A 111,902-nucleotide genomic window follows, 5' to 3' on the forward strand; every position below is an offset into this window, starting at 1 on the left:
AGCATCGGCGACCCACTGGCTATGGACATACAACCACGAGCGTCCGAACATGGCTCTCGGCGGCATCACACCCATGCAGAAATTGGCCTTGCCCGCTTAGCTCCACTTTTGGCGAGCGCTAAAAGCGGGGGGATTACCACTCCCTCAAGCGACAGCGTACTCACCCTTGCGGATATCCGGACGGATCGGCAACGTCAGGTCGCCCGCGATGAGCTGCAGTTCGCCGTCCTGGATCAGGCATTGCAGGCGCATGCTGCGTTCACACAGGGCGGCCAGTTGCTGCATGTCGGCGTGGTCGATGGCGAGGACGCTGAGGTTGTCGTGGCGCGTGAGTGTGCTGGCGATCTTGTTCCACCAGATGTCGGTCGCGTGGCCGCCGTAGGCCAGCACCACGACCTGCCGCGATTGGTTGCAGGCTTTGCGCAAGCGTGTTTCATCGGGCAGGCCGACGTCGATCCACAGCTCGATCTCGTCGGTATAGGCCTTGCGCCATAGAGCGGGTTCGTCGGTGTCGCTGAGCCCTTTGCCGAACTCCAGCCGCTCGTCGGCATACAGCGCGAACGCGAGCAGGCGCGCCATCAGCCGCTCCTCGGTTTCCGACGGATGCCGGGCGAGGGTCAGTGCATGAGTGGCGTAGTAGTGCCGGTCCATGTCGCTGATCGACAGTTCGGCCTTGTGGATGGTGGCGGTGAGAGCCATGGGGGCACTTGAGTGGGCGTAAAGCGGCCATTTTACGCGGCTTTGCCCCGGGGGCGGAAAGACGCCAAGGGGCACGCTTGGGCCGCCGGTCTTGCTGCCGTGCCGGGAGGTTGGCTGTCGCCGTCGTCGATCGAATGCGGAGTCGGGCTCACTCCGTTGCCTGCTTCGCCAAATCCGCCCTCCGTTCCGATCAACCCGCTGGCGTGGGATCCCGGGTCAATTGCAGGTCGTTGAACTTGCGCCGCTCGATCAGGGCATCGACGCGGCCGTGGGCGTCGCGCCGGAAGATGAGGAGGTTCCGTTCGTCGTCGCTGCCCATGAACACGTCTTTCGCGATCGGCTGCAGGACGTTTGCGGTGCCGCCGGCATGCGTGGTGTAGCTCAGTACGCCGTGCTGGTCGGCGACGGCCCAGGCGCGCCCGGGCGCATAGCGGTAGGTGCCGGTGTAGTCGGCGGGCGCCAGTCCGGCGACGTGCAGTTCCGGCGGCGCGGTGGGGATGGTGACGTCCGCGTAGCCGGCCACCTTCCATGCGCCGGCCTGCCGTACGAAGGTGAGCAGGCTCTGGTAGCGCACCACCAGTTGCTGGCCGAACACCGTCTCGCGTTCGTATTCCTCGACCTGCATCACCGCGCTGTCGCCGTATTGGCGCACGTGCGCGTCGCGCAGCTCGATGCTGCCGGAGAAGCCGGCCGGAAACGGGTGCAGCGAGGCTACGGTGTCGGCTTTGTGGGTGATGCGGCCGAACTCGTCGACGAGCACGGCGTCGTCGGCGAGCCAGCGCTGCCAGGGGGCGCGATCGCCCCGAGGGATCGCATCGACCAGTTGCTGCGTGATCTGCAGCAGCTGGCTGCGCAGGGCATCCGGCGCCGTTGCCGCTTGTGCGGCGCCGTGCGAGCACACGAGCACCAGGCCGAGCATCCCTACGTACGGTGTTCCGCGCATCGCGATTCTCCCGGGGCTGCGCCACAGCCTAGCGATGGCTTGGCGAGGCGGTATGTGCATGAAGTCATCGGGCGAGAAAGCAGAGGATGGAGTGCATTTCCTCGTGGCCGTTGCTTCGGCTTGTCCCGGCTCTTTTTCCCGGCGCCCGTTCAGAGATGACTGGCGAAGAACGCTTCGGCGATGGCGATCGCGGTGGCGTGGGTACGCTGCTGCGGCACGCGAATGGGCTGGCAAGGCGGCTCCTGCTGCTGGCCCAGTGCCGTGCAGTCGGCGAGGAAGTCGTAGTGGCCGACGTCGGGCAAGGCTTTCAGGGTGGCGTGGGGCAGCAGTGCCGCCACGACCCTGCCGTTGGTGGCTGGCGGGGCCACCGTGTCGGCATCGCCGAGCAGGATGCTCACTGGGGTGACCAGCGTGCGCAGGCTGGCCGGGGCCAGCGCCTGGATGCCGCCCGGCGCCATCACAAACACCGCACGCACGCCGGGGATCGCGTAGTCGTCGCCGGCGTGTTTCGCCAGCGCGGCCATCGCCGGCGCCTTCAAGGCCTGTTCGCGGGCTGCCAGGGTCTGGTCGGGCGCCTCGGCCTGTGCAGTACAGGTGGCGTCGGTGGGATGCGATCGGCAGAACTGGATGTAGTGGTCGATGTCGACTCGCGCGCCGGCGCTCACCATGGCTGCCATGCCGCCCATCGAAAAGCCCGCCATGCCCACGTGCTGCGCGTCGATATGCGGACCGATGAGGGCGTCATGCCTGGCGGTGTCGAGGGCCACGCGCAGATCCACCGCGCGATCCCACACCAGCAGGCCGCCGGTCATGGTCATCGGGTCGCGTGCGTTGGTGCCGGGGTGGTCCACGGCGATCACCACGTCGCCGGCGCGCGCCAGCGCGGTGCCGAACCAGGCCATGATGCGCGCGCTGCCGCCGAAGCCGTGCGAGAGCAAGATCACCGGGTGCCGGCCCGGAGCGAAGGGGGCATCGGGCGCGGCGCGGCCGGCGTCGAACACCGGATGCCCGGGCGGCCCGATCTGCAGCGGCGTCTCGGCGACGCCGGCGGCAGCGGGATACCACACGGTGATACGCACGTCGTCCCGGTGCTGCGCATCGCGGAGTGCGGCGCTGGGCGTGTGCGCCACGCGGTGGGTTTCGCCTACCGTGCCGGCGCGGGCCAGGGTGCAGACGCCCAGCGACGCGGCGGCCAGGGCAATGAGAAGGGTGCGTGCAGTCATGCGGTCCTCGTCGATGGCGGGAGAAGTCAGGTTTGCAGGGGCAGCCAGATCTCGACATCGCCGATGCCGGTGGTGTCGTCGAAATCGGCGCCGTATTTCTCGAACTCGGGCGCATCGGCAACCTGCAGGCCCGAGCGCGGCAGCCAGTCGCCGACGAAGGTCTGCCAGGTGCGGCGGATGTCCGAGATATGGCCGTGATGAGTGGCCACGACGTACTCGCGTGCTGGCAGGCGCAAGGTGCTGAGTGCAGGGTCCAGGCCACCGAAACCCGGCACGTCCACGCCGGCGATGTATTCGAAGCTGCCTTCGTCGTCGCTGTTGCAGCACACGCCGAACGCGGTATGCCGTTTCGGCAGGGCGGCGGCGTGATGCAGGTAGAGGCGTTGCCACTGGGCGGGAATGCCTTGTTTCGTGTCGGCGGTGTAGCGGCAGCCGAGCCCGGCGATGAAGCGGATGCCGTCATGGGCCAGGCGTGGTTCGTCCAGCGTCACCTGCACGCCATCGGCGGTGCGCCAGGGTTCGACCAGCGCCAGGCCGGCCACCGAACCGCGCTCGCGCACGCTGGCCGGGCTCAGGCCGAACTGGTCGCCGAAGGCGCGCGTAAAGGCTTCGTGCGAACCGTAGCCGCTGGCCAGCGCCACCGCCAGGATGTCCGGCGCGCCACCGGCCAGGCGGTGCGCGGCTTCGGTCATCCGGCGTGCGCGCAGGTAGCGCACCACCGAGCAGCCGGTCATCGCCTGGAACAAGCGCGCCAGATGGAACGGCGAGACCCCGGCCACCTCGGCGATGCGGCGCAGCGACAAGTCCTCGCTGTAATGGCTTTCGATGAACCAGAGCGCTTTTTCCGCGGCGGCCATCCGTGAAACCCGGTGGTGGAGTCGAGTGGCGCAGGATAGCGGCAGCTTCGGCGACTGCGTTTGATCGTTCTTGCGGGCGACGCGATCCGCGGGCGACGATCTCATGCCGGCTGACGACCCGTTCCGGACCCTGGTCCGGCTCGTTGCCCCGTGCGGCCGACGGTCGGTGGGCGCCTGTGGCGTGAGGCGCTCACATCACCACGCAGCCGCAGCACGGCTTGGTCTTCTTGAGTGTGTCAGCCATATGGCTGTCCTGGCTGACGTGGCTGGAACGGCGCTGTTCCTGTTGGACTGCCGCCGTCTTTGCTTCGGGCAGTTCGTGCATCCAGGCCGAGTTGAACTTGCTACCACCGGGGTCGAGTTCGGCCGGCGCACCGTTGTGCAACCGGCTGAGTTCGGCCAGCCATGCGTCGGCGGTGCCAATGAACACGCGCCGGTCGCCGCCGAATTGCGCGATGGTCGGGTTGACAATGAGCCGGTCGTTATCGTCGTCGCCAGACCAGAGGGCCGCCATCGCGATATGGTTCTGCGCGTAATCGCCCCGGACCAGCGCATGGATCGGGTAGCACTTACGCGGCGCGTTGCTCCAGAACAGCGCGGCCGTGCATAGCTCGTCGCTGACCTGGTCGCACGAACCCCTTGCATCGGACACGAACTTCAAGGCCTGGGCGTTGATGTAGGTGTGGTCGGGTCTGGGCATGGGCGAGCCTGCGCTGCGGGGGAATCGTTCCCGGCATTCATGTAATGCGGAAGAGCGCGGTCAATTCGATCAGACCGGGAAAGGGGCGGGCGGCAGGGTGCGTACGCGGCCCATCGGAAGGCGCGAACGCGGGATGGGCGCGGCTGATGCTGCATAGCGCGCGAGGCGTGTAGCAAGCGATGGGGGCCGGGACGACCCGGCGCATGGGCCGTTGCCAACTTATGTTGACAACTACTAATCGAATAGTACTATCCGGTTAGTAAGGAGGTTCCCATGACGAACGTGCGCCCTACCGAAGGTGAACTGGCGATCCTGCAGGTGCTGTGGGATCGCGGCGAGCCGTGCACCGTGCGCGAGGTCCATCAGGCACTCTCGCGTTCCAAGGACACCGCCTATACGACGGTGTTGAAGATGATGACGATCATGGCCGAGAAGGGCCTGGTGCGCCGCGACGAGTCGGAGCGCAGCCATCGTTACGCCGCCACGCATCCGCAGGACAAGGTGCAGTCGGCGTTGCTGAAGGATCTCATGCAGCGGGCGTTTTCCGGTTCGGCGTTGCAGCTGGTGCAGCGCGCGCTGGACGTGGATGGCACCAGCCGCGAGGAACTCGACGACATCGCGCAGCTGATCGCGCGCGCCCGCAAGCAGCGCGATCGCTGATACGCGCATGGACCTCATCCCGGACGCCATCATGACCGCGCTCGCGCTGACCCTGCTGCATTCGGTATGGCAGATCGCGCTGCTGGCATTGTTCGCGGCTTTCGTCCTGCGGCTCCAGTCGGGCGCGAGCGCGGCGACGCGGCATGCGACGGGTCTGGCGTTCCTGTTGGCGATGGTGCTGGTGCCTTTGCTGACGCTGGCGAATCTGCTTGCCTCGCGCGCTCAGATCACTGCTGCCGCGACGGTAGTGGGAGGGCCGCTGGCGCGTGTACCGGCCGTGGTCGCGTCGATCGCCTACGCCCCGGCCGACCTGGCGTCGGCCTGGTTGCCGTGGGTGTGGATACTGGGGGTTGCGGCGATGCTGCTGCGCCTGTGCGGCGGCTGGTGGATGGTCCGCAGGATGGAGCGGAAGGCATGCGATCCCTTGCCGGCACATTGGCGCGTGCGTGCCGATGCGCTGCGGCAGGCGCTGGGCATCCGCCGCCAGGTCGCCATCCGGCTGCTGCGCGATGCGGGCCTGCCGTGTTCCGCCTATGCGTGGCGGCCGGTGGTCTGGTTGCCCGTGTCGATGCTGACGCAGCTGTCGCCGGACCAGATCGAAGCGCTGATCGCGCACGAGCTGGCGCACATCCGGCGCCTGGACTGGATCTGGAACGGCGTGCAGTGCGTGGTCGAGGCTTTGCTGTTCTATCACCCGGGCATGTGGTGGCTGAGCCGCCGCATCCGGCGGGAGCGCGAGAACGCTTGTGACGATCTCGCGGTGGCCGCGTGCGGGGACGCCCTCGTGCTTGCCGAAGCGCTCAGCAACCTCGAGCGGTTGCGCGTCCCCGTGCCCATGTTTGCTTTGTCCGCCAAAGGAGGAGTGCTCATGCAACGCATCAAGCGTTTGTTGCTTCCCGATTCACCACCGCACCGGCCGCGCCTAGGCGTAGCGTTGGCGCTGTTGACCATTGCTTGTTCCGGGGCGCTGTTTGCCGCGCAGACGGAGCGTCCTTCCGCCGCTGCTGAAACCGCCACGCCAGCCACGCCGCATTGGTGGGATATGGTCGGCCATGCGACCCGCATCGTCGGCACCCTCGATGGGCACCGCAGCGAGTACCAGCAATGGACGAATTTCGGCGGCCCCTCGCACGAGTTGTATACCGTCGACGGTCGTCCGACGCCTATCGATGCGCAGGTGCGCCGCTGGATAGAGGTCGCGATGCATCCGCCGTCGCCACCTAAGCCGCCAACGCCTCCCGTGGTAGCCGTGCCGCCCGCACCGCCGCCGCCGCCGCTTCCGCCGCGGATCGAGGACACGCAGGCGTACACCGCGGCCATGGCGCTGGTGCAACAGGACGTACGCGTGAGCGGGATGTTGGGGGCGCCGATCGGTTCTGTCCCCCGCCAGTGTTCGCTCGAAAGCGATGCCTTCACCTGCTCGATCGCGCTCAGTGGGCCGCATGGCATCGCGACGTTGCAGGCGAAGGGCCGGCGCATCGCCGGGCAGTGGCGGTACTCGCAGCTGGACGTTGTGCCGGAACGCGGCAACACGATCGACGTGGTGCGCCACGAGTGAACGTCCCCGTGTTTTTTTGACCAAAAGTACTAATCAATTAGTAGATAGACAAGGGGCATCGAATGAAAAAGATCTCGTTCCTGTCGCACATGGCATGTGCTGCATGCTTGTGTGGCGCACTTTCCGTGGTGAGCGCCCAATCGCTGCCGGGCCCGCCTGCGCAGCCCGACATGGTCGTCGACAGCGCCATGCGCCAGCAGGTCGTCGGCATGCTCGCCGCCGATCTGGAGCGCTATTACGTGTTCCCCGACAAGGCGAAGCAATATGCCGCGGCGTTGCGCGCGAAGCAGCAACAGGGCGCTTACGATGCCGTGTCGAGTGCGGATCAGTTCGCGAAGCGGTTGACCGCAGACCTGCAGGCCGTCAGCCAGGACCGCCATCTGGCCGTCGAATACAGCGCCGATGCGCTGCCACCGGAACGCACGAGCGACGAACCGTCGGCCGAGGAAAAAGCCGAGATGCTGAGTATCGGGCGGCGCCTCAACTTCGGTATCGAGACGGTAGGGCGCCTGCCTTTCAACATCGGCTACGTCGACCTGCACGCGTTCTTGCCGGCCGAGCAGGTGCGCAGCCGATACGCCGCCATGATGACCTTGCTGGGCGACACCCGTGCCTTGATCATCGACTTGCGCAAGAACGACGGTGGCGACCCCGACGCCGTGGCCTTGCTCGCCAGCTACCTGTTCGACAAGCGGACGCGCCTCAACGACATCTATTCGCGCATTGATGACCGCACCCACGAAATGTGGACACAGGTCAGGCTCGACGGTCCGCGCTATGGCGGTACCCGCGAGATCTACCTGCTGACCAGCAGCAAGACGTTTTCCGGGGGCGAGGACTTCAGCTATGCGTTGAAGAACCTCAAGCGGGCAACGCTGGTCGGCGAGACCACCGGTGGCGGGGCACATCCCGGCATGCCCCACACGCTGAGCGAGCACTTTGCCGTGTTCATTCCGTTCGGCCGCTCCATCAGCCCGATCACCCATACCGACTGGGAAGGTACCGGCGTGATCCCCGATATCGCCGTGCCGGCGGACAAGGCGCTTGCGACGGCACAGCAGCGGTTGCTGAGCGCATTCCTGGCGACCGAGAAAGACCCCGGCAAGCGCGAGGCACTGAACAAACGCCTGCACGAGCTGGACTGATGCGGCGACCCGGAACGGCCGGCATGGCTAGCCGTTCCGGGCGATCGGTTGAAGCCGGGCCAGACGGGTCGGGTTTGCTTTAGGGCGCGTACGTGGATGCTGCGGGGCGGGGTAGGTGACTGTGGTCATCGGTGCGCGCGAGTAATGTGCCGCGACATGCCCACATTTCCCGCATCAGCCGAAGGTGCGGATTCCGGTCAGGTTGAACATCGATTCCGGCATGTGCTGAACGTCCCGCGGGTTCTGAACATGGGCGCTAGGGGCATTTATGGCTATATGCTGGGCGGGTCCGCTGCCGACCCAGAGCGGACCTAAGAAATAGGCTAGGGTGGATGAACAAACCATCTCTGCACCGCGCTCCGAATGCCTTCCACGACGAGGTAGTTCATGAAGCTTGCGCAGCTCGCCACGTTTCCTGGTCCGGCGGTCCGAAACAGCAACGATCACGAGACGCCGCCTCGGCGATCGAAAAGCAAAGCTGGCGACACTACCCCTGTGTCGAAGTGGCGTATGGCAGGTGGCGTGTTGCTGATCGCGCTGGCACTCGCCGCTGGGCCCTGCGCCGCGGAGACCTTGTCCCGGCAGGATGTGGCAGAGATCGAACACGGGCTGGTGCCGCGTGTCATCGTGGCCGGTCAGACACAAGTTCCCCGCGAATTGCATGAACGGATGAAGCAGACGGCGACGCCGGGCCTGAGCGTTGCGTTGTTTCGCGATGGCCAGGTGATCTGGGCGCAAGGCTACGGCATGGCCGGCGCCGGGCGATCGGTGGATGTGCATACCCGCTTCCAGGCGGCATCGATCAGCAAGCCGGTGACGGCATTCGGCGTGTTGCTGTTGGTCAACGCCAACCATCTCGACCTGGATCGGGATGTGAACGTTTACCTCAAGACCTGGAAGGTCCCTGACAGCCCTTTGACGCACAGCGAGAAAGTGACCATCCGGCGCCTTTTGAGCCACGTCGCTGGCCTCAATGTCGATGGATTCTCCGGCTACGAGGCCTCGGCCAAGATTCCCGATGCAGCGGGTGTGCTGGATGGCAAGGGCAACAGTCCGGCCCTGAAGGTGGAGGCGGTCCCGGGAACGCGGTACTCGTACTCGGGAGGTGGTTATGTGGTGCTGCAGAAGCTGATCGAGGACCAGTCTGGCCTGCCATTCGCCGAGTACATGCGCAAGCGCGTGCTTGAGCCCTTGCGGATGGATGACAGCACGTTCGATGCCCGGCCGCAGGGTGATGTCAGTCTGGCGCATGACTTCAGAGGCAAGCCTTATCCCGGTGGCTGGCACGTCTATCCGGAGCTTGGTCCTGCGGGGTTGTGGAGCACGCCTTCGGATCTGGCGAAGTTCTCGCTGGCCCTGCAGGGCGCGATCGATGGCGCCAAGGGCGCGCTGCTGCCGCAGTCCCTGGCCCGGCAGATGATTGTGCCCAGCGGGGTTGCCGGTGGCGGCGACGAGTACGGCCTGGGTCTTGAGCTGCAGGGCAGCGGCGCGGATGCGCGTTACGGCCATGGCGGTAGCAATGCCGGCTTCAAGAGCGAGTGGTTTTTCTTCCCGAAACGCAAGCTCGGTCTGGTGGCGATGGCCAATGCCGAGAATGGCCGTGTGGTGCGCAACGAATTGATCCGTTCGATTTCGAACAAGTATGAGCTGGGTTTGTTTCCCCCGCGCACTGTGACTCGCATCAAGGTCGAACGCGACAAGCTATCCGAACTGACGGGCAGTTATCGCTACAAGGACGAGCAGGAGGAGGTCTCATTCCGTATGACCTTTGCTAGTGATGGCGAGCTCGCACTGGAAAATCAGAGCAACGGCAAGGTCAATCATCTGATCGCGATCGGACCGGACGCGTTTATCGATCCGGAGACGGGCGAAGAACTCGGTGTCGTCCGTGAGGCGGGTACAGGTAAGCTTCAATCGCTGCTGTACGACCGCGAAGACACGTTGACGAAAGAGCACTGACGGACGGCAACGGAGAGGGGAGATGTATGACGGCTGGTTCATATTCCTGAGGAAGTAGGCCTAATTGGAGGTCCGCTTCCGACCCAAAGCGGACAGTTCAAAGTCGGTAGCAGTCACCGGATTCATTATGCGAATGGAACAAAGGTGCGAATGCATCCTTACTCATACACGATAAGCCTACGAGCATGGCATCCGTCAATGGACCCAGAAGCGATCACCCGAGGACTCGACAAGGTTCCAAAGCGAACCTGCCGGGCTGGCGATGCCAGAAGCACACCAAAAGGCACGCCGCTGGAAGGTACGTACAAAGAGACCTATTGGTATTCGGTGCTTGTCCCCACTGAAGAGGGGGCTTCCGAAATTTGGGGCTTGGAGGATCGGCTGGCCTTTCTGGCTCGTGACTTATCGCCGCGCGCGGAGTTTATTTCTACGCTGCGGGCAAGCGGTGGCCGTGCTGAGCTCTTCATCGGTCTATACGGTGACCGAAATTTCGGCTTTGAGCTGCCGCCTCAAACGGTCGCGACGCTGGCCGCAATCGGCCTTGCTCTATCGTTCGACATTTATCCCGGGCCCGCCTGAGTCGGTATCGGGGCAGTGGAGATCGGAAACTAAGATCTTAATGTCCGCTTTCGACCCGAAGCGGACGTAACAGCAATGCTCAACTCAGGCCTGGTCTGGGCCGAATCCATGGGGAAAATATGGTCAGGATTTGCCTTCTGCTTTTGCTAATCACAGCACCTGCTGCCTTTGCTGCCGATGTGACATTTGCCGACGCCAAGACATGGGCTGATCGCGACGAAGGTTCGCTATCGGCGGAGCAACAACAGGCGTTGGCTCGATCTCAGGCCCCGGTGGTCCAGGCTGCGATGTCGTCCTGTTTGGGGGCTAACGGGCCGAAACCGTTTTCCTTTGTCGTCGTAGTTGAGCTGGACTCGGCAGGAAAGGTATTGAAGACCTGGCGAAGCGATGATTCGAAGATGGCTGGTTGCTTCCAGGGCATGGCCGCGAAGGCCAAGTTGTTCTCGCCACCGAAAAGTCCGTTCTACTCATCTTTCGAAATGGATCTGCCCGCGAGCGCGATAAGCCGTTAGGCAGCTTATCCGGCGAAAGTCAGAACGTCCGCTTCCGACCCATAGCGGACATTACGGTCGCGCACGGTACCGGTTTGCGCAATGCTTCCCTTGCAGCGTTACGTCTTATTGGAGGGACGTAAGAACCGGGGCGAAGCCTCCGCCAGGCGTTCTGAAATTGGTCGTCTGGCCCTGGTACAGCCGAGCCGCATACAGCAAAGGTCGCCCCAGGTACGCGTAACACCGGATATCCATCTTCAACGGCCCGCCATCACCCCTGGTATGTCGTTCACTTGGGGGAACCAGTGCCTGGGCGATGTATGCACTCCCGCCGATGTCGCTCCACACGCGTCTTGTCAGCTTGTCGCCGCGATAACTGGCTTTGCTGCCAAAGCCCGAGGCCGGCTTGAAGAACAGTTCGCGCCGCCGCTGCCAGAGCTGGTCGCGGTTCTCGGGCGTCACAAGGATGGTCTGGGGCACCGCTGCCGTGAGTGCCTGGGTGGCGTGCGCTGATGCCCCGACACGACACAGGAATTCCCGATCACCGAGCAAGGCGAGGTTTCGCTTGTCGGCGTATAGCGCATGCGCACGCGGGTGAGGCGTTACGACCACCTCGCGGCGCAAATAGGCCATCCGTATCGTTTCGTGCGCCGGTGTCGCTAACGAAAAATCAGTCAGACGGTTGTAGATCATGTCCACGACTTTTCCGCCAACGTAAAGGCGGCCATGTCGACGCACCAGATCGGCGGGGTCGCAGATCGTCGCGTCGATGCCAGCACGACGGAGCAGCTCGCGAAACAGCAGGAATTCGGGATAGAGGTACTGACCCTCAGGCGTCGTGTCGACAATCGCGATCGATTCGAGTGGCTGGCTGCCGCGCTGACGCGCCCACTCCTGTCGCATGACACTCGGAACCTGGCGCTCGGCTTCCCCTGCGTCCACTGGGGCGCCAATGGCATCCGGTAAGCATACGTCCACGGCCTGACCGGCAAGCGTATTGAGCAGGACGCCGCCGGGGTTGGTGTTTATCTCAATGAGCTGGGGGCCGCTGGGACTGATGTGGAAATCCAGCCCGAGCATCCCGCCCGGCGAGCCGGGGTCGAACTGCGCAATCTCCGGTGCCCAGGCGAGTGCCGCCGCTTGATAATCAGCGATCGCCGTTACCTCGTGCACGGCGGAGACTACGTCGTTGATCGCCGCGAGGTGCTCTCGCGACACATAGGCGGCTAGCGCCGCAAACAAGTGCGGATGTGTGTCGACAAGGGCGCCGGGTAGTCCGTGCGCACCGACCGCCGAAACCAACGCTGCATGCATGGCCTCCGGTGAAATGGCTACGCAGTGGCAGTCGCGGTTGAGCATTTCAATCGCACGCGGGTGTTTGCACGCGGCGTCGCATGCGTTGGCTGGGGGATTCGGTGAATCCATCGTCATGGTGTCCACGGGATGCTTCAAGGCGCGTTCTCGATGCACTTTGAGTGGTGCGCGCGATCCAGGTTCACTCAGATGGACTCATTGCCGGGGTCGCTGTCCGCCACCCGTGCGCCAGTCGCCCGCGGTATCAGCAGGTTTCCCGTCGCGAATGCAAGCAATGCTCCCGCGACCTGGGCTGCAACGAAGCCGGCCACGTCGTCAGGACGGATGCCCGCGAAGGATTGGGTCAGCGAGCGTGCAAGCGTGACTGCCGGATTGGCAAAAGAGGTACTCGCCGTGAACCAGTACGCGGCAAAGATGTAGCTGGCCACCAGTGCGGGAATGGCCGATGGCCGGTGTCGAACGCCGAGGAGGATGGTGAGCAACAACCCGAACGTTGCAACGCCCTCGCTGATCCATTGGGCGGCTCCCGTCCGTACATGGGAGCTGTGTTCAATGAGCGGCAGATCGAACATCGCGTGCGCCAGCAATACACCCGATATGGCGGCAATGGTCTGCACCAGCACATAAGCCATGGCATCGCGGCGGCCGATCTCGCCGCGCAGGTGCATCACCAGCGTGACGGCCGGATTGAAGTGCGCGCCGGAAATGGGGCCAAACAGCGCGATAAGCACGTAAAGCACGCCGGCGGTGGCTCCTGCGTTCGCCAACAAGGCGATGGCGTTATTCCCGTTGGCGAGCTCGACGCCCATCACGCCCGACCCCACGACCGTTGCCAGCAGCAGGGCCGTACCCAGGAACTCAGCGAGCAGCTTGCGCGAAAGGTCCATCACAGTTCCGCCAGCAGCTGCCTCACGCGGGACGCGATATCGTCGCGCACGGCGCGGTAGCCCTCGTCGTCCATGTGCTTGGGATCGGGCAGGCCCCAGTCCTCACGTCGTTTGGCGGGCACCCAGGGACAGTTGTCGCCGCAGCCCATCGTAATGACGGCATCGAAATCGCCGGTGATGTCATCCAGCGACTTGGAGGCGTGCGCGGTCAGGTCGTAGTCGAGTTCGCGCATGAACCGGATGGCCTTGGGATTGATGACGCCAGATGGCTTCGATCCTGCGCTGAACGCTTCGACTTCATTGCCGCCGTAGATGTGTGCGAACGCCTCGGCCATCTGGCTGCGATTGGAGTTTTCGACACAGACGAATAGAACGCGCTTCATGGTTGCCATCGCAGGTTGGGGAAGGTAATAAGCCGTTCGCTCGCTTTTCGGAAGCCTCAGCACTTACGGACTGAAGCGGGGGCGCAGTCGCCCGCACCGGCGCAACAGTTCTCGGTGAGGTAGTTCAGCAACGCATTCATCTGATCGAAATTGGCCGTCACCCGAATGACCCGCCCCTCGCGCTGGTCCTGCACCATGGAAGCCGTGCGCAACACATTGAGATGTGCGGTCAGCGTGGCGGGAGGGACATCAAGCTCGTCCCGCAATTCACCAACGGACATGCCCGCGGGGCCGGCTTTGACCAGGCAGCGAAACGCGGTCAGCCGTGTCTCATGGCTAAGGGCATTGAGTGCAGCCAACGCGTTGGGTAGCTTCATAATTCGATTATTCTGGAATTGATAAAGTAAGGCAATAGGCCGATGGCGCAGCTTTCGAACAAAGGGAGGGCGGTACGACGGGGAGCGGCAGATCGGGCGCGAGGGAGCCTTGCGGTAGGGCTCCGGACCGGGATGCTCCATCGACAGCGTAATGTCCGCTTGCGACCCATAGCTGACCTTGTGATTGGGCGGTAGCTTGCCGTGTAACGGAGGGGCTCATGAGCACGAAGTGCGCCGAAGCAAGGCGGGATCTCGCGGACGATGAGGCCGATTGAAACCCACATCACAAACGCATGATGTTGCGCCACCCACACAAGCACCATTGTCATCTGCGGCGCAGAGGATGGGCCGCCCAATAGCGGGCGCTGAAAGATCATGCATCTATGAAGGTGATGTCTAAAGCGGCGCTCGCCGCACTGCTGGTCATGGCGATGGCCCCATTTGATGCCGCGCTGGCGACCAACGGCACCAGCCCGAATCTTATTGTGGGCGGCGATGGCGAAGCCGCCGCTTGCTCGACGGACTGGAACGCCGTTACCACGGTGCCAGGCTGGACGGTCCTTCGCGGCAATCCAAGTGTGGTGTGTTATTCCATCGCCAGCTTCTCCACGCCGGATGCATCGGCTCAGGGCAAGGCTTTCATCGCCGACGGCCCTTATGGCGACTCGGCGCTGCAGCAACGCGTGGATGTGTCGACAGCTGGCGCTGCCATCGATACGGGCACCGTCACCTATACCCTATCCGGGTGGTTGGGCGGCTATGGCGTTTACAGTGCGCATACCGAACTGAGTGCAACTTTTCTCGATGCCCACGGCCAACCGATCGGCTCAGCTGCAGCAGTCCCCACGGTGACGGCAACGGACCGTGGCTTGAGCAACGCCTTCCTTGCCCGCGCCATCACCAATACGGTGCCCGTTGGCACGCGCGCCATCTCCGTGTTGTTGCGTTTCGTGGATACCGGCGCCTCTTACAACATCGGCTACGCCGACAATGTGTCGCTCACGCTTTCCACGCCGGTGCCGACGCCCACCTTGATCCCCCCGTCGTCGACTGTGCAAGCGTACGACCACGTCTTCATCGTCATGATGGAGAACACCACGTACAACCAGGTCATTGGCGACACCGCTGACGCACCCTTTATCAACAGCCTGGCCAATCGCGGCACCTTGCTGATGAATTCGAGCGGGACGTACCACCCCAGCGACGAGAATTACCTTGCTGTCGCCGGTGGCGACAATTTCGTCCAGGGCGCGATCTACTACCCGAACATTCACGTCAACTCGCCGCATCTTGGCGATCGCCTCGAAGCCGTTGGCAAAACCTGGAAGGCCTACGAGCAGGGCATGGGCACGCCGTGCAATACCAACAAGAACTACGATTCGTACTACGGGCCCGACGACGCGCCGTTCATCAATTTCACCAATATCAGCAACAATCTGACCCGCTGCCAGTTGCATCTGGTGGATCTAAGCCAGCTCGACAGCGATCTGCAAACGGCCGCAACCACACCGAATTTCGCCTGGCTCGCAGCGGATGATTATTACGACGGCGAAGCCTCGGGTAACGGCTCGTCGGCAAGCCTGCAGGTGCAGGACGGTTGGCTGAAACAGACGCTGCAACCGATTTTCAACTCCCCTGCCTGGACCGGCCAGCGCTCGCTGCTGATCCTGACCTGGGACGAATCCGCCTCCAAGCTCAACAGCTCCGGTAATCACATCGCAACCATACTGGTGGATTCAGCGGGTGCGGTGCGGCCTGGCTACGGCAGCTCGGTCAGCTACAACCACTTCAATGTGGGACGTACGATCGAGCAGGCACTGGGACTGGCCCCGCTGACGGCCAACGACACGTTCGCGACGCCGATCAACGACGCCTTCGCACCGGCCACACCGCCTCCGTCGGCACCGGTTCTGTCAACGGCCACGCCGACGGTGCCGCAGGGCGCCAATATCGTGTTCGACTACGCGACCACTGGCGCAAAGCAAAGCACGTCCAATTGGGTCGGGATCTACAGCGCGGGGAATACGCCGGGCGCACAGGGTTCGATCATTTGGCAATACGTGCCCACCGCCAACGGCAACGTCGCCTTCGACACGTCCGCGCTATCTCCGGGCAACTACACCGCCTGGTATCTCTATAACGATGGCTACAGTGTGTTGAACGGCCCGGTCAGCTTCAGCGTATCACCCTGATTCATCCTGCCGAGACCGCGGCTCGCCCCGGTCTCGGCAACCATCCGAAATAGCCGGGTTACCTTGCCCCGTCCCCTTACGCCCTCCCAAGCACCAGAGCATTCCCGTGGATGAGAGGTCCGCTTCTGACCCATAGCGGACCCCCGGATGGTTGAAAGTGACCGCGGCTGCGCCGGAGACGATGCGCGAGAAGGTGCCAGATACCCATCTTGGAAGGCTGGCCGAGCGTTCCGCGTGGGTTCTTGGCGCGTCCCTTCGTCAGCCGGCTTGTGCCTGACCGGTGAACACCGCCAGCTGGGCGGCGAAGGCGCGTTTGTATGCAGGCCGCGCTTCGCCGCGGGCAACGTAGGCGGCGAGGTTCGGGTACTCGGCCAACATACCGGAGGGCTTCAGCCGCAGCAGCGCGTGCACCATCACGAGGTCGCCCGCGCTGAACGCGCCGTCGAGCCAGTCGGCATCGCCCAGGCGAACGGAAAGGTCGTCCAGCCGGGCGCGGATGCGATCCTTGATGAGCGGCATGCGTTCCGCGTTCCAGGGCTTGTCGCCCTCCTGGAACTTGGCGGTTTGCAACTCGATGATGGGCGGCTCGACCGTGTTGAGCGCGGCGAACATCCAGGTGATCGCGCGTGCGCGGGCGTTCGCTTCGTCCGGCAGCAGGCCTGCACGGTGCTGCGCGATGTGGAACACGATGGCGCCTGACTCGAACAGGGCGAGATCGCCTTCCTCGTAGGTGGGAATCTGCCCGAACGGGTGCAGCGCGCGATGCGCGGGTTCCTTCATGGCCTTGAACGAAACCAGGCGGACATTGTAAGGCTGGCCCGCTTCTTCGAGCGCCCAGCGCACGCGCATGTCGCGGGCGAGTCCCTGGCCGCGGTCGGGTGAGCTTTCAAAGGCGGTGATGGTGGGGGTCATGGGAGATTCCTGCGGCTCTGATTGGCGGGAAAAGAGGGGAGTGCCAGGGCCGACTCGGAAGGCTGTCCGGGTCGACGCTGGCACCTTGCTGCCTTATTCCTCCAGCGGACGCACCTCGGACTCGCCCTCGAACTCGGGCCAGTGGGTGCGGTGCAGCTCCATGAACTTCGTCGCCAGCGCGACGGCGTCCGCGTGCGTGGGGGCTTCGATCAGGGAATACCCGCCCACGACCTCCTTCGCTTCGGCGAACGGTCCGTCAGACACGATCACCTTGCCACCGGTGAGGCGGACACGCGTTCCCTTCGCGAGCGGTTTCAGCCCCGCGCCGTCGATGAACATGCCCTTTTGCGCGTATTCCGCGATGAATCCGCCCATCGCTTCGAACAGGGCGGGCGGGACATTGCTGTGGTCGTAGTCGGTGGGGTGCTTGATGAACATCATGTACCGCATGGCGTGTTGCTCCTTGGGGGATGAAGGCTGGCGTGAAACCGAAGGATCGTGCCAGCCGGATCGGTGGTCACGTCGGGGTGTGCATGGTCACAACGAATAGCGCCCGTCGAAATCGACATCGCGGGACAGGGCACATTTCGGGTCGCGCGTCTTGCCGCCACGCCTGGCGGCTGGACGCGGCCATCGTCAGCCGCGGCGCGCGGCCTCGATGGCGGCGATGTCGATCTTCGTCATCGTCATCATGGCCTCGAACGCGCGCTTGGCGGCGGCGGGATCGGGGTCGGCGATCGCGGCGACCAGGGCGCGCGGGGTGATCTGCCACGACAGGCCCCACTTGTCCTTGCACCATCCGCAGGCGTTGGGCTGGCCGCCGTGGTCGATGATCGCGTTCCACAAGCGATCGGTTTCGGCCTGGTCGTCGGTGGCTACCTGGAACGAGAATGCGTCGGTGTGCGGGAGCCCGGGGCCGCCGTTCAGGCCCAGGCACGGGATGCCCATGACCGTGAACTCCACCGTCAGTACGTTGCCCTGCTTGCCCGCGGGATAGTCGCCTGGCGCGCGATAGACGGCGCCCACCGCACTGTCCGGGAAGGTCTTGGCGTAGAAGGTCGCGGCATCCAGCGCGGTGCCGTCGTACCAAAGGCAGATCGTGTTCTTGCTGCTCATTCCGGTTCTCCTGGTTCAGGGCGGCGAGGAGGCCCTTCATCTACTTCGACGAAGGAGGGGCACGCGAATCGACATGGTGCCATGGCCGCGTGTTTTCCCGCCGTGCAGGGGATCCCGTCAACGGCAAACCGGGAGAGGGAAGGTTCGCCAGGCAAGACGCCCCGGGCCGGTTGCGCCGGCTGCCGGGGCGATGCGATGGATCAGTGCCTGGGTACCAGCTCGCCGGTCACCTTGCCGTCGGCGTCCAGCATCTGCAGCGAGGGCGAGCCGTCCTTGGCGACCTTCATCACGATGCGCGGGCGGCCTTGCAAGTCGTCCATCGCGAGCTGCACGCTGCCATCGGTATTGCGGCCTAGCACCATGCGCCGGGTCGGGCTGCCGTGCTCGGCGAAGAAAGCCTTCAGCCTGGCTTGCTGCTGGTCCGCCGGCAGGTTCTTGATGGCGGCCATGAGCTGGATTTCCTCCAGGATCGAATAGTCCGGGTAGTCGTTGAACTGCAGCTTGGTGTAGCGGCCGTCTTTTTCCTGGTGGGAATCGATCGCCATGGTCTGGTCCTGCTCGTAGGCGTCGAAGGATAGGTGGCCGTGCGACTCCTTGGTGCCGTCCTTGTCCTTCTCGCCGCCGAAGATCAGCCCGCCGTTCTCGGTGCCTTCGTCGTTGTAGAAGATCATGCCGGCGGCCTTGCGGTCGGGGTGCGGATATTCCTTGCCCTTGATGATGATGCCCGGCGCGGTGGCGGTATCCGAGATCACCAGGCGCAGCGTGCCGTCCGGTTCGCGCACATTGATGCGTTGCACGTCCAGCTCGTCGAGCGAGAGCTTCCTGGGCGCCCGCGCGAAGCCGCTCAGCATCGTGGCAGCGAATACCGCCGTCAGCACGCCGGCATAGATCGTCAGGAAACGCTGGCCGGTGGGTTTCATGGCTTGCCTCTTCGGTGGGTGGACGGAATCCCGGCATGGTCACATGGATCGCGCGGATACGGCGACAAGCGCATCCGGGTTTGTTTTTGCGCTGGCGAATCCATGTTCTTGCGGTCCGGGAATGTTTTAGCCGTGCGCGTTAAACCCTCCGCGAGGTCGAGGCATCACAGGGCAAGCCGCATGGCCGCGCTTCGGTGGCCTCCCGCTGCTTCTCCCTGCACAGGCGCCCCCGATGAGATTTCTGTTTGCTGGCTTGCTCGCCGTTGGCTTGTTGACGATGGCTCCGTCCGCGCGGTCGCAGCTCGTACCCGGCTCCGTGGCCATGCACTGGGATGAAGGTGCGGAGGACTGTGCCGTGAAGCCGCACCCGCCCCTTGAGGTGCATGCGTACAACGACCACACCTACATCCTGCGCGAGAACCTGTGCGCCACCTTCGAGGCGCCCTTCATGTACTTGCTGGTGGGTTCCAGCAAGGCGCTGTTGATCGACACCGGCGACGTGGCCGATCCGAAACGGATGCCGTTGGCGCAGACGGTCATGCGGCTGCTGCCGGGCGAAGGGGCATCGAAGATGCCGCTGATTGTGGTCCACACGCATGGGCACCTGGACCACCGCGCCGGCGATCCGCAGTTCGAGCACCTGCCTGGCGCCACGGTGGTGTACGCCGACCTCGATCACGTGCGGTCTTATTTCCATTTCGCCGATTGGCCCAACGGCCTTGCCCAGGTCGATCTCGGCGGCCGGATCATCGACGTGCTGCCGGTGCCTGGCCATTACCCGTCGCACATCGCGTTCTACGACCGCACGACCGGGCTGTTCTTTTCCGGGGACTTTTTCCTGCCGGGCCGGCTGTTGATCGACGATACCGCCGAGGATCAGGCCAGCGCGAAGCGCGTGGTGGATTTCGTCGCGAACCGTCCGGTCAGCCAGGTGCTGGGCGGCCATGTCGAGATGGACCGCGCCGGCAACACCTTCCCGTTTGGTTCCACCTATCACCCGGGCGAACGCGCGCTGCCGATGAGCAAGGCGGACTTGCTGCGCCTTCCCGCCATCCTGGATGGATTCAACGGCCTCTACGCCGAGCACGACGGCTTCACCATCATCCACCAGCCGCACGAAATGATGGCGCTGGGCGTGGCAGCGCTCGTGATACTCGTCCTGGCGATCGCGCTGGTTGTCTGGTTGGTGCGCCGCTGGAAACGCGCCCGGCGGCGGCGCGCACTGGCGCTGGCTTGACGACGCGATGCCTGCGGCACGGTCGCCACGTCGATAAAAGCAAAGGCCCGCGTCGTTGCGGGCCTTTTCAACCGGTGGACGCGGGTGTCTCAAACGTGGGGTCTATGCCGATCCTTCACCTCACGAAGAAGCTCGAGCATATGCTCCCGCTGCACGCGCCGCTTCAGTTCCTGCGCCTCCAGCAATTGCTGCCGTCTCGTCAACGGCGGCGGAACCCGGTTCGCGGCAGCCGCCGACGATGGATGCATGAGGTGCGCGAAGTAATCGACCCACGCCCGGAAGTGCAACGGCGATGGGATGTGCGATTCGGGTTTCATGGTCAGAACCTTGTCCGATTGCCACGGCCAGTGTGGTGAATCTGCGCCGGCGGCTGTTAGCCGGCAGTGATGTAATCGATAACGCATCGGCGTGCGATGGCCGGCCGGGGCGGGCGGCCGGGTTCCATGCCTGAACCCTGTCCGTGAGCCCGTCGAGTTCGCAAAAAGTCGACGCCGAACCCGTCCCCCCGGTGCCTGGCGACGGCTACCTTGGGCCTGGCGCATCGCGCCCCCATGGTTCGCGGGAGCTGGTTGGCGATGATGGAGAGCGGAACATGAAATCCTTCGGCAAACCACCGCAGGGCGAGCGGCTGGAGCGGCTGCGCGACCTGCCGTTGTGGGACGGCGAACGGTTGCGCAACATCCATCCGGTACTGCCCGGCTTGCGCGATCCGCTGGCCCCGCGGCCGACGCTGCGCGAGTTCCTGTGCGGCGACGACGGGCGCACGCCGCCGGAGCCGTTGCCTGCGGATGATCCGCGCGGCGTGTGGTTGCGGAAACCTGCGAGCGGGCTGCGTGCCACCTGGCTGGGCCACTCCACGGTGCTGTTGGAGATCGACGGCTGGCGGGTCCTCACCGATCCCGTGTGGGGGCAGCGCGCTTCGCCGTTCACCCTGCTCGGGCCGAAGCGTTTCCAGCCGGTGCCGGTCGGATTGCGCGACCTGCCCGAGATCGATGCCGTGGTCATTTCGCACGACCACTACGACCACCTGGACTACCCGACGATCCGCGCGCTGGCGAAGTCGAAGGTGCCGTTCGTCACTTCGCTGGGCGTTGGCGCCCACCTCGAAAACTGGGGCATCGCGCCTTCGCGCATCACCGAGCTGGTGTGGTGGCAAAGCCATCGCGTGCCTGGCACCGGCCTTACCATCACCGCCGCGCCGTCGCAGCATTTCTCCGGTCGCGGCCTGAAGGACCGCAACCAGACCTTGTGGTCATCGATGGTCATGGCCGGCGATCGCCACCGCGTGTTTTTCAGCGGCGACACCGGACTCACCACCGAATACGAATCCATCCGCGACCGGCTCGGCCCGTTTGACCTGGTGATGCTCGAAGTCGGCGCGTTCCACCCCTCCTGGGGCGACATCCACCTGGGGCCTGCCAATGCGCTGGCGGCGCACCGCCTGCTTGGCGGCGGCGTGCTGATGCCGGTGCATTGGGGGACGTTCGCGCTGGCCACGCATGCCTGGGACGAGCCGGTCGAAGATCTGCTTGCGCTGGCCGATCCCAACGACACCGCGCTGCTGCTGCCGCGATTGGGCGAACCGGCAGAGCCCGTGGAGCGTCGGGAAGTGCAGCCGTGGTGGCGACGCGGGCAGCATGCCGGCAACCTGCCCGCGACCAGACCGGATGCGCCCGCGGCCGACGCTGCCGATCAGTTGAGCGGCCAGTTGCCCTGGCCGCTGGATTGACCGTTCAGCCCGGCAGGCTGAGCACCGGCGCGAAGCCACCGAAGATCATGCGCTTGCCGTCGAAAGGCATGTCGGCGCCGGGCGCCATGCGCGGATCGTTCATGCATTTCGCCATGCCGGCGTCGCGGGTGGCCTTGTCGGGCCATTCGATCCACGAGAACACCACGGACTCGTCCGGTTTCGCCTGCACGGCGCGGCGGAAGTCGGTGAGCTTGCCGTCGGGCACGTCGTCGCCCCAGCACTCCACAACGCGCGTGGCGCCGAACTCGATGAATATGGCGTCGAATGTCTTGGCGTGCGCAATGAACTGCTTGCGGTTGGCGTTGGGGACGGCGATCACGAAACCATCGATGTAGGACATGGCTGTTTCCTCGGCGGACACGGCGGCCGATGCGGTCGCCTTCTACAAGACGACGAACGAATGCGAATCGGATCGACAGGAGGCCCGATATTGACCGGCCCATGGTCGACGCATGGCATCGCGGTCGCGTCGCCGGACGCGATGCCATGCGTCCGTTGTCCGGAGGAAGTGTCCGCGGACGGATGTCCGCATTTGCCGGTCGATGTGGAAATGGCTTGGGAATGCGGGTTTCGGGGCATGGCAGGCGTTGGCACGGTGCTTGCCATATCTATCTCGAAAGCTTCATTCCCCCGCTCAAGGAGAACCATCATGAAATTCGAAACCCTGATGCTGCAGAGCCTGTTCAGTGTCTGCCTGCTGATCTGCGTGGCGACCGTCGGCGGCATGCTGGTCGCCTAAGCGCATCGAGATGATGCTGCGTCGGCTCCAGCCGCTTCGCACGCGCCGCCCGGCTCCGGCCGGGCGCTCTCTCGATGCCGCCATCGCTGCTGTGCCGCAAAGCAAACATGACTTCTTGCCTACGAAGGCCGGCATGCCGGGCAAGGGTCTGTACGCCGTCGTCCGGTGGTTTGCCCACCGGGCGGCGGTGGACGGTGCGTATCGAAACCGTCCGGCGATCTGCCGGTTTCGGAACGCCACCGTCCGCAACTACCACGGGCGTATCGCCAAACCCCTGGCGTGCCCGTGTTCCCCCACTGACTTGAATGGATACCAAGCACTCATGAACAGCATTTCCTCGTTCCGCCCCGCCTCGCGTCGCCTTGGCCGGGGCTTGATGCTGGCTGGCGCCGCTGCTGTGTTCGCACTGGCCGGGATTTCCACGGCCAGCGCACAGGCCACCACCGGCACGGTGTTCGGCAAGGCGCCGGCGGGTTACAGCATCACCGTGCGCAGCACCTCGAATGGCAGCGGGCGCACGGTCACCGTCGATTCCATGGGCCGCTACTACGCACCCTCGCTGGGCCTGGGCACCTACAAGGTCACGCTGAAGCAGAACGGCCAGGCGATCGCCGAACACCCCGACGTCCCGGTGACGGTGGGACGTGGCGTCGAAGTCGATTTCGACTGCAGCAAGATCAATTGCGGCGAAGTTGCCGACGCGAAGTGAGCGTGCGGCAGGTGAGGCGCTGATGCGTCATCGCTGAAACGGAAGGCCCGGCGGGGAAACCTGCCGGGCCTTTTCTTTCAGGCGACCTGCACAGCGGGAGTATCCGCGGTGAGAAAAGCCAGCGCCTCCTCGCAGGGCGCATCCACCTTCAGCGTGAGCAGCGCATCGGCGCGGGTACGGCCCAGCGTGACCGCGGCGACGGGCTTGCCGGCTTGTGCGGCGGCATGGGCGAAACGGTAGCCGGAGTACACCATCAGCGAGGAGCCGACCACCAGCATCGCGTCGGCCTCGCGGCAGGCATCCATGGCGGCGGCGACGCGTTCGCGTGGCACGTTTTCGCCGAAGAACACCACGTCGGGTTTGACGATGCCGCCGCAGTGTGGGCACGGCGGCACGTCGAAACGTGCGAAGTCGTGATGTTCCAGGTCGGCGTCGCCGTCCGGCGCGTCGGCGGCGTCGAGATTCACCCAGTCCGGATTGCGTTCGACCAGCGCGCGCTGGAAGTCGTGGCGCGGCCCGCGCCAGTCGCAGACCATGCAGCGCACGGTGTCGAGCCGGCCATGCAGGTCGACTACCCGGGTGTTGCCGGCACGCTGGTGCAGGCCGTCCACGTTCTGTGTCACCAGCAGCCCGACTTTGCCTTGCCGCTCCAGCGCAGCCAGTGCGTGGTGCGTGGCGTTCGGCTGGGCTTGGCCGAAGCGGCGCCAGCCCACCATGCTGCGCGCCCAGTAGCGGCGGCGGGTGGGTGGCTCGTGCATGAAGGCGCTGTAGGTGACCGGCGGCGTGCGTTTCCACTGGCCGTCGCGGTCGCGGTAATCGGGGATGCCGGACGCGGTGCTGCAGCCTGCGCCAGTGAGCACGAACAGGCGCGGATGGGAAGCGATGAAATGCTGCAGCGGGGTCATCGGTTGGACATCGGGTGGTGGGAAGCGGATGCGGCATGGGCGTAGTGCCCACGCCGCATCCGGTCACTCCCCAAGGGAGTGGGTTCAGTCTCAGGCAGCCTTCGCGCCCTGTTTCAGCGTGGCCATGTCGATCACGAAGCGGTACTTCACGTCGCCCTTGAGCATGCGTTCGTAGGCGGTGTTGATGTCCTTCATCGCGATCATCTCGATGTCGGAGACGATGCCGTGCCTGGCGCAGAAATCCAGCATTTCCTGCGTTTCGCGGATGCCGCCGATCAGCGAGCCGGCGAGCTGGCGGCGCTTCAGGATCAGGTTGAACACGGTGGGCGAGGGGTGCGGATGCTCGGGCGCGCCGACCAGGCACAGCGTGCCGTCGCGCTTGAGCAGGGCAAGGAACGGATCGAGGTTGTGCGAGGCGGCCACGGTACTGAGGATGAAGTCGAAGCTGGCGGCGTGCGACGCCATCTGCGCCGGGTCCTTCGATACCACCACCTCGTCGGCGCCGAGGCGTTTGGCGTCTTCCTGCTTGCCGGGCGAGGTGGTGAACAGCACCACGTGCGCGCCCATCGCGTGGGCCAGCTTCACGCCCATGTGGCCGAGGCCGCCCAGGCCCACGATGCCTACCTTCTTGCCGGGGCCGACGTTCCAGTGGCGCAACGGCGAATACGTGGTGATGCCGGCGCACAGCAGCGGCGCCACGGCGGCGAGCTGTTCGGGCTTGTGGCCGATATGCAGCACGAACTTCTCGTCCACCACGACGTTCTCGGAGTAGCCGCCCCAGGTGTTCTCCTTGCCGCGGCCGTTGTAGGTGCCGGTGAAGCCGTTCTCGCAGTACTGCTCCTCGCCGTCGGCGCAGGAAGCACAGTGCTGGCAGCTGTCCACCATGCAGCCCACACCCACGGTGTCGCCCGGCTTGAACTTGGTCACTTTGTCGCCCACGGCGACCACGGTGCCCACGATCTCGTGGCCGGGCACGGAGGGATAGAGCGTGTTCTGCCATTCGTTGCGCGCGGTGTGCAGGTCGGAGTGGCACACACCGCAAAACAGGATGTCGATCTTGACGTCGTGCGGCCCCGGCTGGCGGCGTTCGATGCTGAGCGGGCCGAGCGGCTGGCTGGCGGAGGCAGTGCCATAGGCGTGGGTCTGGGTCATGCGGGTTCTCCGGTGCAGGGATGCGGGCAACTCGACTAGCTTACGCCTCGCGGCGAAGATCGATCGCACCGGCTGTCATGGGGACGCCGGTCACGCTTCAAAAGGCCGATGCGCGAACGCACCATTGAAGCGAGGCGGAGCGATGCCCATGATGTCGGGTCCGTCCCCCTGAGACTCCCCATGTCCGATCTGTCCGCCTTCCCGATCAATCGCCGTTGGCCCGCGCAGCATCCCGACCGCATCCAGCTGTATTCGCTGAACACGCCGAACGGCGTGAAGGTGTCGATCATGCTGGAGGAAACCGGGTTGCCCTACGAGGCGCACCTGGTCGACATCGGCAACGACGAGAGCCACCTGCCGGAATTCGTGGCGCTGAATCCGAACGGCAAGATTCCCGCGCTGATCGACCCGCACGGTCCGGACGGCAAGCCGCTGGGCCTGTTCGAGTCGGGCGCGATCCTGCAATACCTTGCGGAGAAGAGCGGCCAGTTCCTGCCGGCCGATGCGGCGCGGCGCTGGGAGACGATCCAGTGGCTGTACTTCCAGATGGCAGCGATCGGGCCGATGTTCGGCCAGGTGGGCTTCTTCCACAAGTACGCCGGCCGCGAATACGAGGACAAGCGGCCGCTCACGCGCTACGTCAACGAGTCGAAGCGCTTGCTCGGCGTGCTGGATGAGCGTCTCGCCGGCCGCGACTGGATCATGGGCGACGAGTACACCATCGCCGACATCGCCACGCTGGGCTGGGTGAACAACCTGATCACCTGGTACGAGGCGCGCGAGCTGGTGGAGTACGACCGGTTCAAGCACGTCGACGCCTGGCTGCAGCGCGGCCTAGCGCGGCCGGCGGTGCAACGCGGCCTGAAGATTCCCTCGCGGTGAGTGCCGGGATGCACAGCTACGTGGTCTTGCTGCGCGCGGTGAACGTAGGCGGCACCGGCAAGCTGCCGATGGCCGATCTGCGCGCGATGTGCGAGCAGGCCGGCTTCCTGGACGTGCGCACCTATATCGCCAGCGGCAACGTGGTGTTGCGCAGTGCGCTGGCGGAGCGCGCGGTGGCGGCGGCGCTGGAGTCGCGGCTGGCGGCATACGCCGGCAAGCCGGTGGGCGTGCTGGTGCGCACCGCGGCCGAAATGGCCGCCGTGCTGGCGGCCAATCCGTTCCCCGATGCGCCGGGCAACCGTGTGGTGGCGATCTTCCTGGACAGCCCGCCGCCCGCCGATGCGTTGGAGCATGCCAGCGGGTGCAAGCACGAGCTGCTGGCGTTGGGGCGGCGCGAGATCTACGTGCACTACGGCGACGGCATGGCCGATTCGCGCCTGCGCATTCCCGCCGCCAAGGCGGGTACCGCGCGCAACATCAACACGATCGCCAAGTTGGCGGCGATGGCGTCGGCATGAGGCCGGCGAGCCGGAGCAAGGGTAGGGGTATTCGATGAGTGCAGCTTTGCAGGTTTTGGTCGAGGCGCTGGAAGCCGACCGCGCGCTGGACGCATCGCCGCAGTTCCGCGAACGCATCGAGGCGCTCGATCGCCTCGATGCCTTGATGTCCACCACGGGCGAGGGCGCGCTGTCGCAACGTGCGCAGGCGATCCAGCAGCGGCTGGAAGCGGTCAATGCAGTGCAGTTCGAAACCCTCCGCGAGGCGATCCGCCGTGGCGAGGGGCACGATGCGCTGTACGGCTGGCGGGGTGCACCCGACGATGCGCCACACCGCCCCGGCGATGCCTACGATTGGCGGGACGAGCTGGTCAGCGGCGTGCTGCCGTTCGGGGAGCCGGGCGAAGCCTCGGCGCTGGCACCGGAGATGGTGTTCTACCAGCCCACGCCGGCGCGGCATGTGTTCGACCTGCTCGATCGTCTGGCGTTGAACGAGAACGACGTGCTGGTCGACCTGGGTTCGGGCCTTGGCCACGTGCCCTTGCTCACGGCGATCTGCACGAAGGCACGTGGCGTCGGCATCGAGATCGAGCCGGTCTATGTGCATGGTGCGCGTGCCTGTGCGCAGGCTTTGCAGCTGGCGAGGGCGCAGTTCCTGCAGGCCGACGCGCGCGAGGCGGATTTCGCCATCGGCAGCGTGTTCTATCTGTACACGCCATTCACCGGCTCGATCCTGCGCAGCGTGCTGGACGCACTGCGGCGCGAGGCCGGGCGCCGTGCGTTTCGCGTGTGCAGCTTCGGCCCGTGCACGGCCGTGCTGGCTGCGGAAGCCTGGCTGGCGACCGACGTGGTGCCGACACTCGACCGCGTGGCGATCTTCCGCACGCGGGACTGAGCCGCAGCCGCGACTGGCGGTGTGCCACAGGCTTGCCATCTGCGTTGCCCGAAAAAGTCCGGGCGCTCCCCCACAGTGGCGGTCCGACCCACCTCCCATCTGCTGGCAAAGGAATCCCATGGATCGCAGAACCCTGTTGAAGACCGCTGTGCTGGGCGCCTCGGCGCTTGCTTTTCGCGCCGTCCCGGCCCGCGCCATCGGAGCGGAAGATGCCGGGACTCGGCTGGCTGCGCTGGAGCGACGCTACGGCGGACGGCTGGGCGTGGCCATCCTGGACACCGGCAACGGCTGCCGCTACGGCTACCGTGCGGACGAACGCTTCCTGATGTGCAGCACGCACAAGGTGCTGGCGGTGGGCGCGGTGTTGGCGCGCGTCGATCGCGGTGTCGAACAGCTGGACCGGCGTGTGGTGTTCGGCAGAGACGTGGTGCTGTCCTGGGCGCCGGTGACCAGCCATCACGTGGGTGCGCCGGGCATGAGCGTGGCCGAGCTGTGCGAGGCGACGATCACGGTGAGCGACAACACGGCAGACAATCTGCTGTTGAAAAGCCTGGGCGGCTCGGCTGCGGTGACGGCCTTCGCGCGGCGGCTGGGCGATCCGCTGAGCCGGCTGGACCGCACCGAACCCGAGCTCAATGTCGGATCGCCCGGCGATCTGCGCGACACCACCACGCCGGACGCCATGCTCGGCGGCTTGCGCACCCTGCTGCTTGGCGATGCGCTTTCCGTCGCCTCGCGCGATCGGCTGGTGGCATGGATGCGCGCTTGCAGCACCGGGGTCGATAAGCTGCGCGCCGGTGTGCCCGGCAACTGGCAGGCCGGCGACAAGACCGGCAGCGGTGCCAACGGCGAGAGCAACGACGTCGCGATCTTCTGGCCGCCGCAGCGCAAGCCGCTGCTGGTGACGGCTTACTACGTCAATCCGGCGGTGAGCGGCGAGGAACGTGCCACGGTACTCGCCGAGGTGGGGCGCATCGCAGCTTCAGTGTGAGGCCTCGCGGCTGCCGCGTGGCGGCTGCGCTGCGCATCTCGGCCACGCCGAAACCGGATGCGGGTCTTGATCGGCCTTCAAACGTGGCGATGGCCGGCAGGTGGATGTGCAGGCATCGTCGCCGGGTCCGCTTCCGACCCGAAGCGGACCTGCCTGCTTTCACAACATGCCGGGGCTATCGCAATGCATCGCGGTGCTTCGCGAGAAACCCGCCAACCAGGCTGGCCACCGTGTCGGGGGCGTCGAGCGTGGCGAAATGCGTAGAGTCGAGTATGTGGATCTCGGCTTGTGGCGCGTCTCGCTTATAGGCAACGGCACCCGGCGTAGTGAAAAACGTGTCCTTTTTGCCCCAGAGCACCAAGACGGGAACCTTCAGCCGGCTGAGCAGCGATTGCCACGCGGGGTAGCGTTTCACGTTGTTGCCATAGTCAAACCAGAGATCGTTTCGAGCATCGATCACACCAGGTCGCTGTTCTGCAGCCATCATCTGCATCAGTGCATCTGGGCCGGCATGATCTTCGTCATCCCAGCCGGCGGACTTCGGATAGGCAAGGGACTGCACGTAGGCGGCGCGACGACTGTCCAAGGCCGCGTTCCGATGCTCCCAATGGCGCCGCAACTCTCCCTGGGGATCCTGTGCGGCGGGAAAGCCATCGAGGTGAATCACGCCGTTCTGCACCATGACGGAAGCGATGGCCTCGGGATGCAGGGTCATCAGGCGGAAGCCCACGGGAACACCGTAGTCCTGCATGTAAAGACTGTAGCGCGCGATGTTGCGTGCCTTGAGGAAGTCATCCACGGTCTGCGCAAGGTGGTCGAACGTATAGGCATAGCGCACATGATCCGGTGCATCCGAGTAGCCGAAGGATGGATAGTCCATGGCGATGACGTGCAGATGCCGGGTGCTGGCCAGCGTCTCCATCACCTCGGCATACATAAGCGAGGAAAGTGGATTTCCGTGAAGAAACACTACGGTCGGATCGGCGGGGTTGCCGCCTTCGCGGTAGAAGATCTGCATGCCATCGACGGATTGCCAACCCTCGTGCAGGGATTTGGCGTGTGAGAGCGGCGCCAAGGTGCACAGCATCAAGAACGAAAGAAGGGCAAGAAGTCGCATATAGTCTCCACCTGGTACGTCGGAACGGCATGACCGGAAAGCGCCCTGGATGCATGGCTTCGTGCGACAAGGGGCGACCGGATTGCCCGGCAGCAAAAGTATTGGTGGCACGCGAGCCGACGTGAATCGATATTTCTTCAAGCACGGTTGAATGCTCTTCAACTCAGGGTAGCCATGCCTTTCGTCCTGCCTCCCATGCATACGCTGCGGACGTTTGAAAGCGTCAGCCGCTTGCGGAGCTTCACCGAGGCGGCGGAGGAGCTGCACCTCACCGTCAGCGCCGTCAGCCACCAGATACGGGCGTTGGAGGCGTTCTACGGGACCAGGCTGCTGCTGAGAAGCCATCGCGACGTCGCCCTTACCAGGGCTGGCGAATTGCTGCGTGACGTGGTCGCCGAGTTTCTCGAGAGACTATCTTCGGCTGGTCGATCGCTGCGTGGCCAGTCGGCTAACCGGCTATCGCTCAGTGCGCCGCCTTCCTTTGTGAGTCGATGGCTGATGCCCAGGCTGGCCGGCTTCCTCGGCGCCAACCCAAGCGTGGACTTCAAGCTTCACGCCACAACGGATTTGATGGATCTGGAAGCTGACGAGGTGGATTTCGCGATCCGCTACGGCAACGGGCACTGGCCTGGACTCGCTTGCGAAGAGCTGTTTGATGAAACCGTTTTTCCGGTTGCATCGGCCGCTTTCCTTGAGAAGCGCAAGATCCGTGGTCTGGCGGATCTGACCCATGACATGCTGTTGCGCGATGACTTCTTCAGTTGGAGCCGCTGGTCGGAGCAGACCGGCAGTGCCCACCCGCTGCAACCCTCGGGTCCGCTCTACAGCGACTCCTCGCTCCTGCTGCAAGCTGCCGAAGCGGGGCAGGGTATTGCCTTGGGCCGCAGCGTCCTTGTGGAAGATGCGCTGGCTTCAGGAAGGCTTGTCCGCATCGGCTCTCAGTCTCTCAAGGCTGATGGTGCCTACTATCTGGTGCGCTCGTCGTCGGCGCCCGCTACCCCGGCGATGAACCCTTTCCGGTCGTGGCTGATGGTGGAGGCGGCTGGCCAGAACTAGCCAGCCCGGCTTCCCGGACACTGGTGACGGTGTGGATTCCGGATGGTGCCTAAATCATGGGGAGATGCCGCTTTGTTAGCGGGTAAGCGCGCACGAGGCGCTGGAGCCGTGCCTCGGCGGCCTGAGGCCAACATCCCGTTTTGCCTCTCCGGTCGGCCGGAGACCCCTGATTTTGGGGGTACCTGAGTCGCCCTTTTTCGTATCAGAATATCCAGTGCAGGGACTACAGGGGCGAAGGCATGAACACCACAGGGGGCGTGGGCTCGACGCATGGCTTTGCGTCGGAGTCCGGTTATTCATTGCACCGGTTCAACGGCACCCGCGCGGGTGCCTTTCTTTGCAGGCTTCTACTGGCACTTGGCGTGCTGGGGTCTGCATGTGTGCCGTTCACGGCACAGGCCCAGACTAGCCTGGCCGGTTGTCCGACCTCGTTTGAAGTGCCCGCCGGCGGATCGGCCACGCTTGATACCTTTCAGTGTCCTGGCGTGAATGGCCTGGGCACGAACTGGCCTGCCTTTGTCCCCGATAGCACCACCACCGGTAACGACATAGTCAATACCTCGCATGGCACGGCCACCAATGTCGGCAACAACGATGAATTTCTGACCTACGCAAACAATGGGGACGGCGCCGCAAGCGATACGTACACCTGGGTCGATGCCAATGCTCTGCAGCATACGGAGATCATCAGCATCCTCAACATCGCCACGGCCAGCCTCCCCAATGCCGCGGCAGGCACTGCGTATAGCCAGACGATCTCCGGTGCTGGCGGCACGACGGCAAGCTACCACTTTTCTGCAACGGGCTTGCCTGCGGGTTTATCCCTCAGCACCAGCGGTGTTTTGTCGGGCACGCCTACGACCGCCGGCGGCAACACGGTCACCGTCACACTGTCTGACGGTGTCGTTTCCGTCAGCAAATCCCTTTCGCTCACCGTTGCCAGCCCAAGCGTCACCATTACCCCCAGCAGCTTGCCCGGCGGCACGGTTGGTATTACCTACAGCCAGGCGGTCAGCGCCAGCAACGGTACTTCTCCCTATAGCTATACGATCAGCGCAGGCGCTCTGCCGGCCGGGTTGACCATCAATCCCGCCAGTGGCGCGATCACGGGTACGCCGACGGCAGGCGGGTCGTTCACGTTTACGGTGAAAGCCACGGATGCCGGTAGCAACACTGCCACCCAGACTTATTCCGGTTTCACCGTAGCCGCACCCACCATCAATTTGTCGCCGTCGACCTTTCCTGCGGCCACGCAAAGCGCCAGCTATAGCCAGACCATCACCGCCAGCGGCGGCACCCCGGCCTATACCTATGCGGTGACCAGCGGCAGCCTGCCCTCCGGCGTTACGCTTTCCAGCAGTGGCGTGCTGAGCGGCACGCCGACGGTCTATGGCAGTTATCCCGTTACCATCACGGCCACGGACAGCAGCACCGGTACCGGGCCTTACACCGGCAGCAACAATTACACCCTTACGATAAATGCGGCGGCGCCTACGGTCACCACCGCCTCCGTGCCAAACGGTACGGTTGGGATCTATTACAGCAAGACCATTACCGCCAGCGGCGGCAATCCACCATACGCCTTCTCGCTCTCCTCGGGCACCCTGCCGTCAGGCCTGACCATCAGCTCGGCTGGCGTCCTCTCAGGGGTGCCCACTGCGGGTGGACCGTACACCTTTGTCGTGAAAGTGACGGATGCAGCGAGCAACGCCGCCACCCAGACGTATACCAATGTGACGATGGCTGCGCCAACCATCACGCTATCGCCATCAACCCTACCAGGCGCGACACAGTACAGCGGCTACAACCAGTCGATTACGGCCACCGGAGGCACGTCACCGTTTACCTATGCGGTGACTGCCGGCAGCTTGCCCGCCGGCGTCCTGCTCAACGCGAGTACAGGCACGTTGAGCGGCACGCCTACGGTGTACGGCAACTTCAACTTTACCGTCACCGCCACGGACAGCAGCGGTGGCACCGGGCCATATAACAGCAGCCAGGCTTACAGCCTGGTGGTCGCTGGCGCAACGCCGGTCATTACCACGGCAAGCGTGGCAAACGGCACGGTGGGTGTGAGTTATAGCCAAACGATCAACGCCAGCAACGGCAACGCACCATATTCGTTCTCGATCTCTTCTGGCAGTCTTCCGCCGGGTTTGCTCATCAGCAACACGGGCGTGATTTCAGGCACGCCCACGGCCGGCAACAGTTACACCTTCACGGTGCAGGTGACCGATGCGGCAAGCAACACCGCCACGCGGACTTATACCGCTGTAACGATCGCCTCAGCGACGATTACGCTGTCGCCGTCGAGCCTGCCAAATGCCACGCAAAACAGTGCCTATAGCCAGACGGTCACGGCCAGCGGCGGTACTTCGCCCTATACCTATGCCGTGACCAGCGGCAGCCTGCCCACCGGTCTCCAACTCAATGCGAATACCGGTGTGTTGAGCGGCACGCCCACGGGGCACGGCCTTTCCAGCTTTACCATCACCACCACCGACAGCAGTAGCGGCACCGGGCCTTACACCGGCAGCCAGGCGTATACCTTGTCGGTCACTGCATCGACACCGGTGATAGGTCCCACCACCTTGCCGAACGGCACGGTAGCCGTCAGCTACAGCCAGACCATCAGCGCCAGCAACGGCAATCCACCCTATGTGTTCACGCTCAATGCCGGCAGCTTGCCGCCGGGCTTGACACTCAGCAGCAATGGCACGCTGGCTGGTACGCCGACCGCAGGCGGGTCTTACGTCTTCACGCTGATGGTGACGGACGGGGTCGGCAACACCGCCACGCGAAGCTATAGCGGCTTCACCATCAACGCACCCACCCTGTCCTTGTCGCCTGCATCGGTCACTGCGGCAACGGTCGGCGCAGCGTATTCGCAAAGCTTCAGCGCAAGCGGCGGCACCGCGCCTTACACCTACGCGGAAAGCGGCAGCCTGCCCGCCGGCATGAGCTGGAATACAAGCACGGCCACCTTGTCGGGCACGCCTACGCAAGCCGGCTCCTTCCCGATCACCGTGCAGATCACCGATAGCAGCGGCGGCACCGGGCCGTATACGCATAACTTCAACTACACCTTGCAGGTAAATGCGCCGAGCTTATCGATCACGCCGATCAACAATTCGGCGTTCACCGCCACGTATGCCACGGCGTACTCGCAGAGCTTCCGTGGTAGCGGCGGCACTTCGCCCTATACCTTCATCGCAAGCAGCGGCAGCCTGCCGGCCGGCTTGAGCCTGTCCAGCAGCGGCGTGCTTTCTGGTACACCTACGCAAACCGGTCATTTCAGCTTTGCGGTGACCATGACCGATAGCTCCGCCGGCACCGGAGCACCGTTCTCAACCACCGCCAATTACAGTATTACCGTCAATAGCAGCGCGATCACACTGGCACCCACCACGCTCGCAGGCGGGGCGGTCGGTGCCCGTTACTCAGCGCAACTGAGTGCGAGCGGCGGTATTGGGCCTTACAGCTTCAGCATCACTTCGGGTGCGTTGCCGGCCGGCCTGTCCTTGAGCAGCAGCGGCGCCCTGGGCGGCACGCCCACCGCAGCCGGTGTGTACAACATCACCGTAACCGCCACGGACGCCAACCGCTTTGCCGGTAGTCAGGCGTACACGCTGACGATCGCCGCACCGACCCTGAGCCTGAGTCCGACCGCGCCCACCTTGCCGACGGCGACCGCGGAAAGCACGTATACGCAAACCTTTACTGCCAGCGGCGGCACGGCGCCTTATCGCTACGCGGTGTCTTCAGGCAGCTTGCCGGCGGGACTCAGTCTGAGCAGCACCGGCGCCTTGTCCGGAACGCCTACCGTATCTGGTGCCTACACGTTCTCCCTAACTGCAACCGACAGCAGCACCGGCACCGGCGCGCCGTTCACCGCAACACGCAGCTACTCGCTCAGCATCAATGCGCCCACGTTGACGATCACGCCCCCGACCTTGCCGAATCCTCAGCAGGCGGCGGTCTATCACCAGCAGTTGAGCGCCAGCGGCGGTGCCGGAAGCTATACGTATACCGTTACGCAAGGCAGCTTGCCGGCAGGTCTGGTTTTGAGCAGTGCCGGTCTGTTGTCGGGCACGCCGACCGTGAATGGCCCGTTCTCGTTCAGCGTCACCGTCAAGGACGGCGACAATTTCACCGGAACGCAAAGCTACAGCGTGACGGTGAGCGCCCCGCCGGTGCCAACGGTGAGCGCCAAGGCGGCCAGCACGCCGTACAACGCGGCGGTAAGCATCGACCTGACCGGCTCGATCAACGGTCTGGACATCACGGCGGTGAACATCGCCGCGCAACCCGCGCACGGCACGGTGTCGGTCTCGGGCGAGACAGTGACCTACACACCGTCCTCGACCTTCTACGGCGGCACCGACAGCTTCACCTACACGGCCACCAATCCTGGCGGTACCTCCGCGCCAGCGGCGGTGACCATTACGGTAACCCCGCTGAGCGTGCCGACCGCTGCCGCGCTGTCGGTAAACACTACGGCGAGCACGCCGGTGACGATCCAGGTCATGACGAATGCCAGCGGCCCGCAGCCGTTCACCGGGGTGAATGTGGCTAGCGTACCGGCGCACGGCAGCGCATCCATCAACGGGGAACAGATCGTCTATACGCCGAACGCGGGCTTCGTCGGTACGGACAGCTTCACCTACCAGATCAGCAATCACTTCGGTAGCGCTGTCCCGGCGACGATCACGGTGACTGTAACGAAAGCCGGCAGCAGCTCCGAGCAGAGCATTACGGTGAGCACGACGCCCAACACGGCTGTCAACGTCAATCTGGCTCAGCCGGCTCCTGGCGACTACGTGTCTTCGGCGGTGCTTGCCGTCTCGCCTGGTAGCGCAGGCAGCACCACCATCAGCCCGCCGACGTCGTTGACCTTCACGCCCAACAGCAGCTACCGAGGACTGGTCCAGATCACCACGCTCCTGACCGCGGCCAATGGGCAGGTCACGACGGTGCACGTGCTGGTGCTCGTGAGCAGCCAGCCCGATCCGTCGAAGAATCCGGATGTGACGGGTTTGATCAATGCACAGGCGATGGCGGCGCAGCAGTTCGCGTTGAGCCAGATCAACAACATCCAGCAGCGCCTGGACGTGTTGCATGAGGGTGCCACGCCCATGTTCAGCAATAGCGTGGCACTGAGCATCGACGGGCAATCGCTGGGTGGCGGCCGCCCCGGCGCGACTCGTCCGGATGCAAACGGTGCGATCAACGAGCAGCGACCGGGCATCGGGGCGGCCGGTGGCTTCGGTGGCGCTGGCCTGTTCGGCGATGGCCGACCCGCCGGCAACTTGGCTGCAACCTCCGGCAACAACCAGGCCGCTGCTAAGCCAAGTCCCACCGGTCTAGGCGTGTGGATCAATGGCCAGGCCAATTTCGGCAGCTTCGACTCCTATCGGCAGGCCGCTGGTTTCGACAGCGACAACATCGCCATCAATGCCGGTATCGACCAACGCATCGGCAACGATGCACTGTTCGGCATGAGCATCGGCTACAACCACGACAACAGCACCATCGGTCGAGACGACACGCGCAGCATCGCGCAAGGTTATAGCGCGGCGTTGTACGGAAGCTTCCAAGCGGCATCCAACATCTACATCGATGGCCTGCTTGGCGGCGGTGGTCTGCGTTTCAACAACCGTCGCTTCGATGCCGACACCGGCGACTATCTGACCGGCAGGCGTACTGGCAACATGTGGTTCGGCGCGCTTACCGGCAGCTATGTGTACCAGCACAGCGGGTTACTGCTGGCGCCCTACGGCAGCTTGAAATGGTCCTACGCCGATCTGAACGGGTACTCGGAAAATGGACCGGCCAGCGCCGCACTGGCCTACGGTAGTCAGACCATGCGCAACGCCGTGGCGGCACTGGGCATCCGTGGCAGCAGCGTCATCACGCTCGACAAGGGCACGTTGTCACCGCACGTGCAATTGGAGATCGGGTACAACTTCCAAGGTATGAGCACCACCACCCTGGGCTATGCGCTGATACCGGCGCTGGGGACGTGGAACATTTCGAACAGCCCCTACGGGTTGAGCGGGGGCCGCGCACAGCTTGGCTTCGGCGTGGACCTGCAGCTGCCACGTAACCTGATACTCACCACGGACTATGGTTACTTCCTACAGGCGAACATGCACGACCAGATGCTCCGGTTCAGCCTGAACAAGCAGTTCTAGAGATAGGTCGCGGTCAACGTGGCCGGACGCGGGTTGCCTCGATGGTTGCTCTTTTGCAGCACCATCGAGGCATGGCGTTGATTGATTGGGCCTTTGCTCTTTCCTGAGTCAGCTTTGGACCTCAAGCAGAAACTGGCGAGCCGGGTTTCGCGCCAGGGGCCGTTGGCGATTGATGGGATTGGCTCGTCGCTTGCACGCGCGTCCCATCGGCTTTCCATCATGCTGGCGCTCAAGCAGATGTCGTTGTCCCTAGGAGGTCAAACCATGGAGTACCACGCTCACTGTCATTGCAAACGCGTGCGCTTTTCCTTCCGCAGCCCCGAGATCACGACCGGCAAACGCTGCAACTGCTCGCTGTGTGTCCGCCGGGGAGCGGTGCTGTCGCCTGCCTACATTCCGGACGCCGACTTCACGCTGCACGCCGATGAGCGCGACCTGGCCGTATACCTTTGGAACGACAAAGTCGTGCGCCACTACTTCTGCAAGACCTGCGGCATCTACACGTACGGTGCCGTTGCTGGCGAGGACGGCAAGGACCGTTACCGGGTCAACCTCGGTTGCGTGGAAGAGCTCGATGCGCTCGCGCTCGATATCACGATCGTCGACGGCAAGGCGTTGCCGCTCGCCGATGCGCCCTGAGTCCCCTGACCCAGCAGCGGCATCGGTGGACGCCGCGTACCGGCACGACGTCGGCGATCTACACATACACCGGAGGGGCAACGAACCCGCCGACAAGGTGACGACGGTTGATGAACATTGGAAATAGAGCCGACTTGTACCGGACTCGTTGTGCCCGCTCCCACCTTATAGCAGACACCTCGCGAGCGTGATCCGCACCAAGCTCGACGGCGGCTGGGCACGCCGGCCGCGATCGTCATCATCGCGGCGATGTTAAACATGCCTTCATGCAATGACTCCGGAATATCGACAAATGCCCGGGTAGGGTCGATACGCGAGCGCGGTATCACGATTTCGCCGTGGAAGTGGAACGTGAGCTGCAGCAGCGCCGCGCTCGCACCCAACCCGCAACGGAGACCTCATATATGAAAGGTTTAGTCACGGCAGGGCTGTTGGTTGCAGCTACGCTGGCATTGTCGGCGTGTGGCAAGGGCGGCGAGATGACACCCTCATCCGAGGCTCCCAGTAATGCGGCGACCGCACAGGCCCCGGCCTCGCCACCACCGGCGATGCCGGCCACCACTCCGACACCTGCGGCGACCGGCGCCGCGCCGCCGTCGGTATCGACTGCCGGGAGTGGATCGAACCCGCAGCATTAAAAAGAAGAGATACCTGGAAAGCGTCGAGGCACTTTGCGGACCATGGAGGGTCCTTGTATGTGTGCGCATGATCGTCGAAGGCGGCCCCGATCGGGGCCGCCTTCGACGATACGGAAACGCGTCACGGGCTGGTTTTCCACGAGTCGCCAAAAGGCCGCTGATAGAGATCGGCGTACCCGGGGGGCGCGCGATCACCCGTCAGCCGGGGTGATACACGCGCTCGATGTGTCCCTGAAGCTGGTCGGGCCAGAAATACACTGTGCGCAGGTTGCCGCTGGCGTAGCGTTCGGCTTCGTCGCTGAAATGTTTCGAGTCCGGCTGGCCGCTCTCGCCGCCTGCGGTGACAGCGCGTGCGCTCACTCGCGGGCCGAATGCCACCACGGCCACGAAGCTGTTGCCGCTGGAGCCGTAGTAGCGTTTCGTCCCGGGCCAACGGTGCGCGCCGAACGAGGCCAGCGAGCCCCAGCGCGAGGAGACGAAGGGCACCGGGATGCTGGGCTTTTCGTCGTTGAAGTGCGGCTGGATCGCGTCGTCCAGGCGCTGGAAGCGGTTGATCCCGCCCCAGGCCACGCCCCAGCTGCCGAAGTCTTGCGTGAGGCGATCCACGGCTTCGTCCAGCGCATGCAGGCGTTCCTGCGCGCCGCCGTCGCGCGCGATGTAGTCGTAAGGCGAGATGCCGGCCGCTTTCGCGCCGGGCACGCTTTCGTCCCACAAGGTGTCGCCCCAGAACACCGCGAGCGAGGTGGGCATGGAGGCGATGCCCCAGCGGTAGTCCCAGTGGCGCAGCAACTCGACCGGACCAGCCAGCTTGGCCTTGAGCGGGTCGCTGGCGGGCAGGGCGTCATAGTCCTTCGCGAGGATGGGGATGAGTTTCGCGAACTCGGGCAGGTACGAATCGAAGGCGTCGGCGATCAGCTTGGGCATGCTGAAGCCGCTGGCGCCGGTGAGCATGCCGGTGGCGTGGATGCCGCGCGGGTTCTCGCCGGCGGTATCCATGTAGCGCGGGAAATCGGCTTGCTTCGGGCTGTACTCGCCCGCGGCGGAGTACGGCCAGTTGTTGGTGTTCATCGCCCAACCGTTCGGCGGGTTCACTGCCTGCGGCAGTTCATTCAGCGGCGTGAGGCCGTGCCAGTCGGTGGCCGGGTCGCTGCCGTCCACGGGCTTGGTGTAGTCGAAACGGTTGTCGCGCTTCGGCACGAACTGCGGCATCAGGAAGGCGATCTCGCCCTTGTCGTCGGCGAACAAGGTGTTGTTGGATGAGTTGGCCTGGAGCGCGGCCACCTTCATGTAGCTGGCGTAATCGTGTGCCTTGGTGCGCAGCCAGCTCTGCTCCAGCGCAGCGACGGGCTTGTCCATCAGCGCCTCGGCGATCCACTTGCCGCCATCGCGCTTCACGACAGGGCCGTGGTGGGTGAAGTAGGCGGTGAAGCTGCGCGTCTTCAGTGTGCCATCGGCGGCGCGGTAGCGCACGGCGATGTCGCGCTCGGTCACCGGGCGAAGTTCCTTGCCGTAGCGGTAGTACGTTTTGCCGTCCTTGTGCACGATGGTTTCGGCGAACTCGTCTACCGCGTCGAGGCCGGTGGAGGTGTGCATCCAGCCGATGTGCCGGTTGAAGCCCTGATAGATGAAGAACTGGCCCCAGGTTACCGCGCCGTAGGCATCCAGCCCCTCGTCGCTGGACATCTGCAGCTCGGAGCGGAAATAGAACGAGGTATGCGGATTGATCCAGAGCAGCGCGTGGCCGTCGGTGGTGAGTTTCGGCGCGATCGCGATGCCGTTGGAACCGGTGGGCTCGGCCCAGCTTGGCGGATTCACCTGTGCCAGCGCGGGATGCGCGTCGCCGTAGAACGCGGCGAGATCCTTCAGCGACACGCGCTCGATGTCGCCGCCGATGCTGCCCTCGGTGAAGGACAGCGCCATCCACGGCTCGAAGTGCGCGATCACCTTCGGGTGCACATCCGGATGCGTGGCGAGATATTCGTTGAGGCCGTCGGCCCAGGCATCCATCAGCTGGCGCAGCCAGGCCGGGCTCTGCGTGTAGTGCTTTTTCAGTTCCGCCGGATCGACCCAGAGCTGTTGGCGCAGGTCCTGCCAGATCGCGGATTCGCCTTCGGCCTGTGCGGTCCAGCCCAGCGCGGTGACGTAGTTCGTTTCAACGCGGTTGAAGTCGTCCTCGGCTTGGGCGTAGGCCATGCCGAATACGGCATCGGCGTCGGTCTTGCCGTGTACGTGGGCGATGCCCCAGTCGTCGCGGGTGATCGTCACCGCCTGTGCTTCGCGTTGCAGGCGCGCCTGTCCAGCCGTCTGCGCCGGCGCCGCGACGGCGAACCCCAGGGCGAGCAGGGCCAGCCACGAACGGGTGCGGCGCAGGGTGGAAGTCGGTTGGCGTGCAGGCATGCGGATTCCCCGGAACATGGCGCCGCGCGGCGCGTGGCCGCTATTTGGCAGGTCGACGGGGCATCTTGCGGTGGCAGGCACGATCGGGCAAGCCAGCGCATGGCCTGCACAAACGACCAGGCCCGCCTTGTGGCGGGCCTGGTCGTTCCGTGCTGCGCGGTAGCGAATCAGTGGTGCTTGTCGTCGTGCCCCCCCTGGCGCCCGCCACCGCCACCGCCCTCGCCGCGTGGCGCGGCGGCGTGCTGGTACTGGGCCGGACGCGCGTTGGCCTGGCGGTACGCAGGCTGCGCGTAATTCGGCGCCGGGCGATAGGTCTGCGGCTGGTAGCTGCGCGGCTGGTTACTCTGCGGCTGGTAGTTGTGCGGCTGGTAACTCTGCGGCTGGTAGCTGTGCGCCTGGTAACTCTGCGGACGGTTCGGCGCGCCGCCTTCATAGCGGCCGGCTGCTGACGGGGTGTAGCGGCCTGCGCCGGCCGGCTGCATGGCCGTGTTGGCATGGGGCGCGTAGCCGGCCGAACGTAGGGCGCCGCGCTGCGGGGCAGATGCCGGCGTATAGCGCGTCTCGCGCGCGGCCGCTGCCGACGGCGCGCCGCGGGCGGCTGCGTTGCGTTGCTGCAGCTGCGCCGCCACCGGCGCGGTGTGCGGCTCGCGGGCCCAGGCCTGCTGCTGCGCGGTGGCGCGAGCGGCGATGCCGTGCGGGCCACCGTTGTAGCTGGTGCGGTTGACCACGGTGTTGTTGATCACCGTCTTGTTGTAGACGTTGGTGATGTTGTTGGTGACGTGGTTCACCGTGCGGTTGTAGTAGAAGCCGTTGCCGCGCCAGTAGCCGCCGTCATAGCCGTGGCCGCCGTAGCCGTAGCCGTAGTTGATGCCACCGTAGAAGCCGACGTGCCGTCCCCAGTAGCCGCCATGGAAGATGTAGACGCCGCCACTCCAGCCCCAGTAGCCCGGGGTCCACAGGGCGCCGACGAACGGCGCCAGCACCCAGGCGCCCGGCACCCAGTAGTAGCCATCAGGGCCCCAGGCCCAGTAGCCGGGCGTCCAGATGTAACCCGGTCCCGGAATCATCGGCTGCACGTAGACCGGCAGCGCCGGCGGCGCGATGTTCACCGAAACGAACACGCCGGCATGCGCGCGACCGGGAATGGCGGCGATCACTGCCGCGGCGAGCAGGGCGGCTGCGCTCCGCAGCAGCCACTGGCGGCGCGGGGAAAGGCTGTTCGTGATGATGCGGGTCTGCATGGCGACCTCCCGGTTGCTGTGTGCGCATGAATAACGCAACAGCCCCCGTATCGGCGACGGTCTGTCGTTGGCGAATTGCAGATTGGTTCAGCGCCAGACGCCACCCGGATGCGCCGGTTCCGGCGGCAGGCCTTGCGCTGCAAGGGTTTGCGGCTTTCCGTATGGCGGTTAAACCGGTTTGTGCCGAGTGTCGCCATCGGAACTCGCCGACTCCGCCGTCGCCGCTGCCGCTGCCGTGGCCGGGAGTGCGTTGACCTATGCCGTGCGTGCGGCGCCGACCGCGCCACGGTTCGTGCCGGCGTGCCGCCTGCGGGCCGTGCGGCACCGCTTTGGCCGCGTGACAATCGGCGTTCAACTTTGAGGGCTTCCACCGCATGCACGCGGTGGACAGCGGCCGGTTTGCGGGCGCCCGGCTCCCGAGTCGGCCGTCGAGCGGCACCACCTTGCCGGGCATCACGACAGACGAAGGAGAATCACATGCATACCCGTTTTGAACGTACCGGTGCGCTGACCGAACTGAGCAGCTACCCGCAGTGGGCGCAGGACATGGTGGCCGATTGCGAGCAGGCGAAGCAGAGCGTGCTCTGCCACGAGCTGTGGGCGCAGATGAGCGAGGCCAGCCTCGACCAGGCATCCACGCGCAACTTCATGGTCGGCGTGTGGCCGGTGATCGAACGCTTCCCGGCCTACATGGCGCTCAACCTGCTGAAGACCCGTTTTGGCCGTAGCCAGGGCGACAACCTGGCCCGGCGCTGGTTGGTGAGGAACATCCGGGTCGAGCAGAACCACGCCGAGTACTGGCTGAACTGGGCCGAGGGGTCCGGCGTGAGTGAGGAGGAGGTGACGATGGGGCGGCCGCCGATGGGCAGCCAGGCGCTGGCCTCGTGGTGCGAGGAGGTCAGCCGCAGCGGCGACCTGGCGGCCGGCATTGCGGCCACCAATTACGCCGTGGAGGGGGCCACGGGCGAGTGGTCCCAGCGGATCTACGAAAGCGTGGCCTATGCGGAGAGTCTGCCGGCGGCCGGGCGGGCCAAGAGCCTGCGTTGGCTTCAGCTTCACGCCGCCTATGACGATACTCACCCCTGGGAGGCGCTGGAGATCGTCTGCACCCTGGCGGGCATGACCCCGGGGGTGGATCTGGTCCAGCATTTGGGTGAATGTGTGCGCCGCAGCTACACGAGCATGCGCATCACCCTGGATCACTGCATCGAGAGGCAAGACACATTGGTCAAGGCGAACACGCGGGTGGAGGCCGCGGCTTGATTCAGGGGGCAATCGAGTGGGCGCGCTGAGGCATTCTGGCGCGCTTGTTGCTTTAGAATCCGCATGATGCAGAACATGACTTCCAATCAGCGAAGATCATTGTCGCAGCACCTGCTCCCGCTGGCGATTGCGCTGGCGTTTGTGGTCGGCCTGATCCTCGCTTTGACTTGGGGTGCTTTGCAGATCCAGGTCACTCTCGCCGGTTTCCTCAACGGCGAGAGTGTTTGGTCGAAAGCACAGAAGCAGGCTGTGATCGATCTCCAGATCTATGCCCAGAGCGGGCGCGCGGACGCGCTGGCGGACTATCGGAAGAACATGGCGGTGCTCGCCTCGGACCGCTGGGCCCGCGATGCCATCGCCAGCGGCCATTTCGACCATGACGCCGTCAAGCAGGCATTCCGCCGGGCGCACGTGATACCCGAGGCGATCGACGGCATGATTTTCATGCTGCACTACTTTTCGTCGGCGCCTTACATGAACAAGGCCATCGCGGCCTGGTATTCGACCGACAGCACCATCGACGGGGTAGACCGCATCGCCGACGAATTGCAGCGGGCTTACGCCGGCGGCAGCGTCACGCCGGCGATGGTGACCGCCGCGCGCGAGCGGATCGCGGAATCCAATCGCTACGTCGAGCCGCGCAGCAACACCTTTTCGGCCCAGATCGCGGATGGCGCGGCCTGGATTGGCACGGTGCTGTTCCTGACCGTGCTCGTCGCCGCCATCGTCGCCTCGCTGCTGTGGCTGCGCATGGCGCGCCGCATCCTGCAGGGCATACGCAACAGCGAGGAACGCTACCGCCTGTTGTTCGACAGCGCCACCGACGCGATCGTGATGATCGACGAGAGCTGCGGACTCATCCTAGAGGCGAACCACACGGCGGAGACCTGGATCGGTGCCGCGAACGGATCGCTGGCGGGGCGGCGCTTCGACGATATCTTTGCCAGCGAGTCGCAGCCGCATGCCAAACGGGGTGCCACCGGCGTGCTGATGGCCAGCGACGGCGACCATCGGCCGGTGGAAATGGAGGGCAGCCTCGCCACCTGGGGCAATCGCAAGGTGCGGCAGGCGATCATCCGCGACGTTTCGGAGCGCGTGGCGCTGGAGCGCGAGCGGCGGGTGGCTGCCGAGGCGCTGGCCGGTATCGCCGAGGGGGTGATCATCGCGGATGCCGACCGTCGGGTGGTGTCGGTCAACGCGGCGCATACCGAACTCACCGGCTTCGGCGCCCAGGCTTTGACAGGCAAGCGGTTCGACGAGACGCGCCGTATGCCGGACGGCGGTCCACTGCCGGAGTCCATCTGGATAAGCCTCGCCGGCGGCCGCCACTGGACCGGCGAGGTGCAGAGCCGGCGCCGGGACGGCAGCGTCTATCCCGAGCAGCTGAGCATCAGCGCGATCCGCGACGCGCAGCACCGCGTGCTGCATTACGTGGCGGTGTTCAGCAACATCCACGCCGCCAAGATGCAGCAGCAGCGGCTGGAGTACATGGCCACGCACGATCCGCTGACCGGGCTGGCCAACCGGGTCGCGTTCCAGCGGCAGTGCGAGGCGGCGATCGCCGCGGCTTCGCGTGCGCGCACCGCGGTGGCGGTGCTGTTCATCGACCTGGACGCGTTCAAGATCGTCAACGACAGCTACAGCCACGCGCTTGGCGACCGCGTCCTGCAGAAGGTCGCCGAGCGGATCGGGCGGCAGATTTCCGGGCACGACGTGGCCGGCCGCATCGGCGGCGACGAGTTCACCGTGCTGCTGGACCGGCTCGAACTGCGCGAGGACGCCAGCGTCGCGGCCGAACACCTGCTTGCCAGCCTGTCCGAACCGATCGTCGTGGACGATTGCGAGATCGTGCTGAGCGCCAGCATCGGCATCGCCGGCTACCCGCTGGACGGTGGCGACGCGACTTCGCTGATCGCCAACGCCGACGCCGCGATGTACGCGGCAAAGAGCAACGAGCGCAACACCTTCCGTTTCTACACGCCGATCATGCAAGCCGACGCGCGCCAGCGCCTGCAACTGGTTTCCGAACTGCGTCGCGCGCTCGTCAACGACGAATTCCGGCTGCGTTTCCAGCCCAGCATGGAATTGAGCAGCGGTCGCGTGGTGGCGGTGGAGGCGCTGTTGCGCTGGGAACACCCGGAGCGCGGCGAGCTGCCGCCGATGGAGTTCATCCCGGTGGCGGAAAGCCTGGGCCTGATCCGCCGCATCGACGAATGGGTGCTGCGCACCGTCTGCGCGCAGATCCGCGACTGGGACCGCGTCGGCATGCCGTCGATCCGTGTGGCGGTGAACGTGTCGGCGCGCTGGCTGAGCCATCCCGCCTTTGTCGAGGGGCTGGGGCGGGCGCTGCGCGAATTCCAGGTTTCCCCGCAACGCCTGGTGCTGGAGATCACCGAGGGCGCCATGCTGCAGTTGGGCGACGATACCGAGCGCACCATGCGTGCCTTGCACGGGCTGGGCATCGAGGTGGCGATCGACGACTTCGGTACCGGCTATTCCTCGATGGCCTACCTGAAGCTGCCTGCCGTGACCTGGTTGAAGATCGACCGTTCGTTCGTCACCGGCCTGCCGCAGGGCGCGAACGACGTGGCGATCGTCGAGGCGATGCTGGCGATGGCGCGCAGCCTGGGGCTCAGCACCATCGCCGAGGGCATCGAGCACGAGGCGCAGCACCAGTTTCTGCTGAAGGCTGGCTGCGACGAAGGGCAGGGCTATCTGTATTCGTACCCGCTGCCGGCGGCGGCGCTCGAGCGCCTGCTGAATCCGCGTCCGCTGCCTGCGCGTCTGAGCCTGGTGCCGCCCAAGCAGCAATGAAGTGGCCCGGGGCTAGGGCAGATACAGCACGGGGAACAGCTGCCTGAGGTGGGTGACCTTGGGGGCGTCGTTGATCGCGATATAGAGGTCGCCCGGATGGCGGCTGGCGTAGTCCTGGTGCCAGTCCTCCGCCGGGTAGAAGGCCTGCAGCGGCACCAGCTGGGTGACGATGGGCGCGGTGTAGATGCCTGCCTTGCCCAGCTGAGCCAGGTAGGCGCCGGCAATGCGCTGCTGTTCGGGGCTGGCGTAGAAGATCGCCGAACGGTATTGCGTGCCGCTGTCCGGCCCTTGCCGGTCGAACTGGGTGGGATCGGCCGCGACCGAGAAGAACACCTGCAACAGCTGGCCGTAGCTGACCTGGGCCGGATCGAACAGCACCTTTACCGACTCGGCATGGCCGGTGTCGCCTTCGCTGACCTGGTCGTAGTGCGCGGTGGCGGCGCTGCCGCCGCTGTAGCCCGCCCAGGTCTTGCGCACGCCCCTGACGTGTTCGAACACGTCTTGCACGCCCCAGAAGCAGCCGCCGGCGAACACCGCGACCTGTTCGCCGTGCGTGGCGGTGCGGGGCGCGTCCAGCAGTGGCGCGGGCAACTTCGCGGCAGCTTCGGCCGCGGGCGGCAGCGCGCAGGCGCCAAGCAGACTCAAGGCGAGCGCGGCACTCAGTGTGCGAAGAGGATGGCGACGGGTGGACATGGCTGACCTCGCGATGATGCTTCGATCACTATTCGCCGGTCATGCCCGAACCGTTACCTGCGCGCCGCGCCCGATGCTACCGTGGCGCCCCCCCCGGAGTTCCCCGTATGCCCGACGCGATCGACCTTGACGCCTACCTGCGACGCATCGGCTATCGCGGCACGCTCGCGCCCGACCTGCCGACGCTGCACGCGCTGGCGACCGCGCACGCAGCGGCGATCCCGTTCGAGAACCTCGATCCGTTGTGCGGCGTGCCGGTGCGGCTTGAGCTGGATGCGCTCGAACGCAAGCTGCTGCACGAGGGGCGCGGCGGCTACTGCTTCGAGCAGAACCTGCTGTTCGCCGCCGTGCTGCGCGCCGTCGGTTTCACGGTGCGCGGCCTGATCGCACGGGTGCTGTGGAACCAGCCGGAGGATGCGGTCACCGCGCAGACGCACATGCTGCTCGACGTCGAGGCGTCGGGCGAGCGCTGTCTGGCCGACGTGGGCTTCGGCAGCATGACGCTGGCCGGTGCGCTGCGCCTGCAGCCCGGCGTCGCGCAAGCTACCGCGCTGGAACCGTTCCGGCTGCTGGAGCACGAGGGCGAATGGCGCATGCAGGCCTGTGTGCGCGGTGACTGGCTGACGCTGTATCGCTTCGACCTCGCACCGCGCGAAATCGTCGACTATGTGGTTGCGAACCACTACGTCTCCACCTGGCCGGCCTCGATTTTCGTGCAGCAACTGGTCGTGGCGCGCACCACCTGCGATCGCCGGCTGACGCTGCGCGACCGCGAGTTCACCGTGCGTCGCGTGGGCGCCGAGCCGGAGCGGCGCAGCCTGCGCGACACGGCGGAGATCCGCCGGGTACTGCACGAGGAGTTTCTGCTGCGCGTGCCTGACAATGCGGAGCTGGAACGCAAACTGGCGGCCTTGCCTGGCTAGTGCGGGCGTTCCCCGGCAGCTTGTCTGCCGGGGCGCGGCGTGCGGGGCAGCCGGTTACTTCGCGGCTTCCGCGTTCCAGGCCGCCACCTGTGCCCGGGTCTTCGCCAGCATGCCGTCCAGACCGATCGCGACGATGTCCTCGCCGCGTAGCACCAAGGCCTGGTCGATCACGGTCCGTGCGTGTTCGACGTCGGCGAGCGCCGCCTACCGATGGTGCAGCAGAAGGACGAAGGCGCGATCGCGGTGTACCGGCGCTGGCGGGAACTCAACGTGCGGTGAGCGGGTGCGGGTCGGCCAGCACGCGGATTTCCTCGCCGCCGATGCGCACGGTCTGGCCCGCCCTGATCTTGCAGGTCTTGCGCAGTTCGACGGTACCGTCCACGCGCACCGCGCCGCTGGCTACCAGGTGCTTGCCGGCGCCGCCGCTGTCGCACAGGCCCACCAGCTTCAGCAGCAGGTTCAGTTCGACGTGGTCGCCGTGCAGTTCGAAGGCGTGGGTGGTCATGCGATTCCTGGTGGAAGTGTGGTGCGGAGGCGACCGTCGTCCGGTGCGAAGTCGGGCAGGGCGAAGAAGGCGAAGAACGGTCGGTCCGCATCCTGCGCGAAGGTGGCGGCATCGTCGAGAATGCCTAGCAGCACGTCGAAATCCCCACTGGCGCCGTGTTGCAACGCGCTGGCGTGGTCGAACAGCAATACGTGGCCCCAGGCCGGCAGCCAGCCGAGGTCGCGCAGGCTATCGGCCAGCGCGTCCCAGTTGTCGCCGAAGTCGGCGGGCAAGGTCAGCGAGCTGGCGAGGCATTGCAGCAGCTCGGCCTTGCCGTGGCAGCCGGCCAGATCGGTGCGGCGCACGGCCAGTTCCTCGCGCACAGCGTTTGCCGCCAGCCGCACCAGGTCGGCATCGCCTACGAAGTACACGCCGTTCTGGCTGGGCCGGGTGAGATCAGGGTCCAAAAGCCTGTTCATGGCAACGTGAAGCGGCGGAAGCTGCGGTAGTGGTCGTCGGTGTAGTAGTACACCTCCGGCGGTGTCCCGCCGGTGATGATGCGCCGCGTGCCGCGGGTGCTCGCGCCGGGTGTTTCCACCGTGTACTCGTGGTAGTAGCCGCGCGGCTGCTTCGGCAGCAGGCCTTCGTAGTTGCCGAACACCACGCCATCCTGGCTGTGTGGGAACGGGCCGCCGCGGGCGATCAGCGCCAGCGTGTCGTGTGCTTCGGGCGGCAGGAAACTCGGCAGCGTGGCGCCGTTGTCGCGGCTCGCCGAAGCGGCGGGTGCGTTCGGCTGCGCGGCCGGGACCGGTGTCTGCGCCTGCCGGTTCCACAGCAGCGCGAGCACGACGACCACGAGCACGAGCAGCGGTTTCCAGTAACGCATGCGGGCGATCGGTAGCGAGTGAGGGGCGAGTCTAGCATCGCGCCGGCGCGCCCCCGGCTTCCCTGATCGCAAGAAATTACGCAAACTCAGACGCTCGTCCGCGGCGCACTGGCGCGCCGCCGTCCCGCCAGGAGTCGAAGCTTGAACATCGCCAGCGATCGTGCGCGGCTGCCGCGGCAGATTCCCTACATCATCGGCAACGAGGGTTGCGAGCGTTTCTCGTTCTATGGGATGCGCAACATCCTCACGCCGTTCCTGATCAGCAGCCTGCTGCTGTACCTGCCCGAGGCCGAGCGTCCCGGTGTGGCGAAGGACGTGTTCCACAGCTTCGTGATCGGCGTGTACTTCTTTCCGCTGCTGGGCGGCTGGCTGGCCGACCGCTTCTTCGGCAAGTACCCGACCGTGCTGTGGATGAGCCTGGTCTATTGCCTGGGCCACGCGTGCCTGGCGATCTTCGAGCACCATCGCGGCGGCTTCTTCTTCGGCCTAGGCCTGATCGCGTTGGGCGCTGGCGGCATCAAACCGCTGGTGGCTTCGTTCGTGGGCGACCAGTTCGACCGCTCGAACAAGCATCTGGCGAAGCTGGTGTTCGACGCGTTCTACTGGGTCATCAATTTCGGCTCGTTCTTCGCCTCGCTGCTGATGCCGATCTTCCTGCGCCAGTTCGGCGCGGCGGTGGCGTTCGGCATTCCCGGCGCGCTGATGTTCGTGGCCACCGTGGTGTTCTGGTCGGGGCGCAAGCAATACGTGCTGCTGCCGCCGGCGCCGCCCGATCCGCATGCGTTCTCGCGGGTGATCCGCACGGCTCTGTTCACGCGAGCGCCGGGACGGGCGCGGCCGGGGTTGTGGATCGCCGGCGCCGGCGTCGTGGCGGCCGGCGCCGCGTTCGCGCTGCTGCCTGCGCTCGGCTTCGTGATCGTCGCCTGCCTCGCCCTGGTGGCGCTGATCGGTGGCGTGGGCGGCGGCGCCTGGCTGCAGCTGGAGCGGGCGCGCGGCGCGCATCCCGACGCGGCGGTGGACGGCGCGCGCAACGTGCTGCGCGTGCTGGTGATCTTCGCGCTCACCACGCCGTTCTTCTCGCTGTTCGACCAGAAGGCATCGACCTGGGTGCTGCAGGGCAACGCCATGGCGATGCCTGCGTGGTTCCAGTCGGCGCAGATGCAGGCACTGAACCCGCTGCTGGTGATGCTGCTGATCCCGTTCAACAACCTGGTGCTGTATCCGATCCTGCGTCGTCGCGGCTGGGAGCCCACCGCACTGCGCAGGATGACCGCGGGCATCGCATTCAGCGGCCTCGCATGGATCGTGGTGGGCACGTTGCAGGTGCTGATGGACGGCGGGGCGCCGTTGTCGATCCTGTGGCAGGTGTTGCCTTACGCGCTGCTCACCATGGGCGAGGTGCTGGTCTCGGCCACCGGCCTGGAGTTTGCCTACAGCCAGGCGCCGGCCTCGATGAAGGGCGTGGTGATGAGCTTCTGGAATCTCACCACCACCGTGGGCAACCTGTGGGTGCTGCTGGCCAACGCGGCAGTGCGCAACGAGGCGGTGACCGGCGCGATCGCCGGCACCGGCCTGGGCCTGGCGGCGTTCCAGATGTTCTTCTTCGCTGCCTTCGCACTGGCCGCCGCGCTGGCCTTCGGCCTGTATGCGCGGCGCTACCGCGAGCAGGACAACTACCGGGCCTGACGCAGCTGCTCAGCCAGCGTGATGCCAATCACCAGCCAGCACGCGCCCAGCGCATAGCCGGCCAGCACGTCGCTGAGGTAGTGCACCTGAAGGATCACGCGGCTGCAGCCGATGATGGTCACCAGCGCCACCGCGGCGGCGACCGCATCGCGATGGCGACGTGGCGACGACCGGTGCAGCAGCAGGTAGGCAAGCAGGCCGAAGAACGCCATCGCGCCGGCGGCATGGCCGCTGGGGAAACTGAAGCCGGCTTCGGCGATGAAGCCGTGGCCGCCTAGCGGCCGCGGCCGGTGCACGAAGCGCTTGATGGCCTGGTCGCTGGCCGCGGTGCCGAGCAGCGCGATGCACCACGGCACGAACAGCCGCCAGCGGCGGCGCAGTGCCAGCACCAGGGCGAACGCACTGGCGGCCAGCACGATCAGCCGGGGATCGCCCAACTGGGTGACCAGGGCGGTGAACTGCAGCGGCCCCGGCGCAAGCTGATCGTGCAGGCCCTGCGCCAGCGCGGTGTCGAAACGTAGCAGGGCGGTTTGCGTCCACACGGCCCAGAACAGCACGCCGAACAGTGCAGCGAGCAGTGCCAGCAGGATGGCGGCCGTACCTGGGCGCAGCGCGAGATAGCCCCCCTTGCCGGTCGCGGCCAACCGGCGGCGGCGCGCGTGGCGCCAGACGGCATCGCCGGTGAGCAAGGCCAGGATCAGCACCGCGGCCCACAACGCCAGGGCATGCTGGCTGATCCAGAGGGGAAGGGCATCCATCGAGGCTCCGGAGGCGTTCGGGGAACGCCGAAGCTTGCCGGATGGCGGCCGTGACTTCCAGCGCTGGTCCCGTCGCGGTTTTGCCGCGATAGTGGCGCGGTTCATGCCTGCGGAGCCCGCGATGTACCGACACCCTCTTTCCCTGCGCCTGGCCGTGTGCGGCGCGCTGTTCGCCTTCGCCACCGCATCGGCCGCCCAGACCGCACCGGCGCCGGCTGCATCGACGGCCACCGCGGCGGCGGCCGCGCAACCGGCCTTGCCGGCCCAGCTGCAGGATTTCGATGCCTACATGGCCGACACCTTGAAGACCTTCAAGGTGCCCGGCATCGCGGTGGCCATCGTCAAGGACGGCAAGGTGGTGATGGCCAAGGGCTTCGGCGTGCGCGAGCTCGGCCAGCCGACGAAGGTGGATGCAGACACACTGTTCGCGATCGCCTCCAACACCAAGGCGTTCACCGCCGCGGCATTGCAGATGCTGGCCGACCAGGGCAAGCTGGACATGGATGGCCGGGTGATCGACTACCTGCCGGGGTTCCGCATGTCGGACCCCTATGTGACGCACGAGATGCGCATCCGCGACCTGCTGGCGCACCGCAGTGGCCTCAGCCTCGGCGCGGGCGACCTGCTGTACTGGCCGCCGACCAGCTACACCACCGAGGACGTGGTGAAGCGCCTCGCCGACGTGCCGATCAAGAACAGCTTCCGCGGCCACTACGCCTACGACAACATCTTGTTCGCGGTGGCGACCCTGGTGATCGAGAAGGTCTCCGGCCAGCGCTATGCGGATTTCATCCGCCAGCACATCTTCCAGCCGGTAGGCATGGACGAATCGCTGGTGGACATGACCTACCTCAAGCCCGGCATGGACGCGGCCACCGGCCACGCGCCGTACAACTTCAAGGACGTGAAGCCGGTGCCGCCGATGGCCTGGCTCAACGACCCCGGCGCGGGCGGCATCTACGCCAGCGTCAGCGATCTCGCCAAGTGGATGAACGTGCAGCTCGCCGGTGGCCAGCTGCCGGACGGCAAGCAGCTGTTCACCGAGAAGAGCCATCGCGAGATGTGGTCGATGCTGACGCCGATCCCGGTCGGCAAGCCGCCGATTCCCGAACTGGCGCCGCTGGTGCCGCAGTTCTCCGGCTACGGCGAGGGCTGGTTCCTCAGCGACTACATGGGCAGCAAGCTGGTGTGGCACACCGGTGGCTGGCCGGGTTTCGTCTCGCGCCTCACCCTGGTGCCGCAACAGCACCTCGGCGTGGTGGTGCTCACCAACCAGGAATCCGGCGCCGCGTTCAACGCGGTGACCTACCGCGTGCTCGACGCCTACTTGAATGCCGAGCACAAGACCGACTGGGTGGCGGTGTACGACAAGGCGGTGAAGAAAGGCGAGGCCAAGGCCGACGACAGCTGGGCCAAGCACGAGGCCACGCGCAACAAGAACGCCAAGCCTTCGCTGCCGCTTTCCGGCTACGCCGGCGCCTACCGCGATCCGTGGTATGGCGACATCCTCGTCAGCGACGAGGGCGGCAAGCTGCGCCTGCGTTTCAGCAAGACCAGGCAGCTGGTCGGCACGATGACGCCGTGGCAGCACGACACCTTCATCGTGCGCTGGGACGATCGCTCGCTGAATGCCGACGCCTTCGTCAACTTTGCGCTGGACGACGACGGCCACGTGCGCGAGATGCGCATGCAGCCGATCTCGCCGATGACCGATTTCAGCTTTGACTTCCAGGACCTGCGACCGGTGCCGGTGAAAGCTGGCGCGGAGTCGGATTGACAGCTTGACCCTCTCCCGCAAGCGCGGGAGGGGAGATAAACAGCCAACCCAAGGGGATCACCATGCGTTCAAGTCGTCCCGTCGTTGCCACGCTGCTCGGCTGCGGCCTGCTGTTTTCCGCCACTACGTTCGCGCGCGACACCGCGCCGGCCGTACCGGCGCATCGCTTCTTCCACGTGCAACTGGGCAGCACGCAGACGGAGCCGGTGTCCGGCCGCCTGCTGTTGTTCGCGATCGGTGCGAAGGATGCCGAGGCCGCGGCGAAGGAACAAGGCGGCGCCGGCAAGGTAGAGGAGGTGGACACCAGTCCGTTCTTTCCCACCCAGACCGCGGTAGCGGCACGCGAGGTGGGCCGGCTGGCGCCGGGGCAGACGATCGACATTGACGCCGACCACACTGCATTCCCGCAGGGCTGGTCGCAGTTGGCGCCGGGCGACTACTACGTGCAGGCCGTGCTGGACGTGCACCACGACTACAACTACCACGGCCGCGACGGCGGCGACCTGGCAAGCAAGGTGGTGAAGCTGCATCTGCCGATGGCCGCCACGCCTGACCTGACGCTCACGGATACGCTGCCGGAGCGCAAGGCATGGGATATCCCGAAGCGCTACATGAGCGAGGCCTCGCTCAAGCACATGGACGAGGCGCGCCAGCATACGCAGTCCCTCGACTTCGTTAGCCCCGTGCTGAGCACGTTCTGGGGCCGGCCCATCCACATGCGCGGCTGGGTGATGCTGCCGCCGGGCTACGACCCCAAGGCCGCTGCGACCTATCCCACGGTGTACTTCACGCACGGCTACGGCGGCGACGCGAACAGCCTGTCCGGCACCGCCGCGATGGTCTACGGCGCCACGGCGGAGAAGCAGATGCCGCCGATGATCTGGGTGTTCCTCGACGAATCCAGCCCCACCGGCACGCACGAGTTCGCCGACTCGGTGAACAACGGGCCGTGGGGCGTAGCGCTCACTACCGAGCTGATCCCGCAGTTGGAGAAGACCTACCGCATGGACGCGAAGCCCAGCGGCCGCTTCCTGCAAGGCCATTCCTCGGGCGGCTGGGCCACGCTGTGGCTGCAGACGCGCTACCCGAAGGTCTTCGGCGGCACCTGGTCCACCTCGCCTGATCCCAGCGATTTCCACGACTTCACCGGCGTGGACCTGTACGCACCGCACGCCAATGTCTACCGCAAGTCGGACGGCACGCCGTACCCGCTTGTGCGCGACCACGGCAAGGTGCTGGCGACCTTCGAGCAGTTCGCACGGCTGGAGCGCGTGCTCGGCGCCTACGGCGGCCAGATGGGCTCGTTCGAGTGGGTATTCTCGCCCAAGGGCAAGGATGGTCGCCCGCAGCCGATGTTCGACCGCGACACCGGCGACGTTGACCCCGCCGTGATGGCGTACTGGCACGACCATTACGACATCGCCCACCGCCTCGCACAGCACTGGCCTGAGCTGAAGCCCGACCTCGACGGCAAGATCCATCTGTACGTGGGCACCGCCGACACCTTCTACCTCGACGGGGCCGCGCACAAGCTCAAGGCGCTGCTGGACGGCTTGCACGCAAAGTCCGACATCCGCTTCATCCCGGACCGCACGCACTTCGATCTGTACGGCATCGGCAAGGATCGCCAAGGCCTGCTGAAGGACATCAGCTGGCAGATGTACACCGTGGCGCGGCCGCATTCGGCACTGAAGCCGGCGGCTGCCGCGGCGCCCTGACCGGTGGTGGGCGTGGTGCTGGCCGGAGCCTGTGCCACGCCCGCCCGCGGTGGCCTTGCACACCGACATCTACTTTCCGGTGGCCGAAGCGGTGGCGCAGTAAGCCCCCCGCCTTGCGGTTGTAACGGACGTGGCCCGCACATGAACGGCGCGCGCACCGTCGCATTGCACTCACACCGTTTTGCGGCATAGTCGCGCCGCAAGCGCAGGGGATATCGGCGCTTGGGCTGCCATGGCGCATGGTCCGGCTCCGCCCGAGGCGGACGCGGACCGGGCGTATGGTGCGGCGGTACGGGGCTTTGCAGCGAATGGGCGCCGGTCGTCGCGACAACCAACATCGTGTAGGGAGGGAGTCTGAAGATGAAAGCGTCCATCGTGTTCGCCTTGGCGTTCGGCTGTCTGCTGGCCATTCCGGCTGCGCAGGCACAGCAGTCCGCCGCGCCCACCGGTTCCACCGGCCAGTGCAAGGACGGCAGCTACACCAGCAACGCCACCAAGCGCGGCTCCTGCAAGGGCCACAAGGGCGTGAAGGAGTGGTACGCCGCCGACAGCGCGTCGGCCGCGGCATCGGCGAAGTCGCCGAAGGCGGCAGCTGCCGCGGCAGCGGCTGCGCCTGCCGCCGCCGCGCCTGCGGCAGCCGCTGCAGCAGCGGCGGCTCCGGCGGCTGCGCCGAAGAAGGCGATGGCGGCAGCCAAGCCGGCGGCCGCCGCGGCGCCGGGCGGTGGCCCCGGCATGGTCTGGGTCAACGCCAGCAGCAAGGTCTACCACTGCCAGGGCGACAAGTGGTACGGCAAGACCAAGCACGGCGAGTACATGAGCGAAGCCGACGCCAAGGCCAAGGGCAACCATCCTGACCATGGCAAGGCCTGCGGTTCCTGACCCGCATCAACCGTAGAACGACGAAGGCCGGCGCAAGCCGGCCTTCGTTTGTGCGGGTCAGTTCATGCCGGTTGCCAAGGGTCGTAGCTGCCGAACCACCACAGGTGGCCTTCGGGGTCGCGGCAGCTGTAGCCGGCGCCGCCGTAGTCCTTCTCCTGGTAGGCGTCCACGATCTCGGCGCCGGTGGCCCTGGCATGGTCGTAGTGGGCCTTGCAGTCGGCGACTACCACGCAGGTGCACTGGGTTTCGCGTCCGCCGATCTCGTCGGGCTGGGCCATACGCCGGCCGAACGCATCGTCGCGCACGCTGCCCAGCATCAGCATGCCGTGGCCGTACGTGAGCTGGGCATGCGCTACGCCGCCGGCATCGTCGTCGTACACCGCATGCCGCTCGAAACCGAACGCGCGACACAGCCAGTCGATCATGGCGTGGGCGTCGCGGTAGCGCAGGCTGGGGATCAAGGTGCTGCCGTGGGTCGGGTTCGGCATGGCTGGCTCCATGGTGGCTGGAGTGGGCAGCCTACGTCGTGCCGCGGCAGGCGGTCTTGTAGATTTTTTCGCCCGGTTCAGTCCAGCGGAAGATGGTTGGGATACGGTCCGCGCATGGCCATGAAGGCGGCCGGCGTGAGCCCCGCGAAGGCGCGGAACTCGTGGGTCAGGTGTGCCTGGTCGCAATAGCCGCCGTCGGCGGCGATCGCGCTCCAGTGCAGCTCGGTCAGCGAGTGCACCTGCGCCACCACGGCGCGGAAGCGCAGCAGCCTGGCGAACTGTTTCGGCGTCATGCCCACCTGCTGGCGGAAGCGCGTGCCGAAGCGGTGCGCCGACCAGCCGCTGTCCCGCTGCAACGCGCCGATGCGTGCCAGTTGCGGTGCGCGGCTCAGGGCGGCGACGGCGTGGGCAATCACCGGATCGGGCGCGGGTTCGGCACGCAGGCCGTGCAGCCAGCCTTCCAGCAGCGCCAGCCGGTGCAGCGGTTCGGGTGTTTCCAGCAGGCGCTGGCGCAGACGGCGCGCGGACGCGCCGAATAGAGCGTCAAGGTCTACGTCGCGCCGGCCCAGCTCGTCGATGTCGATGCCGACCAGGGCGTGCGCACCGCCGGGGCGGAAGCCTAGGCCCATCACGCGGATCTGCTCGGCCGTGTCGATGATCCAGCTATGCCGGTACGGCCCGCCGATGACGCTGCCAGAGGCACGCTCGCAGCGGCCGTCGTCGTGCCACACGCGGGTCTCGTCCTCGTGCAGGTTGATGATCAGCGCGGTGCCCGGCACCGGCAGGATGCGCTCGCGGCCGAGCGCGGCGGGCGGCATGTCCCAATCCCAGATCGTCTCGATCAGGGCATCCAGCGGTGGCGCGGGGACGATGCTGTGCCAGCCCATCGGTCTGCTCCGCGCGTCGCCGTCACGACGCCTGGAACGGCGCGGCGGGACTGTCTTCGCCCAGCGGCCCCAGCGTGCGTACCACCATGCTCTGCGGCGTGGACAGCGGCAGCTGCGACTCGCGCAAGCGTTGCAGGATGTCGAACAAGATGTCGCTCTTCACAGCGGTCACGTCGCGCGGGCTGCGCACGTAAGAGGTGATGCTGAAGGTCATCGAGCTGGCGTTGATGTTGTCCAGCCGCACCACCGGCGACGGGGTGGACAGCGTAGCCGGATGCGTCTTCAGCGCCTCGAGCATCAGCTGGCGGGCGCGCGCCGCGTCGGTGTCCAGCGGCATCGGCAGCATGATGCGCACGCGGCCTTGCGCGCTGGCGTGGGTCACGTTGCGCACGGTCTGGGAGATCAGCTGCGAGTTCGGCACGATCAGGGTGGAACGGTCCCACAGCTGGATTTCGGTGGCGCGCACGTTGATGCGGCGGATATCGCCTTCCACGTCGCTGGACAGGCTGACCCAGTCGCCGACTTTCACCGGCCGCTCCACCAGCAGGATCAGGCCGCAGAAGAAATTGGACACGATCTGCTGCAGGCCGAAGCCGATGCCTACCGACAGCGCGCTGGCGATCCACGCGATGCTCTGCAGGCTCACGTTGAGCGCGGCCAGCGCCAGCGCGAACACCAGTACACCACCCAGATAGCCGAGCAAGGTGACGATGGAGTCGCGCATGCCCGGGTCCATCGCGGTCTTGGGCAACAGCTGTTCGCCCAGCCAGCGCTTGAGCATGCGCAGCGCCATCAGGCCAAGCACGAACACGCCGATCGCACCGAGCACGGTGCCGGGCTCGATGTGCAGCTGGCCCAGCTGGAGTCCGCCGAACAGCTGCATTGCGCGTTGCGCCAGTTCCGTCGGGCCGGCATCGAACGGCGCCAGCACCAGCGCCAGCGCGGCCAGCGCCAGCAGGACCCGGGTGATGCCGGTGAGCACGGTGGCCGCCTGCTCCAGCGTGTCGGGAGCGAGATCGAAGCCGGCCTGCAAGTGCGCGCCGCCGCGCCCCTGCGGCGACAGCAGTGTCTCGAACAGATCGCGCGCCAGCTGCATCAGCAGGTACAGGCTGGCGGCCACCAGGCCCGTCCACAGCATCTGCACGGCCACGAAGAAGCCCAGCGCGATGTAGCCGAACAGTACCGCCAGCCAGCACACCACCACGCCCAGCGTGGCGGCGAAGCTCAGCAGGCCTACCCACAGCGGCCGGCGTGCCTTGTTGCCGTCGGCCGCATCGGCGTCGCGTCGCGCACGGCGCAGGCGCAGCAGCATCGAGCCGACCAGGCCACTGATCAGCAAGGCCAGCAACGCATGCAGCAGCACCGTGGCCGGCAGGCTGGCGCCGACGTTGCGGATGACACGCTCGGTGAGGCCCGTCAGCAGCGCCGCACCGCCCAGCAACCACGGGTGGCGCCGCAGCCGTTGTGCCGCGATGTCTGACAGCGGCAGCAGTCGCCACGAAGCGCGCTTCGCCGACAGCAGGGCGCTGCCCAGCCCGGCCATCAAGGTGGAGAAGATCACGACGCGCATGGCCGACGTGGCCAGTGCGTCGAGGTCGGCGCCCAGCGTGTCGTTCCAGTTCAGGCCCAGGTGCACCAGCTTTGCGCCCAGGCCGATCACCAGCGTGGTGGACAAGGCCATTACCGCCGCCATCGCACTGCGGCGCAGATGGCCGTCCGGCAGCCAGCGCGTGGCGGTGAATTGCCAAAGTCGATGCAGCGCCTGGCGGCCGCCGGCGATCAGCAGCACGGCAAGGGCCAGGCACAGCAGCAGCGGCAGCCGGTTCGGCGGTTGCCAGGCATCGCCCCAGCCCTCGGCCCATTCCCCGGCGAAGCGTTGCATGCGCGCCATGTCGCTGGGCAGCGCGCGCACCTGGTCGGCCCAGAAGGCGTGGCCGAGCGGCGTATCGGTGCGCTCCGCCAACCGCGCCTGGAACTGGTCGCTGCGCAGGCCGCTGATCTGGGTCACCACTTGCGTGGCGTCCAGGTTCAAGGACTTCGCCTGCACGATCTGCGCGTTGAGATTGGCCTGCGACTTGTCCAGCTGGCGACGCTGCGCGGTGACTTCAGGCGCCTCGGCCGGGGCGCCCTTGGCCGGCGGCGGCCCCAGCACCGTGATCTGCGCCTGCAGGGCGGCCATCTGCGGTGCCAGGCTGTCGGCCAGCTGGCCTGCCTGGCTCTGCACCTGTATCGCGCTGGTGCGCAGGTCGGCCAGCGGGGGCGTGCCGGGCTTGCCCGCCTGGGCGTTTTTCAGTGCAGCCTTCACCGTGTCGAGCTGGTCGCTCAACTGCTGCAGCGCCTGCGCCGGCGTGGCAGTGGAGGCGGTGGTATCCGCATCGGCACGCGCCCAGGCGGGGGCTGTGCCGAAAGCCAGCACCAGGGCTAGCAGGAGGGTCGGGAACGCCGACAGGCGACGGAGCAGGGTAGGCATCCCGGCATGATCCGAGCCGGGCGGTGGGCGGTCAATCGGTGGCGGCGACCGGGCGTGGCTGGCGTTCAGGCCGGCGTCCCCTTGCGAACATGCTTCCGCGCACCCACGCTAGGAACTCACCCGCTTCGTGCGCCCCCCATGATCTTCCGCTGGTTCGAATCCCTGATCGACGCGTTCAAGGAGCCGGTCGACGGCATGCCGCCGCAATCGGTGTGGCGCTTCTACGCGTTCTACCTGCGCCAGGTGTGGCCGGTGTTCGCGGCGGCCATCGTGGTCGGTTTCATGGTGGCGGTCGTCGAGGTATCGCTGTTCGGCTTCATCGGCCGCATCGTGGACATGGCGAAAGGCTTGCCTGCCGCGGACTTCTTCCACCAGCACGGACGCGAGCTGCTGGGCATGGCGCTGGTGGCGCTGGTGGCGCGGCCGGTGTTCAACAGCTTGCACGACTTGCTGGTGAACCAGGCCATCGTGCCCAGCCTCACCAACCGCATCCGCTGGCAGAACCACCGCTACGTGATCCGCCAGAGCCTGGGCTTTTTCCAGAACGACTACGCCGGGCGCATCGCCAACCGCATCATGCAAACCGGCGGCTCGCTACGCGAGTCGGCGGTGCAGATCGTGGACGCGATCTGGTACGTGCTGATCTACACCGGAAGCGCGATCGCGCTGTTCGCCCACGCGGACGTGTGGCTGGCCGTGCCGCTGGTGGTCTGGGTGTTCGCCTATGTGGGCTTGCTGGCGTACTTCATTCCGCGCATCAAGCAGCGTTCGTGGAAAGCCTCGGAGGCGCGCTCGAAATTGATGGGCCGCATCGTCGACGGCTACAGCAACGTGCTCACGCTGAAGCTGTTCGCGCACACCCACCGCGAGGAGGCCTGCGTGGCCGAGGCGATGGGCGAGCAGACCGACAAGCTGCGCCGGATGACCCGGCTCACCACCGGGATGGACGCCAGCATCACCACACTCAACGGCTTCCTGATCGCCGGCACCACGGCGCTGGCGCTGTGGCTGTGGAACCAGGGCCACGTCACCGTGGGCGCCATCGCGCTTTCGACCGGCCTGGTGATCCGCATCAACAACATGTCCGGCTGGATCATGTGGGTGGTCAACGGCATCTTCGAGAACGTCGGCACCGTGCAGGACGGCATCACCACCATCGCACAGCCGCGCGCGGTGCAGGACCGCGAAGGCGCGATGCCGCTGGAAGTGACCAACGGTGCGGTGCATTTCCACGACGTCCACTTCCATTACGGCAAGAAGGGCGGGGTGATCGCAGGCCTGGAGCTGGCCGTGCGCGCGGGCGAGAAGATCGGCCTGGTCGGGCCGTCCGGCGCGGGCAAGTCGACCCTGGTGAACGTGCTGCTGCGCCTGTACGACCTGGAAGACGGGCAGATCACCATCGACGGCCAGGACGTGGCGCAGGTGACGCAGGAAAGCCTGCGTTCGCAGATCGGCGTGGTGACGCAGGACACATCGCTGTTGCATCGCTCGATCCGCGACAACATCTTGTACGGTCGGCCGGACGCCAGCGAGGCGCAGGTTGCCGAGGCCGTGCGCAAGGCGCGTGCGGACGAGTTCATTCCCACGCTGCTGGATGGCGAAGGCCGCACCGGCTACGACGCACTGGTCGGCGAACGCGGCGTGAAGCTCAGCGGCGGCCAGCGCCAGCGCATCGCGATCGCCCGCGTGCTGCTCAAGGACGCGCCCATCCTGGTGTTGGACGAGGCCACCAGCGCGCTGGATTCCGAGGCCGAGGCGGCGATCCAGGAAAGCCTGGACCTGTTGATGCAGGGCAAGACGGTGATCGCCATCGCGCATCGCCTGTCCACCATCGCGCGCATGGACCGCCTGGTGGTGCTGGACAAGGGCCGCATCGTGGAAACCGGCACGCATGCCGAGCTGGTCGCCCGCGACGGTTTGTATGCGCGGCTGTGGAAGCGGCAGACCGGCGGCTTCGTGGCAGTGGAGGACGAGTCGGCCTGAAACAGGAAAGCCGGATGCTTGCGCATCCGGCCCTGGTGCCCGACCGCTTCGAAAATGCTGTTTTGCAATTCCCTCTCCCGCTTGCGGGAGAGGGTGCCCGAAGGGCGGGAGAGGGAGCGGGCGAAGCGAAAGCCGGCCCTCTCCCCAACCCCTCTCCCGCAAGCGGGAGAGGGGCTTTCGGCGGCCTTACATCCCGATCGCGGTTTCCGCCTTCACGTACGGCAGGCCATGCGCTTCGGCCACCGGCTCACAGGTCACCTTGCCTTCGCACACGTTCAGGCCGTTGCGCAGGTGCACGTCTTGCGCCAGCGCCTTCTTCCAGCCGTTGTTGGCCAGCGACAGCGCGAACGGCAAGGTCACGTTGTTGAGCGCGAAGGTGGAGGTGCGCGCCACGGCGCCCGGCATGTTGGCCACGCAGTAGTGCACCACGTCGTCGACGACGTAGGTCGGGTCGGCGTGGGTGGTGGCGTGCGAGGTTTCCACGCAGCCGCCCTGGTCGATCGCGACGTCGACGATCACCGAGCCCGGCTTCATGGTCTTCAGCATGTCGCGGGTGACCAGCTTCGGCGCGGCCGCGCCGGGGATCAACACGGTGCCGATCAGCAGGTCGGCGCGACGCACCAATTCCTCGATCGCCGAGCGGGTGGAGAACACGGTGGAGATCGCGGTGCCGAACTGGGCCGAGAGGCGCTTCAGCGCGTCGGCGGAACGGTCCACCACGGTGACCTTGGCGCCCATGCCCACGGCGATGGTCGCCGCGTGCGTGCCCGACACGCCGCCGCCGAGGATCACCACTTCCGCCGCCGGCACGCCGGGCACGCCGCCCAGCAGCACGCCGCGGCCACCCTGGGCCTTCTCCAGCGAGTGCGCACCCACCTGCGGAGCCAGACGGCCGGCGACCTCGGACATCGGGGTCAGCAGCGGCAGCGTGCCATTCGGCGCGGTCACCGTTTCGTAGGCGACGCAGATCGCGCCGGAGTCGATCAGATCCTTGGTCTGCTCCAGGTCCGGAGCCAGGTGCAGATAGGTGAACAGGATCTGGCCCTTGCGGAGCTTCTTGCGCTCCACCGCCAGCGGCTCCTTCACCTTCACGATCATGTCGGCCTCGGCGAAGACCTGGTCGGCGTCCGGGGCGATGGTGGCGCCCGCCGCGACGTAGTCGGCGTCGTTGATGCCAGCGCCCAGACCGGCGCCGGCCTGCACCAGCACCTGGTGGCCGTGGTGCACCAGCTCCTGCACGGACGACGGGACGAGGCCCACGCGGTATTCGTGGTTCTTGATTTCTTTCGGCACACCGATGCGCATGGCGGGATCTCTCTGGGCGAATGGAAGGCGGACCGGCGGCACGCACCGGCGGTGCAGCAGTATGAGCGCAGTGTTGAGCAATTTCTCGCTTATTTTTCGAGGTTGCCGCAGAATGTGTGGAACTTAATAAGTAGAAATGACGAATAATTGGAATTTCATGTCAACTTCTGATCCGGCCCTCGACGAGCGCGATCGCGCCATCCTCCAACTGCTGCAGCAGGACGGGCGCCTGACCAACCTGGAGCTGGCGCAGCAGATCAATCTGTCGCCCTCGGCCTGCCTGCGCCGGGTGAAGCTGCTGGAGGAGCGCGGGCTGATCTCGCGCTACGTGATGCTGCTCGACGAAAAGGCCGTGGGCCTGCCGGGCACGGCCTTCGTGCTGGTGACGCTCGACCAGCAGGGGCGCGCCGCGCTGGACGCGTTCGAGACGGCGATCCAGCGCCACCCGGAAGTCACCGAGTGCTGCCTGCTCGCCGGCACCGCCGACTACATGGTGCGGGTGGCCTATGCCGACTCCGCGGATTTCGAGCGCATCCACACCGACATCCTTACCCAGCTGCCCGGCGTGGTGCGCGTGCAATCCACGCTCGCGCTGCGCACGGTGAAGAAGACCACGGCGCTGCCGGTGTAAGCCGGTCGTGGTTGGTTCGATGCGCAGCCGGATGTGCCATCGGACCAACCCTATGCCCTTAGTCATGTTCCCTGAGCCTCCTGGCTGCCCGACACTCGGGGAACACTCGTAGGGGATTCAAGCATGCGACTCAAACCGCTGGCTTCCGCCTTCGCCTGTGCGTGGGCTTCGTTCGGGCTGTCGCTGCCCGTGGCCGCCCCGGCCGCCGCGCAACAGCGACCCGACTCGCAAGCGCAGCTGATCGCCAAGCGCAACGCGATCGAGAACGAGCTCGAGCAGGTCGCGGTCGTCGACCGCAAGGTGATGGTGAAGATGCGCGATGGCAAACTGATGGCCGCCGACATCTATCGCCCGAAGGGCGCGGGCAAGGTGCCGATCATCTTTTCGCGCACGCCGTACAACTTCAACTTCTGGGACGTGAAGCTCGGCGCGCCGCGCGACATGACGCGCGAGCTCGAAGCGGTCAAGCACGGCTACGCCTACGTGGAGATGCAGGAGCGCGGCCACTTCTTCTCCGAAGGCAACTACGACATTCTCGGCATGCCGCTGAGCGATGGCAGCGACGAACTCAAGTGGATGTCCTCGCAGCCATGGTCCAACGGCAAGGTCGGCACCACCGGCTGCTCGTCGACCGCCGAATGGCAGCTCGCCGTAGTGGCGCAAAACGACCCGGCGCTAGCCACGTTCAACGTGCAGGGTTTCGGTGCCGGCGTCGGCAAGGTCGGCCCGTACTACGAACAAGGCAACTGGTATCGCGGCGGTGCGGTGCAGATGCTGTTTATTTCCTGGATCTACGACTACGGCATCCAGAACCAGACGCGACCGCTGTTCCCGCACAGTACCTCGCAGGCGGACCTGGTCAACGCATCGCACTTCTACGATCTCGCCCCGCAGATGCCGCCGGTCGACTGGGACAAGGCGTTCTGGCACCTGCCCGAGAAGGACATGATCAAGGCCGTGGGCGGGGCGCCGGGCATCTTCGAGACGCACATGCCGGTGGCCACCGGTGGCGACATGATTGCGCGCGCGCCCAACGATCCCGCCTGGTACAAGGGCGGCCTGTGGAACGAAAAGCTCAAGGTCAGCAAGCCGGGCCTGTGGTTCATGAGCTGGTTCGACGTTTCCGTGTCGCCCAATCTCGCCGCCTACAACGAAGTGCGCCGCGCCGCGCCGAAAGCCGTCGCCGACCAGCAATACGCGATCATCGCGCCGGTACTGCATTGCGCGTATGCCCGCGCCAGCGAGCACACCATGATCGGCGACCTCGACGTGGGCGATGCGCGTTTCAATTACAACGATCTCGTCTACGGCTGGTTCGACCACTATCTCAAGGGCGAAGACAGCGCCGTCCTGGCCAAGCAGCCCAAGGTCATGTACTACGTGATGGGCGCGAACCGCTGGGAGAAGGCGGACACCTGGCCGCCGGCCGGGGCCACCACGCAGGACCTCTACTTCACCAGCGAGGGCGAGGCCAACACGCTCTACGGCAACGGCAAGCTGGTCGACGCGGCGCCCGCCGCGGACCATCCCGACAAGTTCGTCTACGACCCGGAAAATCCCGTGCCCACCTTTGGCGGCGGCGGTTGCTGCCAGGGCTCGGCGGTGAAATTCGGTTCCTACGACCAGCGCCCGCAGGAAACCCGCAACGACATCCTGGTCTACGACTCCAAGCCGTTCGAGCAGGGCACCGAAGTCAGCGGACCGATCACGGTGACGCTGTATGTTTCCTCCAGCGCGAAAGACACCGACTTCACCTTCAAGGTGATCGACGTCTACCCTGATGGCCGCGCCTTCAACATCACCGAAAACATCCAGCGCATGCGTTACCGCAACGGCTACGACAAGCCGCTGGCGTGGATGTCGCCCGGCCAGACATACAAGGTCACCTTCCAGCCGATCGACACCAGCTACTACTTCAAGCCGGGTCACAAGCTGCGCGTGGATGTGTCCAGCAGCAACTTCCCGCGCTTCGACCGCAACCTCAACACCGGCGGCAACAACTACGACGAAGCCAAGGGCGTGATTGCCCGCAACGTGATCCATCACGACGGCGAGCATCCGTCCAAGATCACGATTACGGTGGTACCGAACGCCGAGCTGGTTGGGGGTGCGGCAACCGGCAAGGGCGGATGAGGTGACTGGCCAGCCGGGGTCCGGGGTTGCGCAGCGACGTAGGTGACGGCTGCAGACATCGTGGCGCTCGAAAGGGGCTTGACTCTAGACCTTGATCAAAGGTCTAGACTTGCCCCATGAACACCCAAACCAGCTCCCTGACCATCGGTGCCGTCGCCAAGCGCGTCGGCGTGGCTATCGACACCATCCGCTACTACGAACGCGAAGGCTTGCTGCCCGAGCCGCTGCGGCGGGCTTCCGGCTATCGCAGCTACGACGAGAGCACGGTCACGCAGCTGCGCTTCATCCGCCGCGCCAAGGACCTGGGTTTCACGCTGGAGGAAATCCGCGAACTGCTGGCGCTGTCGGCGGATCGCCAGCGCGGGGTGAAGGCGGTGAAGCAGCGCGCCGAGCAGCGGCTGGCGGCGATCGAGCAACGCATCGCCGAACTGCAGCGGGTGCGCGACGGGCTGGCGCAGCTGGTGGCTTCGTGCCCTGGCCACGGCAAACCGGAGGAGTGCCCGATTCTGCGTGCGCTGAGCGACGCGGAGATGCACTCGTGAGCGGCCAGGATAGTTGCTGCGCCGCCGAACCCGTCGGCATGGATGCCGCGCCGCGTGACCCGGTGTGCGGAATGGCGGTGGACCCGGCCGGCGCGCAGCACCGCAGCGAGCACGAGGGTCGCGACCTGTATTTCTGCTGTGCCGGCTGCAAGGCACGGTTCGATGCCGAGCCGGCGCGCTATCTGGCAGATGGAAAGGCGGCGGCTGCCGGCTGCTGCGCGGCAAAGAGCGCGCCATCGCTGTTGCAGGCGCCACTGGCGGCGCATGCTCACCATGACAATCACAATCACAACCACGCGCATCACGCCCGCATGGTCAAGGACCCGGTCTGCGGCATGACCGTGGATCCGCAGACCAGTGCGCATCGTGCCACGCATGCCGGCCACGATTACCACTTCTGCTCGGCGCGTTGCCGCGAGAAGTTCGTGGTCGATCCGGCGGCCTATCTCGGCGAGCGCCGGCCCGCGCCGCCGGCTCCCGCTGGCGCGATCTACACCTGCCCGATGCATCCCGAGGTACAGCAGACAGGCCCCGGCGACTGCCCGAAGTGCGGCATGGCGCTGGAACCGATGATGCCCACGCTGGATGAGGACGACGGCGGCGAGTTGCGTTCACTGGGGCGGCGGTTCTGGACGCTGGCGGCATTGACCTTGCCGGTATTCCTGCTGGCGATGGGGCCGCATCTGTTCGGCTGGCATCTGCCGGCGCCGTGGGATGGCGTCGCCGGATGGGCCGAGGCGCTGCTGTCGACTGCGATAGTGCTGTGGGGCGGCGCGCCGTTCTTCGCGCGCGGCTGGCGCTCGCTCAGGCCGTGGTCGCCGAACATGTACACCTTGATCGCGCTGGGCAACGGCGTGGCCTGGGCGTACAGCGCGGTGGCCTTCCTGCTGCCCGGCTTCTTCCCGCCTGGGTTCCGCGACATGCATGGTCGGGTGGGCGTGTATTTCGAATCGGCGGCGGTGATCGTAGCGCTGGTGACCTTGGGCGACTTCCTCGAACTGCGGGCGCGCCGGCGCACCGGTTCGGCGCTGAAGGCGCTGCTGGGGCTGGCACCGAAGACCGCGCGGCGTATCGCCGCCGATGGCAGCGAGGCCGATGTACCACTGGACGCGGTGCAAGCCGGCGACACGCTGCGCGTGCGCCCCGGCGAGAAGCTGCCGGTGGATGGCGTGGTGCTCGAAGGCACGAGCCATGTCGACGAATCCATGCTCACCGGCGAACCCATGCCGGTAGCCAAGGGCATTGGCGATAGGCTGGCCGGCGGTACCTTGAACCGCGACGGCGCCCTGGTCATGCGCGCGGAGAAGGTGGGTGGCGAAACCTTGCTGGCGCAGATCGTGGCCTTGGTGGCGCAGGCGCAGCGCAGCAAGGCGCCGCTGCAGCGCGTGGCGGACAAGGTCGCCGCATGGTTCGTGCCGTTGGTGGTGGCCGTGGCCGTGCTGGCCTTCGTGGCCTGGGCGGTGTTCGGGCCGTCGCCTCAGCTGGCGCATGCGCTGGTCGCGGCGGTGTCGGTGCTGATCATCGCCTGTCCCTGCGCGCTGGGCCTGGCCACGCCGATCTCGATCATGGTGGCCAGCGGACGCGGTGCGCAGCATGGCGTGCTGTTCAAGGACGCCGGTGCGATCGAGGCGCTGCAGGACATCGACACCTTGGTGGTGGACAAGACCGGCACGCTCACCGAAGGCCGGCCCGCGCTCACCGAACTGGTGGCGCTGGACGATCAGCCGCGCGGACGCCTGCTGGCCCTGGCTGCCGTGCTCGAACGTCCCAGCGAGCACCCGCTGGCCCATGCCATCGTGAGCGCCGCCGACGAAGAAGGCGTGGCCTCGTTCACGGCGACGGGATTCCGCGCGCTTGCCGGCTGCGGCGTCGTGGCTGACGTGGATGGCGCCACGGTGGCGCTGGGCAACGCGAAGCTGTTGCGGGAGCTGGGCATCGCGTCCCACGACGCGGCGGATGCCCGCGCCGAGGCGTTGCGCGGGCAGGGCGCCACGGTGATGTATCTCGCTGTCGACGGCGTGCTCGCCGCCTTGCTCGCAGTGGCCGACCGCATCAAGCCGGAGGCGCGAGACACCGTGGCGGCGCTCAAGGCGGCGGGCTTGCGCGTGGTGATGCTTACCGGCGACAGCGCCACCACGGCACAGGCGGTGGCCGGCAGGCTGGGCATCACCGAAGTGCATGCGGAAGTCACGCCCGCTGACAAGGCGGCGGCGGTGAACGCGCTGCGCGGCGAAGGGCGCAAGGTGGCGATGGCCGGTGACGGCGTCAACGACGCACCCGCGCTGGCCGCCGCCGACGTCGGTATCGCGATGGGCAACGGCAGCGACGTGGCGATGGAGAGCGCGCAGGTGACCCTGGTGAAGGGCGATCTGGGCGCGATCCTGCGCGCTCGCACGCTGTCGCAGGCCACGGTGCGCAACATCCGCCAGAACCTGTTCTTCGCCTTCGTCTACAACGGCATCGGCGTGCCGCTGGCGGCGGGCGCGCTGTACCCCGCGTTCGGCATCGTGCTGTCGCCGATGATCGCGGCGCTGGCGATGAGCCTCAGCTCGGTGTCGGTGGTGAGCAATGCGCTGAGGTTGCGCCGCACAGCCCTGTGACGACTGTCACTGGCGATCGCTGACGGACGCTTCTGCCGCACACCCGCCCATCGGAGGAGCATCTCCCTCGCACCCAATCACGGGTCGAAGGAGATGCCCCATGAACACGATTGCCCAGGTCCGCACTGCCATGGACCGCCTTGCACCGTTGATGCTGGCTCTGTTCTCCAGCGCGTCCATCGCCTTTGGCCTTGCCTGGTCGATGCACGCGATCATCCACCCGCTGGTTTGAGGAGATAAGGCGCCGAGCCCTCTTCGATGCAAACCGGAAAGGAGCAAAAGTCCGCAGGGAGGCAGCATGGACGATGCCGGTTCCGGAGAGCATGGGACGGGCGTCCACTCGTCAGCCAGGCAGGCGTTGCACCATGCTGCGCCACCTGGCGGCCATCGCAAGCACGTTATGCGGAAATGTTGAACAAGCTCTAAGCTGCGCGCCTCCCGCAGCACGCGAAATCCCGAGCATGCCCCGCACCCTCGCCGAATGGCTGGCCTACCAGGAACACGTCAACCCGCGCAGCATCGAGCTGGGCCTGGAACGCGTGCGCAGCGTATGGCAGCGGATGGGCGCATCGGCGCCTGCGCGGCGGGTCGTCACCGTGGGCGGCACCAACGGCAAGGGTTCTACCGTGGCCTTGCTGGAAGCAATGGCGCAGGGCGCCGGCTTGCGCGTCGGCTCGTTTACCTCGCCGCACCTGCTCACCTACAACGAACGGGTACGTATAGACGGGCAGGACGCGGATGACGCTGCATTGGTCGCCAGCTTCGAACGCATCGAAGCAGCGCGCGGCGACACCCCGCTGACTTATTTCGAGTACGGCACGCTGGCGGCGCTGGACCTGTTTGCGCGCGCCGGACTCGACATCGCGATCCTCGAAGTGGGCCTGGGCGGCCGGCTGGACGCGGTGAACATCGTCGACGCGGACGTGGCCGTGGTGACCACGGTGGATCTGGATCACATGGACTGGCTGGGGCCGGACCGCGACAGCATTGGCCGCGAGAAGGCCGGCATCGCCCGCGCCGGGCGCCCGGCGATCGTGGGCGAAGCCGATCCGCCGACCGGGTTGCTCGATGCATTGGCCGTCGCCGGCGCGCGGGTCGAGCGTGCTGGCGTGGACTTCTTCGTGGAACGGCATGCCGATGGCTGGTGCTGGCGGCACCGCGACGGTACGGCGATGGACCTGCCCGCGCCCGCGCTGGCGGCGCCGGTGCAATACGCCAATGCCGCCGCGGCGATCGCCGCGCTGCACGCGCTGTGGATCGATGGCGGTCCGCTGGCGCCGCAGGATACCTACGCCGCGGTCTGCCGCGGCCTGCGCCATGCGCGGATCGCGGCGCGCCTGCAATCGCTGGGCGGCGACCCGCCGCTGATCGTGGACGTGGGCCACAACCCACAGGCGGCGCGCGCGCTGGCCGCATGGCTGGACGCGCAGGCCCCCGCACGCACCCATGCGGTATACGGCGCGCTGGCCGACAAGGATGTAGCCGGTGTGATCGCCGCGCTGGGCGCACGCATCGACCACTGGCACCTCGCCGGCCTGGATGGCGCCAGCCCGCGCGGCCTTGCGGTGGATGCGCTGGCCGACATCCTGCGGCAGACCCTGCCGCAGGCGCGTCACGACCGGCATGCCGATGTGGCAAGTGCGCTGTCGGCGGCACAGGCCAGGGCAAAGCCGGGCGAACGCATCCTCGCGTTCGGTTCGTTTTTCGTGGCGGCGGCGGTGATCGCTGAACGCGGCCGGTGAGCCACGGGCGGCGCGCGGAGCAGGGCAGGTATAATCGCCGGATTGCGGGCCGTGCCGGCCGCCTCGGAGCGAACTCTTGAAAACACGTCTGCTGGGTGCTGCCGTACTGATAGCCCTGCTCGTCATCTTCGTGCCGATGTTCTTCTCCAGCAATCCGCCGCCGGCCACGGCGAGCGACCAGTCGGTGAGCCTGGCGATCCCGCCCCCGCAGGACAGCAACCTGCAGACCCGCACCATGAGCCTGACGCCGGGCGCGCCGACGACTGCCGGCAGCGCGGCGCCAGCGGCAAGCGGCACGGTTGCGGCGGCGCCGGCGGCCAGCACTGCCGCGGTGACGCCGGGGCAGGGCAACCAGCTCGCCACGGTGGACATCGCCTCGCGCCGCCCCGCCGACGTGGGCACCGATGCCGCGGCACCCAAGGCACAGCAGCAGGCCGGGCCGGCGATGGGTTCCGGCGCCTCGCCTTCGCAGCCGGTCATTCCGCTGCAGGGCGGCAGCTCCAGCGTGCCGAAAGCCGTCGTGGCAGCAGGCGCCGTGGCCGCCGGTGCTGCGGTGGTGGCGGCGGCGACGCATGGTTCCCCGCAGGCCCAGGTCCAAGCTCCGGTCGCTGCTCCGGCAGCGGCGCCGGTGGCGGCGGATCATTCGCTCTACGTGCTCAACCTCAGCGCCTACGCCAATGCGAACAGCGTGGACCATCTCGTGCGCCGCGTGCGCTCGCTCGGCTATCCGGTGTTGACCCGCGTCATCACCCAGGCCGGCAAGCAGCTCACCCTGGTCACCGCCGGCCCGTTCGATTCGCGGACCGGCGCCGAGGCGGCGCGGCTGAAGATCACCCAGTCGATTCCCGGCGTGCCGGCAAAGCTGGTGGAAGGGTTGGGCCACGCCGATTCCAACATCGCGTCGACCCCGGTCAAGGCGGCCAGCACGACCGCGGCGCCGGCCGCAGCACCGGCTGCCACTGCGCCGGCCCCCCGCGCCGGCAGCTACGCGGTGCAGCTGGCCGCGCTGGGTAGCGAGGCCGACGCCAATGCGCTGCGCGACAAGCTGCGCGCCAGCGGTTTCGACGGCTTCGTGGATTCGGTGAGCGCGGGCGGCAAGCGCCTGTGGCGCGTGCGCGCGGGTCCGCAGACCCAGCGTGCCGACGCCGAACGCGTGCGCGACCAGATCAAGGCGAAGTTCGGCATCAGCGGCAACGTGGTCGGCGTTCCCTGAGCGAATCACCGGTACGAGCGTGGGCATGAACTGGATCGACTACACGATACTCGGCGTGCTGGGCCTGTCGGTGCTGGTCGGGCTGTGGCGCGGCCTGGTGTCCGAGGTGCTGGCGCTGGTGATATGGATCGCCGCGTTCTGGGTGGCGTGGCTGCTCGGGCCGGCCGTGGCGGAGCGGCTGCATGTGATCACCGTGCCCACGCTGCGGGTGGTCGCCGGCTATGCGCTGTGCTTCGTGCTGGTGCTGGTGCTGGGCGCGTTGCTGCGCTTCCTCGTGCAACGCCTGCTGGTGAGCACCGGCCTGTCGGGTACGGATCGCCTGTTCGGCATGGTGTTCGGGCTGGCGCGCGGCGTGTTGCTGGTGTGCCTGCTGGTGTTCCTGTGCCAGTTCACCACCTTCACGCGCGAGCCGCCGTGGCAGCAGTCGCTGCTGCTGCCGCCGTTCCAGAGCGCCACGATCTGGCTGGGCCAGCAGGTGCCGCCCAGCGTGCGCGAACATTTCCATCCCGCGACGGTGTCGGATTCGCTGCGCGAGCACCTGAATCCGGCAGCGGTGTCGGGTGCACTGGGCGGCAAGCTGGATCCCGCGGCCTTGCCCGAGGCATTGCGCAAGCGGCTGCCCGCCACCATATCCACGCCGGGCGCGACACCCGCGCCGGCCGCCACCGTCTCTCCCTCGAATCACCCGTAGCAGGCCATTCATCATGTGCGGAATCATCGGCATCGTCGGTACCACCGAAGTGGCATCGGCGCTTTACGACGGCCTTACGGTGCTGCAGCACCGCGGCCAGGACGCGGCCGGCATCGCCACGGTGGATGGCGCGCGGCTGCGCTTGCACAAGGGCAACGGCCTGGTGCGCGACGTGTTCAGCCAGCACGCGATGAACCGGCTGCGCGGCCGCATCGGCATCGGCCACTGCCGCTATCCCACCGCGGGCTCGGAGGGCGCCGAAGAGGCGCAGCCGTTCTACGTCAACTCGCCCTACGGCATCGCCTTCGCGCACAACGGCAACCTGGTGAACACCGAGGCGCTGCGCAAGGAGATGTTCGAGGACGACCGCCGCCACATCAACACCGATTCGGATTCCGAGGTGCTGCTGAACGTGCTGGCGCACGAACTGCAGATCCAGGAGCGGATGGCGCTGACCCCGGACCACATCTTCAAGGCGGTGGCGGGGGTGCATGCGCGTGCGCGGGGCGGTTACGCCTGCATCGCCCTGGTGCTGGGTTACGGTCTGCTGGCGTTCCGCGATCCCAACGGCATCCGCCCGCTGGTGCTGGGCGAGCGGATCACCGCGGAAGGCCGCGAGTACGCGGTGGCCTCCGAGTCGGTGGCGCTGGACGTGCTCGGCTTCAAGCGCCTGCGCGACGTGGCGCCCGGCGAGGCGGTGTTCATCACCGACGACGGCCAGCTCTTCACGCGCCACTGCGCGGACGGCGCGGTGCACGCGCCGTGCATCTTCGAATACGTGTACCTGGCCCGCCCCGATTCGATGATCGAGAACGTGTCGGTGTACAAGGCGCGGCTGCGCATGGGCCAGAAGCTGGCCGAAAAGATCCTGCGCGAGCGCCCGGACCACGGCATCGACGCGGTGATCCCGATCCCCGACACCGCGCGCACCGCCGCCAGCGCGCTGGCCGAAGCGCTCGGCGTGCCGTTCCGCGAGGGCTTCGTCAAGAACCGCTACGTGGGCCGTACCTTCATCATGCCGGGGCAGGGCGACCGCGTGAAATCGGTGCGCCGCAAGCTCAATCCGGTCGAGCTGGAGTTCCGCAAGAAGAACGTGCTGCTGGTGGACGACTCCATCGTGCGCGGCACCACGTCGAAGCAGATCATCCAGATGGCGCGCGACGCCGGCGCGAAGAACGTGTTCTTCGCCTCTGCCGCGCCGCCGGTGCGCTACCCCAACGTGTACGGCATCGACATGCCCTCGGTTACCGAACTGGTCGCCGCCGGCAAGACCGAGGCCGAGGTGCAGCAGATGCTGGGTGCCGACTGGCTGATTTACCAGGAGCTCCAGGACCTGGTGTGGGCGGTGCAGGACGGCAACGAATCGCTGAAGCACTTCGATTCCTCCTGCTTCAACGGCGAGTACGTCACCGGCCTCGACCAGCATTACCTGCAGCAGATCGAGATGCTGCGTTCGGACGACGCCAAGGCTGCACGGCGCAGCGCGTAAGCTCCGATATGCTCAGCGCGTGTTGTGGCCGATGTGCCACAGCACGCCGCTGGGGTCGATCAGGTGGAAGTCGCGCATGCCCCATTCGCGGTCGCCGGGCTCGCCCATGCGCACGCCGTGCGCGGCATACCTGCCCACGATGTCCTGTCCGGTCAGCCGCCGGTGCCAGGCGTCTGCGTCGTCCACCAGCAGGTGCATCATGAAATTGTCGGCGTGTACCTGCTGGTAGAAATCCTGCAGCAGGAAGCTGCATTCGCCGAGCGCGAAGTAGGCAATGCCTTTGAACTCCGATTTCTCCACGAAGCCGACATCGACGTAGAAACGCCGCGAGGTTTCGTAGTCGCGGGCAGGGACGAAGGCCTTGATTTCGATGGCGCCGAGTCCGGTCATGGTCGATTTCTCGCGAGGGCCGCGCAAGACTATGCACGCCGCGCATGACGGCGGCAATGCGGGCCGTCATCCGGCGGGCACTACACTGCGCACCATGAGCAATCTGCACCAAGCCGCCAGGCGCTGCCTCGACACCAGCGACCCCGCCGAGAAACTGCGCCTCACCCGCGAGACCTGGCAGGCACTGCTGGCCGGCGATTTGCGGCCGGACGATGCGGCACCGGCGCCGGAACCCATCGGCGCCCCCGGTCGTCCCGCCCGGCCGCGGCTGGTCAGCGGCCGCCAGGTACCGCAGCGCGGACTGGGTAGCGCCGAGGGCCGCGCCGCGCTGGTGCACGCAGTCGCGCACATCGAATTCAACGCGATCAACCTCGCCTGGGATGCGGTGTACCGCTTCCGCGGCATGCCCGGCGACTACTACCGCGACTGGGCCAGTTGCGCGCACGACGAGGCGCGCCATTTCGCGCTGCTCAGCACGCGGCTGGCCGAACTGGATCATGCCTATGGCGACTTCGACGCCCACAACGGCCTGTGGGAAATGGCCGAGAAGACCGCGCACTCCGACACGGCGCGCATGGCCTTGGTGCCGCGTGTGCTGGAAGCGCGCGGACTGGACGTGACGCCGGGCATGATCGAGCGCCTGCGTCATGCCGGCGACGAACGCACCATCGCCGTGCTGGAAGTGATCCTGCGCGAGGAAGTGGCCCACGTGGCCGCTGGCACGCGCTGGTATCGCTGGTGCTGCGAACGCGATGGCATCGATCCCTTCGAGACCTTCTTCGACCTGTTGCGCGACTATCTGGGTGTCAGCCTGCGCGGCCCATTCAACCGGCCTGCACGGCTGGAGGCGGGGTTCGTCGAGGCCGAGCTGGACCGGCTTGCAACCTTGGCCGTCGCGGGTTGAAGCCAGCGATCCACGCACACTCGATCCTCATCTTGCTGAATGGTTGCCGGCGTCCGGTTTGACAGCGACATCCCGGCTCACGAGGATGGGGACGCGTCACCCAGACGACGCTCTCCGCGACGGCTCTCGCCGTTTCATCTCCGGCATTTTCCCGCGCTTCGGTCCGATCTATCCCCCTGACCGGCACGCTTGCCGTCGCGCTCGCAATCCGAACGAGGAGGAGACGACATGAAACAGGCCATTCCTTTCATTCTTCCGGCCATGTTGCTGGCCTATGGCAGCGTGCAGGCGCAGACAGCTCCTGCGCAGCAGGCCCCACAGCCGATACAGCAGCAAACGCCGCAGCCGCCTCCACAACCGGCAGCGCAGCCTTCGCAGCAGGCAGCGCAGCCGACGCCGGCTTCGCCCGAGCAGGCGGCGACGTGCGGCGGCGTGGTGAACAAGACGGTGACCGCGATGAGCAAGGGTGATTTCAACGGCGCGACGCAGTCGTTCGATCCCAATGGGAAGCCGTCCAGCGACAAGCTGCAGCAAGCCTGGGATGCGCTGACCAAGCAGTACGGCAACGCCAAGTCGATCGGCGATACAAAGAAGGGACAGGCGGTGCAGGGCTATACCGTCGTGCTGGTGCCGATGCAGTTCGACAAGGGGCAGGTTGGTGCGGAGGCCGCCTGCGGCATGAACGGGCAGCTGGTGATGCTGCGTTTCGGCCTGATGCCGAATGCCTCCTCCAAGTCCTGACGCCGGCAGCGCGAAGCGTCCCGGAAACAAGAAAGCCGCCCTGGAGGGCGGCTTTTCCGTTCCTGACACCAGCGGATTCAGGCGTTTGAACTGGTCGGGGAGACAGGATTTGAACCTGCGACTTCTACGTCCCGAACGTAGCGCTCTACCAGGCTGAGCTACACCCCGTGGGAGCCGCGTATCTTAATGACGGTTGCGTGGCTTGGCAACAGGCTTGCGCATCTGGCGTGAAGCTTCGATGGCGGCTGCGGCCGGTGGATGGCCATCTGTTAATCTTGCAGGCTGCCGCCGCGCGGCGATTTCACCGGCCGCGTGTTCCTCCCCGTCCATAGAGGTTTCCATGGCGCTTACCCAGGCCCGCACCATGCCCGGCGTGCTCGAGCTGCTGCCGCTCGACCAGGTCGCGTTCCAGCGCATGCTCGACACGATCCGCCGCAACTACGAGCGCTTCGGCTTCCTGCCGGTGGAGACGCCGGTGATCGAGTACGCCGACGTGCTGCTCACCAAGACCGGCGGCGAGACCGAGCGCCAGGTGTATTTCGTGCAATCGACCGGCTCGCTGGAGCAGGGCGAGAAGCCGGACCTGGCGCTGCGTTTCGACCTCACCGTGCCGCTGGCGCGCTACGTCGCCGAGCACGAGCGCGAGCTGAGCTTCCCGTTCCGCCGCTACCAGATGCAGAAGGTGTACCGCGGCGAGCGCGCCCAGCGCGGTCGCTTCCGCGAGTTCTACCAGTGCGACATCGACGTGATCGGCAAGGACAGCTTGTCGATCCGCTACGACGCCGAGCTGCCGGCGGTGATCTACAGCGTGTTCCGCGAGCTGGCGATCGGCCCGTTCACCATCCAGCTCAACAACCGCAAGCTGATGCGGGGTTATTTCGAGAGCCTGGGCGTGGCCGACGCCGAGCAGCAGATGCTGGTGCTGCGCGAGGTGGACAAGCTGGACAAGCGCGGCGCCGATTACGTGCGCGACACGCTCACCGGCGAGGCCTTCGGCCTCTCGCCGGAGGTGGCGACGAAGATCCTCGCCTTCGTGCAGGTGCGTTCCACCTCGCTGCAGGATGCCTTCGACAAGCTCGATGCGCTGGGCGCCGGTCCCGAGGCGCTGGAGCAGGGCCGTGCCGAACTGAAGGAAGTGCTGGGGCTGATCCATGCGCTCGGCGTGCCGGAGACGCATTACGCGCTGAACCTGTCGATCGCGCGCGGCCTCGATTACTACACCGGCACCGTCTACGAGACCACGCTGAACGAGCACCCGCAGATCGGCTCGATCTGCTCGGGCGGCCGTTACGAAAACCTCGCCGGCCAATACACCAAGTCACACCTGCCCGGCGTGGGCATCTCGATCGGCCTGAGCCGCCTGTACTGGCAGCTGCGCGAAGCCGGCCTGGTGCATACCGCGCAAAGTACGGTGGATGTGCTGGTGACCCAGATGGACGAGGCGCAGCTGCCGACCTATCTCGCATTGGCCGGCGAACTGCGCGGCGCGGGCATCGCTACCGAAGTGGTGCTGGAAGCCGGCAAGCTGGGCAAGCAGTTCAAGTACGCCGACCGCGCCGGCATCCGCTTCGCCTTGGTGTTGGGCGAGGACGAGCTGGCCAAGGGCGTGGTCACGGTGAAGGATCTGCGCCGCGGCGACCAGTTCGAGGTGGCGCGTACCGAACTGGTCAAGACGCTGCGGGTGGAGCTGGAACAAGCCGCCGCGATGGGCTGAGGCCCGCGGCTGTCGCCGCCGCGCTGTGCGGCCGTCGTTGCATGAACCTGTTGGAGCATTTGTGAGCGAAACCATTCTTCTCGACGGCAGCAGCCTGACCCGGGCGCAGCTGGTGGCGGTGGCCCGCGGCGGCGCGAGCGTCGCGCTGGACGCGAAGCAGTTGCAGCGCGTGCAGCGCGCGGCCGATTTCCTTGCCGACAAGGTCAACTGCGGCGAACCCACCTACGGCGTCACCACCGGTTTCGGCAGCAATGCCGACAAGCTGCTGGGTGCGCATCGCGTGCGCGACGAACTGCCGGGCAGCCGCGCCGAGGCGCCGGAGGGCACGCTGCTGGAAGAGCTGCAGCACAACCTCATCACCACCCACGCCGTGTGTGTGGGCAAGCCGTTCGGCGCCGACGTGGTGCGCGCGATGCTGGTCATCCGCATCAACACCTTGATGCGCGGGCATTCCGGCATCCGCGTGCAGACGCTGGAAGCGCTGACCGCGATGCTCAACGCCGGCGTGGTGCCGGTGGTGCCGGAGAAGGGCTCGGTGGGCGCCAGCGGCGACCTCGCGCCGCTTTCGCACCTGGCCATCGTGTTGCTCGGCGGCGGCGAAGCGTTCTACCGGGGCGAACGCCTGCCAGGCGCCGAGGCGCTGAAGCGTGCGGGCCTCGCGCCGGTGCGCCTGTCGTTCAAGGAGGGTCTGGCGCTCAACAATGGCACGGCGCAGATGCTGGCCACCGGCGCGCTGGCCTTGCATGATCTCGAAGGCATGCTCGACGCCGCCGACCTCGCCGCGGCGATGACCCTGGATGCCTTCGCCGGCCGCAGCGGCGCCTTGCGCCCCGAGGTGCATGCGCTGCGCCCGCATCCGGGCCAGACCGCGGTAGCCGCGCATGTGCGCGAGCTGCTGCAGGAATCCACCCTGGTCGACATCCCTTATCACCTGGTGCCGCATTTCAAGCCGTGGACGACCGAGGCGTGGAGCGAGCCGGACGACCAGGCGCTCAGTTTCGACATCGGCTGGAACTGGGTGCCGGCCAATCAGCGCCACGGGCGCGAGGCGTTCTATGCGCGCTTCCTGCCGTTCAAGGGCGGCAAGAAGCATCAGCCACAGGATGCCTACTGCCTGCGTTGCATGCCGCAGGTGCACGGCGCGGTGCGCGACGCCTGGGCACAGGCTTGCCGCGTGTTCGACATCGAGTTGAACGCGGTCACCGACAATCCGCTGATCTTCCCCGATGCGGAAGGCGCGCAGTTCATCGAGGAACAGGTGATCTCCGCCGGCCACTTCCATGGCATGCCGCTGGCGCTGGCGATGAGCTACGTGAAGGCGGCGATCCCGGTGCTGGCTTCGATCTCCGAGCGGCGCCTCAACAAGCTGGTCGACCCGGCCACCAACGACGGCCTGCCGGCCTTCCTCACCGGCAACGAGGACGGCACCGACTCCGGCTTCATGATCGTGCAGTACACCGCCGCCGCGCTGGTCAATGACCTTGCCACCCGGGCGCATCCGGCCAGCGTGTACTCGGTGCCGACCAGCGCGAACGCCGAAGATCACGTCTCGATGGGCGCCAACGAGGCGCGCCATGTGCTGGAGATGATGGAAGACCTGGGTCACGTGATCGCGCTGGAGCTGTACACCGCGGCACAGGCACTGGATTACCGCCAGGAAATGTTGAACGCCGCGCGCCGTCTGGCGCAGCGCGGCGGCTGGCAGGCGCTGGCGGCGAAGGTGGCCAATGCGCCGCGCGAGGGCCAGCCGCATCACGAGCAGTTCGTCGCCGAAGTGCGTCAGCTGGCCGAGGCCTTGGCGGGCACCAGCGATTTCCACGCCGGAACCGACGTGCGCCGTGCCCACGCGGTGCTGCGCCAACACATCGACTTCCTGCATCGCGACCGCGCACTGGATGGCGACGTCCGCACCGTCTGCGAACTGCTGCGGCAAGGTGTCTTCCACCCCGCCCACGCCGCCTGAACTTGGAGTAAGACATGAGCCTGATCCAGACCCCGGTGTCCTACGGCGAGTTGATCGACAAGATCACCATCCTCGAAATCAAGTCGCAGCGCATCGGCGACCCCGCCAAGCTGGCCAACGTGCGCACCGAACTCGACCTGCTCAACGCTACGTGGGCGGCGCATTCCGCTTCGAAGACCGACATCCGCGACGAGCGCGCGCGCCTGCTCGCAGTGAACGAAGCGCTGTGGGTGATCGAGGACGATATCCGCATCAAGGAAAAGGCGCAGGCCTTCGATGCCGAGTTCATCGAGCTGGCGCGTTCGGTGTATTTCAGGAACGACGAGCGCGCGGCGGTGAAGCGCGAGATCAACGTGAAGCTCGGCTCGCAGCTGGTCGAGGAAAAGTCCTACCAGGACTACCGCGCCGTCTGAGGCTGAACCCCTCTCCCGGAGGGAGAGGGGCTTTCAGATCAGGCCGAGGTGACTTGCGGCCGCCTCGAAACGTTCGACCACGTCCTCGACGCCGATCAAGTCCATCACGCCCGGCTTCTCGATCTTCGTGCCCCAGGCCAGTTCGCCGGCGGGCTTGCCGAGGAAACGGCGCGCGGCTTCGTCGTACTTGTCCACGCACCAGCGGCGGTCGGAGTAGGGACCGGAACGGTTCGGGTTGCTCGCCGCATGCAGGCCAAGCACCTTGGTGCCTACGGCGTTGGCCATATGCATCGGGCCGGAGTCGGGCGTCAGCAGCAGTTGCGCGCGCGACAGCAGGGCCAGCAGCTTTTTCAGCGTGTCCTTGCCGGTGAGGTCGAGCGGCGCATGGCTGCATGTGGCCAGCACCGCATCGGCCATCGCGCGTTCGCTAGCCGAAGGGCCGCCCACCAGCGCCACGCGCCAGCCGCGCATCGTGGCGTGGTCCATCACGGCCGCATAGCGCTCCGGACGCCAGTTGCGCAGGGCATGGCTGGAGCTGGGACTCACCAGCAGGGTGGGGGTGTCGCCCGGCAGCTGCTCCGCGGCCCAGGCATGCGCCTCGTCGGGAATCGGGATGTCCCAGCGCACCCCGGTCTGCCTCAGCCCCAGCGGTTCGCAGAAACTGCCGATGGCGTCCAGGACGTGTTCGCCCGTGCGTGCGGGAATGCGCTCGTTGACCACCAGGCCGTGCAAGTCCTTCGCGCGCGCGGCGTCGTAGCCGATGCGCCGGTCCGCCTTGATGCCCAAGCTGAGCAGATTGGAGCGCAGCGCCACCTGCATCTGCAGTAATGCGTCGAAGCGGCGGCCGCGCAGCGCCGTCCATATGGCGCGCATGCCGGCCCGGCCGGCGGCCTTGTCGAAGGTGACGAATTCCACGCCGGGCAGGTCGCCCACCAACCTGCGTTCCAGCTTGCCCACGACCCAGGTCAGCTGCGTCTGCGGCCACGCCGCCTGCAGGGTGCGCAGCAGCGGCACCACGTGGGTGACGTCGCCGATGGCCGAGGTGCGCAGCAGGCAAATCGAGGCAGGAACGGACATGTAGAATCGCTGGAGGTAAACGGAAAGTGGACGGCAGTACCGATGCGGGAGCAGCTGCAGATGGATGCCGATGGCGCGATTCTGTTCGACGCCACGGTATCGCCACAAGTCGACGCCGACTGGTTCGTGCCGGAACGCTGGCGTGAGCGCGGCGCGCTGCGCTCGCAGGTGGGCGGCCGCGGCGGCGTGCAGCTGATAGCCACGCCGGCCGGCGAATGCGTGCTGCGGCACTATCGCCGCGGCGGCATGGTGGCGAAGCTGATGGGGGATCGCTACCTGTGGCGCGGCGCCGATGCCACGCGTTGCTTCGCCGAATTCCGCCTGCTGGCCGAAGTCGCGCGGCTGGGCCTGCCCGGGCCGGCACCGGTAGCGGCACGTTACCAGCGGCATGGCCTGTTCTACCGTGCCGACCTGATCACCCGACGTATCGCGGATGTGCAGACGCTGGCTGAATGCCTTGCCGCCGGCAAGCTGGATGCGGATATGGCACGCGAGACCGGTTCGCTGGTGGCGCGTTTCCATCGCGCCGGCATCTGGCATGCCGACCTCAACGCGCACAATGTGCTGGTGGCGTCCTCGGCGTTGTATCTGATCGACTTCGACCGCGGACGCTTGCGCGCACCCGCCGAAGGCTGGCGGTTGGCCAACCTTGAGCGGCTGCACCGTTCGCTGGTCAAGCTGGGTGCCGCCGCGCAGGGCGAGGCGACCTTCCGCGCGGCGATCTGGACACCTCTCCTCGACGCCTACGAGGCTACCTTCGGCGCATGAACTGGCATCTGCATTTTCTCGGCACGGGCGCGGCGCACGCGGCAGGCGAACTGGGCTCCTCGGCAGTGGTGCTGGAACGCGACGGCGTGCCGGTACTGCTGGTCGATTGCGGTCCGGACACACTGGCCCGCTACCTCGATGTCTATGGCGCGCTGCCGCCGGCGCTCTACATCACCCATACCCACATGGACCACGTGGCCGGGCTGGAAGGCCTGTTCATCAAGCTGTGGTTTGACGAACACCTGCGTGGCACTACACGGCTGTTCACGCATGCGGCGCTGCTGCCCTGGCTGCAGGCGCGGGTGGCCGACTATCCCGGTGTGCTGGCCGAGGGTGGGGTGAATTTCTGGGAGGCGTTCCGGCTGGTGCCGTGCACGCGCGGCTTCTGGCTCGACGGTCTGTGGTTCGATGTGTTCGCCACCCGCCACCACCGGCCCAACACCTCGTTCGGCATCGCGCTGCCAGGCAGTTTCGTCTACACCGGCGATACCCGCCCGATCCCCGAGACGCTGGCGCAGCATGCCGGCGGAGACATGCTGGTGGCGCACGATTGCGGCCTGGTCGGCAACCCATCGCACACCGGCATCGACGACATCGAACGCGAATACGATGCAACGTTGCGCAAGCGCCTGCTGCTCTACCACTACGGCAGCGTGGCCGATGGCGCGGCGCTCGCGGCGCGCGGCTACCGCGTCGCCACGACCGGGCAGCGTGTCGCCCTCGGCGAGCCGTCGCCGCCGCACGCGGATGCCGGTTGAACCCCGGCATCCCTTGTCAGTCGCCACAGGGGTCGCTATCCTTTCGCCTCTTGACCGGAGCGGTTTGGCCGGCAGGAAGGTTTTGCGTGCGGAGAGGTGTCCGAGTGGTTGAAGGAGCACGCCTGGAAAGTGTGTATACGGCTTATCCCCGTATCGCGGGTTCGAATCCCGCCCTCTCCGCCAGTTTCGAGTGAGTCACGACCAAGCGTCGTGCACGTCCATGGTGGCCCCGTCGGTCCCCCCGCGACGATAGTCCGCAAACCCCGCCAGGTCCGGAAGGAAGCAACGGTAGTGGATGATTCGGGTGCCGGGGTGTGGCTGGCGGGGCCGCCGCCATTTCGGGGCTTCGACGTGTTCGGCTGACTTGCCGGCGTCGACTTGGCACAATCAGCTTTCGACCCTAAGTCAGTGCCGACTGACCCCGTCGCAGCAAAGCAGGCCCCCAACGCATGTCCTATCAGGTTCTCGCCCGCAAATGGCGCCCGCGCAAGTTCGCCGAACTGGTGGGGCAGGAGCACGTGGTGCGTGCGCTTACCAATGCGCTGGACACCGGGCGCATGCACCATGCCTACCTGTTTACCGGCACGCGCGGCGTGGGCAAGACCACCATCGCGCGCATCTTCGCCAAGTCGCTCAACTGCGAGCGCGGCGAGTCGGCCGATCCCTGCGGCGAGTGCGCGGTCTGCACCGCGGTGGACGAAGGCCGCTTCGTGGATCTGCTGGAGATCGACGCGGCCAGCAATACCGGCGTGGATGACGTGCGCGAGGTGATCGAGAACGCGCAGTACGCACCCTCGCGGGGCCGTTTCAAGGTGTACCTGGTGGACGAGGTGCACATGCTCTCCAAACCGGCGTTCAACGCGCTGCTGAAGACGCTGGAAGAGCCGCCGCCGCACGTGAAGTTCCTGCTCGCCACCACCGACCCGCAGAAGCTGCCGGTGACGGTGCTGTCGCGCTGCCTGAAGTTCAACCTGAAGCGCCTGCTGCCCGAGCAGATCGCCGGCCAGATGCGACACATCCTCGGCGCCGAGAACATCGCCTACGAGGATGGCGCGATCGAGGAGCTGTCGCGCGGCGCCGATGGCTCGTTGCGCGACGGCCTGTCGCTGCTGGACCAGGCCATTGCCTATGGCGGCGGATCGCTGCACGCCGACGACGTGCGCACCATGCTGGGCAGCGTGGCGCGCGGCCAGGTGCTGGGCGTGCTCGACGCGCTGGCCGACGGCGACGGCACGCGCCTGCTTGCCGAGTGTGCGCAGATCGCCTCGTATTCGCCGGATTTCGGCGGTGTGCTGGACGACCTTGCCGGCGTGCTGCACCGCTTGCAGCTGATCCAGCTGATTCCCGGCTATCGGCTCGACGACGACGCCGACGGCGAGGCCTTGCACGCGCTGGCCGCGCGCATCGCGCCGGAGGACGTGCAGCTCTATTACCAGATCGCCCTCGGCGGTCGCCGCGATCTCGCGCTGGCACCGGATGCGCGCACCGGCTTCGAGATGGCGCTGCTGCGCATGCTGGCATTCCGTCCCGGCGACGAGGCCCCGCGTCCGTTGGCGGAGCGCGCGGCGCCCGCCCCGCGGCCCGCGGCCTCGCCGGTACGCAGCGCCGCGCCAGTCGCGCCGCCGGCTCCGGCTTCGGCGTATCGCGCGGCACCGCCGGTTGCTGCTGCGGCGCCGGCCGTGCGCGAATCCGCCCCGGCGGCTCCGCTGGTTGGCGCCGGTGGCCTGCCGCACTGGGAAAGCCTGATCGAACAAGCCGGCCTGCGTGGCCCGTTCAGTGTGTTGGCGCAGCATGCGGTGCTGCGCGAGCGCGAAGGCAACACCTTGGTGCTGGCGCTGCAACCGGCGCATATGAGCATGGCGGTGGAGCCGATGGTCAGCCAGATGGAGGAGCGGATCAGCCAGGCGCTGGGCGAGCGCATCAAGCTGCGCTTCGTCGATATCGACAAGGCCGCTGTCGCCGCCACGCCGGCCGCGCGCGCCACCCAGGCGCGCAACGAGGCGCAGGCGGCCGCCGAGCAGTCGATCGAAGACGATCCCTTCGTGCAATCCATGAAACGCGACTTCGGCGCCCGCGTGGTGCCGCAGTCGGTGAAACCCTTTGGCAGTTGAAGACGGAGCACTGAGATGAGAGGTCAGATCGGCCAGCTGATGCAGCAGGCCCAGCGCATGCAGGAAGACATGAAGCGTGCGCAGGAAGAGATCGCCAAGCTGGAGGTCACCGGCAGCGCCGGCGGCGGCCTGGTGAGCGTGACGATGAGCGGCGCCCACGAGGTGCGCAAGGTGGTGATCGACCGGCAGACCTTCGCCGACGATCCGGAGATGGCCGAGGATCTGGTCGCCGCCGCGATCAACGACGCGGTGAACAAGGTCGCCGAAGCCAGTCGCGCGAAGATGGGCGGCGTGACCGCCGGCATGAACCTGCCGCCGGGATTCAAGATGCCGTTCTGAGGGCAGGAGTGAACCGGGAGGCGCGAGAGCGCAGCACTGGGCCGTTTTCCGCATTCCCCCTGCCTCCCACGTCTCTCCCTCACTTCTTGAATCACCCATGTCATCCGGCTCCCCACTTCTCGCCAGCCTCATCGAAGCTCTACGCTGCCTGCCCGGCGTGGGCGGCAAGAGTGCGCAGCGGATGGCGTTCCATCTGCTGGAACGCGATCGCGATCGCGGCCTGAAGCTGGCCGACGCGCTGCGCGAGGCGATGCAGCGCATCGGGCAATGCCAGCGCTGCCGCAATTTCAGCGAGGAGGCTTTGTGCGCGATCTGCGCCAGCGCCAGCCGCGACCGCCAGCTGCTGTGCGTGGTGGAGTCGCCGGTGGATCTGGTGGCGATCGAGCAGGCCACCGGCTATCGCGGCCAGTACTTCGTGCTGCATGGCCGGCTGTCGCCGCTGGATGGCCTGGGGCCGGAGGAGCTGGGCCTGCCCCTGCTCACGCAGCGGCTGGGCGAGGGCGAGGTGGAGGAGCTGATCATCGCCACCAATCCCACCGTGGAAGGCGAGGCCACCGCGCACTATCTGGCGCAGCTGGCACGTGCCGGCGGCATCAAGCCGACGCGGCTGGCGCACGGCGTGCCGCTGGGCGGCGAACTGGAATTCGTGGACCGCGGCACGCTGGCGCATGCGTTCGGTGGCCGCCAATTGCTCTAGCCTTGCGATCATCCCTGATCGCGAGAGTCAAACGGGCGGCCATCCGTGGCCGCATTCGGCATGTCCTGCGATCATCCCTGATCGAGAAGATAAAACGGGCGGCCATCCCTGGCCGCACGCCGTACGTCTTGCGATCATCCCTGATCGCGAAAATCAAATGGGCGGCCATCCCTGGCCGCACTCCGTATGTTCTGCGATCATCCCTGATCGCGAAGATCAAACGGGCGGCCATCCTTGGCCGCACTCTTAAAATTAGGGCGACAGCATGGCCGACACTATCTTCGACAAGATCATCCGGCGCGAGATTCCGGCCGACATCGTCTACGAGGACGACGAGCTGCTGGCGTTCCGCGACGTGAATCCGCAGGCGCCGGTGCATGTGCTGTTCATCCCGAAGAAGCCGATCGCCACCTTGAACGACGCCACCGCGGAGGATGCGGCGCTGCTGGGACGCCTGCTGCTGGCCGCGGCCGGCTACGCCAGGCGCGAGGGCTTTGCCGACCAGGGGTATCGCACGGTGCTCAACTGCAACGAATACGGTGGCCAGACCGTGTTCCACCTGCACCTGCATTTGCTGGGCGGCCGGCAGATGCACTGGCCGCCGGGCTGAGCAACGGCACGGAGCCGCAACGAAAACGCCGGCCCAAGGCCGGCGTTTTCGTTGCGGGATATCACTTGCCCGAGGGCGGCGGCGGCGGCGGGCGCACCACGATCACCCGCGGCGCGCGCCAATACGGGCCGTAGCCATAGCCCCACGGACCCCAGGGCCCCCAGAACGGATCGTAGAAGCCCGGCGGATAGGGCGTGTCCACGTAGACCGGGCGCTTCGGCCACAGATACACCACGTCGGCTTCCACACGCGGGTAGGGGTAGTCGTAGTCGCCTACCTTCTGCGTCACCGTACCGTGGATGGTGCCGGTCACGGTCAACTCGCGGCCGCGGGAGAACACCTCCGGATCGTAGAAGCCGCTGTGGCAGGCCACGAAGCGGCCCTGGTCGCCGCCGGAGCGGCCCAGTTCCGGTCGGGCCTGGCTGTCCAGCGGGCGCGCCAGGATGTAGAAGCAGGTCTGCTGCGGGCCCGGCTCGGTCTTGATGATCTCGCCGCCCCAGCGCACCTGGGTGCCGCCCGCGCCACCTTGCTGGGCGGCGGCGCTGGAGATGGCGGTGTAGTTGCCCTGCAGCGGTTGCGGAATGGTCGCGCAACCGCCCAGCAGGGCGATGGCCGCGACTAGCGCGAGGGGACGGTAGAGGGACATGGCGGTTTCTCCATCATGGATGATTGTGTGCACAACCCTATCAACGCTCATTTGACCATGCGGACGACAGGAAAATCCCGCACCGCGCGTTGCAGCGCGCGCAGGGATTCGATCGACGGTTCCGGTTGGGCATAGCGCAGTTCGAGGTAGCGGTGCATCAGTTCGATCAACCTGTCGTGTTGCGCCGGCAGCGCATGGGCGGCGCGTTGCAGGTAGTCCCGCGGTCCCTCGCCAGCCTGCCGCACCACGCCCAGACGCGCCAGCTTGCGTTCCAGCCGGCGCAACGCGGCGCGCGCGGCGTCTTCCGGTTCATGCCGCCGCCACACCCATGCGAGCCCGGCGGCCATGCACAGCACGCAGCCGATGGCCAGCAGCAGCGCCAGCGTGGAGGTGTCCATTTCGCGGATGCCGAACGGCTTCAGCAGGCCACGCTGGCGCAGCGCGTCGAAGCCATTAACGCTCAGGTTCCACCAGCGGTTGACGATGTCCCAGTGGTTGCGCAGCGACTGCAGCCAGTTGCTCTGGTACCACGGCAACTGGCCGCCTGCCGCGGCAGCGGCGCCCAGGCTGATCCGTTGCGGACGTACTGCGGCGGTGGGATCGACCCGCACCCAGCCGCGCCCGGCCAGCCACACTTCGCTCCAGGCGTGAGCGTCGGAATTGCGCACCAGCAGGTAGCCGCCCATCGCATTCCAGTAGCCGCCCTGGTAGCCGGTGACCACGCGGGCGGGGATGCCGGCGGCGCGCATCAGCACGGTGAAGGCGGACGCGTAGTGCTCGCAGAAACCCTCGTGGGTGTCGAACAGGAAATCGTCCATCGCGTCGCGGCCCAGCGGCGCAGGTGACAGCGTGTAGCGGAAGCCGCCGTCGTGGAACAGCGCCAGCGCGGCCTGCACGATGGCGCCGTCGTCGTTGCCGTAGCGCGTCCGCCACGCGCGGCCCAATTCCAGCGTGCGCGGATTGAAATCGGCGGGCAGTTGCAGCCAGCGGGCGAGGTAGCCGCCGGGTTGCGGTTCCAGCCGGTAGCGGGTGGCCGAGCTGAGCGTGTAGTCGAGCAGGGAGTTCACCGGCCGGTCGGCGATCACTTCGCGATTGCGGCGCAGACTGGCGCCGGGCGGTGCGGCCAGCGGCACGTCCAGCGTGGGCAGCACGCGCTGCCGGGTCGGCTCCAGGCTGATGCGGTAGTGGATAGCTTGTGCTGCCTCGATCGGCGCTGGCGACTGTTCGCCCGGGTTGAGGTAGATCCAGCTGGTGCCGTCGTAGTGGCCCATCACGAAGGCACGGAAATAGCGCTGCTCGGCTGGCGGCGGCGGGCCGTCGAAGCTCACCCGCAGGGCGGGGCTTTCGTCGGTCAGCAACTGATTGAAACCCGCCGGCGTCATGCGGTCGCTGAGGCCGGTGCGCTGTTGGCCGGCGTTCGGCGCGCCCCACAGCGGCGAGTTCAGTCGCGGCAGCAGCAGGAAGGCGAGCAGGGCCAGCGGCAGGGCGGCAGCCAGCAAGCCAACGCCGGGGACCAGTTCCAGCCACCATCGGGCAGGCGGCTGCCGTCCCGGCTCCAGCGAACGCAGCGCGGCCAGCGGCGGCAGCAGGCCCAGCGCTATCGCGGTGGTGGCGGTGAGGCTCTGGTCGAACAGCAGCGCGGCCATCAAGGTGAAGCAGGCGAAGCTCATGCCCACGCGGGCATCGCGTATCGTCTCGGTTTCCAGCAGTTTCATCACCAGCAGGCCCACCGCCAATGCGGCACCGGGCGCCTGGCCGAACAGGTTGCCGTACCAGCTCACGATGGCCAGCAGCAGCACCGCCAGCAGCGGCAGCTTCAGCCAGGTCGGTGTGGGGGTGCGATGGCGGCGGCGCTGCCACCAGCGCAGGCCCAGGATCGGCGCCAGCGCGGCGCTCAGCCACCACGGCAGGTGCGGCGCGTGCAGTGCCAGCACGGCGGCAAGGCCTAGTGCGACCAGGTCGAAGCTGCGCCTGTCGAGCGACGTAGTGGCTGCGCTGGTCATGGCAGCACGGCCAGCGCGCTCATGCAGCGTGCGTAATGGGGCGGGCCGCTGCCGATGTCGATGCGCTGCTCCGGCAGCTGCAGGCTGTAACGCCGGCCCTGTGCCTCCGCCTCGCCCAGCCAGCGCGCCAGCCGGGCGATGCGCGTCTCGCGGTCCAGCGTGCGCAGCGCGTTCCAGTCCAGGCGCCAGGTCTCGCGTGGCTCGGGACGGTCGAAGTCCTTCACCAGCAGGTCATGGTGACGGGCACTGGCTTTCCATGCGATGTGCCTGGGCGCGTCGCCGCGACGGTAGTCGCGCAGGGCCGCCAATTCCTCGCCGGCCTGCGGACGCAGGCGTTCGCGTGCATCGCCCGGCAGCAGCGGCGGCGGCCCGGCAGCCTCCGGTCGCGGCCACACCAGCACGGACTGCTGCGGATGCAGCCAGCTCCAGGCACGGAACAAGCCCAGCGGCCAGGTGCTCCACAGCTTCAGCCGCGGCAAGGCCTGCCAGCCGCGGCGGGTGGTGGCCAGCCGCAGCCGCAGCTCCGTGGTGCCCTGCAAGGCGAACGCAAGCGACTCGCCGGCGCAGTCCAGGCGCACCGCTTCGCGGGAGCGTTGCGCGCTGAAGTCCAATACCAGTTCCAGCGGTTCGCCGGCGACGGCGTGGCCGGCGCGGATGTCGCGCAGGCACAGGCCGTCCAGGGTGCGGAAAGCGAACAGCATGCTCGCCGCGGCAGCGGAGCCCAGCATGCAGGTCAACAGCACCGCCGCGTTGTTGGCGTAGTTCAGCGCGCCGACCAGCATCACCATCAGCAGCACGCCGAAGCCGAGGCCGAACGCAGTGGGCACGATGTAGATGCGGCGCCGGCCCAGTTCGATCGGCAGTGGTTCGGCTCGGCGCAGGCGGGTGAGTGCGGGCAGGCGGCGTTCGGCGAGTTGCGCGAGCCGGCGCAGGTCGGCGCGCATCAGTCCACCGCCACCTCGGCGAGCAGCTGGCGTGCCAGTGCCTCGCCCCCGGCACCACGCGCGGCCACCAGTCGATGTGCGGCCAGTGGCACGAACAGCGCCTGCAGGTCTTCCGGCAACACGTAGCTGCGGCCATGCAGCAGCGCCCATGCGCGCGCCACGGCAAGCAGCGACAGCCCGGCGCGCGGCGACAGCCCGGTGCGGATCTCGGCGTGGCGGCGGCTGGCGCCGATCAGCGCCTGCAGGTAGTCGAGCAGGGCCGGGCTGACGGCGATCGCCTGCGTCTGCCGGCGCAGCGCGAGCAGCGCGGCACCGTCCAACTGCGGCTTCAGGCTGGCCAGCAGGTCGTGGCGGTCGACGCCCGTGAGCAGTTCGCGCTCGGCAGCGGGATCGGGATAGTCCAGCGACAGCCGCAGCATGAAGCGGTCGAGCTGCGAATCGGGCAGTGGGAAGGTGCCTGCCAGGTCCAGCGGATTCTGCGTGGCCACCACGAAGAACGGTTGCGGCAGCGCATGGGTCTGGCCGTCCACGGTGACCTGGCCCTCGGCCATGGCTTCGAGCAGCGCGCTCTGCGTCTTCGGCGTGGCGCGGTTGATTTCGTCGGCCAGCAGCAAGCCGCCGAAGATCGGGCCGGGGTGGAAACGGAACTGGCCGGTCTCGCGTTCGTACACGCTGACGCCGAGGATGTCGGAAGGCAGCAGGTCGCTGGTGAACTGCACGCGCTGGAATTCCAGCGCGAAGCTGGCGGCAAGCGCGTGCGCCAGCGTGGTCTTGCCCACGCCGGGCACGTCTTCCAGCAGCAGGTGGCCGCCGGCGATCAGGCAGGCCAGCGCCAGCTTCACCTTCCGCGCCTTGCCCAGCACCACGCGGTTGAGCTGGGCCTCGGCGGCAGCGAGGCGCTGGCGCAGTTCGTCGGTGGGCGGATGGACGGGCAGGGGCTGGCTCATTGCGGGGCGGACTCGCGGCAGGATGTCGGCAGGTAGCGATCCGGCAGTTCGGAGCTGCAACGCCAGGTCGGTGTGACGCCGCCCTTGTCCATCGTCAGCCAGATGCGCTTGCCATCAAGCATGGACTGACCCGGCAGGTGCAAGGTGAGTTCCAGCGCACAGCTGCCATCGGTTTTCATGCTGCCGACGTCGATGGACTGCAACTGCCTGCTCGCGTAGCTGCCCGCATCGCCGATGCCGGCCTGGCCATTGCGCGGGCATTGGCCGTTGGCCTTCCACGCTTGGTAGACCAGCGCCTTCACCGGTTCGGCCTGCACCAGGGCGCCGGCGATCTGCGAGCGCTGTATGTAGCTCTGGTAGGCGGGAATTGCGATGGCCGCGAGTATCCCGATCACCGGCACGATCAGGAACGCGCCTACCAGTACGACGATAAGGCAGCCGGACGTCTGCGTGTTCTGCCGCTCCGGGTGGTCGGTGAAAGCCCAGCGGTCCGTCACCAGCGTGCTCGCCACCATGTCGTGCAGCGCCTGCCGGCGTTCGGTGAACGCGGCCATCAGAAAGCCGATGTACATGGTGAGGTAGGACAGCGCCGCGGCGAACCAGCGGCCGACGGCATGCTTCCAGCTGATCCGCTGTCCGCTCAGGTCGGTAACCTTGATGCCCAGCGCGCGCTTGCCCAGCGTGGCCTGGTGCGCGGAGCTTTCCTGCAGCGAGTAGTACAGCAGCGCCACGCCGAAGATCACCGGGTAGATCAGCAGGAACAGCATGGCATCGGCGGGATTGGATGCGTGGCTGCGCCCCATGGCCGAAAGGCCGAATGCCAGCGCCAGCACGAAGATCAGCGCGACATTGATCGCGCCGATGACCAGGCCGTCCAGCAGGATGGCCGCCAGGCGCCGCACAAAGCCGGCATAGATGATCACCTGGGCCGGCGCCGGCGCGAACGCGGGCGCCGTGCGGGATGGCGGCGGTGGCGGAATGGGCGGCATCGCCGGCGGTGTCGCGGCAGGCCAGCCCAGTTCCTCCGCCAGCGAGGACAGCGGCTGCCACTGCGCCAGTCCGTCGCGCCAGACCAGGGTCTCGGGCGGCAACTGTTCGCGTTCCAGTACGCGCAGGAAATCCTCGCGCGACAATGGCCCCTGCTGCTGGCCGTGGCGGTCCGCGTAATACCAAGTCGTTTCCGTGTTCATGTGCAGCCCCCTGTGTCCAGCGCGCAGAGTAGCGGCAGCTTGCGCGGACTGTCACCGGCACGACGGCAAGCTATGGCACGGCCAGGCCTGCGGCTCGCAGCAGTCCAGCCAGCGCGATCAGCGGCAGGCCGATCAAGGCGCTGGGGTCTTCACTGTCGATGCGCTCGAACAGGCTGATGCCCAGGCCTTCGCACTTGAAGCTGCCGGCGCAGTCCAGCGGTTGTTCGCGCGCTACGTAACGATCGATCTCTGCGATGCCCAGCGTGCGGAAGTGCACGCGGGTGCGGTCGACGTGGATCTGCCGGCGGCCGTTGCGCGTGTCGAGCAGGCACAGCGCGGTGTGGAAATGCACCACGCGGCCGGAGCTGGCGGCGAGCTGGGCGCGGGCATTCGCCGCGCTGCCCGGCTTGTCCAGCACATCGCCATCCAGTTCGGCGACCTGATCGGAACCGATCACCAGGGCATCAGGCAGGCCGTCGGCAACCGCTGCGGCCTTGGCGACAGCCAAGCGTGCTGCGCGTGTGTCCGGCGCCTCGCCGGGCAGGGCGGCCTCGTCGGTGCCGGGCGCGCGCTGCTCGAAATCAGGCAGCAGCCGGCGCAGCAACTCGGCGCGGTAACGCGAGGTGGAAGCCAGCACGATACGGGGCGCGGCAGCGTTCATTCGGCGTCGCGGTGGATGTGTTCGCGCATCGCGCTGTCCAGGTCGCGTTGGGCGGCATCCAGCGCCTGCAGCAAGGGTTGCAGGCGGTCACGGCTGGCGCGCATCGCGGCGGCGGTCTCGTTCAGCTCTTGCCGGCTGGCGCGGGCGGCGTGGTCGCGGATCCAGATGCGCTGGCGCAGCAGCGCCTGCAGGCCGGCGTCGACGGCCTGGCGGGCGTCCTGCTCGCTGGCGCCGGGCAGGTCCGGGTTGATCGCCATCACCGCATGTGCCTGTTGCAGACCGGTGCGGCAGCTTTTCAGGTCGGTTTCCAGCCGGTCCGCCAGGTCGAGCAGCTGCTGCAGGTCGGCGGTGCGCCGGTTCTGCCAGCGGCGCGAGGACAAGGCCCAGGCGGCCGCGATGACCAGCGCAAGCAGCGCGAGCACGCCGAACGTCAGGGAAAGGTTCAAACGGCTGGGCTCGGATGGGGTGGGCGTGCAGTCTGCCGCAAGCGGGGCGTATCAGGCAAAATGCGCAGTCCGGGCGGCGACATGCGGATGACGCAAGCGCTTGATCCGTCTGTTGACTTCGGTCGTTCAGGAACTTACCATTTGTCGATTATGTCCGTGACACTGCCAGAGTCCGTGGACGCTTGGCGCATGGTCTCGGCGCGGCGTTCGTTCGAGGGATCGATGCCCGTTGCCGCACTGCAGCGCCTTTGCAGCGCGCTGGCGGGTAGCGAGGGCGAGGTGGAGTACCGGCTGGATTTCGGTCGGGACTCGCTGGGCACGGACTACGTGGATGTCCGCGCCCAGGCGCCGCTGACGATGATCTGCCAGCGTACGCTCGAACCGTTCGTGTTGCCGGTAACGGTGGACAGCCGGCTCGGCCTGATCCGGAAGGAGCGCGACGAGGCGGGTCTGCCGCCTGGCTGCGAACCGTTGCTGGTGGCCGAGGACGGTCGCCTGCATCCGGCAGACGTGATCGAGGACGAGTTGTTGCTGGCCTTGCCGCTGGTGCCGGTGAACCCGGACAGCAGCCTGCCCGACGCGCTGATGAATGATGGCGAGCCGGAGCAGGATGAGGTGCAGCGGCGCGAAAACAATCCGTTCGCAGTGTTGCGCGAACTGAAGAAGTAAGCCGGTCGGGGCCCAACGGCTCCGATCATCAGACAGATACCGAACATCAGGTTCAGTTGGAGAACTACCATGGCCGTTGCCAAGAGCCGCCGTACCCCGTCCACCCGCGGCATGCGTCGCGCGCACGACAAGCTGAAGACCGTGCAGCTGTCGACCGATCCGACCAGCGGCGAGGTGCACCTGCGCCACCACGTCACCGCCGACGGCTACTACCGCGGCAAGAAGGTCATCGAGACCAAGGGCGCGGTGTCGGTCGAGGAGTGATCGCGCAGACGGACTTCCTCACGGAAGTCCGCATGCCTTGATCTAGCGGAACGGCGCGGCGACGCGCCGTTCCGCGTTGATGGAGCCCGGACGGTTGCGCATGCGCCGTCCAGGGCGTTCAATGCACGGTTTACGTTCGACGGAAAACGGAATGGCTCTGATCTACTCCCGCATCATCGCCACCGGCAGCGCCTTGCCTGAGCGCGCTGTCAGCAACGCCGATCTGGAGAAGATCGTCGACACCAGCGACGAATGGATCCGTACCCGCACCGGCATCCGCCAGCGCCACATCGCCGCGGACGGCGAGACCACCGGCGACCTGGCCTTCCTCGCCGCACAGCGTGCGCTGGAGGCGGCCGGGGTGAAGGCGGCGGAGCTGGACCTGATCGTGCTGGGCACCACCACCCCCGACATCATTTTTCCGTCCACCGCCTGCCTCGTGCAGCAGCGGCTGGGCGCAAACGGCTGCGCGGCGTTCGACGTCAACGCCGCCTGTTCCGGCTTCATGTACGCGCTCGGCATTGCCGACAAGTTCATCAAGAGCGGCCAGTCGAAGAAGGTGCTGGTGATTGGTGCCGAGACGCTGACCCGCATGATCGACTGGAACGAGCGCGAGACCTGCGTGCTGTTCGGCGACGGCGCCGGCGCGGTGGTGCTGGAAGCCTCCAGCGAACCCGGCATCTACGCGACCTGCATGCACGCCGACGGCGGCTACAAGGAGCTGCTGTGGAATCCGGTGGGCGTCTCCGTCGGTTTCAAGGACGAGCCCAACCACGGCGTGCGCATCAAGATGGCCGGCCGCGAAGTGTTCAAGGTCGCGGTGAAGACGCTGGATGCGCTGGTCGACGAGACGATGCAGGCCGCCGGCATGCACGCCTCGGATATCGACTGGCTGATCCCGCACCAGGCCAACCTGCGCATCATCGAGGCCACCGCGAAGCGGCTGGAAATGCCGATGGATCGCGTGATCGTCACCGTCGACCAGCATGCCAACACCTCGTCCGGCTCGGTGCCGCTGGCGCTGGACTACGCGGTGCGTTCGGGCAAGGTGCAACGCGGCCAGAACCTGCTGCTGGAAGCGTTCGGCGGCGGTTTCACCTGGGCGTCGGCGCTGCTGCGCTACTGATACCGACGTTTCGCCATTGCATCCGATGCCGCCCATGGGCGGCATCGGTTTTTCTGCGGTCGATACCGCTGCGCACGCCGGCCGATGCTGGCACCATGTTGATTTGATCCGAGGAATGCACTGCCCATGAACGCCGCCACGCTTGCTTTCGTCTTCCCCGGCCAGGGTTCGCAATCGGTCGGCATGCTGGCCGAGCTGGCTGCCGCGCACGCGGAGGTGAAGGCGACTTTCGACGAGGCCTCGCAAGGGGCGGGCGTCGACCTGTGGGCGCTCAGCCAGCAGGGCCCGGAGGAGCAGCTCAACCGCACCGAGAACACGCAGCCGGCCTTGCTTGCAGCCAGCGTGGCGGTGTGGCGGGTGTGGAACAAGCTCGGCGGCGCGCAGCCCGCGCAGCCCGCGCAGCTGGCCGGCCACAGCCTTGGCGAATACAGCGCGCTGGTCTGCGCTGACGCCTTGTCGCTGCACGACGCGGCGGCGCTGGTTGCCGAGCGCGGTCGCCTGATGCAGGCGGCGGTACCTGCGGGCACGGGCGCGATGGCGGCGATCCTGGGTGGCGACGATGCGCAGATCGCGCAGGTGTGCGAAGAGGTCGCGCAGGGCCAGGTGGTGGCGCCGGCCAACTACAACTCGCCGGGCCAGCTGGTGATCGCGGGCAATGCCGAGGCGGTGGATCGTGCGCTGGCCAGGCTCGCCGAACTGGGTGTGAAAAAGGCCATCAAGCTCGCCGTGTCGGTGCCGTCGCACTGCATGTTGATGCGCGAGGCAGCGGACAAGCTGGGTGAGCGCATGGCCTCGATCGCCTGGCAGTTGCCGACCATCCCCGTGATCCAGAACGCCGAGGCAAAGAGCTACGCCTCGCTGGACGAAATCCGCGGCGCACTGCAGCGTCAGCTTTACCTGCCGGTGCGCTGGACCGAATGCGTGCAGGCGCTGGCTGCCGGCGGCGCCACGCGCATCGTCGAGTGCGGTCCGGGCAAGGTGCTGGCGGGCCTCGCCAAGCGCATCGACAAGGGACTGGAGGCGCGTGCGATCGGTGCCCCGGCCGAGCTCGACGCCACGCTGGCCGACTGGCGCGCCTGAGCGGGAAGCGATGCGAAAAGGCGCGCTTGACGCGCCTTTTCGTTGGCGTATTATTCAACCAACAGGTTGAATGAGTAATGCCGTGTCGAACCTTGATCTCGCCTTCGCCGCGCTCGCCGATCCCACCCGTCGCCGCATCGTGGCGCGGCTGACCCGGGGCGAGCTGCGCGTGACCGATCTCGCGCAGCCGTTCGCGATGTCGCTGAACGCGGTGTCCAAGCACGTCAAGGTGCTGGAGGGCGCCGGCCTGGTTCGCCGCCGCCGCGAGGGCCGCGAGCACTACCTGCGCCTGCGTGCCGCGCCGCTGCGCGAGGTGGCGCGCTGGACATCGCAATACGAACGCTTCTGGAACCAGCGCCTCGATGCGCTGGGAGCTTTCCTCGATCAGCAGACGGAGAACGACGATGAAGGGTCGCAATGAATCGGCGATGGGTGAGTTTCGCCTCGAGATACCGCGCAGCTACGACGCTTCGCCCGAGCGCGTGTTCCGCGCCTGGACCGACCCGGCCAGCATGAAGGCGTGGCTCGCCGAAGGCGGCGACGTGGTGGCCGATCCGCGCGTTGATGGCTTGTTCTATCTCGGCATGATGCATTCCGGTCAGATCCGCCCGCACTATGGCCGTTACCTGCGCGTGGAAAGCCCGCGCCTGCTCGAGTTCACCTGGGTGAGCGAGCACACGCGCGGCAAGGAATCGGTGGTCACGCTCGAATTCACGCCGCGCGGCCGGCAAACCGAAGTGCGCCTGACCCACGAAGGCCTGCCCGACGAGCGGATGGCAATGGCGCATACCGAGGGCTGGACGTTCTTCCTCGACACGCTGGTGGCGCAGCTGTCAGGAGCGGGCTGAACCATGTGCCCGATCTGTCTCGGCGTCGCGGCGTGGGCGACCGTCGCGGGAACCGGCTCGGCCGGAGGCCTGGCCACGATCCTGGTCGCGAGGCGCCGTATCAAAGGGGCACGCGCCGGCAGGGTGCCGGGCAATGCCGTGTCCAGCACCATTCAACCCATGCAGAACGCAGGAGGGTGTCATGCGCAAGCTGATTGCCGGCATGAAGATTTCCGCTGACGGCAAGATGGAAGGGCCGGAGGGTTATGCCGACTGGGTGGACGCCTGGTCGGAGGACTACGGCCTGAGCGCACAGATCGACGCCTGCGTGCTCGGCAGCGGCATGTATCCCGGTTACGAGCAGTACTGGACCGCAATACAGAACACGCCGGATGCACCGCTGCCGATGACCGGCAAGCTGCCGACGCCGGCGGAGGTCGAATGGGGCCGCTTTGCCGCGCGGACGCCGCACTACGTACTGTCGCGGACCCTGGACACGGCCAACTGGCCGCTGACACGGTTCCTGCGTGACGCGGCCGAACTCGCGGCGCTCAAACAGCGACGCGGCAAGGACATCTATCTCATGGGCGGCGCCCGGGTCACGGCCAGTCTCATCGACGCCGGCCTCGTGGACGAACTGCGCTTGATCGTCTACCCGTTGATTGCGGGAGAGGGCAAGGCGTTGTTTGCGAGCGTGCGACAGCGCCGCGGACTGGAGTTGCGCAAGACCGAGACGCTCGACGGCGGACGACTTGGCCTGACCTATGCGATTGCATGAGGAGAATCGATCATGACCATGCACACCATCGGAACCCGCGCGGAGTGGCTTGCCGCACGGCTTGAATTGCTGGAAGCGGAAAAGGAACTGACCCGGCGCGGCGACGAGCTGGCGCGTCAACGGCAGGCACTGCCGTGGGTGCGGGTGGACAAGGACTATCGCTTCGACACCGACACGGGCAGCGCCACGCTGGCGGACCTGTTCCAGGGACGCTCGCAGCTGCTGATCTACCACTTCATGTTCGGCCCCGACTACACGGCGGGCTGCCCGTCCTGCTCGGCGATCGCGGACGGATTCAACGGGTTCGCCGCGCATCTGGCGAATCACGACGTGACGCTGATGTCGGTGTCGCGCGCGCCGCTGGCCAAGTTGCAGGCGTACAAACGGCGGCTGGGCTGGACCTTCCCCTGGGCTTCCTCGTTCGGCAGCGACTTCAATCTCGATTTCGCGGTGGGCATCACCGAGGCGCAGCAGCGCGAAGGCGGAGCGGAGTACAACTATCGACGCGAGGCCGCCGCGCAGGACCCGCAGACACCGGATGGCCCGAGCACGCAATTCGGCGGCGAACATCCGGTGTCGCAGTTCGCACGGATGTGCGGCACCGACCCCTTCACCTACATCCGCGAACGGCCCGGCATGAGCGCATTCGTGCTCGAGGATGGCGTCGTTTACCACACGTACTCCACCTTTGCGCGCGGCTTGGATGCCTTGTGGGGCATGTACCAGTGGCTCGATCGCGCGCCCCGGGGGCGCAATGAAGCAAACGGCATCTGGTGGCGGCGCCACGACGAGTACGTCGAGGCCGCACCGGCCTGCTGCCGATAGCGTGGAGCGCGGTCCCGTTTCCGTGTAAGGTTCGCGGCTTCGATCCTCACGGAACACGGCGATGGACAAGACACTGACGGGCGAGATCGCGCTGGTGACCGGCGCCAGCCGCGGCATCGGCGCGGCGATCGCGGACGAACTGGCCGCGATGGGCGCCACGGTGATCGGCACGGCCACCAGCGAAAGCGGTGCCGCCGCGATCGGCGAACGGCTGGCCCCGCACGGCGGCCACGGCCGCGTGCTGGACGTGGCCAACTCGGCTGCGGTGGACGCGCTGATCGACGGCATCACCAAGGAGTTCGGCGCGGTAAGCATCCTGGTCAACAATGCCGGCATCACCCGCGACCAGTTGCTGATGCGCATGCCCGAGGCGGACTGGCAGGCGATCCTCGACACCAACCTCAGCTCGGTGTTCCGCACCTCGAAGGCAGTGATGCGCGGCATGATGAAGGCGCGCAAGGGCCGCATCATCTCGATCGCCTCGGTGATCGGCCTCACCGGCAACCCCGGCCAGTCCAACTACGCGGCGGCCAAGGCGGGCATCATTGCGTTCTCCAAGTCGCTGGCGCGCGAGATCGGTTCGCGCGGCATCACCGTGAACGTGGTGGCGCCGGGCTTCATCGACACCGACATGACCCGCGCGCTGCCGGAGTCGGCGAAGGAAGGCCTGTTGAACCAGATCGCCCTGGGCCGGCTTGGCGAAGCCGGCGACATCGCCAAGGCCGTGGGCTTCCTCGCGTCGCCGGCCGCGGCCTACATCACCGGCGAGACGCTGCACGTCAACGGTGGCATGTACATGCCCTGAGCGGGCCCGGCAGTTTCAAACGCCGCCGTTTCCATACGGCGACGCATGCCGGGACTGTCGCGCGTGGCGGCGTTTTCGGCGACAATTGTCTTTTCGCGTCGGCCGGAGGCCGGCGTTGCGACACCCGCGGCGGATGCGTGGCGGCTTCGCGGCTTAGCCACTACAATCCGCCGGTCTTGCCGGCCGCGGGCCGGCGCACAACACATTCCCCGTGGGAGGTTTTGCAACATGAGCACCATCGAAGAGCGCGTCAAGAAGATCGTCGTCGAGCAGCTGGGCGTGAAAGAGGATGAAGTCACGGCGAACGCCTCGTTCGTGGACGACCTGGGCGCCGACTCGCTCGACACCGTCGAGCTGGTGATGGCCCTCGAGGAAGAGTTCGAGACCGAGATTCCGGACGAAGACGCCGAGAAGATCACCACCGTGCAGCAGGCCGTGGATTACATCAAGGCCCACACCAAGGAGTGATCGAGCGTTGGCAGGACGGCGCGATGCGCTGCTGCCCACGTAGCGATACCGGAAGCTGCGCCGACAAGGCGCAGTTTTCGTTTCTGCAATCTGCAACGTCCGATCCCGTATGGTACGTGGCGGCGTCGGGCACCCGCGATTTGCGGGGAATGGCCGCGCGACGGCCGCGCCCTCCGAGACACGAAGGAACAACAGCATGAGCAAGCGACGCGTGGTAGTGACCGGCATGGGAATCATCTCGCCGGTCGGCAACGATCTGGTCACCGCCTGGGACAACATCCTCAAGGGCGTCAGCGGCATCGTGCCGGTCACCCATTTCGATGCCACCGCCTATGCCACCCGCATCGCCGGCCAGGTGAAGGACTTCGATCCGACGCAGTGGGTGTCGCCCAAAGACGTCAAGAAGATGGATCCCTTCATCCAGTACGGCATCGCCGCGGGCACCCAGGCGCTGCGCGACTCCGGGCTGGAAATCACCGAGGCCAACGCCCCGCGCATCGGCGTCGCGGTGGGCGCCGGCATCGGCGGCCTCAACACCATCGAGGACACCTCGATCGAACTGCACGAGAAGGGCCCGCGCCGCGTGTCGCCGTTCTTCGTGCCCAGCTCGATCATCAATATGGTTTCGGGCTACCTGTCGATCATCTTCGGCATCAAGGGCCCGAACGTTGCCTGCGTCACTGCCTGCACCACGGCCACGCACAACATCGGCCTGGCGGCGCGCATGATCCAGTACGGCGACGCCGACGCGATGATCGCCGGCGGCGCCGAGTTCGCCACCACCGGCACCGCCATGGCGGGCTTCTGCTCGGCCAAGGCCATGTCCACCCGCAACGACGAGCCGACCAAGGCCAGCCGTCCGTGGGATAAGGACCGCGATGGCTTCGTGCTGTCCGACGGCGCCGGCGTGCTGATGCTGGAGGAATACGAGCATGCCAAGGCGCGCGGCGCGCGGATCTACGCCGAAGTGGTCGGTTTCGGCATGAGCGGCGACGCCTTCCACATCACCGCGCCCAGCGAAGGCGGTGAGGGCGCGGCGCGCTGCATGGAGAACGCGCTGAAGGACGGCGGTATCAACCCGTCCGAGGTGCAGTACGTCAATGCGCACGGCACCTCGACGCCGCTGGGCGACCTGGGCGAGGTGCTGGCCGCCAAGCGCGTGTTCGGCGACCACGCCTACAAGTTGGCGATGAGCTCGACCAAGTCGGTTACCGGCCATCTGCTGGGCGCCGCCGGCGGCGTGGAGGCGATCTTCAGCATCCTCGCGATGCGCGACCAGGTGTTGCCGCCCACGATCAACCTCGACGAGCCAAGCGAGGGCTGCGACCTCGACTTCGTCCCGCACACCGCGCGCGAGGCCAAGCTGGACGTGGTGATCTCCAACTCCTTCGGCTTCGGCGGCACCAACGGCACGCTGGCGTTCCGCCGCGTCTGACGTGGCACTCCATCGAACCCTGCACGGCCGGCGCGATCTGCTCGCGCCGGCCGCTGCATTTCCGGGGCGCTATCCCTGCTTGCTGCAGAGCGTGCTGCATGGCACGCCGCAGGCGCGTTTCGACATCTTGTTCGCGTTTCCGCAGGACAGCCTGACACTCACGGCGGACGGCGGCGTCCGCAACGCCGCGGGCGAGGTCGTCGGTGCGCGCTTCCTCGATGCACTGGATGCCGCATGGCAGGCCGAGCGCCTGCCGCGCGAGGACGACGGCCTGCCGTTCCATGGCGGTTGGGCATTGCTGCTGGGCTACGAGCTCGCGGGCGAGGTCGAACCGAAGCTTCGCCTGCGTGCCGATGCCACGCTGCCGGTGGGGCTGGCTTTGCGTTGCCCCGCGGCGGCCATCGTCGACCATGCGCGCGGTTGCACCGTGCTGGTGGCCGAGACGGGCAGCGAACACTTGCTCGACCTGCTGGCGGCCGACCTGGAGACGCAGTCTTCGATACCCGCGCTTCCTGCACCGGCGCGATGGAGCGAGGACGAACCGCAACACTTCCTCGACGGCGTGGCCCACATCCATGAACACCTGCAGGCGGGCGACATCTTTCAGGTGAATCTGTCGCGCGCGTGGCATGCGCACTATGCGCAGGCGCCGACGCCGGCGGCTTTGCATGTCGCGCTGCGCCGTGCGAACCCAGCGCCGTTCGCGGGCCTGCTGCAGCAAGCCGACTGGGCCATCGCCAGCTCCTCGCCGGAACGTCTGGTGGAGGTGCGCGACGGTGTGGCGCAGACGCGACCGATCGCCGGCACCCGCCCACGCACGGCGGGCGACGACGATCTCGCGCGCATCCGGGAGCTCGCCGCGCATCCCAAGGAGCGCGCCGAGCACGTCATGCTGATCGACCTCGAACGCAACGATCTCGGGCGCGTCTGCGCGCCTGGCACGGTCGAGGTGGACGAACTGATGACGGTGGAAAGCTACGCCCACGTGCACCACATCGTCTCCAATGTGCGCGGACGCCTGCGCGCGGGCGTGACGCCGGGCCAGGTGATCGCTGCGGTGTTCCCCGGCGGCACCATCACCGGTTGCCCGAAGGTGCGCTGCATGGAGATCATCGCCGCGCTGGAAGACGCGCCGCGCGGCGCTTACACGGGCGCGCTGGGCTACCTCGATCGCAACGGCGACCTCGACCTCAATATCCTGATCCGCACGCTGGCGCTGGTCGGCGACACGGTGAGTCTGCGCGCAGGCGCCGGCATCGTGGCCGACTCGGTGGCCGAACGGGAGCTGGAGGAGACGCGCGCCAAGGCGCGCGGCTTGCTGCGCGCGCTGGGGGCGGCGGACGCATGATGCTGGTCGACGGCCAGCCGCAGGATGCCGTTTCCGCGCTGGATCGCGGCCTGTTGTACGGCGACGGCTTGTTCGAGACGATCCGTTTCGTGGGCGCCGTCGCGCCGTTGTGGTCGCGGCATATGCAGCGGCTTACCAACAGCTGCGAACGCTTGCGCCTGCCCGTGCCCGATCCCGCGCTGCTATGGCGCGAGGCGCAGGCGGCGCGTGGCGACATGGCGCATGCGGTATTGCGCATCACGCTTACCCGCGGCGTGGGCGCGCGCGGCTACGCCATGCCCGCGGCGCCGCAGGCCACCCGCATCGTGGCGGCGTTCCCGATGCCGGCGCTGGACGCTGCGGCGTTTCGGGACGGCGTGCGGCTGCAGCTGTGCGAGACGCGTCTCGGCGAGCAGCCACGGCTGGCCGGCATCAAGCACCTCAACCGGCTGGAGCAGGTGCTGGCGCGAGCCGAATGGAATGATCCGGCGATCGCCGAAGGCCTGCTGTGCGACATGCACGGCAACGCGATTTCGGCCACCGCGGCCAACCTGTTCGCGGTGATCGACGGTGTGCCGGTGACGCCCGCGCTGGAGCGCTGCGGCGTGGCCGGTGTGTTACGTGCCGAGTTGCTGGAGGCGCTGCCGCGGGTCGAGGTGCGCGACCTGCCGCTGCAGGAGTGCCTGGGGGCCGGCGAACTCTTCCTTAGCTCCAGCGTTCGCGGCATCCTGCCGGTTCAGGCCGCGGGTACCAAGATGTTTGCCCCCGGCCCGGTGGCCCGCGCGATGCAGGCGCATTGGCGCGGACTCGGCTTTCCGATGGAGCAGGCATGAATCGCAAGACCCAGCGCGGACGCGCATTCTGGCGCAACACGATCCTGGTGCTGCTGCTGGCGCTGGCCGGCGCCGCGGTCTGGGGCTGGCGCGACTTCAGCCATTTCAGCGATGCGCCGCTGCATGTCTCCGCGCCTGGCGAAAGCATCGACATAGGCCGCGGCAGCAGCTTCAAGGAGATCGTGCGCCAGCTGCGCAACCAGGATCTGAGCGCCGCCTCGCCGCTTTACTGGCGCCTGCTGGCCATGCAGATGCAGGTGGCTGGCCGCTTGCACGCTGGCGAATACGCGACGCCGGCCGGCATCACTCCGCGCCAACTGCTCGCCAACATGGCGGCGGGCAGGGTGCTGCAACGCAATGTCACCATCGTCGACGGCTGGACCTTCCGCGACCTGCTCACGGCGCTGGGCAAGGCGGAGAAGCTGAAGCACGAAACCGCCGGCCTCGACACCGCCGCGATCATGCAGCGGATCGGCGCGCCAGCCGAGCAGCCGGAAGGCCGTTTCCTGCCCGAGACCTATGCCTACGTGAAAGGCGACAGCGACCTCGACATCCTCAAGCGTGCGCACGCGGCGATGGCGAAGACGCTGGACGAGCTGTGGCCGCAGCGAGACAAGAGCCTGCCGCTGACCACGCCTTACGAGGCGCTGATCCTCGCCTCCATCGTGGAGAAGGAAACCGGCCGCGCCGACGAGCGTGCGAAGATCGCCGGCGTATTCGTGCGCCGCCTCGAGACCCACATGCTGCTGCAGACCGATCCCACCGTGATCTACGGCATGGGCGAGAGCTACCAGGGCAAGATCCACAAGGTCGACCTCACTACCGACACGCCGTACAACACCTATACCCGGCCGGGCCTGCCGCCCACACCGATCGCACTGCCGGGCAGGCCTGCGATCATGGCGGCGCTGCATCCCGAACCTGGCACCGCGCTGTATTTCGTGGCGCGCGGCGATGGCACCCATGTATTCGCCGACACGTTGGCCGAGCAGAGCCGCAACGTGGCCTGCTACCAGTTGAAGAAGTGCAGCCAATGACCGGACGCGGCCGTTTCATCACGCTGGAAGGCGGCGAAGGCGCGGGCAAGAGCACCTTGCTGGCCGGCCTGCGCACGCATCTGGAAAGCAGTGGCGTCGACCTGCTGCTCACCCGCGAGCCGGGCGGTACCGCATTGGGCGAGGCGGTGCGCGCGATCGTGCTCGATCCGGCGCGGCACGAGCTGTGCGCCGAAAGCGAACTGCTGCTGATGTTCGCCTCGCGCGCGCAGTTGGTGCGCGAGGCTATCGAACCCGCGCTGGCGGCGGGTCGCTGGGTACTGTGCGACCGCTTTGTGGATGCCAGCTACGCCTATCAGGGCGGCGGCCGCGGCCAGCCGGCCGAGCGCATCGCCGCGCTGGAGCAATGGGCATGCGCCGGGCTGCAGCCCGACCTCACCTTGCTGCTCGATCTGCCGGTGAGCACGGGCCGTGCCCGCGCCGCGGGCCGCGGCGCGGCGGACCGCATCGAGATCGAGGCCGACGGCTTCTTCGAACGCGTGCGTGACGCTTATCGCGCGCGCGCCGCGGCCGAGCCGCAACGCTTTCGCGTGATCGACGCCGGCCAACCGGTCGAGACCGTGTTGCGCGATGCCGTCGCCGCCACTACCCATCTGTTCGGGGCGCCGGTATGAGCGCGATGCCATGGCATGCGGCGGACTGGGTACGACTGCAGGCGCGCCGGCAGCGCGATGCCTTGCCGCATGCCTTGCTGCTGTGCGGCCCGGCCGGGCTGGGCAAGCGCGTGTTCGCCCAGCGTTTCGTGCGTGGCCTGCTATGTGCACGCGCGCAGGACGGCGAGGCCTGTGGACAGTGCCGCAGTTGTCTGCTGCTCGATGCAGGCACGCATCCTGATGTGGTCACGCTCAGCTTCGGCCTGCGCAAGGACGGCACGCCGCGCACCGAGATCGTGATCGAGCAGATCCGCGAGCTGTCCGCGCGGCTGGCGATGAGCAGCCAGTTCGGCGGCTGGCAGGTGGCCTTGATCGATCCTGCCGACGCGATGAACGCGGCGGCGGCGAATGCGCTGCTGAAGACCTTGGAGGAGCCGGCCGGGCAGACCTTGCTGGTCCTGCTGGCCGATGCGCCCTGGCGCTTGCCGCAGACGATACGCAGCCGCTGCCAGCGCATCGAGTTCACGGTGCCGGCTGTCGACGAGGCGCGGACCTGGCTGGAAGGGCAGGGTGTGGCGCAGGCGCAGGTTGCGCTGGATGCGGCACTGGGCAATCCCGGGCTGGCTCTGGCCTGGGCGCAGGAGGGAGCGCTGGAGCGCCGTATCGAGGTGCGGCGCGATCTGGCCGCGCTGGCTGCCGGCCGCGGCCAGGTCACGGAGATGGCGCGGCGCTGGCTCGACGACGAGGCGGCGCAGCGCCTGTGGTTCGCCGCGCAAGCCGTGGCCGATGAGCGGCGCGCCCAGGCCGTGCAGGCTGCGGCGCCGCTCGCCAGCACCATGGATGGCGAAGCGCTGGCGCACTGGTACGACGCCGCCAACCGCACCCGCGATGCCTTGCGCGGCCCGCTGCGCGGCGACCTGCTGCTGCTGGAATTGCTCGCGCAATGGCGCTGACGGCCGCGCCGCAGGCGTCGCCGCTGCCGCTTTTCACGGCGCAGACCCGCCTGCTGGTGGTGGCGCCGCACCCGGACGACGAGACGATCGCGAACGGCCTGCTGATCCAGCGCGTGCGCGCGGCCGGCGGCGCGGTGCGTGTGCTGCTGCTCACCGATGGCGACAACAACCCCTGGCCGCAGCGCTGGCTGGAACGCCGCTGGTTCATCCGCGCGGCCGAACGCGAACGCTGGGGCCGCCGTCGCCGCGCCGAACTGGAAGAGGCGCTGCGCCGGCTGGATGTACCGGCCACGGCATTGCGGTCGCTGGGCTGGCCGGACATGGGCGTGCTCGACCGCCTGCTGCAGCCGGGACAGCGGGCGCTGGCCGAACTGGCGGGGGTGCTGGACGACTTCGCCCCCGACCTGGTTGCCCTGCCGGCGCTGGGCGATCGCCATCCCGACCATGGTGCTGCCCACGTGCTGGTGCGTATGGCGCTGGCCATGCGGGGCCGTTCGCCAGCCCTGCTCGGCTACTTGATCCACGGCCGCGACGAGGGCCCGCTGTCGCCGGGGGAAACCGGTACGCCGGCGCAACAGGCCGCCAAGCGCCAGGCGCTGGCGGCTTACGCCACCCAGCTGGCCCTGAGCGGCGGACGCATGCGTCAGCTGGCCGAACGCCCCGAGCGCCATAGCTCGCCGGCGACGACATCCGCCACGGTGCGCTGCTTGCCGTGGCGGCCATCGCCGCTGCTGTGGCCGCGCCTGCGGCTGAGCGCGGCCAGCAGCTCCGGCCTGGCGCAGCAATGGCCGTGGCATGCCGCGCCGCTCCGGCGCGATGGACAGGGCGGCTGGCAGCTGGCGTGGCCGGCGGCGCGGGCAGGGGATGCCTGTTTCGTGCGCTTGTCGCTGGCGCTGCCGTCGCCGTGGATCTTCGACCACTGGGGCTGGCGCGAAGTGTGAGAGCGGTGCTTTGCGTGCCGCGCCATGGTGGTTAGCATGGCAACCGCCGCCGTACCGGTGGCCGAGACACCGTCCAGGAGCCCGCATGAACCCCGTCGCCGCCCGCCAGGGCATTATCTCGCTGAAGATCAGGGACGCTGCCTCGCTGTACAACGCCTACATGCCGTTCCTGCGCAATGGCGGCCTGTTCGCGCCCACCGCCCAGCCTTATGCGCTGGGCGACGAGGTGGTGCTGCTGGTGAGCCTGGCCGACGAAAGCGAGCGCCTGTCGGTGGTGGGCAAGGTGGTGTGGATCTGCCCGCCCGGTGCGCAGGGCAATCGCACCGCCGGCATCGGCATCCATTTCAACGACTCGCCGGATGCCGAGGTGGCGCGCCAGCGCATCGAGAACATGCTCGCCGGCGTGCTCAATTCGGAGCGCCCCACCCACACGATGTGACGATGCCGTGATGCGTGGCGCATGAGTGGTTTCATGCCTTGTCGCTGCGCGTCAAGCTGTTGTGGTGTCGGCATGCGCTGATACAATGCGCCGGTTCACGACCCCCGTATCGTGGAGAGTCGGACGCCCGCGGTTGTCACCCGACGCGAGCGTGGCCGCAAGGCCCGTGGCCCTGGTGGCCTGCCGAAACGAATTGCCGGACCGTCACCCCACGGTCACTGATGCGTCGATGGCGCGGAGGTAGGTTGCATCGTGATTGCCGAATACTGGCCTGTACTGCTTTTCATCGGCGTGGCCGCCGGCCTTGGCATCGTCCTGCTCGTGATCGGCATGCTGGCCGGCAAGCACCGGCCGGATGCGGACAAGCTTTCGCCGTATGAGTGCGGCTTCGAGGCCTTCGAGGATGCCCGTGCGCGTTTCGACGTGCGCTACTACCTGCTGGCCATCCTGTTCATCATCTTCGATCTGGAAATCGCCTTCCTGTTCCCCTGGGCGGTGGTGTTCAAGCAGATCGGCATCGTGGCGCTGATCGAGATGGCGCTGTTCCTGCTGCTGCTGGTGATCGGTTTCGCCTACGTCTGGAAGAAGGGAGCACTGGAATGGGAGTGATCTCCTCCATCGACAAGGTGATGCACAACCCGCAGCCGCTGGATGTGGTTGACGACATCCTGCGCCCGGCCGGCGACAACCCGGTCATGCAGCGCGGCTTCGCCACCACCAGCGTGGATGCGCTCATGAACTGGGCACGCACCGGCTCGATGTGGCCGATGACCTTCGGCCTGGCCTGCTGCGCGGTGGAGATGATGCACGCCGGCGCCGCGCGCCTCGACCTCGACCGCTACGGCGTGGTGTTCCGCCCCTCGCCGCGCCAGTCCGACGTGATGATCGTGGCCGGCACCCTGGTCAACAAGATGGCTCCCGCGTTGCGCAAGGTCTACGACCAGATGCCCGAGCCGAAGTGGGTGATCTCGATGGGCAGCTGCGCGAACGGCGGCGGCTACTACCACTATTCCTATTCCGTGGTGCGCGGCTGCGACCGTATCGTGCCGGTGGACATCTACGTGCCGGGCTGCCCGCCCACGGCCGAAGCCCTGATCCACGGCATCCTGCAGTTGCAGAAGAAGATCCGCCGCACCAGCACCATCGCCCGCGGCTGAGGCACGAGCCATCATGACCGATACCCCAAAGACCTCGCTGGCCGAGCGCCTCGCCGCGCGGTTCGGCGACACGCTGAAGATCAGCGTCGTCCGCAACGAAACCACTGCCGAACTGTCGGCGGCCGACCTGCTTGCCGTGGCCACTGCGCTGCGCGACGAGCCGGGCTTCCGCTTCAGCGAGCTGGTCGACGTATGCGGCATCGACTACCTCGGCTACGGCCAGACCGAGTGGGACACCACCGACGTCACCAGCACCGGCTTCTCGCGCGGCGTGGAAGGCGAGGCGATGGGCCGTTTCGACTGGGCCGACCGCCCGCGCGACGTGAACCATCCGCGCCGTTTCGCCTCCGTGATGCACCTGCTCTCCGTCGAGCACAACCAGCGCCTGCGCCTGCGCGTGTTCTGCGAGGACGACAGCCTGCCGCTGGTGCCGTCCGTCTGCGGCATCTGGCCTGGCGCCAACTGGTTCGAGCGCGAGTCGTTCGACCTCTACGGCATCGTCTACGACGGCCACCCGGACCTGCGCCGCATCCTCACCGACTACGGCTTCGTGGGACATCCGTTCCGCAAGGATTTCCCGCTGATCGGCAATGTCGAGGTGCGCTACGACCCGGAGCAGAAGCGCGTGGTGTACGAACCCGTGACGTCGGTGGTGCCGCGCGTGCTTGTGCCGCGCGTGATCCGCGACGACGCCGACCTCATGCAGGCCAAGGCCGAAGCCGCCGACGACTGGCGCAGGAACTGATTCGATGGCCCAGGAAATCCGCAACTACACGATGAACTTCGGCCCGCAGCATCCCGCTGCGCACGGCGTGCTGCGCCTGGTGCTGGAAATGGACGGCGAAACCATCGTCCGTGCCGACCCGCACGTGGGCCTGCTCCACCGCGGCACCGAGAAGCTGGCCGAGTCCAAGCCGTTCAACCAGTCGATCGGCTACATGGACCGCCTCGACTACGTGTCGATGATGTGCAACGAGCACGCTTACGTGCGCGCCATCGAGGGCCTGCTGGGCATCGAGGCGCCGGAGCGCGCGCAGTACATCCGCACGATGTTCGACGAGATCACCCGCATCCTGAACCACCTGATGTGGGTGGGCTCGAACGCGCTCGATCTCGGCGCGATGGCGGTGTTCCTGTACGCGTTCCGCGAGCGCGAGGAACTGATGGACGTCTACGAGGCGGTGTCGGGCGCGCGCATGCACGCCACCTACTACCGTCCGGGCGGCGTCTACCGCGACCTGCCGGGGAAGATGTCGCAGTACCGTGAATCGCCCTGGCACAAGGGCAAGGACCTGCAGCGCCTGAACAGTTGGCGCGAAGGCTCCATGCTGGATTACCTCGAGGCCTTCACCGACGACTTCCCGAAGAAGGTGGACGAGTACGAGGACCTGCTCACCGGCAACCGCATCTGGAAGCAGCGTACCGTGGGCATCGGCGTGATTTCGCCGGAACAGGCCCAGGCCTGGGGCATGACCGGCGCGATGATCCGCGGTTCGGGCATCGCCTGGGATCTGCGCAAGAAGCAGCCCTACGCGAAGTATGCCGAGATGGATTTCGACATCCCGGTGGGCGTCAACGGCGACTGCTACGACCGCTACCTGGTGCGCGTCGAGGAGATGCGCCAGTCCAACCGCATCATCAAGCAGTGCGTGAAGTGGCTGAAGGCCAACCCCGGCCCGGTGATGGTGGACAACTACAAGGTCGCCCCGCCGAAGCGCGAGGAGATGAAGGAGAGCATGGAAGCGCTCATCCATCACTTCAAGCTGTTCACCGAAGGCTACGGCGTGCCGGCCGGCGAGATCTATGCCGCGGTCGAGGCGCCCAAGGGCGAGTTCGGCTGCTACCTCGTCTCCGACGGCGCCAACAAGCCGTTCCGCGTGCACCTGCGCGCGCCGGGCTTTGCCCATCTGTCTTCGATCGACGCCATCGTGCGCGGGCACATGCTGCCCGACGTGGTGGCGATGATCGGCACCTACGACCTCGTGTTCGGCGAAGTGGATCGCTGAGCCGGCACGACGGAGAAACGCATGAAAGCCACCGGACATTACGACCAGGTCAAGAACGTCGATCCGCTCGTCGCGCTCACCGAGCACACGCGCCATCACATCGACCATTGGCTGACCAAGTTCCCGCCGGACCGCAAGCGCTCGGCGCTGATCCAGGCGCTGTTTGCCGCGCAGGAACAGAACCACGGCTTCCTCACTGACGAGCTCATCACGGCGGTGGCGAAATACCTCGACCTGCCCGCGGTGTGGGCTTACGAGGTGGCCAGCTTCTACTCGATGCTGGAAACCAAGCCGGTGGGCCGCAACAACGTGGCGATCTGCACCAACATCTCGTGCTGGCTCAACGGCGCCGAGGACCTGGTGAAGCATTGCGAGAAGAAGCTGGGCATCAAGCTCGGCGAGAGCACCCCGGACGGCCGCATCTACCTCAAGCAGGAGGAAGAGTGCATCGCCGCCTGCGTGTATGCGCCGGCGATGACGGTGAACGGCCACTACCACGAGCGGCTCACCCCCGAGAAGCTCGACCAGATTCTGGACGGCCTGGAGTAAGCGCGACATGGCAAGCACTACCGGTCCGGTCGGACCCGCACCCCAGGACCACCAGGTCGTCTACACCACGCTGCATTTCGACAAGCCGTGGGCGATGGACAACTACGAGAAGGTGGACGGCTACAAGGCGTGGCGCAAGATCCTCGCCGAAAAGCCCGACCCGGCGTCGATCGTCGAGATCGTCAAGAACAGCAACCTGCGCGGCCGCGGCGGCGCGGGCTTTCCCACCGGTCTGAAGTGGTCCTTCATGCCGAAGGGCAGCATGCAGAAGTACATCCTCTGCAACTCGGACGAGTCGGAGCCTGGCACGGCGAAGGACCGCGACATCCTGCGCTACAACCCGCACTCGGTGGTCGAAGGCCTGGCGATCGCCTGCTACGCCACCGGTTCCACCGTGGCCTACAACTACCTGCGCGGCGAGTTCCACCACGAGCCCTTCGA

107 protein-coding genes, 2 tRNA genes and 1 other RNA gene (1 of these 110 running past the window's edge) are annotated in these 111,902 nt (G+C 66.8%); 71 read left to right on the forward strand and 39 right to left on the reverse strand.

The features are described from left to right. Positions 1–144 precede the first annotated feature (144 nt). The 5 genes from ISP14_RS10420 to ISP14_RS10440 all read right to left on the reverse strand — a co-directional run bounded on the left by ISP14_RS10420 (position 145) and on the right by ISP14_RS10440 (position 4,422). Entirely contained in the window at positions 145–699 is a 555-nt protein-coding gene (locus ISP14_RS10420) for a YaeQ family protein (RefSeq protein ID WP_404539207.1), read from the reverse strand. A gap of 190 nt (positions 700–889) precedes the next feature. Continuing rightward, complete coding sequence (locus ISP14_RS10425; RefSeq protein WP_404539210.1) at positions 890–1,642, reverse strand: nuclear transport factor 2 family protein; 753 nt, start codon at positions 1,640–1,642, stop codon at positions 890–892. Positions 1,643–1,791: 149 nt separating this feature from the next. Beyond that, on the reverse strand, positions 1,792–2,865 hold the full coding sequence (locus ISP14_RS10430) for an alpha/beta hydrolase family protein (RefSeq protein WP_404539212.1): 1,074 nt from the start codon (positions 2,863–2,865) through the stop codon (positions 1,792–1,794). A gap of 26 nt (positions 2,866–2,891) precedes the next feature. Continuing rightward, positions 2,892–3,722 carry an AraC family transcriptional regulator gene (locus tag ISP14_RS10435; RefSeq protein ID WP_404539215.1) on the reverse strand — a complete coding sequence of 277 codons (831 nt, stop codon included), beginning with the start codon at positions 3,720–3,722 and terminating at the stop codon, positions 2,892–2,894. A gap of 190 nt (positions 3,723–3,912) precedes the next feature. After that, positions 3,913–4,422, reverse strand: coding sequence for a hypothetical protein (locus ISP14_RS10440; RefSeq protein WP_404539218.1), 510 nt, complete (start codon positions 4,420–4,422; stop codon positions 3,913–3,915). Positions 4,423–4,695: 273 nt separating this feature from the next. On the opposite strand from ISP14_RS10440, the gene ISP14_RS10445 reads away from it, so the two are divergent. From ISP14_RS10445 to ISP14_RS10470, 6 genes are all read left to right on the forward strand, one after another. Beyond that, complete coding sequence (locus ISP14_RS10445; protein WP_404539220.1) at positions 4,696–5,082, forward strand: BlaI/MecI/CopY family transcriptional regulator; 387 nt, start codon at positions 4,696–4,698, stop codon at positions 5,080–5,082. A gap of 7 nt (positions 5,083–5,089) precedes the next feature. Beyond that, positions 5,090–6,640 carry a M56 family metallopeptidase gene (locus ISP14_RS10450; RefSeq protein ID WP_404539223.1) on the forward strand — a complete coding sequence of 517 codons (1,551 nt, stop codon included), beginning with the start codon at positions 5,090–5,092 and terminating at the stop codon, positions 6,638–6,640. Between the two features lie 128 nt (positions 6,641–6,768). After that, positions 6,769–7,785, forward strand: a complete 1,017-nt coding sequence (locus tag ISP14_RS10455) for a S41 family peptidase (protein WP_404539226.1) — start codon at positions 6,769–6,771, stop codon at positions 7,783–7,785. A gap of 387 nt (positions 7,786–8,172) precedes the next feature. Beyond that, positions 8,173–9,744 carry a serine hydrolase domain-containing protein gene (locus tag ISP14_RS10460; protein ID WP_404539229.1) on the forward strand — a complete coding sequence of 524 codons (1,572 nt, stop codon included), beginning with the start codon at positions 8,173–8,175 and terminating at the stop codon, positions 9,742–9,744. Between the two features lie 198 nt (positions 9,745–9,942). Beyond that, the gene (locus tag ISP14_RS10465) at positions 9,943–10,323 is read left to right on the forward strand and encodes a DUF4279 domain-containing protein (RefSeq protein WP_404539231.1); all 381 of its coding nucleotides are present in this window, start codon (positions 9,943–9,945) and stop codon (positions 10,321–10,323) included. Between the two features lie 119 nt (positions 10,324–10,442). Continuing rightward, positions 10,443–10,835 carry a hypothetical protein gene (locus ISP14_RS10470; protein ID WP_404539234.1) on the forward strand — a complete coding sequence of 131 codons (393 nt, stop codon included), beginning with the start codon at positions 10,443–10,445 and terminating at the stop codon, positions 10,833–10,835. 105 nt (positions 10,836–10,940) lie between these two features. Here ISP14_RS10470 and ISP14_RS10475 read toward each other — a convergent pair whose 3' ends face one another. The 4 genes from ISP14_RS10475 to ISP14_RS10490 are packed head-to-tail and all read right to left on the reverse strand — an operon-like array spanning position 10,941 to position 13,775. Next, positions 10,941–12,266, reverse strand: a complete 1,326-nt coding sequence (locus ISP14_RS10475; protein ID WP_404539238.1) for a hypothetical protein — start codon at positions 12,264–12,266, stop codon at positions 10,941–10,943. A gap of 47 nt (positions 12,267–12,313) precedes the next feature. Next, complete coding sequence (locus ISP14_RS10480) at positions 12,314–13,015, reverse strand: aquaporin (protein ID WP_404539241.1); 702 nt, start codon at positions 13,013–13,015, stop codon at positions 12,314–12,316. Then, the gene (locus ISP14_RS10485; protein WP_404539244.1) at positions 13,015–13,407 is read right to left on the reverse strand and encodes an arsenate reductase ArsC; all 393 of its coding nucleotides are present in this window, start codon (positions 13,405–13,407) and stop codon (positions 13,015–13,017) included. Before ISP14_RS10485 ends, ISP14_RS10480 begins: the two co-directional genes overlap by 1 nt. Before the next feature lie 47 nt (positions 13,408–13,454). After that, a complete protein-coding gene (locus ISP14_RS10490; protein WP_404539247.1) occupies positions 13,455–13,775 on the reverse strand; it encodes an ArsR/SmtB family transcription factor in 321 nt (106 codons plus the stop codon). A 383-nt stretch (positions 13,776–14,158) separates the two neighbouring features. On the opposite strand from ISP14_RS10490, the gene ISP14_RS10495 reads away from it, so the two are divergent. After that, positions 14,159–15,967: an alkaline phosphatase family protein gene (locus tag ISP14_RS10495; RefSeq protein ID WP_404539250.1), complete on the forward strand. Its 1,809-nt coding sequence runs from the start codon at positions 14,159–14,161 to the stop codon at positions 15,965–15,967. A 258-nt stretch (positions 15,968–16,225) separates the two neighbouring features. Here the strand turns inward: ISP14_RS10495 and ISP14_RS10500 are convergent, their stop codons facing one another. From ISP14_RS10500 to ISP14_RS10515, 4 genes are all read right to left on the reverse strand, one after another. Beyond that, on the reverse strand, positions 16,226–16,879 hold the full coding sequence (locus tag ISP14_RS10500; protein ID WP_404539252.1) for a glutathione S-transferase family protein: 654 nt from the start codon (positions 16,877–16,879) through the stop codon (positions 16,226–16,228). Between the two features lie 93 nt (positions 16,880–16,972). Next, a complete protein-coding gene (locus ISP14_RS10505) occupies positions 16,973–17,329 on the reverse strand; it encodes a YciI family protein (RefSeq protein ID WP_404539255.1) in 357 nt (118 codons plus the stop codon). Between the two features lie 186 nt (positions 17,330–17,515). Then, positions 17,516–17,995: a VOC family protein gene (locus ISP14_RS10510; protein ID WP_404539258.1), complete on the reverse strand. Its 480-nt coding sequence runs from the start codon at positions 17,993–17,995 to the stop codon at positions 17,516–17,518. A 200-nt stretch (positions 17,996–18,195) separates the two neighbouring features. Next, positions 18,196–18,915, reverse strand: a complete 720-nt coding sequence (locus tag ISP14_RS10515; protein WP_404539259.1) for a hypothetical protein — start codon at positions 18,913–18,915, stop codon at positions 18,196–18,198. 355 nt (positions 18,916–19,270) lie between these two features. Here ISP14_RS10515 and ISP14_RS10520 point away from each other — a divergent pair, with 355 nt between their 5' ends. Then, entirely contained in the window at positions 19,271–20,152 is an 882-nt protein-coding gene (locus ISP14_RS10520; protein WP_404539262.1) for an MBL fold metallo-hydrolase, read from the forward strand. Between the two features lie 89 nt (positions 20,153–20,241). Here ISP14_RS10520 and ISP14_RS10525 read toward each other — a convergent pair whose 3' ends face one another. Then, entirely contained in the window at positions 20,242–20,469 is a 228-nt protein-coding gene (locus tag ISP14_RS10525; RefSeq protein ID WP_404539265.1) for a hypothetical protein, read from the reverse strand. Positions 20,470–20,744: 275 nt separating this feature from the next. On the opposite strand from ISP14_RS10525, the gene ISP14_RS10530 reads away from it, so the two are divergent. Then, complete coding sequence (locus ISP14_RS10530; RefSeq protein WP_404539268.1) at positions 20,745–21,881, forward strand: MBL fold metallo-hydrolase; 1,137 nt, start codon at positions 20,745–20,747, stop codon at positions 21,879–21,881. 4 nt (positions 21,882–21,885) lie between these two features. On the opposite strand, the gene ISP14_RS10535 is transcribed toward ISP14_RS10530, so the two are convergent. Then, on the reverse strand, positions 21,886–22,242 hold the full coding sequence (locus tag ISP14_RS10535; protein ID WP_404539271.1) for a DUF1428 domain-containing protein: 357 nt from the start codon (positions 22,240–22,242) through the stop codon (positions 21,886–21,888). Positions 22,243–22,963: 721 nt separating this feature from the next. On the opposite strand from ISP14_RS10535, the gene ISP14_RS10540 reads away from it, so the two are divergent. Further along, positions 22,964–23,350, forward strand: a complete 387-nt coding sequence (locus ISP14_RS10540; RefSeq protein WP_404539274.1) for a carboxypeptidase-like regulatory domain-containing protein — start codon at positions 22,964–22,966, stop codon at positions 23,348–23,350. 77 nt (positions 23,351–23,427) lie between these two features. On the opposite strand, the gene ISP14_RS10545 is transcribed toward ISP14_RS10540, so the two are convergent. Continuing rightward, positions 23,428–24,255, reverse strand: coding sequence for an NAD-dependent protein deacetylase (locus tag ISP14_RS10545; protein ID WP_404539277.1), 828 nt, complete (start codon positions 24,253–24,255; stop codon positions 23,428–23,430). Positions 24,256–24,345: 90 nt separating this feature from the next. Further along, positions 24,346–25,407, reverse strand: coding sequence for an NAD(P)-dependent alcohol dehydrogenase (locus ISP14_RS10550; protein ID WP_404539279.1), 1,062 nt, complete (start codon positions 25,405–25,407; stop codon positions 24,346–24,348). A gap of 180 nt (positions 25,408–25,587) precedes the next feature. On the opposite strand from ISP14_RS10550, the gene ISP14_RS10555 reads away from it, so the two are divergent. The 4 genes from ISP14_RS10555 to bla all read left to right on the forward strand — a co-directional run bounded on the left by ISP14_RS10555 (position 25,588) and on the right by bla (position 28,672). Continuing rightward, positions 25,588–26,289, forward strand: a complete 702-nt coding sequence (locus ISP14_RS10555; protein ID WP_404539282.1) for a glutathione S-transferase N-terminal domain-containing protein — start codon at positions 25,588–25,590, stop codon at positions 26,287–26,289. Positions 26,290–26,297: 8 nt separating this feature from the next. Then, positions 26,298–26,807, forward strand: a complete 510-nt coding sequence (locus ISP14_RS10560) for a DUF1697 domain-containing protein (protein WP_404539863.1) — start codon at positions 26,298–26,300, stop codon at positions 26,805–26,807. A gap of 34 nt (positions 26,808–26,841) precedes the next feature. Then, positions 26,842–27,681, forward strand: a complete 840-nt coding sequence (locus tag ISP14_RS10565) for a hypothetical protein (RefSeq protein ID WP_404539285.1) — start codon at positions 26,842–26,844, stop codon at positions 27,679–27,681. 118 nt (positions 27,682–27,799) lie between these two features. After that, the gene (gene bla, locus ISP14_RS10570; RefSeq protein WP_404539286.1) at positions 27,800–28,672 is read left to right on the forward strand and encodes a class A beta-lactamase; all 873 of its coding nucleotides are present in this window, start codon (positions 27,800–27,802) and stop codon (positions 28,670–28,672) included. 175 nt (positions 28,673–28,847) lie between these two features. Here the strand turns inward: bla and ISP14_RS10575 are convergent, their stop codons facing one another. Then, on the reverse strand, positions 28,848–29,789 hold the full coding sequence (locus tag ISP14_RS10575; protein ID WP_404539289.1) for an alpha/beta fold hydrolase: 942 nt from the start codon (positions 29,787–29,789) through the stop codon (positions 28,848–28,850). Between the two features lie 174 nt (positions 29,790–29,963). Between ISP14_RS10575 and gcvA the strand changes: the two genes are divergently transcribed. From gcvA to ISP14_RS10590, 3 genes are all read left to right on the forward strand, one after another. After that, positions 29,964–30,845: a transcriptional regulator GcvA gene (gcvA, locus tag ISP14_RS10580; RefSeq protein WP_404539292.1), complete on the forward strand. Its 882-nt coding sequence runs from the start codon at positions 29,964–29,966 to the stop codon at positions 30,843–30,845. Between the two features lie 239 nt (positions 30,846–31,084). Beyond that, positions 31,085–37,039: a putative Ig domain-containing protein gene (locus ISP14_RS10585; RefSeq protein WP_404539295.1), complete on the forward strand. Its 5,955-nt coding sequence runs from the start codon at positions 31,085–31,087 to the stop codon at positions 37,037–37,039. Between the two features lie 114 nt (positions 37,040–37,153). After that, entirely contained in the window at positions 37,154–37,678 is a 525-nt protein-coding gene (locus ISP14_RS10590; protein WP_404539296.1) for a GFA family protein, read from the forward strand. An 836-nt stretch (positions 37,679–38,514) separates the two neighbouring features. Here ISP14_RS10590 and ISP14_RS10595 read toward each other — a convergent pair. Continuing rightward, positions 38,515–40,713 carry a penicillin acylase family protein gene (locus tag ISP14_RS10595; RefSeq protein WP_404539299.1) on the reverse strand — a complete coding sequence of 733 codons (2,199 nt, stop codon included), beginning with the start codon at positions 40,711–40,713 and terminating at the stop codon, positions 38,515–38,517. A gap of 167 nt (positions 40,714–40,880) precedes the next feature. After that, the gene (locus ISP14_RS10600) at positions 40,881–41,954 is read right to left on the reverse strand and encodes a YXWGXW repeat-containing protein (protein ID WP_404539301.1); all 1,074 of its coding nucleotides are present in this window, start codon (positions 41,952–41,954) and stop codon (positions 40,881–40,883) included. 477 nt (positions 41,955–42,431) lie between these two features. On the opposite strand from ISP14_RS10600, the gene ISP14_RS10605 reads away from it, so the two are divergent. Beyond that, on the forward strand, positions 42,432–43,217 hold the full coding sequence (locus ISP14_RS10605) for a TenA family transcriptional regulator (protein WP_404539304.1): 786 nt from the start codon (positions 42,432–42,434) through the stop codon (positions 43,215–43,217). A 66-nt stretch (positions 43,218–43,283) separates the two neighbouring features. Then, complete coding sequence (locus ISP14_RS10610) at positions 43,284–46,031, forward strand: putative bifunctional diguanylate cyclase/phosphodiesterase (RefSeq protein WP_404539308.1); 2,748 nt, start codon at positions 43,284–43,286, stop codon at positions 46,029–46,031. Between the two features lie 12 nt (positions 46,032–46,043). Here the strand turns inward: ISP14_RS10610 and msrA are convergent, their stop codons facing one another. Continuing rightward, positions 46,044–46,724, reverse strand: coding sequence for a peptide-methionine (S)-S-oxide reductase MsrA (gene msrA, locus ISP14_RS10615; RefSeq protein WP_404539311.1), 681 nt, complete (start codon positions 46,722–46,724; stop codon positions 46,044–46,046). Between the two features lie 107 nt (positions 46,725–46,831). Between msrA and ISP14_RS10620 the strand changes: the two genes are divergently transcribed. Continuing rightward, positions 46,832–47,647, forward strand: coding sequence for an arylamine N-acetyltransferase family protein (locus ISP14_RS10620; RefSeq protein WP_404539314.1), 816 nt, complete (start codon positions 46,832–46,834; stop codon positions 47,645–47,647). Between the two features lie 265 nt (positions 47,648–47,912). On the opposite strand, the gene ISP14_RS10625 is transcribed toward ISP14_RS10620, so the two are convergent. Genes ISP14_RS10625 through ISP14_RS10635 form a run of 3 tightly spaced genes read right to left on the reverse strand, consistent with a single transcriptional unit; the run spans position 47,913 to position 49,017 of the window. Further along, positions 47,913–48,152, reverse strand: a complete 240-nt coding sequence (locus tag ISP14_RS10625) for an RNA-binding S4 domain-containing protein (RefSeq protein WP_404539316.1) — start codon at positions 48,150–48,152, stop codon at positions 47,913–47,915. Further along, positions 48,149–48,610 (reverse strand): barstar family protein, encoded by a 462-nt coding sequence (locus ISP14_RS10630; RefSeq protein WP_404539318.1) that lies wholly within the window; start codon positions 48,608–48,610, stop codon positions 48,149–48,151. The genes ISP14_RS10625 and ISP14_RS10630 overlap by 4 nt, the downstream gene beginning before the upstream one ends. Beyond that, positions 48,607–49,017: a ribonuclease domain-containing protein gene (locus ISP14_RS10635; RefSeq protein ID WP_404539321.1), complete on the reverse strand. Its 411-nt coding sequence runs from the start codon at positions 49,015–49,017 to the stop codon at positions 48,607–48,609. Before ISP14_RS10635 ends, ISP14_RS10630 begins: the two co-directional genes overlap by 4 nt. Before the next feature lie 141 nt (positions 49,018–49,158). Here ISP14_RS10635 and ISP14_RS10640 point away from each other — a divergent pair, with 141 nt between their 5' ends. Then, the gene (locus ISP14_RS10640) at positions 49,159–50,703 is read left to right on the forward strand and encodes a POT-type proton-dependent oligopeptide transporter (protein ID WP_404539326.1); all 1,545 of its coding nucleotides are present in this window, start codon (positions 49,159–49,161) and stop codon (positions 50,701–50,703) included. Here the strand turns inward: ISP14_RS10640 and ISP14_RS10645 are convergent. Continuing rightward, positions 50,691–51,461, reverse strand: a complete 771-nt coding sequence (locus ISP14_RS10645; RefSeq protein WP_404539329.1) for a phosphatase PAP2 family protein — start codon at positions 51,459–51,461, stop codon at positions 50,691–50,693. The two genes, ISP14_RS10640 and ISP14_RS10645, sit on opposite strands and share 13 nt — an antisense overlap. Before the next feature lie 121 nt (positions 51,462–51,582). Here ISP14_RS10645 and ISP14_RS10650 point away from each other — a divergent pair, with 121 nt between their 5' ends. The 3 genes from ISP14_RS10650 to ISP14_RS10660 all read left to right on the forward strand — a co-directional run bounded on the left by ISP14_RS10650 (position 51,583) and on the right by ISP14_RS10660 (position 55,835). Next, positions 51,583–53,238 (forward strand): serine hydrolase, encoded by a 1,656-nt coding sequence (locus ISP14_RS10650; protein ID WP_404539332.1) that lies wholly within the window; start codon positions 51,583–51,585, stop codon positions 53,236–53,238. Between the two features lie 62 nt (positions 53,239–53,300). After that, positions 53,301–54,956, forward strand: a complete 1,656-nt coding sequence (locus ISP14_RS10655; protein WP_404539335.1) for an alpha/beta hydrolase — start codon at positions 53,301–53,303, stop codon at positions 54,954–54,956. A 360-nt stretch (positions 54,957–55,316) separates the two neighbouring features. Further along, the gene (locus ISP14_RS10660) at positions 55,317–55,835 is read left to right on the forward strand and encodes a DUF3761 domain-containing protein (protein WP_404539338.1); all 519 of its coding nucleotides are present in this window, start codon (positions 55,317–55,319) and stop codon (positions 55,833–55,835) included. Between the two features lie 62 nt (positions 55,836–55,897). Here the strand turns inward: ISP14_RS10660 and ISP14_RS10665 are convergent, their stop codons facing one another. The 3 genes from ISP14_RS10665 to ISP14_RS10675 form a co-directional block, all read right to left on the reverse strand. Beyond that, entirely contained in the window at positions 55,898–56,323 is a 426-nt protein-coding gene (locus ISP14_RS10665) for a VOC family protein (RefSeq protein ID WP_404539341.1), read from the reverse strand. A 77-nt stretch (positions 56,324–56,400) separates the two neighbouring features. Then, positions 56,401–57,210 (reverse strand): helix-turn-helix domain-containing protein, encoded by an 810-nt coding sequence (locus ISP14_RS10670; RefSeq protein ID WP_404539343.1) that lies wholly within the window; start codon positions 57,208–57,210, stop codon positions 56,401–56,403. Between the two features lie 22 nt (positions 57,211–57,232). Further along, complete coding sequence (locus ISP14_RS10675) at positions 57,233–59,680, reverse strand: DUF3772 domain-containing protein (protein ID WP_404539346.1); 2,448 nt, start codon at positions 59,678–59,680, stop codon at positions 57,233–57,235. Between the two features lie 141 nt (positions 59,681–59,821). On the opposite strand from ISP14_RS10675, the gene ISP14_RS10680 reads away from it, so the two are divergent. Beyond that, positions 59,822–61,663, forward strand: a complete 1,842-nt coding sequence (locus ISP14_RS10680; protein WP_404539866.1) for an ABC transporter ATP-binding protein — start codon at positions 59,822–59,824, stop codon at positions 61,661–61,663. Between the two features lie 186 nt (positions 61,664–61,849). Here the strand turns inward: ISP14_RS10680 and ald are convergent, their stop codons facing one another. Beyond that, positions 61,850–62,968 carry an alanine dehydrogenase gene (gene ald / locus ISP14_RS10685; RefSeq protein WP_404539349.1) on the reverse strand — a complete coding sequence of 373 codons (1,119 nt, stop codon included), beginning with the start codon at positions 62,966–62,968 and terminating at the stop codon, positions 61,850–61,852. Positions 62,969–63,125: 157 nt separating this feature from the next. Between ald and ISP14_RS10690 the strand changes: the two genes are divergently transcribed. The 9 genes from ISP14_RS10690 (at position 63,126) to purF (ending at position 74,009) form a co-directional block, all read left to right on the forward strand. Next, positions 63,126–63,599, forward strand: a complete 474-nt coding sequence (locus ISP14_RS10690; RefSeq protein ID WP_404539352.1) for an Lrp/AsnC family transcriptional regulator — start codon at positions 63,126–63,128, stop codon at positions 63,597–63,599. A 123-nt stretch (positions 63,600–63,722) separates the two neighbouring features. Then, positions 63,723–65,732, forward strand: coding sequence for a CocE/NonD family hydrolase (locus ISP14_RS10695; RefSeq protein WP_404539353.1), 2,010 nt, complete (start codon positions 63,723–63,725; stop codon positions 65,730–65,732). 116 nt (positions 65,733–65,848) lie between these two features. Then, a complete protein-coding gene (locus ISP14_RS10700; RefSeq protein WP_404539356.1) occupies positions 65,849–66,274 on the forward strand; it encodes a MerR family DNA-binding protein in 426 nt (141 codons plus the stop codon). Positions 66,275–66,312: 38 nt separating this feature from the next. Then, positions 66,313–68,874, forward strand: coding sequence for a heavy metal translocating P-type ATPase (locus ISP14_RS10705; RefSeq protein WP_404539869.1), 2,562 nt, complete (start codon positions 66,313–66,315; stop codon positions 68,872–68,874). A gap of 100 nt (positions 68,875–68,974) precedes the next feature. Continuing rightward, positions 68,975–69,106: a hypothetical protein gene (locus tag ISP14_RS10710; RefSeq protein ID WP_404539359.1), complete on the forward strand. Its 132-nt coding sequence runs from the start codon at positions 68,975–68,977 to the stop codon at positions 69,104–69,106. A gap of 133 nt (positions 69,107–69,239) precedes the next feature. Next, the gene (gene folC, locus ISP14_RS10715; protein ID WP_404539361.1) at positions 69,240–70,616 is read left to right on the forward strand and encodes a bifunctional tetrahydrofolate synthase/dihydrofolate synthase; all 1,377 of its coding nucleotides are present in this window, start codon (positions 69,240–69,242) and stop codon (positions 70,614–70,616) included. A 76-nt stretch (positions 70,617–70,692) separates the two neighbouring features. Further along, entirely contained in the window at positions 70,693–71,829 is a 1,137-nt protein-coding gene (locus tag ISP14_RS10720; protein WP_404539364.1) for an SPOR domain-containing protein, read from the forward strand. A 25-nt stretch (positions 71,830–71,854) separates the two neighbouring features. Further along, positions 71,855–72,520 carry a CvpA family protein gene (locus ISP14_RS10725; RefSeq protein ID WP_404539367.1) on the forward strand — a complete coding sequence of 222 codons (666 nt, stop codon included), beginning with the start codon at positions 71,855–71,857 and terminating at the stop codon, positions 72,518–72,520. A 13-nt stretch (positions 72,521–72,533) separates the two neighbouring features. After that, positions 72,534–74,009: an amidophosphoribosyltransferase gene (gene purF, locus ISP14_RS10730; RefSeq protein ID WP_404539369.1), complete on the forward strand. Its 1,476-nt coding sequence runs from the start codon at positions 72,534–72,536 to the stop codon at positions 74,007–74,009. A 12-nt stretch (positions 74,010–74,021) separates the two neighbouring features. Here purF and ISP14_RS10735 read toward each other — a convergent pair whose 3' ends face one another. Next, complete coding sequence (locus ISP14_RS10735) at positions 74,022–74,399, reverse strand: VOC family protein (RefSeq protein WP_404539372.1); 378 nt, start codon at positions 74,397–74,399, stop codon at positions 74,022–74,024. A gap of 94 nt (positions 74,400–74,493) precedes the next feature. Between ISP14_RS10735 and ISP14_RS10740 the strand changes: the two genes are divergently transcribed. After that, positions 74,494–75,303, forward strand: coding sequence for a ferritin-like domain-containing protein (locus tag ISP14_RS10740; RefSeq protein WP_404539375.1), 810 nt, complete (start codon positions 74,494–74,496; stop codon positions 75,301–75,303). A 228-nt stretch (positions 75,304–75,531) separates the two neighbouring features. Further along, complete coding sequence (locus ISP14_RS10745; protein WP_404539376.1) at positions 75,532–76,044, forward strand: hypothetical protein; 513 nt, start codon at positions 75,532–75,534, stop codon at positions 76,042–76,044. A 91-nt stretch (positions 76,045–76,135) separates the two neighbouring features. Here ISP14_RS10745 and ISP14_RS10750 read toward each other — a convergent pair. Beyond that, positions 76,136–76,212: transfer RNA gene (locus tag ISP14_RS10750), tRNA-Pro, on the reverse strand. Between the two features lie 172 nt (positions 76,213–76,384). On the opposite strand from ISP14_RS10750, the gene hisS reads away from it, so the two are divergent. From hisS to ISP14_RS10765, 3 genes are all read left to right on the forward strand, one after another. Then, positions 76,385–77,758 carry a histidine--tRNA ligase gene (gene hisS / locus ISP14_RS10755; protein ID WP_404539379.1) on the forward strand — a complete coding sequence of 458 codons (1,374 nt, stop codon included), beginning with the start codon at positions 76,385–76,387 and terminating at the stop codon, positions 77,756–77,758. Between the two features lie 61 nt (positions 77,759–77,819). Next, positions 77,820–79,721 carry an HAL/PAL/TAL family ammonia-lyase gene (locus ISP14_RS10760; RefSeq protein WP_404539382.1) on the forward strand — a complete coding sequence of 634 codons (1,902 nt, stop codon included), beginning with the start codon at positions 77,820–77,822 and terminating at the stop codon, positions 79,719–79,721. Between the two features lie 14 nt (positions 79,722–79,735). Beyond that, positions 79,736–80,134 carry a DUF6165 family protein gene (locus ISP14_RS10765; protein WP_404539385.1) on the forward strand — a complete coding sequence of 133 codons (399 nt, stop codon included), beginning with the start codon at positions 79,736–79,738 and terminating at the stop codon, positions 80,132–80,134. A gap of 33 nt (positions 80,135–80,167) precedes the next feature. Here the strand turns inward: ISP14_RS10765 and ISP14_RS10770 are convergent, their stop codons facing one another. Then, entirely contained in the window at positions 80,168–81,211 is a 1,044-nt protein-coding gene (locus ISP14_RS10770) for a glycosyltransferase family 9 protein (protein WP_404539388.1), read from the reverse strand. A 42-nt stretch (positions 81,212–81,253) separates the two neighbouring features. Between ISP14_RS10770 and ISP14_RS10775 the strand changes: the two genes are divergently transcribed. The 8 genes from ISP14_RS10775 to ISP14_RS10810 all read left to right on the forward strand — a co-directional run bounded on the left by ISP14_RS10775 (position 81,254) and on the right by ISP14_RS10810 (position 86,494). Next, positions 81,254–81,979 (forward strand): 3-deoxy-D-manno-octulosonic acid kinase, encoded by a 726-nt coding sequence (locus ISP14_RS10775; RefSeq protein WP_404539391.1) that lies wholly within the window; start codon positions 81,254–81,256, stop codon positions 81,977–81,979. After that, entirely contained in the window at positions 81,976–82,737 is a 762-nt protein-coding gene (locus tag ISP14_RS10780) for an MBL fold metallo-hydrolase (protein ID WP_404539394.1), read from the forward strand. The genes ISP14_RS10775 and ISP14_RS10780 overlap by 4 nt, the downstream gene beginning before the upstream one ends. A 90-nt stretch (positions 82,738–82,827) precedes the next feature. Continuing rightward, a tRNA-Ser gene (locus tag ISP14_RS10785) sits at positions 82,828–82,920 on the forward strand. 47 nt (positions 82,921–82,967) lie between these two features. Further along, positions 82,968–83,064, forward strand: an RNA gene (gene ffs, locus ISP14_RS10790) — signal recognition particle sRNA small type. 122 nt (positions 83,065–83,186) lie between these two features. Beyond that, positions 83,187–84,848, forward strand: coding sequence for a DNA polymerase III subunit gamma/tau (gene dnaX, locus ISP14_RS10795; RefSeq protein ID WP_404539400.1), 1,662 nt, complete (start codon positions 83,187–83,189; stop codon positions 84,846–84,848). Between the two features lie 15 nt (positions 84,849–84,863). Then, positions 84,864–85,187: a YbaB/EbfC family nucleoid-associated protein gene (locus tag ISP14_RS10800; protein ID WP_404539401.1), complete on the forward strand. Its 324-nt coding sequence runs from the start codon at positions 84,864–84,866 to the stop codon at positions 85,185–85,187. Between the two features lie 97 nt (positions 85,188–85,284). Further along, positions 85,285–85,884, forward strand: a complete 600-nt coding sequence (gene recR, locus ISP14_RS10805; RefSeq protein ID WP_404539404.1) for a recombination mediator RecR — start codon at positions 85,285–85,287, stop codon at positions 85,882–85,884. A 265-nt stretch (positions 85,885–86,149) separates the two neighbouring features. Continuing rightward, positions 86,150–86,494 (forward strand): histidine triad nucleotide-binding protein, encoded by a 345-nt coding sequence (locus ISP14_RS10810; RefSeq protein ID WP_404539407.1) that lies wholly within the window; start codon positions 86,150–86,152, stop codon positions 86,492–86,494. 61 nt (positions 86,495–86,555) lie between these two features. Here ISP14_RS10810 and ISP14_RS10815 read toward each other — a convergent pair whose 3' ends face one another. The 7 genes from ISP14_RS10815 to ISP14_RS10845 all read right to left on the reverse strand — a co-directional run bounded on the left by ISP14_RS10815 (position 86,556) and on the right by ISP14_RS10845 (position 93,331). Next, positions 86,556–87,140: a Slp family lipoprotein gene (locus tag ISP14_RS10815; protein WP_404539410.1), complete on the reverse strand. Its 585-nt coding sequence runs from the start codon at positions 87,138–87,140 to the stop codon at positions 86,556–86,558. A 47-nt stretch (positions 87,141–87,187) separates the two neighbouring features. Continuing rightward, complete coding sequence (locus tag ISP14_RS10820) at positions 87,188–89,143, reverse strand: transglutaminase TgpA family protein (protein WP_404539413.1); 1,956 nt, start codon at positions 89,141–89,143, stop codon at positions 87,188–87,190. After that, the gene (locus ISP14_RS10825) at positions 89,140–90,087 is read right to left on the reverse strand and encodes a DUF58 domain-containing protein (RefSeq protein WP_404539416.1); all 948 of its coding nucleotides are present in this window, start codon (positions 90,085–90,087) and stop codon (positions 89,140–89,142) included. The genes ISP14_RS10820 and ISP14_RS10825 overlap by 4 nt, the downstream gene beginning before the upstream one ends. Further along, positions 90,087–91,034, reverse strand: coding sequence for an AAA family ATPase (locus ISP14_RS10830; protein ID WP_404539418.1), 948 nt, complete (start codon positions 91,032–91,034; stop codon positions 90,087–90,089). Before ISP14_RS10830 ends, ISP14_RS10825 begins: the two co-directional genes overlap by 1 nt. Beyond that, positions 91,031–92,224, reverse strand: a complete 1,194-nt coding sequence (locus tag ISP14_RS10835) for an RDD family protein (protein WP_404539420.1) — start codon at positions 92,222–92,224, stop codon at positions 91,031–91,033. Before ISP14_RS10835 ends, ISP14_RS10830 begins: the two co-directional genes overlap by 4 nt. 70 nt (positions 92,225–92,294) lie before the next feature. Then, positions 92,295–92,885, reverse strand: a complete 591-nt coding sequence (locus ISP14_RS10840) for a Maf family protein (protein WP_404539422.1) — start codon at positions 92,883–92,885, stop codon at positions 92,295–92,297. Further along, positions 92,882–93,331, reverse strand: a complete 450-nt coding sequence (locus ISP14_RS10845) for a hypothetical protein (protein ID WP_404539425.1) — start codon at positions 93,329–93,331, stop codon at positions 92,882–92,884. The genes ISP14_RS10840 and ISP14_RS10845 overlap by 4 nt, the downstream gene beginning before the upstream one ends. 189 nt (positions 93,332–93,520) lie before the next feature. On the opposite strand from ISP14_RS10845, the gene ISP14_RS10850 reads away from it, so the two are divergent. The 24 genes from ISP14_RS10850 to nuoF form a co-directional block, all read left to right on the forward strand. After that, positions 93,521–94,000, forward strand: coding sequence for a YceD family protein (locus ISP14_RS10850; protein WP_404539872.1), 480 nt, complete (start codon positions 93,521–93,523; stop codon positions 93,998–94,000). Positions 94,001–94,069: 69 nt separating this feature from the next. Continuing rightward, entirely contained in the window at positions 94,070–94,264 is a 195-nt protein-coding gene (rpmF, locus tag ISP14_RS10855; protein WP_404539428.1) for a 50S ribosomal protein L32, read from the forward strand. Positions 94,265–94,415: 151 nt separating this feature from the next. Next, positions 94,416–95,390, forward strand: coding sequence for a beta-ketoacyl-ACP synthase III (locus tag ISP14_RS10860; protein WP_404539431.1), 975 nt, complete (start codon positions 94,416–94,418; stop codon positions 95,388–95,390). A 126-nt stretch (positions 95,391–95,516) separates the two neighbouring features. Next, the gene (gene fabD, locus ISP14_RS10865; protein WP_404539434.1) at positions 95,517–96,470 is read left to right on the forward strand and encodes an ACP S-malonyltransferase; all 954 of its coding nucleotides are present in this window, start codon (positions 95,517–95,519) and stop codon (positions 96,468–96,470) included. 82 nt (positions 96,471–96,552) lie between these two features. Next, a complete protein-coding gene (locus ISP14_RS10870; protein WP_404539437.1) occupies positions 96,553–96,891 on the forward strand; it encodes an ArsR/SmtB family transcription factor in 339 nt (112 codons plus the stop codon). Next, on the forward strand, positions 96,875–97,318 hold the full coding sequence (locus ISP14_RS10875; protein WP_404539440.1) for an SRPBCC family protein: 444 nt from the start codon (positions 96,875–96,877) through the stop codon (positions 97,316–97,318). Before ISP14_RS10870 ends, ISP14_RS10875 begins: the two co-directional genes overlap by 17 nt. A gap of 181 nt (positions 97,319–97,499) precedes the next feature. Next, a complete protein-coding gene (locus ISP14_RS10880; RefSeq protein ID WP_404539443.1) occupies positions 97,500–98,075 on the forward strand; it encodes a dihydrofolate reductase family protein in 576 nt (191 codons plus the stop codon). A gap of 12 nt (positions 98,076–98,087) precedes the next feature. Further along, positions 98,088–98,900, forward strand: coding sequence for a DUF899 domain-containing protein (locus ISP14_RS10885; RefSeq protein ID WP_404539446.1), 813 nt, complete (start codon positions 98,088–98,090; stop codon positions 98,898–98,900). A 61-nt stretch (positions 98,901–98,961) separates the two neighbouring features. Next, positions 98,962–99,705: a 3-oxoacyl-ACP reductase FabG gene (fabG, locus tag ISP14_RS10890; protein ID WP_404539449.1), complete on the forward strand. Its 744-nt coding sequence runs from the start codon at positions 98,962–98,964 to the stop codon at positions 99,703–99,705. A 228-nt stretch (positions 99,706–99,933) separates the two neighbouring features. Next, on the forward strand, positions 99,934–100,173 hold the full coding sequence (acpP, locus tag ISP14_RS10895; RefSeq protein ID WP_077483687.1) for an acyl carrier protein: 240 nt from the start codon (positions 99,934–99,936) through the stop codon (positions 100,171–100,173). 196 nt (positions 100,174–100,369) lie between these two features. Next, positions 100,370–101,608: a beta-ketoacyl-ACP synthase II gene (gene fabF, locus ISP14_RS10900; RefSeq protein WP_404539453.1), complete on the forward strand. Its 1,239-nt coding sequence runs from the start codon at positions 100,370–100,372 to the stop codon at positions 101,606–101,608. A 1-nt stretch (position 101,609) separates the two neighbouring features. Then, on the forward strand, positions 101,610–102,956 hold the full coding sequence (locus ISP14_RS10905; protein WP_404539456.1) for an aminodeoxychorismate synthase component I: 1,347 nt from the start codon (positions 101,610–101,612) through the stop codon (positions 102,954–102,956). After that, positions 102,953–103,768, forward strand: coding sequence for an aminodeoxychorismate lyase (gene pabC, locus ISP14_RS10910; RefSeq protein ID WP_404539459.1), 816 nt, complete (start codon positions 102,953–102,955; stop codon positions 103,766–103,768). The genes ISP14_RS10905 and pabC overlap by 4 nt, the downstream gene beginning before the upstream one ends. Then, positions 103,765–104,805, forward strand: a complete 1,041-nt coding sequence (gene mltG, locus ISP14_RS10915; RefSeq protein ID WP_404539462.1) for an endolytic transglycosylase MltG — start codon at positions 103,765–103,767, stop codon at positions 104,803–104,805. Before pabC ends, mltG begins: the two co-directional genes overlap by 4 nt. Then, entirely contained in the window at positions 104,802–105,437 is a 636-nt protein-coding gene (gene tmk, locus ISP14_RS10920; protein ID WP_404539465.1) for a dTMP kinase, read from the forward strand. Before mltG ends, tmk begins: the two co-directional genes overlap by 4 nt. Further along, a complete protein-coding gene (gene holB, locus ISP14_RS10925) occupies positions 105,434–106,369 on the forward strand; it encodes a DNA polymerase III subunit delta' (RefSeq protein WP_404539469.1) in 936 nt (311 codons plus the stop codon). Before tmk ends, holB begins: the two co-directional genes overlap by 4 nt. Beyond that, a complete protein-coding gene (locus tag ISP14_RS10930) occupies positions 106,360–107,310 on the forward strand; it encodes a PIG-L deacetylase family protein (protein ID WP_404539472.1) in 951 nt (316 codons plus the stop codon). Before holB ends, ISP14_RS10930 begins: the two co-directional genes overlap by 10 nt. 85 nt (positions 107,311–107,395) lie before the next feature. Then, positions 107,396–107,749: a PilZ domain-containing protein gene (locus ISP14_RS10935; RefSeq protein WP_404539475.1), complete on the forward strand. Its 354-nt coding sequence runs from the start codon at positions 107,396–107,398 to the stop codon at positions 107,747–107,749. A gap of 252 nt (positions 107,750–108,001) precedes the next feature. Beyond that, entirely contained in the window at positions 108,002–108,358 is a 357-nt protein-coding gene (locus ISP14_RS10940) for an NADH-quinone oxidoreductase subunit A (RefSeq protein WP_404539478.1), read from the forward strand. Further along, positions 108,349–108,906 (forward strand): NuoB/complex I 20 kDa subunit family protein, encoded by a 558-nt coding sequence (locus ISP14_RS10945; RefSeq protein ID WP_404539481.1) that lies wholly within the window; start codon positions 108,349–108,351, stop codon positions 108,904–108,906. Before ISP14_RS10940 ends, ISP14_RS10945 begins: the two co-directional genes overlap by 10 nt. Before the next feature lie 13 nt (positions 108,907–108,919). Then, positions 108,920–109,651 carry an NADH-quinone oxidoreductase subunit C gene (locus ISP14_RS10950; protein WP_404539485.1) on the forward strand — a complete coding sequence of 244 codons (732 nt, stop codon included), beginning with the start codon at positions 108,920–108,922 and terminating at the stop codon, positions 109,649–109,651. A gap of 4 nt (positions 109,652–109,655) precedes the next feature. Beyond that, positions 109,656–110,912, forward strand: a complete 1,257-nt coding sequence (locus ISP14_RS10955; RefSeq protein WP_404539489.1) for an NADH-quinone oxidoreductase subunit D — start codon at positions 109,656–109,658, stop codon at positions 110,910–110,912. Between the two features lie 21 nt (positions 110,913–110,933). Further along, complete coding sequence (gene nuoE, locus ISP14_RS10960; protein ID WP_404539491.1) at positions 110,934–111,461, forward strand: NADH-quinone oxidoreductase subunit NuoE; 528 nt, start codon at positions 110,934–110,936, stop codon at positions 111,459–111,461. 7 nt (positions 111,462–111,468) lie between these two features. Continuing rightward, positions 111,469–111,902: the start of an NADH-quinone oxidoreductase subunit NuoF gene (nuoF, locus tag ISP14_RS10965; protein WP_404539495.1), read on the forward strand. 904 nt of this gene lie beyond the right edge of the window; 434 of the gene's 1,338 nt are visible here — the first part of the coding sequence; its start codon is at positions 111,469–111,471; its stop codon lies off the right edge, out of view.

It is taken from the genome of Dyella agri (genome assembly GCF_044904705.1).
In the GTDB taxonomy this organism is placed as follows: Bacteria; Pseudomonadota; Gammaproteobacteria; order Xanthomonadales; family Rhodanobacteraceae; genus Rhodanobacter_A; species Rhodanobacter_A agri.

What these genes read in the sequence shown, in the direction of transcription:
- ISP14_RS10420 (WP_404539207.1), bottom strand. Translation starts at nt 699, where the DNA reads ATGGCTCTCACCGCCACCATCCACAAGGCCGAACTGTCGATCAGCGAC.
- ISP14_RS10425 (WP_404539210.1), bottom strand. Translation starts at nt 1,642, where the DNA reads ATGCGCGGAACACCGTACGTAGGGATGCTCGGCCTGGTGCTCGTGTGC.
- ISP14_RS10430 (WP_404539212.1), bottom strand. Translation starts at nt 2,865, where the DNA reads ATGACTGCACGCACCCTTCTCATTGCCCTGGCCGCCGCGTCGCTGGGC.
- ISP14_RS10435 (WP_404539215.1), bottom strand. Translation starts at nt 3,722, where the DNA reads ATGGCCGCCGCGGAAAAAGCGCTCTGGTTCATCGAAAGCCATTACAGC.
- ISP14_RS10440 (WP_404539218.1), bottom strand. Translation starts at nt 4,422, where the DNA reads ATGCCCAGACCCGACCACACCTACATCAACGCCCAGGCCTTGAAGTTC.
- ISP14_RS10445 (WP_404539220.1), top strand. Translation starts at nt 4,696, where the DNA reads ATGACGAACGTGCGCCCTACCGAAGGTGAACTGGCGATCCTGCAGGTG.
- ISP14_RS10450 (WP_404539223.1), top strand. Translation starts at nt 5,090, where the DNA reads ATGGACCTCATCCCGGACGCCATCATGACCGCGCTCGCGCTGACCCTG.
- ISP14_RS10460 (WP_404539229.1), top strand. Translation starts at nt 8,173, where the DNA reads ATGAAGCTTGCGCAGCTCGCCACGTTTCCTGGTCCGGCGGTCCGAAAC.
- ISP14_RS10465 (WP_404539231.1), top strand. Translation starts at nt 9,943, where the DNA reads ATGGACCCAGAAGCGATCACCCGAGGACTCGACAAGGTTCCAAAGCGA.
- ISP14_RS10470 (WP_404539234.1), top strand. Translation starts at nt 10,443, where the DNA reads ATGGTCAGGATTTGCCTTCTGCTTTTGCTAATCACAGCACCTGCTGCC.
- ISP14_RS10480 (WP_404539241.1), bottom strand. Translation starts at nt 13,015, where the DNA reads ATGGACCTTTCGCGCAAGCTGCTCGCTGAGTTCCTGGGTACGGCCCTG.
- ISP14_RS10485 (WP_404539244.1), bottom strand. Translation starts at nt 13,407, where the DNA reads ATGGCAACCATGAAGCGCGTTCTATTCGTCTGTGTCGAAAACTCCAAT.
- ISP14_RS10490 (WP_404539247.1), bottom strand. Translation starts at nt 13,775, where the DNA reads ATGAAGCTACCCAACGCGTTGGCTGCACTCAATGCCCTTAGCCATGAG.
- ISP14_RS10495 (WP_404539250.1), top strand. Translation starts at nt 14,159, where the DNA reads ATGAAGGTGATGTCTAAAGCGGCGCTCGCCGCACTGCTGGTCATGGCG.
- ISP14_RS10500 (WP_404539252.1), bottom strand. Translation starts at nt 16,879, where the DNA reads ATGACCCCCACCATCACCGCCTTTGAAAGCTCACCCGACCGCGGCCAG.
- ISP14_RS10505 (WP_404539255.1), bottom strand. Translation starts at nt 17,329, where the DNA reads ATGCGGTACATGATGTTCATCAAGCACCCCACCGACTACGACCACAGC.
- ISP14_RS10510 (WP_404539258.1), bottom strand. Translation starts at nt 17,995, where the DNA reads ATGAGCAGCAAGAACACGATCTGCCTTTGGTACGACGGCACCGCGCTG.
- ISP14_RS10515 (WP_404539259.1), bottom strand. Translation starts at nt 18,915, where the DNA reads ATGAAACCCACCGGCCAGCGTTTCCTGACGATCTATGCCGGCGTGCTG.
- ISP14_RS10525 (WP_404539265.1), bottom strand. Translation starts at nt 20,469, where the DNA reads ATGAAACCCGAATCGCACATCCCATCGCCGTTGCACTTCCGGGCGTGG.
- ISP14_RS10530 (WP_404539268.1), top strand. Translation starts at nt 20,745, where the DNA reads ATGAAATCCTTCGGCAAACCACCGCAGGGCGAGCGGCTGGAGCGGCTG.
- ISP14_RS10535 (WP_404539271.1), bottom strand. Translation starts at nt 22,242, where the DNA reads ATGTCCTACATCGATGGTTTCGTGATCGCCGTCCCCAACGCCAACCGC.
- ISP14_RS10540 (WP_404539274.1), top strand. Translation starts at nt 22,964, where the DNA reads ATGAACAGCATTTCCTCGTTCCGCCCCGCCTCGCGTCGCCTTGGCCGG.
- ISP14_RS10545 (WP_404539277.1), bottom strand. Translation starts at nt 24,255, where the DNA reads ATGACCCCGCTGCAGCATTTCATCGCTTCCCATCCGCGCCTGTTCGTG.
- ISP14_RS10550 (WP_404539279.1), bottom strand. Translation starts at nt 25,407, where the DNA reads ATGACCCAGACCCACGCCTATGGCACTGCCTCCGCCAGCCAGCCGCTC.
- ISP14_RS10555 (WP_404539282.1), top strand. Translation starts at nt 25,588, where the DNA reads ATGTCCGATCTGTCCGCCTTCCCGATCAATCGCCGTTGGCCCGCGCAG.
- ISP14_RS10560 (WP_404539863.1), top strand. Translation starts at nt 26,298, where the DNA reads ATGCACAGCTACGTGGTCTTGCTGCGCGCGGTGAACGTAGGCGGCACC.
- ISP14_RS10565 (WP_404539285.1), top strand. Translation starts at nt 26,842, where the DNA reads ATGAGTGCAGCTTTGCAGGTTTTGGTCGAGGCGCTGGAAGCCGACCGC.
- bla (WP_404539286.1), top strand. Translation starts at nt 27,800, where the DNA reads ATGGATCGCAGAACCCTGTTGAAGACCGCTGTGCTGGGCGCCTCGGCG.
- ISP14_RS10575 (WP_404539289.1), bottom strand. Translation starts at nt 29,789, where the DNA reads ATGCGACTTCTTGCCCTTCTTTCGTTCTTGATGCTGTGCACCTTGGCG.
- gcvA (WP_404539292.1), top strand. Translation starts at nt 29,964, where the DNA reads ATGCCTTTCGTCCTGCCTCCCATGCATACGCTGCGGACGTTTGAAAGC.
- ISP14_RS10585 (WP_404539295.1), top strand. Translation starts at nt 31,085, where the DNA reads ATGAACACCACAGGGGGCGTGGGCTCGACGCATGGCTTTGCGTCGGAG.
- ISP14_RS10595 (WP_404539299.1), bottom strand. Translation starts at nt 40,713, where the DNA reads ATGCCTGCACGCCAACCGACTTCCACCCTGCGCCGCACCCGTTCGTGG.
- ISP14_RS10600 (WP_404539301.1), bottom strand. Translation starts at nt 41,954, where the DNA reads ATGCAGACCCGCATCATCACGAACAGCCTTTCCCCGCGCCGCCAGTGG.
- ISP14_RS10605 (WP_404539304.1), top strand. Translation starts at nt 42,432, where the DNA reads ATGCATACCCGTTTTGAACGTACCGGTGCGCTGACCGAACTGAGCAGC.
- ISP14_RS10610 (WP_404539308.1), top strand. Translation starts at nt 43,284, where the DNA reads ATGCAGAACATGACTTCCAATCAGCGAAGATCATTGTCGCAGCACCTG.
- msrA (WP_404539311.1), bottom strand. Translation starts at nt 46,724, where the DNA reads ATGTCCACCCGTCGCCATCCTCTTCGCACACTGAGTGCCGCGCTCGCC.
- ISP14_RS10620 (WP_404539314.1), top strand. Translation starts at nt 46,832, where the DNA reads ATGCCCGACGCGATCGACCTTGACGCCTACCTGCGACGCATCGGCTAT.
- ISP14_RS10625 (WP_404539316.1), bottom strand. Translation starts at nt 48,152, where the DNA reads ATGACCACCCACGCCTTCGAACTGCACGGCGACCACGTCGAACTGAAC.
- ISP14_RS10630 (WP_404539318.1), bottom strand. Translation starts at nt 48,610, where the DNA reads ATGAACAGGCTTTTGGACCCTGATCTCACCCGGCCCAGCCAGAACGGC.
- ISP14_RS10635 (WP_404539321.1), bottom strand. Translation starts at nt 49,017, where the DNA reads ATGCGTTACTGGAAACCGCTGCTCGTGCTCGTGGTCGTCGTGCTCGCG.
- ISP14_RS10645 (WP_404539329.1), bottom strand. Translation starts at nt 51,461, where the DNA reads ATGGATGCCCTTCCCCTCTGGATCAGCCAGCATGCCCTGGCGTTGTGG.
- ISP14_RS10650 (WP_404539332.1), top strand. Translation starts at nt 51,583, where the DNA reads ATGTACCGACACCCTCTTTCCCTGCGCCTGGCCGTGTGCGGCGCGCTG.
- ISP14_RS10655 (WP_404539335.1), top strand. Translation starts at nt 53,301, where the DNA reads ATGCGTTCAAGTCGTCCCGTCGTTGCCACGCTGCTCGGCTGCGGCCTG.
- ISP14_RS10660 (WP_404539338.1), top strand. Translation starts at nt 55,317, where the DNA reads ATGAAAGCGTCCATCGTGTTCGCCTTGGCGTTCGGCTGTCTGCTGGCC.
- ISP14_RS10665 (WP_404539341.1), bottom strand. Translation starts at nt 56,323, where the DNA reads ATGCCGAACCCGACCCACGGCAGCACCTTGATCCCCAGCCTGCGCTAC.
- ISP14_RS10670 (WP_404539343.1), bottom strand. Translation starts at nt 57,210, where the DNA reads ATGGGCTGGCACAGCATCGTCCCCGCGCCACCGCTGGATGCCCTGATC.
- ISP14_RS10675 (WP_404539346.1), bottom strand. Translation starts at nt 59,680, where the DNA reads ATGCCTACCCTGCTCCGTCGCCTGTCGGCGTTCCCGACCCTCCTGCTA.
- ald (WP_404539349.1), bottom strand. Translation starts at nt 62,968, where the DNA reads ATGCGCATCGGTGTGCCGAAAGAAATCAAGAACCACGAATACCGCGTG.
- ISP14_RS10690 (WP_404539352.1), top strand. Translation starts at nt 63,126, where the DNA reads ATGTCAACTTCTGATCCGGCCCTCGACGAGCGCGATCGCGCCATCCTC.
- ISP14_RS10695 (WP_404539353.1), top strand. Translation starts at nt 63,723, where the DNA reads ATGCGACTCAAACCGCTGGCTTCCGCCTTCGCCTGTGCGTGGGCTTCG.
- ISP14_RS10700 (WP_404539356.1), top strand. Translation starts at nt 65,849, where the DNA reads ATGAACACCCAAACCAGCTCCCTGACCATCGGTGCCGTCGCCAAGCGC.
- ISP14_RS10705 (WP_404539869.1), top strand. Translation starts at nt 66,313, where the DNA reads ATGGATGCCGCGCCGCGTGACCCGGTGTGCGGAATGGCGGTGGACCCG.
- ISP14_RS10710 (WP_404539359.1), top strand. Translation starts at nt 68,975, where the DNA reads ATGAACACGATTGCCCAGGTCCGCACTGCCATGGACCGCCTTGCACCG.
- folC (WP_404539361.1), top strand. Translation starts at nt 69,240, where the DNA reads ATGCTGCGCCACCTGGCGGCCATCGCAAGCACGTTATGCGGAAATGTT.
- ISP14_RS10725 (WP_404539367.1), top strand. Translation starts at nt 71,855, where the DNA reads ATGAACTGGATCGACTACACGATACTCGGCGTGCTGGGCCTGTCGGTG.
- purF (WP_404539369.1), top strand. Translation starts at nt 72,534, where the DNA reads ATGTGCGGAATCATCGGCATCGTCGGTACCACCGAAGTGGCATCGGCG.
- ISP14_RS10735 (WP_404539372.1), bottom strand. Translation starts at nt 74,399, where the DNA reads ATGACCGGACTCGGCGCCATCGAAATCAAGGCCTTCGTCCCTGCCCGC.
- ISP14_RS10740 (WP_404539375.1), top strand. Translation starts at nt 74,494, where the DNA reads ATGAGCAATCTGCACCAAGCCGCCAGGCGCTGCCTCGACACCAGCGAC.
- ISP14_RS10745 (WP_404539376.1), top strand. Translation starts at nt 75,532, where the DNA reads ATGAAACAGGCCATTCCTTTCATTCTTCCGGCCATGTTGCTGGCCTAT.
- hisS (WP_404539379.1), top strand. Translation starts at nt 76,385, where the DNA reads ATGGCGCTTACCCAGGCCCGCACCATGCCCGGCGTGCTCGAGCTGCTG.
- ISP14_RS10765 (WP_404539385.1), top strand. Translation starts at nt 79,736, where the DNA reads ATGAGCCTGATCCAGACCCCGGTGTCCTACGGCGAGTTGATCGACAAG.
- ISP14_RS10770 (WP_404539388.1), bottom strand. Translation starts at nt 81,211, where the DNA reads ATGTCCGTTCCTGCCTCGATTTGCCTGCTGCGCACCTCGGCCATCGGC.
- ISP14_RS10775 (WP_404539391.1), top strand. Translation starts at nt 81,254, where the DNA reads ATGCGGGAGCAGCTGCAGATGGATGCCGATGGCGCGATTCTGTTCGAC.
- ISP14_RS10780 (WP_404539394.1), top strand. Translation starts at nt 81,976, where the DNA reads ATGAACTGGCATCTGCATTTTCTCGGCACGGGCGCGGCGCACGCGGCA.
- dnaX (WP_404539400.1), top strand. Translation starts at nt 83,187, where the DNA reads ATGTCCTATCAGGTTCTCGCCCGCAAATGGCGCCCGCGCAAGTTCGCC.
- ISP14_RS10800 (WP_404539401.1), top strand. Translation starts at nt 84,864, where the DNA reads ATGAGAGGTCAGATCGGCCAGCTGATGCAGCAGGCCCAGCGCATGCAG.
- recR (WP_404539404.1), top strand. Translation starts at nt 85,285, where the DNA reads ATGTCATCCGGCTCCCCACTTCTCGCCAGCCTCATCGAAGCTCTACGC.
- ISP14_RS10810 (WP_404539407.1), top strand. Translation starts at nt 86,150, where the DNA reads ATGGCCGACACTATCTTCGACAAGATCATCCGGCGCGAGATTCCGGCC.
- ISP14_RS10815 (WP_404539410.1), bottom strand. Translation starts at nt 87,140, where the DNA reads ATGTCCCTCTACCGTCCCCTCGCGCTAGTCGCGGCCATCGCCCTGCTG.
- ISP14_RS10820 (WP_404539413.1), bottom strand. Translation starts at nt 89,143, where the DNA reads ATGACCAGCGCAGCCACTACGTCGCTCGACAGGCGCAGCTTCGACCTG.
- ISP14_RS10825 (WP_404539416.1), bottom strand. Translation starts at nt 90,087, where the DNA reads ATGCGCGCCGACCTGCGCCGGCTCGCGCAACTCGCCGAACGCCGCCTG.
- ISP14_RS10830 (WP_404539418.1), bottom strand. Translation starts at nt 91,034, where the DNA reads ATGAGCCAGCCCCTGCCCGTCCATCCGCCCACCGACGAACTGCGCCAG.
- ISP14_RS10835 (WP_404539420.1), bottom strand. Translation starts at nt 92,224, where the DNA reads ATGAACACGGAAACGACTTGGTATTACGCGGACCGCCACGGCCAGCAG.
- ISP14_RS10840 (WP_404539422.1), bottom strand. Translation starts at nt 92,885, where the DNA reads ATGAACGCTGCCGCGCCCCGTATCGTGCTGGCTTCCACCTCGCGTTAC.
- ISP14_RS10850 (WP_404539872.1), top strand. Translation starts at nt 93,521, where the DNA reads ATGGTCTCGGCGCGGCGTTCGTTCGAGGGATCGATGCCCGTTGCCGCA.
- rpmF (WP_404539428.1), top strand. Translation starts at nt 94,070, where the DNA reads ATGGCCGTTGCCAAGAGCCGCCGTACCCCGTCCACCCGCGGCATGCGT.
- ISP14_RS10860 (WP_404539431.1), top strand. Translation starts at nt 94,416, where the DNA reads ATGGCTCTGATCTACTCCCGCATCATCGCCACCGGCAGCGCCTTGCCT.
- fabD (WP_404539434.1), top strand. Translation starts at nt 95,517, where the DNA reads ATGAACGCCGCCACGCTTGCTTTCGTCTTCCCCGGCCAGGGTTCGCAA.
- ISP14_RS10875 (WP_404539440.1), top strand. Translation starts at nt 96,875, where the DNA reads ATGAAGGGTCGCAATGAATCGGCGATGGGTGAGTTTCGCCTCGAGATA.
- ISP14_RS10880 (WP_404539443.1), top strand. Translation starts at nt 97,500, where the DNA reads ATGCGCAAGCTGATTGCCGGCATGAAGATTTCCGCTGACGGCAAGATG.
- ISP14_RS10885 (WP_404539446.1), top strand. Translation starts at nt 98,088, where the DNA reads ATGACCATGCACACCATCGGAACCCGCGCGGAGTGGCTTGCCGCACGG.
- fabG (WP_404539449.1), top strand. Translation starts at nt 98,962, where the DNA reads ATGGACAAGACACTGACGGGCGAGATCGCGCTGGTGACCGGCGCCAGC.
- acpP (WP_077483687.1), top strand. Translation starts at nt 99,934, where the DNA reads ATGAGCACCATCGAAGAGCGCGTCAAGAAGATCGTCGTCGAGCAGCTG.
- fabF (WP_404539453.1), top strand. Translation starts at nt 100,370, where the DNA reads ATGAGCAAGCGACGCGTGGTAGTGACCGGCATGGGAATCATCTCGCCG.
- pabC (WP_404539459.1), top strand. Translation starts at nt 102,953, where the DNA reads ATGATGCTGGTCGACGGCCAGCCGCAGGATGCCGTTTCCGCGCTGGAT.
- mltG (WP_404539462.1), top strand. Translation starts at nt 103,765, where the DNA reads ATGAATCGCAAGACCCAGCGCGGACGCGCATTCTGGCGCAACACGATC.
- tmk (WP_404539465.1), top strand. Translation starts at nt 104,802, where the DNA reads ATGACCGGACGCGGCCGTTTCATCACGCTGGAAGGCGGCGAAGGCGCG.
- holB (WP_404539469.1), top strand. Translation starts at nt 105,434, where the DNA reads ATGAGCGCGATGCCATGGCATGCGGCGGACTGGGTACGACTGCAGGCG.
- ISP14_RS10930 (WP_404539472.1), top strand. Translation starts at nt 106,360, where the DNA reads ATGGCGCTGACGGCCGCGCCGCAGGCGTCGCCGCTGCCGCTTTTCACG.
- ISP14_RS10935 (WP_404539475.1), top strand. Translation starts at nt 107,396, where the DNA reads ATGAACCCCGTCGCCGCCCGCCAGGGCATTATCTCGCTGAAGATCAGG.
- ISP14_RS10945 (WP_404539481.1), top strand. Translation starts at nt 108,349, where the DNA reads ATGGGAGTGATCTCCTCCATCGACAAGGTGATGCACAACCCGCAGCCG.
- ISP14_RS10950 (WP_404539485.1), top strand. Translation starts at nt 108,920, where the DNA reads ATGACCGATACCCCAAAGACCTCGCTGGCCGAGCGCCTCGCCGCGCGG.
- ISP14_RS10955 (WP_404539489.1), top strand. Translation starts at nt 109,656, where the DNA reads ATGGCCCAGGAAATCCGCAACTACACGATGAACTTCGGCCCGCAGCAT.
- nuoE (WP_404539491.1), top strand. Translation starts at nt 110,934, where the DNA reads ATGAAAGCCACCGGACATTACGACCAGGTCAAGAACGTCGATCCGCTC.